This window comes from Cedecea neteri NBRC 105707 = ATCC 33855, from assembly GCF_001571265.1.
GTDB classification, from domain to species: domain Bacteria; phylum Pseudomonadota; class Gammaproteobacteria; order Enterobacterales; family Enterobacteriaceae; genus Cedecea; species Cedecea neteri.
In genome coordinates, this window is record NZ_BCTL01000016.1 from 56,967 (window position 1) to 145,492 (window position 88,526).

The window sequence follows — 88,526 nt, forward strand, 5'->3', positions numbered from 1 at the left end:
TCTGGCACAAGCCGGTGCTTTCTGCGGTAATGACCGTGATGATGCTTTCCCTGGCGGGTATTCCAATGACCCTGGGCTTCATCGGCAAGTTCTACATCATCGCAGTCGGCGTTCAGGCCCATCTGTGGTGGCTGACCGGTGCCGTGGTTCTGGGCAGCGCCATCGGCCTTTACTACTATCTGCGCGTGACCGTGAGCCTGTATCTGAGCGCACCTCAGCAGCTTAACCGTGATACCCCATCTAACTGGGCGTTGACCGCGGGCGGCGTGGTGGTGCTGATTTCCGCCCTGCTGGTGCTGCTGCTGGGGGTTTATCCGCAGCCGCTTATCAGCCTGGTGCAGTTAGCACAGCCGCTGATGTAATCGGGTTTACGAAACCGTTCAAAAACCGCCACTTGTTGGCGGTTTTTTTATGGGCTCAGCCTTTGGCCAACTCAAGAATAAAATCCAGAAAACAGCGGGTGCGTGCGGCGGGATTGATACGTGAAGGGTAGTAAGCATAAAGCGGGAAGCGCTCGTCAGGCCAGTCGGGAAATAAATCCACCAGTTGCCCCTTTTTCACCAACTCGCCGGAGCCAAACGTCATCATCTGGGCAATAGCGTGCCCGCTCAGACAGGCTTCATGCAAAGTACGGGCGTCGTTCAGCGTCAGGCGTCCGCTGACAGGGACTTTAATCACCTCTCCCTTACGATGAAACTCCCACTCAAACGGCCGGCCTGTTTCCGGATCTCGAAAATGAATGCAGGTGTGCGCCAGTAGCGCCTGCGGTGTTTCAGGCCTGCCATGTCGCGCCAGATAGGCGGGGGTGGCGACCGTCATGATGCGTGTTTCCAGCAGCTTTCTTGCCACCAGCGTGCTATTGCGCGGTACGCCAAAGCGAATCGCGAGATCGAAACCGTCGCCAATCATATCTCCCAGCCGATCGCTGGTCACCAGATCCAGTTCGAGTTCGGGATAGCGGGACATAAACGTTTCCAGCTGAGGCCCCAAAATCAGGCTGGAAAAGAACGGATCGATATTCACCCTGAGCCTGCCGGTAACCGCCTTTGTGGAGAGAGACGCGGTGCTGGTCACGTCTTCCAGCGCGACTAGAAGCGGCAGGATCTGGCGGTAAAATTCTTTGCCTTCTACCGTCAATGCCACCGCGCGGGTGGTGCGATCAAAGAGTCGGATACCGAGGCGTTTCTCCAGCCTGGCAATCGCCCGGCTCACCCCCGGTGGCGACATATTGATCACCTCCGCGGCGGCGGCAAAAGTGCCGCTTTCTACCACGGCGGTAAACACGGACAGGCCGTCAAATGTCCGATCGTTGAAAATCATATTAGTGCCTCAAAGTCATCAGTGAATTGCCTATGGTGCTATCGATACAACATAGCCGGATCCGCATAATGCCGTCCACACCCTGTGGTGGGATCTCAAACTGGAGAAACATTATGTTCGCAATTACAGGTATTACCGGGCAAGTTGGCGGCGCACTGGCAGAAGCATTGCTTGCTCAAGGACATGAGATTCGGGCTGTCGTCCGCTCTGAAGCTAAAGGGCAGCCCTGGGCACAGCAGGGCGCTGACATTGCGCTGGCAGAAATGCACGAGGGTGAAGCGCTGGCCAAAGCCTTCAACGGGGCTGAAGCGGTCTTTATCCTGCTGCCGCCGGTGTTCGATCCTTCAGGGAATATGGCTGAACCAAGAGCTCATATCGCGGCCATCAGGCACGCATTGCTCGCTGCTCGCCCGCAACACGTGGTCTGTCTTTCCACTATCGGGGCGCAGGCGACGCAGCCAAACCTGCTGAATGCGCTGGGATTGATGGAAAAAGAGCTCACGGATGTTTGTGATTCCGTCGTGTTCCTTCGCGCGGGCTGGTTTATGGAGAACTTCCTCTGGGATGTGGAAAGTGCCAAAGAGACCGGGATTATCTACAGCCACCTGCAGCCGCTGGCGCGAGCCATCCCGATGATTGCTACGGTGGATATCGGCCAGCTTGCCGCCGAATTGCTGGTTCAGCCGGAATCAGGAACTCGTATTGTCGAGCTGGAAGGGCCGCAACGTTACAGCCCGCAGCTGGCAGCTGAAGCGTTCTCTCAGGTTCTGGGGCAACCGGTAACGGTAAAGGCCGTTCCGCGTGAAAACTGGGAAGCAGATTTCCTTGCTCAAGGCATGAAAAATCCGCTCCCGCGTATGAAAATGCTGGACGGCTTCAACGAAGGCTGGATCGATTTCGCCGGGGAAACGGTGAAAGCTGCCACACCTCTGGAAACTGTGCTAAAACAGTTGCTTGAGCGTCATCACTAACCCATCAGGTGGCGCCTGAATCAACAGGAGTTTTTCAATGCTTAACTGGCAGGATTTACACCATTCTGAACTGAGCGCCACCGACCTCTATGCCCTTTTGGCCCTGCGCTGTGAAGTCTTTATTGTTGAGCAGCGCTGCGCTTATCTGGATGTTGATGGTGAGGATCTGGTGGGAGAAAACCGCCATATTCTCGGCTGGCGGGACGGCAAATTAATTGCCTACGCCCGCATTCTTAAGAGCGATAACGATCTGGAGCCGGTGGTCATTGGCCGGGTTATTGTCGATGCATCCGTACGTGGCGAAAAGCTTGGGCAACAGCTAATGACTCAGGCGCTTGCCGCCTGTCAGCGTCAGTGGCCTGAACGCGCGATTTACCTGGGTGCACAGGCGCATTTACAGGCCTTTTATGCTCAGTTTGGCTTCCACCCGGTAACCGAAGTCTATGACGAAGATGGTATCCCGCATATCGGGATGGCGAACAGCCTGGCGGGCGAAACCTGTTGATGTTGTCTATAGTTAGCGGACGAGAAATTTTTTAACACGGAGAACAGTGATGCAACCGTATGAATCTCGTCTTGATGATGACCTCGCACTTTTAAGCGACACGCTGGAAGAAGTGCTTCGCGCCTCCGGCGATCCGGCTGACCAGAAGTATATTGAGCTAAAGGAAAAGGCCGAACAGGCGCTGAATGACGTCAAAGCACGCATCAGCAACGCTTCCGACACTTACTATTACCGCACCAAAAAAGCGGTATACCGCGCCGATGATTACGTGCACGAAAAGCCCTGGCAGGGCATTGGCATCGGGGCTGCAGTCGGGCTGGTGATTGGGCTTTTGCTCCGCCGATAATCTTGACCACGCCTGCAAACGGCAAATAAAGAATCTTACCCCCTGGGTAGGATTTTTTTTTGTGGTAACGACCACGTATAATCAGGGGTTTTTACGGAGCGTGAGGTAAACGTGAATTCAGTAGCCGTAGCGCTGCAGCAAATGCAGCAGGAATTAGCAGGAGAATTTGCGGATGCGCCGGGCCTTCAGCGCCTGTGTGTGCCGGTCACGCTGAGTGATGCCTCCGATCCTCTCGCCTGGCTAACTGCCCAATCGCTCTATCCTCAATTTTACTGGCAGCAGCGCAGCGGTAACGAAGAAGTTGCCGCGCTGGGCGCGTTGCTGAGTTTTTCTGCCCTGGAAGAAGCTCAGACATTTTTACAGTCCCACCCGGAACAGCCTTTTTTGCGCGTCTGGGGGTTAAATGCTTTCGACCCGGCTAACGGTTTCCTGTTTCTCTCGCGCGTGGAATGGCGGCGCGTAGGCGGGGAGGCGTTTCTTTGGCTGCATCTGTACAGTGAAACGTCACTAAAGCAGGACGCGATAGCAGCCGCCGCATTTATTGAGCAGCTTTTGCCGGCAAAACTTCTCCCGCAGCTAAACCTCAAATGCCTCGGCGAAACCCATCTCCCGGAACAGCCTGAATGGCACCGCCTGGTAGACCAGGTTGTGAGCGCTATTAGCCAGCATGAACTGGATAAAGTTGTGCTGGCCCGGGCCACCGACCTGGCGTTTTCATCCCCGGTTTCTGCCGCAGGGTTTATGGCCGCCAGCCGCCGGATTAACCTGAACTGCTACCATTTCCTGATGGCGTTTGATGCGAAAAACGCCTTTCTTGGCTCCAGCCCGGAGCGTCTGTGGCGAAGAATCGACGACGCGCTGCGAACTGAGGCCCTGGCCGGAACGGTGGCAAACCATCCCGACGATGCCCAGGCCGCTAAATTAGGGCAGTGGCTGCTGAAAGATGACAAAAACCAGCGCGAAAATATGCTGGTGGTAGAAGACATCTGCCAGCGCTTGCAGGCCGCGGTTGGCGCGCTGGACGTGCTGCCCCCGCAGGTGATGCGGCTGCGCAAAGTTCAGCATCTTCGCCGCTGCATCTGGACGCAGCTCAAGCGTCAGGATGATGCGCTTTGCCTCCATCAGCTACAGCCAACCGCGGCGGTGGCAGGCCTGCCGCGCGAACTTGCCCGCGCATTTATTGCCGCGAACGAGCCTTTTGAGCGTGAATGGTATGCAGGCTCCGCAGGCTACCTGTCCCACCATCAAACGGAGTTCTGCGTGGCGTTGCGCTCGGCGAAAGTAAGCCACACCGGCGTTCGTCTTTATGCTGGGGCGGGCATCGTCGCCGGCTCGGTGGCCGCAGAAGAGTGGCAGGAAATTGAAAACAAAGCGGCTGGATTGAAGACGCTGCTGGTTGGCGGCGGCAACTGAATAATCTATTCACGACGCAAATCAATTTAACTCTTTCCATAGTATTTATAATCAATAGTCGAAATTGACTGCGGACAATATTATGTCGATAAGCTCATTTAACCGCCGCTGGGCGGGCGTCATACTCGAAGCGTTGACCCGACATGGGGTGCGGCACGTGTGTATCGCGCCCGGATCCCGCTCCACGCCGCTGACCCTCAGCGCGGCGGATAACCGCAGTTTCATTTGTCACACCCATTTTGATGAACGCGGCCTGGGCCATCTGGCGCTTGGACTGGCAAAGGCCAGCGGCGAGCCGGTGGCAATCATCGTCACCTCTGGCACCGCCGTGGCCAATCTTTATCCTGCCGTGATAGAAGCCGGTTTGACCGGCGAAAAACTGATTTTGCTGACGGCCGACCGCCCGCCGGAGCTTATCGACTGCGGCGCAAACCAGGCGATTCGCCAGTCGGGGCTGTTCAGCTCCCATCCTTCCGCTGTGCTTAACCTGCCTCGCCCGACGCACGATATTCCCGCCAACTGGCTGGTGTCTGCGGTCGACAGCGCCGTCGGCCAGCTAAGCGGTGGCGCACTGCACATCAACTGCCCGTTTGCCGAGCCGCTTTACGGCGCGCCGGATGACACTGGCCTTGACTGGCAGAACCAGCTGGAAGGCTGGTGGGAAGGCAACGCGCCCTGGCTGCGTGAGGTCCACGAAAATACCGTGCCGAAGCAAAGGGACTGGTTTTTCTGGCGGCAAAAGCGCGGCGTGGTGGTGGCCGGGCGACTTTCCGCCAGCGAAGGTGAACAGGTCGCGGCCTGGGCGCAAATGCTCGGCTGGCCGCTCATCGGCGATGTGCTTTCACAGACCGGGCAGCCGCTGCCGTGCGCGGATCTGTGGCTGAGTAATAGCCAGGCCGTTGCCTGCCTGGAGCAGGCGCAAATAGTCATTCAGTTTGGCGGCAGCCTGACAGGAAAACGCGTTCTTCAGTGGCAGGCCGCCTGCCGACCAGAAGAATACTGGCTGGTCGATGTGCAGCCCGGGCGTCTTGATCCTGCCAACCACCGTGGCCGCCGTCTGGTTGCCAGCGTTGAAGCCTGGCTGGAAAAACATCCGGCAGAAAAACGCCTGCCCTGGGCCGAGACATTAACGTCTCTTGCCTGGCAGACGCTGGAAAAGGTTGAGCAAGGCACAAGCGAATTTGGTGAGGCACAGGTTGCTCAGCGCCTGCCGCTGCTGCTGCCTGAAGGCGGTCAGCTGTTTGTTGGCAACAGCTTAATTGTTCGCTTGATTGACGCTTTCGCCCAGCTTCCCGTTGGGTATCCGGTTTACAGCAACCGGGGCGCGAGCGGCATTGACGGCCTGCTGTCCACCGCCGCGGGCGTTCAGCGGGCAACGGCACGCTCCACGCTCGCGATAGTCGGCGATATTTCTGCCCTTTACGATCTCAACGCGCTGGCGTTGCTGCGCCACGCCTCGGCGCCGTTTGTGCTGCTGGTGGTCAACAATAACGGGGGGCAGATCTTCTCACTTTTGCCGACGCCTGCCGAAGAACGTGAGCGTTTTTACTGTATGCCGCAAAACGTGAACTTCTCCCACGCTGCGGCCATGTTTGGGCTGGGTTATCAGAACCCAGAAAACTGGCAGGCGCTTGAAGAAGCCGTTCGCCGGGCCTGGCTTCGCCCTGGTGCCACGGTGATTGAAATCACCGTCCCGGAAACCGCCGGGGCCCAAACGCTGCAGCACCTGCTGGCCCAGGTTAGCCAGGCATGATCCTTCATGCCGTCCCGCATTTGGGCCGCCGTTCAACTCTGCCGTGGATTGTCTGGCTGCACGGTTTTCTTGGCAGCCGTCAGGAATGGGAAGCGTTTGAGCCTCATTTTCCCGACTGGCCGCAGCTCAGAATAGATTTGCCCGGCCACGGCGGTTCCGCCGACGTCCCCGTGCAGAACTTTGCCGAGGTCGATAGCGCGCTACGAAATACCCTCAAACATCACGGCATCGATAATTATTGGCTAGTCGGCTACTCCCTCGGTGGGCGAGTCGCGATGTATCACGCCTGCCAGCCAGAACCGAAAGGTCTGCGTGGGCTAGTCGTTGAAGGCGGCCATCCCGGTCTAAACGGCGAAGCAGAACGCGAGGCGAGGGCGCTGAGTGATGCCCATTGGGCGCAGCGCCTGACGCATGAAAACTTTCAGACCGTGCTTGACGACTGGTACCAGCAGCCGGTCTTCCGTTCGTTAAGCGGCGAACAGCGTGCCGAACTAGTCGCCCTGCGTGTGCAAAACAATCCGCAGGCGTTGGCCCGAATGCTTGAGGCGACTTCGCTTGCCTCCCAGCCTGATTTGCGTGAGCCGCTAAGCCAGTTGGCCGTTCCTTTTCATTATTTGTGCGGTGAGCGAGACGAAAAGTTTCGCGCCGTTGCCGCAGAGCTTGGTTGCTCTCTGGCACTGATTTCTGGCGCCGGGCATAACGCACATCGGGAAGCTCCCGCTGCGTTTAGTTCCACGCTCCTAACCCTCTTTCGTCACTATGACCTGTAAGGATCTCTCATGATTTATCCTGATGAACAAATGCTTTACGCCCCGGTTGAATGGCTGGATTGCTCTGAAGGCTACACCGATATTCGCTACCACAAATCCAGCGACGGTATCGCCAAAATCACCATCAACCGCCCGGAAGTGCGTAATGCGTTTCGTCCGCTGACCGTCAAAGAGATGATCAATGCCCTGGCCGACGCGCGCTATGACGACAACATCGGCACCATTATTCTGACCGGCGAAGGGGAAAAAGCCTTTTGTGCGGGCGGTGACCAGAAAGTGCGAGGCGACTACGGCGGCTATCAGGACGCAAGCGGTGTGCATCACCTGAACGTGCTCGACTTCCAGCGTCAAATTCGTACCTGCCCTAAACCGGTGGTGGCGATGGTGGCGGGCTTTTCCATCGGCGGCGGCCATGTGCTGCACATGATGTGTGACCTGACCATTGCGGCGGAAAACGCCGTCTTCGGCCAGACTGGCCCGAAAGTAGGTTCTTTCGACGGTGGCTGGGGGGCTTCCTACATGGCCCGCATCGTTGGCCAGAAAAAGGCTCGCGAGATTTGGTTCCTGTGCCGCCAGTATGACGCGAAAGAAGCTTTGGACATGGGCCTTGTGAATACCGTTGTGCCGATTGCTGACCTGGAAAAAGAGACCGTGCGCTGGTGCCGTGAAATGCTGCAGAACAGCCCGATGGCGCTGCGCTGCCTGAAAGCGGCGCTGAATGCCGACTGTGACGGGCAGGCCGGGCTGCAGGAACTGGCGGGTAACGCCACCATGCTGTTCTATATGACCGAAGAAGGTCAGGAAGGCCGCAACGCGTTCAACCAGAAACGCCAGCCGGACTTCAGCAAATTTAAACGGAATCCGTAATGCGCCGCGCGGCGCTATGGCGCTTTCAAATCCCGATGGAAGCAGGTGTTGTGCTCCGCGACCAGCGCCTCAGGTTCAGAGAGGGCCTGCTGGTGCGGCTGACGCTGGGCGAGAGCTCCGGATGGGGGGAGATTTCGCCTCTACCTGGCTTTAGCCTTGAAAGCCTCGCGGAAGCTCAGGCGCGCGCCGAGCGCTGGCTTGATCAATGGGTAGCCGATGAATCGGCCCCGTTGCCCGAACTGCCGTCCGTCGCGTTCGGCCTGAGCTGTGCGCTGGCTGAAGCAAGCGGCACGCTGCCTCAGGCTGCGGATTACCGCGCGGCTCCGCTGTGTACCGGCGATCCTGACGAGCTGATTCTTGCGCTGGCGGCGATGCCAGGCGAAAAGGTGGCAAAGGTCAAAGTCGGCCTGTACGAAGCCGTGCGGGACGGCATGGTGGTCAATCTGCTGCTTGAGGCCTTGCCTGAACTGCATTTGCGTCTTGATGCTAACCGCAGCTGGACGCCGCTCAAGGCACAGCAGTTCGCTAAATACGTTAAGCCGGATCACCGCTCGCGCATCGATTTTGTCGAAGAACCGTGTAAAACCCGCGAGCAGTCTCGCGAGTTCAGTCGGGAAACGGGGATTGCGATTGCCTGGGACGAGAGCGTGCGAGAGAGTGATTTCGTTTTCGCCGCAGAGCCGGGCGTTTCGGCAATGGTTATCAAACCGACGCTGACCGGAAGCCTGGATAAAGTGCGTGAGCAGGTCACCTCCGCGCACAAATTAGGGTTAAAAGCGGTGATCAGCTCCTCCATTGAGTCGAGCCTGGGGCTGACCCAGCTGGCTCGCATCGCCGCCTGGCTCACGCCGGGAACCCTGCCCGGGCTGGATACGTTGTCCCTGATGCAGTCTCAGCTTGAGCGCAGCTGGCCGGGTAGCTCGCTGCCTTGCATAAGCGCCAATCAGCTTGAGCGTATTCGATGATCTTTCCCGACTGGCCGTGGCGTCACTGGGCAAACGTCCGGGGCGCAAATGTCGCGCTCCGCCTCGATGATGAACGCTTAACCTGGTCAACCCTGTGTCAGCGCATCGATGCGCTGGCGGGAGGCTTTTGCCAGCAGGGCGTAAAAGAAGGTGATGGCGTTGCGCTTAAAGCGAAAAATGGCCCGCAAACGCTGCTTGCCTGGCTGGCGCTATTGCAGTGCGGCGCGCGGGTTCTTCCACTAAATCCACAGCTTCCTGAAAGCCTTCTTGCTGAGCTCTTGCCGTCGATGACGCTGAGCTACGGCATCACCTTAACCGACGTTTGTCCGCTGCCTGGCTTGACGCCGCTGCGGCTGGTGGATGCCGCGCCCAGGTGCGAAAGCTGGCGGCCATCGCGTTTCGCCTCTATGACGCTGACCTCTGGTTCAACCGGGTTACCTAAAGCGGCCGTACATACATGCTCGGCCCACCTTGCCAGCGCGGCGGGTGTGCTGTCGATGATGGATTACGGCGCCGAAGATAGTTGGCTTTTGTCACTGCCGCTGTTTCACGTTTCCGGGCAAGGGATCCTCTGGCGCTGGCTGTATGCCGGTGGCCAACTGAAGGTTTCTTCTGCTCAGTCGATAAGCGAAGCTTTACGGGAGTGCAGTCATGCCTCGCTGGTGCCGACTCAGCTGTGGCGGCTGCTGGAGCAGCAACAGCCGTCGGCGCTGCGTGAAGTGCTTCTTGGCGGGGCAGCCATCCCTGTTGAACTGACGCAGCAGGCTGAAGCGCGCGGCGTCCGATGCTGGTGCGGCTATGGCTTAACCGAGCTGGCTTCGACGGTCTGTGCGAAGCGCGCCGATGGGCAGTCTGACGTTGGCGAACCTCTGCCGGGGCGGGAGGTGAAAATCGTCGATGAAGAGGTGTGGATCCGCGCGGACAGCCTGGCCAGCGGCTACTGGCGTGATGGCCAGCTTGTTCCTCTGGCAAATGAACAAGGCTGGTTTACTACCCGTGATAGAGGCGTTTTGCAGGCGGGACGCCTGACGATAATGGGACGCCTTGACAACCAGTTCTTCAGCGGCGGGGAAGGCATTCAGCCGGAAGAGGTGGAGCGGGTCATTGCGACACATCCTGCGGTACAGCAGGTGTTTGTGGTGCCCGTTGATGACGCTGAGTTTGGACAGCGGCCGGTTGCCGTTGTTGAGACTAATGCGGAATGTGATTTTAACGAGATTGCCGCCTGGCTTGACGGCAAGTTGCCTCGTTTTCAGCGGCCAGTGCGTTGGATAGCGCTGCCGCAGGAGTTAAAACAAGGCGGGATTAAAATCTCCCGCCATAGGCTAATGGAATGGGCAGCAGGGGCATAACCCCTGCAATCTATTACTTATCGTTCTTAAGCGCTTTGAGTGCGTTAGCCACTCCCGCGCCGTATTCAGGATGGACCTGGCTGAACAGACAAATCTGTCGCGCCTGAATACTTTCCGGCACGTCTTTCATCTCCCCGGCGATACGCGCAAACATGCGCTGATGCTCCTCATCGCTCAGCAGGTTGTACAGCGCCCGTGGCTGACTGAAATAGTCGGCATCTTCGCGATGGTTCCAGTGGTCGGCCGCGCCTTCAAGGCTTAGCGGCGGCTCGCTGAAATCTGGCTGCTCCTGGAAAACGTTGAAGCTGTTTGGCTCGTAGGTTGCGCCGTTGCCGCTGTTGCCGTCCACGCGCATCGCACCATCGCGGTGATAGTTATGGAACGGACATTTTGGCGCATTCACCGGGATCTGATGATGGTTCACGCCAAGGCGATAGCGGTGCGCATCGCCGTAGGAGAACAGGCGCCCCTGCAGCATTTTATCCGGGGAGAAGCCAATACCCGGCACGACGTTTGCCGGAGACATCGCCGCCTGTTCGACATCCGAGAAGTAATTTTCAGGGTTGCGATTCAGTTCGATATACCCGACCTCAATCAGAGGGTAGTCGCCGTGCGGCCAGATCTTGGTCAGATCAAACGGGTTGTACGGTGTTTTTGACGCTTCGGCTTCCGGCATAACCTGAATGAACAGCTTCCAGCGTGGGAAGTCACCGGCCTCAATGGCTTCGTACAGATCGCGCTGCGAGCTTTCGCGGTCTTCAGCGATGATTTTTCCCGCTTCTTCGTCCATCAGGTTCTCAATGCCCTGTTGGGTTTTAAAGTGGAATTTCACCCAGAAACGCTCATTGTCTTTATTGATAAAACTAAAAGTATGGCTGCCAAAGCCGTGAATGTGACGATAAGAGCGCGGTAAGCCTCGGTCGCTGAAATCAATGGTCAGTTGGTGAAGCGCTTCCGGCAGATGTGAGAAGAAATCCCATTTATACGTCGGGTTACGCAGGTTGGTGCGTGGGTCGCGTTTTACGACGTGGTTCAGGTCCGGGAACTTGAGCGGGTCACGGAGATAGAACACCGGCGTGTTGTTGCCCACCAGGTCCCAGTTGCCTTCCTCGGTATAGAATTTCATGGAAAAACCGCGGATATCTCGCTCGGCGTCGGCGGCGCCACGTTCACCGGCAACGGTGGAGAAACGCATAAACATTTCTGTTTTTTTGCCGACTTCCGAAAAGAGTTTTGCTCGGGTGTAGCGGGTGATGTCGTGAGTAACGGTAAAATGGCCGAAAGCACCAGAACCTTTGGCGTGCATACGGCGCTCGGGAATAACCTCCCGGTCAAAATGCGCTAACTTTTCAAGAAACCAGACGTCCTGAAGCAGCATAGGGCCACGCGGGCCTGCGGTAGCGACGTTGTTGTTATCGGCAACGGGTGCGCCTGCGGCGGTGGTTAATCCTTTCTTGCTCATCAATGCCTCCCTAAGACCTGGGTCAAGTAGTTACAGAAAAATGTTAAATATAGACCATATTTATAATGTGGCTACATTCATTGCCGGAACACTTTTGCACTTTCCACCGTCGTGGTTCATTGATCTTATCCCCGGAAATGCGGTCTTTTCATTTCCTTACACTCAAGGAAATATTGGCATTTCCTAACGCGTTAATAAGATAATGCGCCACGCCATCCGATGGCGTTTTCAAGGGCAGCCCTTTTTCTTTTTCAGGAACCAAGGAATGAATAAATTACTTTTAGCCGGCGGCGCGGGTTTGCTGCTGGTTTCTGCAGGTGCCAGCGCGATTGGCGTGAGTGCTGAAGTCGGCAAGGAATACACTAATCTCGGCGTGGGTTTTGGCACCGAAAGCAGCGGCATTGCGGTAACCGGTAACTATGCGCATAACGACGACAACGGCGACGCCGTGGGTCTTGGCCTCGGCTTTAATATTCCTCTGGGGCCGATGATGGCTACCGTAGGCGGTCGTGGCGTTTACCTACATCCAAAAGATCGCAAAGAAGGCTATGCGATTGCGGCCGGTGGCGGTCTGAAATGGCCGATCACGCCTGATATTGCCGTATTTGGTGATTACTATTATTCCCCGGACTCTCTGTCCAGCGGCGTGAAGGACTATAAAGAAGCAAGCGCCGGCGCAAGCTGGAACTTTATGCGTCCGTTCTCGGCCCAGGTGGGATATCGCTACATTAGCCTCGGCGGCAAAGACGGTGACCGGACTGATACCGTTGCCGACGGTCCGTATGTGGGCGTCAGCGCCAGCTTCTAATCCTTCAACGCGGCTTTTAGCCGCGTTGAAGTTGCTGACAAAGAGGAAAAAATCGTGGTTTTTTCCTCTTTGTGGTTATCAGCCGAAAATCAATGAATTGATTTTCCAGTTTTTTGACGAATCCTTTGGAGTTTTTTCTATCACCAGAGATTGGTCAGTAGTCTAAGCGCGGCTTTTAGCCGCGTTTTTTGTGCCTGCCGTTCCCCGGAGCCTGCGCTATAGTGGGGCGTTCCCTTGCTGCGGAGTAAAAGATGTTAAAAGTAGAAATGCTGTCAACCGGCGACGAAGTGCTGTACGGGCAAATTACCGATACCAATGCAGCCTGGCTTGCCGACTATTTCTTTAACCAGGGTTTACCGATGTCGCGCCGCAATACGGTGGGCGACAGCCTGCCAGACCTGGTTGCCGTGCTGAAAGAGCGTAGCCATGAAGCTGATGTGCTGATTGTTAACGGTGGTCTGGGGCCAACCAGCGATGATTTAAGCGCGCTGGCGGCGGCTACCGCTGCGGGCGTTGAGTTGGTTGAGCATGCCGAATGGTTAGCCTGGATGGAGCAGTTCTTCGCCGAGCGTGGGCGAGTGATGGCCCCGAGCAACCGCAAGCAGGCACAAATTCCGGCCAACAGCGAAATGATCGACAACCCCGTTGGCACCGCCTGTGGTTTTGCATTGAAACTAAACCGCTGCCTGATGTTCTTCACCCCCGGCGTGCCATCAGAATTTAAGGCGATGGTAGATAAAGAAATTATGCCCCGGCTACGCGCGCGTTTTACGCTCCCTGAACCTCCAGTATGCCTGCGTTTAACCACCTTTGGGCGTTCTGAAAGCGAGCTGGCGCAATGCCTTGATCCGCTGACGTTGCCGGATGATGTGGTGATGGGCTATCGCTCATCCATGCCGATTATCGAGCTTAAGCTCACCGGCCCGGCCAGCCAGCGTGAGGCGATGGAAGCGGTATGGCCAGAGGTGCGCCGTGTCGCCGGTGATAGCCTGATTTTTGAAGGGACCGAAGGGCTGCCTGCGCAAATAGCACGCCGCCTCGTCGAGCGTTCACTGACCATCGCCGTGAGTGAACAGTTTACCGGCGGTCTGCTGGCGCTGCAGTTGACGCGGGCACAGGCTGCGCTGAAAGCAAGTCATGTTCTGCCGCAGGAGGCTGGCATGCTGACTGATGCGCTGCAGTCCAGCTCAGACCTGCGTATGAACCAGCAGAGCGATGTGGCCCTGGTGATTGCCGGTGAGGAAGCACAGCAGATTAATTTTGCGCTTTCCACACCAGCCGGCACCTTTGGTCTTGGCGTGAAGTTTGGCACCAGCCGCCACGCGTTGGCAATACGCCAGGAAGTCTGCGCCATGATGGCGCTTAACGTGCTGCGCCGCTGGCTCAACGGCCAGCCGCTGGAAACCGAGCACGGCTGGATTAAGGTCGTAGAGTCAGCCAGCCTTTAGGCTTCAGGCGAGCGCCCGTGCCAGCAGCGTAATCGGGTGCTCGCAGCGTTTGCTGGTCGACATCTCTATTTGCCATTTACAGGTTTCACAGTCGGTAACCACCAGGTCAACGCCGCTCTCTTCTATCTGCTGGAACAGCGGCGCGCCGATGCGCTGAGAGGTCGGATAGTTTTCTTTTTTAAACCCATAGGTGCCGGCGATGCCGCAGCATTGGGAGTCCAGCATCACCAGCTCCACGCCGGGAATTCGACGCAGCAGCTCAACGGAATAAAGCGTCCAGCCCATTTTCTCCATGTGGCAAGGTGTATGGTAAACAATGCGTAGCGGCGTGTTTTTTAGCGCCAGCCTTCTGCCATCTTCTTCCAGCAGTTTCCAGATATAACGCGTGGCGAGCTCAATGCGATCGCGAACCGGGGTGGTATCCACGCCGAGAATATGCGGATATTCATCGCGCAGGGTGAAAGTGCAGGTCGAAGAGGTCGCCAAAACCGGCAGCCCGCGCTGGATAACCGCTTCTTCCAGCGAGCTGGCGTTCACCTTCGCCTGTTTTTTTGCCTTTTCGATAAAGCCATTGGCGATGAGCGGCACGCCGCAGCACTTTTCTCTTTTCAGCAACTGGACGCCGATGCCCATCGCGTTAAGCACTTTAACCATGTCTTTGCCAAGCTGCGGATGGTTGTAATTCACAAAGCAGCCGTGGAAGAAAGCGACCTGCTGCGGGAAGCTGGCCTGGTGCGCAGCCTGGCGTCGATACCACTGACGGAAAGTGCCAAAGGAGTATTTAGGCAACTCACGATGGGAATCAATGTTTAGCGCTTTGTCCAGCAGCTTACGTACGGGCTTCATGCCGGTAGCGGCGTTGACCAGCGGAGCGAAGGGCGTGGAGAGCGTGCCCATTAAATCGGTATGGCTGAGAATCGCGTCGCGCAGGGAAGGTTTATGCTCGCCGTATTTAGCCCGCGCCCGCTGGATAATGTCGCCAATGTTGACCTCAGACGGGCAGGAGACTTCGCAGCGCTTGCAGTTGGTGCAGTACTTTAGCGCGTCGTCATACAGCGAAGGATCTTTCAGGCGCAGCCTTTCCCCGTCGGGCCCGGCCTGTTTGGGACCCGGATATTCCGGGCGTACGCGGCTTACCGGGCAGGCCGTGGTGCAGACCGTGCACTTAATACAGCTTTCAAAGCTGGTTTCATCAAGCAGGTTCATGGCAAGCCTCCGCGGCAACAAGGATTTGATCGGCCACACAGAGCGCTGTGAGCATTGAAACACCTCCACCACATCCCTGCTGAATAGGGTCAAAGCCGCCCAGCACGGAACCGATGGCGTAGAGATTTTTTGTGTATTCACCGTGGTGGAACGGCTGGAAGTGGTTATTCACGGTAAGCCCAAACTGCAGCCACGGCTGTGGCGTAAAGAAATCTGCCTTACTCCATGAGGCGCGATCCTCCGGCACCTCAACGTCCAGCCCGAAGATGGGCTCGCTGACCTGATGTCGGCTTGCTGCCAGTCCGCCGCTGAAAAAGCTCCCGCTGGCCAGAATGACATGGCGGGTACGCAGCGGTACTTCACGGTGATTTTTGGTGAACAGGGCGTTGATGCAGCCTTGTTCAAGCTGAGCGCCCGTGACGGTATCACCCGGCATGATAAGCCCGCCCAGGGCCTGAAAATGGCGGCGGAGCGCATTGTGGAGCTGCATTCCAGGTACCGAAGGTGGCAGCGTTGGCAGCAGTTTTACCGGCACATTGAGTGCCTGTTCAACGGCCTCAACAGTTCGACCTTCGAGACCGAGGCAGGCGGGCAGAATCATGGCCTCGCCGCTGCCCAGCATTAGCCTTAGTTCATCCACCAGCGCCGGGAGGTTTTCCGGCAGATCCAGCACCCGGGCGATGTTTACGGCACGAAACTCGCTTGGGTTATTACGCAACACGTCAAGCACGGGCAAGGTGAGTTCGGCGACGTGTGTGACACAGCCCGAGGACGAAAGCGAACCGGCCACCAGCTCTGCCTGAAAGTCCAGAAAGCCTGCGATATTAATCACCGTCACTTTTTGCCAGGGCAGCGGAGCCTGCGGGACTTCCGGCGGGCTGAGCCAGCTGGCTCTTTGCTTGCCCAGCGGCGTGATTCTGAGATGGTTCTGGCGGTAATGACCCGTCAGAGGAATGCCTGCTCTGGCCAACAATCGTTCACTTTCTGCGGCGAGCGCCAGCACGCTTTCTTTGCCCATCAGACTGTAAGGATGCCGGGGGGCTTGTTCCGCCAGGCTTTTCAGCGCGGCCTCTGGTTCATGAACTGGAGTACCGTCCGGCAGCGCCGAAAGTAAATCCAGCGAACCAGAAGAGAAGTGCAGCGCGCTTTGTCCGCGACTGACGATGGCGCAGCGCTGACCGTTTTCCGCCAGCTTTATGCCAGCGGTCAGCCCGGCCAGGCCGCCGCCGATAATGATGGTGTCGAATTTCATCCCTGTTCTCCGTTATCCAGGCCGCACAATCCCTGGTAGACCCAGGCGGTAAATTCACTTTCCCGCAGCGCATTTCCCCAGGCGACAGGGCGAACGCCCTTCCAGCGTTCGTTCAGGAAGTGAGAAAGCTGTTCCAGCGATTGCGCGGGCGTAGTGAGCTGAAAACGCTGCAGGAGACCGGCAGCCCGGCAGGCGCACAGCTCGCCCTGGCAGGTGCCCATACCCACGCGCGTTCTGCGGCGTAAATCGCCCAGGCTTTTTACGCCAAGGGCATCGATGGCATAGCGAACCTCGCCGGAGGTGACGGCTTCGCATTCGCAAACCAGGCTGTTGCTGAGGCGGTTGTTATTGAGCAGTCGTGTCGCACGGTCACCATGTCGCCAGACGGCGGAGCCGCGAATCGTAGGCGGTAAGGAGATAACTTTGCCCAGCGTTTGCTCCGCCGTGTGTTCGGATCCCGGCAGCGACGTCGAGGCGGTAGAGCAGGGCGTCGTGTTCCCCAGCCGCTTGCAAACCAGGTCCGTTGCCCATTCCGCCATCAGGCGGTAGGTCATGAGTTTGCCTCCGGTAATGGTGATAAAGCCGTCCATACCGTCGCGTTTCGCGTGGTCCAGCAGCACAATCCCACGGCTGACGCTGCGCCCGGTAGGATCGTCGTCGCTGGCAACCAGGGGCCTGACGCCAGCGTAGGCCCGAAGAATACGGGTTCTGCCCAGTACAGGAGCCAGTTTTTCACCTTCGCGGATCAGAATATCCACCTCATCCGGCGTGACGCACATCTTGTCGATCTGGTCGTAGTCGATATGCGTGGAGGTGGTGCCAATAAGCGAGATAGTGTCACCGGGGACAAGTATATCGGCGTCTGCCGGTTTACGGCAGCGGTTGATGACCATGTTATTGATGCGATGCCCGAGGATCAGTAATGCCCCTTTTGCCGGGAACATTTTTACGCTGAGATCTGCGTATTCTGCGATGCGTTGCCCCCAGATCCCTGCGGCATTCACCACCATTTGCGCTCTGAACTCTCCTGCCTGTCGGGTGAGATGATTGTATACGCGTACGCCGCAGACCCTGGATCCTTCGCGAATCAGGCCGGTAATTTCGCAGCCCGTCAGAACTTCAGCCCCGTGTTCCTTCGCATCGAGCATATTGGCGGCGGTCAGGCGAAACGGATCGACCGTGCCATCCGGCACACGAACGGCGCCAATTAACGTTGGGTTTGCGGACGGCTCCAGCCGCAGCGCCTCTTTGGGATCCAGCGCTTGTGCATCGATACCGGCCCGACGGCAGGCGGTGATAAACCCGCTTTGAAACGCCAGGTCATCTTCCGGCAGAGTGATAAACAAGCCGTCCGTGGGCTCGATACAATGCCGCGCGATGCGCCGTAGAATGCGGTTTTCTTCGATGCACTCTTTGGCTGATTCCCCGTCGGTGACCGCGTAGCGTGCGCCGCTATGAAGCAGACCGTGATTGCGGCCGGTGGCGCCCGTCGCGATATCGTGACGCTCAAGCAGCAGTACTTTTAACCCACGGCGGGCGCAGTCTCGCGCTATCCCGGCGCCGGTCGCTCCGCCACCGATGATAATCACGTCCGTTTCTCTGCTCACATAGCGCTCCTTTGTCCCCTTTTTATTTATTGTTATTCAGCCACAAAGAAAGTGTGGAATGTTTGATTGCGAGCAAATTCGAGCAATAAACGAAAATTATTAATAAAAATATGCACCATTTCGCCTCTTTGTAATAAAAATGTAACATTGTGTGCGATGTTTCACAGTAAATACGCGCATAGATAACTACCATGCGCTCGCAAAAGAACATTTGGCCGGAGCCGCTTGCTCTCGCTGAACATCAACGCCACGGAGGCTCGTATGTTAAGTATCTTCAAACCCGCCGCGCATAAGACGCGTTTGCCAGAGGAGCAGATAGATCCGACCTATCGCCGCCTGCGCTGGCAAATTTTCATGGGTATCTTCTTCGGTTACGCGGCTTACTATCTGGTAAGGAAAAACTTCACCCTTGCGATGCCGTATCTGGTGGAGCAGGGCTTCTCCCGAGGTGACCTCGGTTTTGCACTTTCCGGGATTTCGATCGCCTACGGGTTTTCGAAATTCATCATGGGATCGGTTTCTGACCGCTCGAATCCGCGCGTTTTCCTGCCAGCCGGGCTGATTCTCGCCGCCGCCGTGATGTTATTTATGGGCTTTGTGCCCTGGGCAACGTCGAGCATCGCCGTGATGTTTGTGCTGCTGTTTGCCTGTGGCTGGTTCCAGGGCATGGGATGGCCGCCGTGCGGGCGTACCATGGTGCACTGGTGGTCGCAGAAAGAGCGTGGGGGCATTGTTTCCGTCTGGAACTGCGCCCATAACGTGGGCGGCGGTATTCCTCCGCTGCTGTTCCTGCTGGGGATGGCGTGGTTTAACGACTGGCATGCGGCGCTGTATATGCCTGCTTTTGCGGCGATTACTGTGGCGATTATCGCTTTCGGTTGGATGCGTGACACGCCGCAATCCTGTGGCCTGCCGCCGATTGAAGAGTACAAAAAAGACTACCCGGACGATTACAGCGAGAAAGCGGAAGAAGAGCTGACGGCGAAGCAGATCTTCATGAAGTACGTCTTCCCTAACCGCCTGCTGTGGTACATCGCCATTGCCAACGTGTTTGTCTATCTGCTGCGTTACGGCATCCTGGACTGGTCGCCAACTTACCTGAAAGAAGTGAAGCACTTCGCGCTGGATAAATCCTCGTGGGCCTACTTCCTTTATGAGTACGCGGGTATTCCTGGCACGCTGCTATGTGGCTGGATGTCGGACAAGGTGTTTAAAGGTAACCGTGGCGCAACCGGCGTGTTCTTCATGGTGTTGGTGACGATTGCCACCGTGGTTTACTGGCTCAACCCGCCGGGCAATCCGGGCGTGGATATGGCCTGTATGATTGTTATCGGTTTCCTGATTTATGGCCCGGTGATGTTGATTGGCCTGCATGCGCTTGAGCTTGCCCCTAAGAAGGCGGCAGGGACGGCAGCGGGCTTTACCGGCCTGTTTGGTTACCTGGGAGGCTCGGTCGCGGCCAGCGCGATTGTTGGCTATACCGTGGACTTCTTCGGCTGGGACGGCGGCTTTATCGTGATGATTGGCGGCAGTGTTTTGGCCGTACTGCTGCTGATTGTGGTGATGATTGGCGAGCGTAAGCATCACGATGAAAAAATGTTGAAGAACGGCTAAGGGGAACAGAATGAAACTGATGGCAAAATCATTACTGGCGGGCGTGGTGCTGGTGGCGACCAGCAGCGTATTCGCCCAGACCACGGACAAAATCGTGATTGCCCATCGCGGCGCCAGCGGCTACCTGCCTGAACATACGCTGCCAGCAAAAGCGATGGCCTATGCTCAGGGCGCGGACTACCTTGAGCAAGATCTGGTGATGACCAAAGACGACAGGCTGGTGGTGCTGCACGACCACTATCTGGACAGGGTGACTGACGTCGCGAAACGCTTCCCGGACCGTGCGCGTAAAGATGGGCGCTACTATGCTATCGACTTTACGCTGGCGGAAATCAAGTCCCTCAAGTTCACCGAAGGCTTTGATATCGTTGACGGCAAGCAGGTGCAGACCTATCCGGGACGCTTCCCGATGGGCAAATCCGACTTCCGGGTGCACACCTTTGAAGAAGAAATCGAGTTTGTACAGGGGCTGAACCATTCCACCGGTAAGAACATCGGTATTTATCCTGAGATAAAAGCGCCGTGGTTCCACCATCAGGAAGGGAAGGATATCGCGGCGAAAACCCTCGAGGTACTCAAGCGATACGGCTACACCGGCAAGCAGGATAAGGTTTATCTTCAGTGCTTTGACGCCGCCGAGCTTAAGCGTATTAAAAACGAACTTGAGCCGAAAATGGGCATGAACCTTAATCTGGTGCAGCTTATCGCCTATACCGACTGGAATGAGACTCAGGAAAAGCAGCCGGGCGGTAAGTGGGTGAACTACAGCTACGACTGGATGTTTAAGCCCGGCGCGATGAAGCAGATAGCCGAGTATGCCGACGGCATCGGCCCGGACTATCACATGCTGGTGGAGAAGGCATCGACCAAAGGCAACGTGAAGCTCACCGATATGGTGACCGAAGCACATGCCAGCAAGCTGACCGTTCATCCTTACACGGTAAGGGCGGACGCGCTGCCGGACTATGTGAGCGACGTGAATCAGCTGTACGACGTGCTGTACAACAAAGCCGGCGTGGACGGGTTGTTTACCGACTTCCCGGACAAAGCTGTGCGGTTTCTCAATAAGCCGTAATCGCTAATGAAAAAGGCCGCATTCGCGGCCTTTTTAACAACTACATCTCGATTTCTATATCGCCCCGGGCTTTGCAGCAACAGGGGAGAATTTCACCGGGCTGGATAAACGCCAGCGGCTCGGTCAGCCACTGCACTTCACCCGCCAGCAGCCGGGTGCGGCAAGAGCCGCAATAGCCTTCCCGGCACTGATACTCTACGCAGACTTTGTGTGACTCCAGCGCCGCCAGCAGCGAAGGGTGTTCCTCTTCGCTCATCAGCTGGGCGCCGGTAATGCTGAGCGTGATACGGCTCATTGCTTACAGCTGGAAGTTGCTCAGATCGTCGGTATCGACTTCCGAGTCAATCTGGCCCACCAGATAGGAGCTGACTTCAACTTCCTGCGGGGCAACCTGCACGTTATCGGACACCAGCCACGCGTTGATCCACGGAATCGGGTTAGAACGTGTCTGGAACGGCAGATCGAGGCCCACGGCCTGCATGCGGATGTTGGTGATGTACTCCACATACTGGCAGAGGATGTCTTTGTTCATCCCAATCATGGAGCCGTCGCGGAACAGGTACTCGGCCCACTCTTTTTCCTGCTGGGCGGCCAGCACGAACAGGTCGTAGCATTCCTGACGACATTCAACGGCGATTTCCGCCATTTCAGGATCGTCTTCTCCGCTGCGCAGCAGGTTCAGCATATGCTGAGTGCCGGTCAGGTGCAGGGCTTCATCACGGGCGATTAGCTTGATGATTTTGGCGTTACCTTCCATCAGTTCGCGCTCGGCGAAGGCGAAGGAGCAGGCGAAGCTTACGTAGAAACGAATCGCTTCCAGGGCGTTAACGCTCATCAGGCAGAGATACAGCTGTCGCTTCAGCGCGCGCAGGTTAACGGTGACGGTTTTGCCGTTCACGTTGTGCGTGCCTTCGCCCAGCAGATGCCAGTAGCTGGTCATCTCAATCAGGTCATCGTAGTAGCCAGAGATGTCTTTGGCGCGCTTGAGGATTTCCTGGTTGGTCACAATATCGTCGAAGACAATCGCCGGATCGTTCACGATGTTACGGATGATGTGGGTGTAGGAGCGAGAGTGAATGGTCTCGCTAAACGCCCAGGTTTCGACCCAGGTTTCCAGTTCAGGAATAGAGATCAGCGGCAGCAGCGCGACGTTCGGGCTGCGGCCCTGGATGGAGTCCAGCAGCGTCTGGTACTTCAGGTTGCTGATGAAGATGTGTTTCTCATGCTCCGGCAGTGCCTGGAAGTCGATGCGATCGCGGGAGACGTCCACTTCTTCCGGGCGCCAGAAGAAGGAGAGCTGCTTTTCAATCAGCTTTTCGAAGATGTCATATTTCTGCTGATCGTAGCGCGCCACGTTAACCGACTGGCCAAAGAACATAGGCTCGGCGAGCTGATCGTTTTTCGTCTGTGAAAAAGTAGTGTAAGCCATGAGGTTAAATCCTGTAATACGTCTGAAAAATCCCCTCGTAAGAGGGGATTAAGCGTTAAATCTTACATGCACCGCTTTCGCAGCCATCGTCCTGGATGGAAGGTGCCAGGTCATCCTGAGTATCTTCCGCACCGTCGCGGGTGTTTTGATAGTACAGAGTCTTCACGCCGAATTTATAGGCGGTGAGCAGATCTTTAAGCAACTGCTGCATCGGCACTTTGCCTGACGGGAAGCGCGTTGGATCGTAGTTGGTGTTGGCAGAGATCGACTGGTCGATAAACTTCTGCATCAGGCCAACCAGTTGCAGGTAGCCGTCGTTGCTCGGCATTTCCCACAGCAGCTCGTAGTTGTTTTTCAGCGCTTCATAATCCGGAACGACCTGGCGCAGGATCCCGTCTTTCGACGCTTTAATGCTGATGTGGCCGCGCGGCGGCTCAATGCCGTTGGTGGCGTTAGAGATCTGCGAGGAGGTCTCGGACGGCATCAGGGCAGAAAGCGTGGAGTTGCGCAGGCCGTGAGTTTTGATGGACTCACGCAGGCCTTCCCAGTCCAGATGCAGCGGTTCGTTGCTGATAGCATCCAGGTCTTTCTTATAGGTGTCGATCGGCAGAATGCCTTTTGCATAGGTAGTCTCGTTGAACCACGGGCAGGCGCCTTGCTCTTTCGCCAGTTCATTTGAGGCTTTCAGCAGGTAGTACTGAATGGCTTCGAAAGTCTTGTGCGTCAGGTTGTTTGCGCTGCCGTCGGAGTAACGCACGCCGTGCTTCGCCAGATAGTAGGCAAAGTTAATCACGCCGATACCCAGAGTACGACGACCCATTGCGCCGCGTTTGGCCGCCAGAATTGGGTAATCCTGGTAGTCGAGCAGGGCGTCGAGCGCGCGAACGGCCAACACCGCCATCTCTTCCAGATCGTCCAGGCTTTCAATCACGCCAAGGTTGAACGCGGAGAGCGTACACAGGGCGATTTCGCCGTTTTCGTCGTTGACGTCGTCCAGCGGTTTGGTCGGCAGGGCGATTTCCAGGCACAGGTTGGACTGGCGAACTGGTGCAATCGCCGGGTCGAACGGGCTGTGGGTGTTGCAGTGGTCAACGTTCTGGATGTAGATACGGCCGGTCGAGGCGCGTTCCTGCATCATCAGGGAGAACAGTTCGACCGCTTTCACGCGCTGTTTGCGGATGCTGTCGTCTTTCTCATATTTGGTGTACAGGCGCTCAAATTCATCCTGATCGGCGAAGAAGGCGTCATACAGCCCCGGTACGTCAGACGGGCTGAACAGAGTGATTTCTTCGCCCTTCAGCAGACGGGTGTACATCAGCTTGTTGATCTGTACGCCGTAGTCCATGTGGCGCACGCGGTTGCCTTCTACGCCACGGTTGTTTTTCAGCACCAACAGGCTTTCCACTTCCAGATGCCACATTGGGTAGAACAGCGTTGCAGCCCCGCCGCGCACGCCGCCCTGGGAGCAGGACTTCACCGCGGTCTGGAAGTGTTTGTAGAACGGAATACAGCCGGTGTGGAACGCTTCACCGCCGCGAATCGGGCTGCCCAGCGCACGAATACGGCCGGCGTTGATGCCGATGCCTGCGCGCTGGGAAACGTATTTCACGATCGCGCTGGAGGTGGCGTTGATTGAATCCAGGCTGTCGCCGCACTCGATCAGTACGCAGGAGCTGAACTGACGAGTCGGGGTGCGCACGCCGGACATGATTGGCGTAGGCAGAGAAATTTTGAAGGTGGAAACCGCGTCATAGAAACGTTTTACGTAGCTGAGACGCGTTTCACGCGGGTAGCCGGAGAACAGGCAGGCGGCGACCAGAATATACAGGAACTGCGCGCTCTCGTAGATTTCGCCAGAGACGCGGTTCTGCACAAGGTATTTACCTTCGAGCTGTTTAACGGCCGCGTAGGAGAAGTTCATGTCACGCCAGTGATCGATAAAATCGTTCATCTGCTCGAACTCTTCTTCCGTGTAGTCTTCCAGCAGGTGACGATCGTATTTACCCATCTCAACCATTTTCACGACCTGATCGTAAAGCTTTGGCGGCTCAAACTGGCCGTAGGCTTTTTTACGCAGGTGGAAAATCGCCAGGCGAGCGGCGAGGTACTGATAATCCGGTGCGTCACGGGAGATCAGATCGGCTGCAGCCTTGATGATGGTTTCATGAATGTCAGAGGTCTTGATGCCGTCGTAAAACTGGATATGGGAGCGCAGTTCAACCTGGGAAACAGAGACGTTATTCAGCCCTTCAGCGGCCCAGTCGAGTACTCGATGAATTTTATCCAGATTGATGCGCTCTTTGCTGCCATCGCGTTTTGTAACCAGCAGACTCTGATTCATGTGAGTTTTACCTGTCCGTGAGATGAGTTTTCCCCTGATTTATGCACATCCGTTAGCCTGTGACTAACTCTGTGGATAAATACTATATATAGGGGGTGGGTGACAAAATGGTCACTAGATGGTGAGTATTCTAGTAAGGAATCCGTTCAGTACAAGTATTGATTTCATCAATAAAATGAGGTTCCCCAGGGCGCTTTTTTCGTAAGTCCACGTCACGTAAGGCTTGAGGGAATTGTCAATGGGATGCAAAAAAAATGAAAATTTTGATCGGGTGCTGATTTCTTAAACTTCATCGATAATTGCGCAACCGTTCTGGCGCAATTATCGATAATCAATCCTTATACGATATGCCGATTTATGCTTCAGTATGCAGCATATAATTAACATCTACCCCAGGACCCAGCTTGAATGAGTCAGTGATTGGGTTGAAATGTAATCCGGTCATATGGCGCTCGCGCAGCGGGGTTTCATCCACCCAGCGTAAAAGCTCGGCGGGCTTGATGAACTTTTTAACATCGTGCGTGCCTTTTGGCACCATGCGCATCACATACTCAGCGCCGACGACGGCCATCAGCCAGGCTTTACCGTTGCGGTTGATGGTAGAGAAGAAAACGTGGCCGCCGGGTTTCACCAGGCGAGCGCAGGCGTGAACGACCGACTGCGGGTCGGGGACGTGCTCCAGCATTTCCATACACGTCACCACGTCGTACTGCCCGGCGTGTTTGCTCGCGTGTTCTTCGACCGTTTCCTGGACATAATTAACCTTAACGCCGCTTTCCAGCGCGTGCAGACGGGCAACCTGCAATGGTTCAAAGCCCATGTCCAGGCCGGTGACGTTGGCCCCTTCACGCGCCATGCTCTCCGCAAGAATGCCGCCGCCGCAGCCAACATCGAGCACGGTTTTGCCGAACAGCCCGCCGGCGCGCTGGTTGATATAGCCTAAACGCAGCGGGTTGATGCGGTGCAGTGGCTTAAATTCACCTTCCAGATCCCACCAGCGGGAAGCGACAGCTTCAAATTTGGCGATTTCCTCGTGGTCGACGTTCTGCGTAACCGGTTGGTTTTCAGCATTCATTACAGCGGTGACTCCTTGCAGATGTTAAGGCTGGCAGTATATCAGGCTAACGGCGTGAATAAAGCGCCGACAATTGCGTTGAGGTTTCCCCACACAGGGCCGGATGTGTTATAATTTGCGACCTTTGAATCCGGGAAAACAGTAGAGGGATAGCGGTTACATGAGCGACCTTGCCAGAGAAATTACGCCGGTCAACATTGAGGAAGAGCTAAAGAGCTCGTATCTGGATTATGCGATGTCGGTTATTGTCGGCCGCGCACTGCCAGATGTCCGCGATGGACTTAAGCCGGTACACCGTCGCGTGCTTTACGCGATGAACGTATTGGGCAATGACTGGAACAAAGCATACAAAAAATCCGCCCGTGTTGTTGGTGACGTTATCGGTAAATATCACCCTCATGGTGATACCGCGGTTTATGACACCATCGTCCGTATGGCACAGCCATTTTCCCTGCGTTACATGCTGGTCGACGGCCAGGGTAACTTCGGTTCCGTAGACGGCGACTCCGCCGCAGCGATGCGTTATACGGAAATCCGTATGTCGAAAATCGCCCACGAGCTGATGGCAGACCTGGAAAAAGAGACGGTTGATTTCGTCGATAACTACGACGGCACCGAAAAAATTCCGGACGTCATGCCAACCAAAATTCCTAACCTGCTGGTAAACGGTTCATCCGGTATCGCAGTCGGGATGGCGACTAACATTCCGCCGCACAACATTACCGAAGTCATCAACGGCTGCCTCGCGTATATCGAAGACGAGAACATAAGCGTTGAAGGCCTGATGGAGCACATCCCTGGTCCTGATTTCCCGACTGCCGCTATCATTAACGGCCGTCGCGGTATTGAAGAAGCGTATCGTACCGGTCGCGGTAAAATTTATATTCGCGCCCGTGCTGAAGTAGAAGCGGACGCGAAAACTGGCCGCGAAACCATCATCGTTCACGAAATTCCTTATCAGGTGAACAAAGCTCGCTTGATCGAGAAAATCGCCGAGCTGGTGAAAGACAAACGCGTGGAAGGCATCAGCGCCCTGCGCGATGAATCTGACAAAGACGGTATGCGTATTGTTATTGAGATTAAGCGCGACGCCGTTGGCGAAGTGGTGCTCAATAATCTTTACTCGCAGACTCAGCTGCAGGTTTCCTTCGGTATCAACATGGTGGCACTGCACCATGGTCAGCCGAAGATCATGAACCTGAAAGATATCCTGTCTGCGTTCGTGCGCCACCGCCGTGAAGTGGTGACCCGCCGTACTATCTTTGAGCTGCGCAAAGCTCGCGATCGCGCCCATATCCTCGAAGGTTTGGCGATCGCGTTGGCGAACATCGACCCGATCATTGAGTTGATTCGTCACTCGCCAAATGCCGCAGAGGCAAAAGCTGGCCTGATTGCCCGTTCGTGGGATCTGGGTAACGTTGCTGCGATGCTGGAACGTGCCGGTGACGACGCCGCGCGTCCTGAGTGGCTGGAGCCCGAGTTTGGTATCCGCGACGGCCAATACTTCCTCACCGAGCAGCAGGCTCAGGCGATTCTGGATCTGCGTCTGCAGAAACTGACCGGCCTTGAGCACGAAAAACTGCTCGACGAGTATAAAGAGCTGCTGGAGCAGATCGCAGAACTGCTGCATATCCTGGGCAGCGCAGAGCGTCTGATGGAAGTTATCCGTGAAGAACTCGAAGCAATGCGCGATCAGTTCGGCGACAACCGCCGCACCGAAATCACCGCTAACACCGCGGATATCAACATTGAAGACCTGATCAACCAGGAAGACGTGGTGGTCACCCTGTCTCACCAGGGCTATGTGAAGTATCAGCCGCTGACCGATTATGAAGCGCAGCGCCGTGGTGGCAAAGGCAAGTCAGCCGCCCGCATTAAAGAAGAAGACTTTATTGACCGCCTGCTGGTGGCTAACACCCACGACACGATCCTGCTGTTCTCCAGCCGTGGTCGCCTGTACTGGATGAAGGTTTATCAGTTGCCGGAAGCGAGCCGTGGCGCACGTGGCCGCCCAATTGTGAACCTGCTGCCGCTGGAGCAGGACGAGCGCATTACCGCGATTCTGCCGGTGCGCGAGTACGCAGAAGGCATCAACGTGTTCATGGCGACCGCAAGCGGCACCGTGAAGAAAACCGCGCTGACCGACTTCAGCCGCCCACGTTCTGCGGGCATTATCGCCGTTAACCTCAACGAGGGTGATGAGCTGATTGGCGTTGATTTAACCAACGGCAGCGATGAAGCCATGCTGTTCTCGGCCGCGGGTAAAGTGGTGCGCTTCAAAGAAGACGCGGTTCGTACTATGGGCCGTACCGCAACGGGCGTTCGCGGGATCAAGCTTGCCGGCGATGATAAAGTCGTTTCTCTGATCATCCCACGCGGTGAAGGTGCGATTCTGACCGTGACCCAGAATGGCTACGGTAAACGTACCGCTGCGGCAGAATACCCGACCAAGTCTCGTGCAACGCAGGGCGTTATCTCCATTAAAGTGACCGAGCGCAACGGCAGCGTCGTTGGGGCCGTGCAGGTGGAAGATACCGACCAGATCATGATGATTACCGATGCTGGCACGCTGGTGCGTACCCGCGTGTCTGAAGTCAGCGTGGTCGGGCGTAACACCCAGGGCGTAATCCTCATCCGTACTGCGGAAGACGAAAACGTTGTGGGTCTGCAGCGCGTCGCTGAGCCTGTGGATGACGAAGAGCTGGACAGTATCGACGGTAGCGTTGCGGAAGGGGACGATGATATCGCGCCTGAAGCGGATACCGATGATGATGTTGCTGACGAAGCGGACGAATAATCCAGAATAGTCTGTAAATAAAGGGTCGCTTTGGCGGCCCTTTAACGTTCTGACAGTAAAGGAATAAGCGTGGTTATTCCTTTACTGTGGTTATCTGAAGGAAATCAATGAATTGATTTCCCTGGTTTATTTGCAAATGCTCTCTGGAAGAACGATGCTTATCTAAGCTCAGTTCTGTATCTGGAAGGCCGCTTTTGCGGCCTTTTTTGTTTGCCGTTGCGGGACAAGGGTTTTGCGGCTACCTTAAGCGCATCTCCGTTCACTCGTCGCGTACTTTCAGGCCCAATTTGAAATACTTCGTCTCTTTTCGCAGCACCCTTAAAATTTCGCGCTACCTGTTCAGGGCGCTGGCGCTGCTGCTCTGGCTGCTTATCGCGCTGTTTTCCGTGTTTTACATCGTCAACGCGCTGCACGATAAAGAGTCGGAGATTCGCCAGGAATTTAACATCAGCTTTGACCAGGCCCAGCGCTACATCCAGCGCACTTCGGACGTAGTGAAAGAGCTGAAGTACATTGCTGAAAATCGCCTCACCGCGCCCAATGGCGTGCTTCCCCCTCTTGACCAAAGCGCGGATAAAACCGATGCGCCCACGTTTATGCCGCTGTTCCCGGACTCTGACTGTTCGGCGGTGAGCGTTACCTGGCGAAGCTCGCTGCAGTCGCTGTCCTGGTTCCTGCGCTATTGGCGCGATAATTTCTCCGCTGCTTACGATCTGAACCGGGTGTTCCTGATTGGCGGTGATAATCTTTGCATGGCAGATTTTGGGCTGCGTGATATGCCGCTGGAGCGGGAAAATGCGCTAAAAACGCTGCATGAACGCATCATGAAGTACCGCACCGCGCCGCAGGATGAACGAGCTAACAGCATTTACTGGATTGGGCAGGGGCCGCGCCCTGGCATTGGTTACTTCTATACGCTGACGCCGGTCTATCTGGCGAACCGTCTTCAGGCACTGCTGGGGATTGAGCAAACGGTACGTATGGAGAACTTCCTGACGCCGGGCACGCTGCCTATTGGCGTCACGATTCTGGATGAAAACGGGCACCCGCTGATTTCGCTGACCGGCCCGGAATCGCGCATTGAGCCGGAAAGCCGCTGGATTCAGGATCGCGCCTGGTTTGGCTACACTTCGGGCTTTAAAGCGCTGGTATTGAAGAAAAATCTGCCGCCGTCCTCGCTAAGCGTGATTTACTCTGTGCCTGTCGATCTGGTGCTGGAAAGCATCAGGATGCTGATCCTCAATGCGGTGCTACTCAACGTGCTGGTGGGCATTGTGCTGTTTACCCTTGCGCGCATGTATGAGCGCAGGATCTTTATTCCGGCTGAAAGCGATGCTCAGCGGCTGGAGGAGCACGAGCAGTTCAACCGGAAGATTGTCGCGTCTGCGCCTGTTGGCATTTGTATTCTGCGCACGCAGGACGGTACCAATATTCTGAGTAACGAACTGGCGCACAATTACCTCAATATGCTGACGCATGAGGACAGGCAGCGGCTAACGCAGATTATCTGTGGTCAACAGGTCAATTTTGTCGATGTGATGACCAGTAATCACACCAATCTGCAGATTAGCTTCGTGCATTCGCGCTACCGTAATGAAAACGTGGCGATTTGCGTGCTGGTTGACGTTAGCGCCCGCGTGAAGATGGAAGAATCTTTGCAGGAGATGGCTCAGGCCTCGGAGCAGGCGAGCCAGTCGAAATCCATGTTCCTCGCCACCGTCAGTCACGAACTGCGTACGCCGCTGTACGGTATTATCGGTAACCTGGATCTCCTGCAGACCAAAGAGCTGCCTAAGGGCGTGGACAGGCTGGTCACGGCGATGAATAACTCGTCCAGCCTGTTGCTGAAAATCATCAGCGATATTCTCGACTTCTCGAAAATCGAATCAGAGCAGCTGAAAATTGAGCCACGTGAGTTTTCACCGCGTGAGGTGATGAGCCACATCACCGCCAACTATTTGCCGCTGGTGGTTCGCAAGCAGCTGGGGCTGTACTGCTTTATCGATGACGATGTGCCGCTCACCCTGCAGGGCGATCCCATGCGGTTGCAGCAGGTTATCTCCAACCTGCTGAGTAATGCGATTAAGTTCACCGATATTGGCTGTATTATCCTGCATGTTTCGATCAGTGGGGATTACCTGAGCTTCCGGGTTCGCGATACCGGGGTGGGGATCCCGACCAAAGAAGTCACCCGGCTGTTCGATCCGTTCTTCCAGGTTGGCACCGGCGTGCAGCGCAATTTCCAGGGAACCGGGCTGGGGCTGGCGATTTGCGAAAAGCTTATCAGCATGATGGACGGCGATATTTCGGTGGATACCGAATCGGGAATGGGCAGTCAGTTCACGGTTCGCATCCCGCTGTATAAAGCGCAGTTTGCACCGAAGAATAATGTCGAAGGGCTGGCGGAAAAGCGCTGCTGGCTGGCTGTTCGCAATGACTACCTCAGCAGTTACCTGGAATCCCTGCTGATTAAAAATGGGCTACAGGCGCAATCATGGTCGGGTGAAATGCCGGGAAGCGACGATATTCTGATTACCGATGATAATCTGGCGACGCCTTGGGGCGGTCGGGCGGCGATTGTTTTCTGCCGCCGTCATATTGGTATTCCCGTAGAATTCGAACCTGGCTGCTGGGTACACAGCGTCGCGGCACCGCACGAACTGCTGCCGCTGTTGGGGCGGATTTACAGCATTACCGTGGATGTGCCAGGCAGTTCACCGGCACTGGCGGCGGCGAGTGAGATAAGCGAGCAGAACGATGACATGATGATTCTGGTGGTGGATGACCATCCGATCAACCGTCGTTTGCTGGCCGATCAGCTTGGCTCGCTCGGGTATCAGTGCAAAACGGCGAATGACGGGATTGATGCGTTGAACGTGCTCAGCAAAAATCATATTGATATCGTACTCAGCGACGTCAACATGCCGAACATGGACGGATATCGTCTGACGCAGCGTATTCGCCAGCTGGGGCTGACGCTGCCGGTCATTGGCGTGACGGCAAACGCGCTGGCGGAAGAGAAGCAGCGCTGTCTGGAATCCGGTATGGACAGCTGTTTATCTAAACCGGTAACGCTTGATGTGATTAAACAGACGCTGGCGGTTTATGCTGCCCGAGTGCGAAGTACACGCGATGCCTCGTAAATTAAGCTCATAAAAAAGCCCCGCAGTAAAATGCGGGGCTTTTTTTTCAGCGTGTTGCAGAGATTACTCTTTGTCCGCCGGCGTCAGGCTCACGGAGGAAAGGTAATTCAGCAGGGCAATATCGTTTTCCACACCCAGTTTCATCATGGCTGATTTCTTCTGGCTGCTGATTGTTTTGATGCTGCGGTTCAGCTTGCGGGCGATCTCGGTCACCAGGAAACCTTCTGCAAACAGGCGGAGGACTTCACTTTCCTTCGGCGACAGGCGCTTATCGCCATAGCCACCTGCGCTGATTTTTTCCAGCAGGCGGGAAACGCTCTCAGGGGTGAATTTCTTGCCTTTCTGCAACGCGGCGAGGGCTTTAGGCAGATCGGTCGGCGCACCCTGTTTCAGTACAATCCCTTCAATATCCAGATCCAATACCGCGCTAAGGATAGCCGGGTTGTTGTTCATGGTCAGCACGATGATCGACAGGTCCGGGAAGTGACGCTTGATGTATTTAATCAGCGTGATGCCATCACCGTATTTGTCGCCTGGCATGGACAGATCGGTTATCAGAACGTTGGCTTCAAGCTTTGGTAAGTTATTGATAAGTGCCGTGGAGTCTTCGAATTCACCGACAACATTCACCCATTCGATCTGCTCAAGAGATTTGCGAATGCCGAACAGAACAATTGGATGGTCGTCAGCAATAATTACGTTCATGTTGTTCATGTAATAGGCTACCTTGCTACAGCAGACTTTTGACGTAAGCATCAATGTCGCTGATATATTTTTGTATGTTTGAAGCATCACTTTCACGAATGTGGTGCTCCAACGTTTCACATAACTGTTTGCCGGGCACCAGATTCAGCATCGCAAACACGCCCTTCAGGCGGTGCGCAGTCTGAGCCAGAGCGGCAAAGTCGCCCGCTGCAGATTCAGTATACAGCCTGGTAACATCTTCCGGTACCGTGTCGACAAACAGCGCGTAATAACCGCTGGCGTGCAGCTGAGCGTTTTCGTCGCCGCCCAGAGGCGAATCCGGTGTGTCTTCTTCCGCCAGTTGGTTTTCAATCAGCTGCAGAACGGCGTCCTGCATCGCATTGCTGATATTAAAGTTTACCCGGAACTGGCCAGGTGCAATCTTCCGCATTCCGTTTTCATCATCGCTTAAAAGCAAGCCCGAAGCAGTAAGATTAGACGGATTATCAGTGAGGAAGATATCAAAGTCTTGACTCGCGAGCCTTTCGTCCGGGGAAATACAGTTTGCGCCCCAGTTTTCCAGCATTCTGGTCACAATGGTACGCACCTCATTGGAGGTGATATCCAGCATTGCCACGACATCATCCAGCAGTTTTTCTTCCTGTACTTCCGCCTGGGGTTCAGCGGCCATTCTGATGTGTAAATTATAGCGCGTGCCGATGTCCGGGCGCGTTTTGATGTTCAGGTGGCCGCCGAGCTTGCGCGCAAGGCGATCGCAGAGATAAAACGCGAGACCATTGGCCTGGCCGTAACGGTCTTCGCTGGTTTCGTTTAGGAACGGGAAGTGCAGATTATCCACTTCTCCGTTGCCGATCCCGTTGCCGGTATCCAGTACACGGAACAGCAGGCGATCCGGCCCGGCTTCCTCTTCGCAGATTTCAAGCGTGATTTTGCCAATCTGCGTTGTGGTCACGGAATAGTGCAGCAGTAGCTCGAGGATTTTGCGCAGCACGTCTTTGTCGCCGTGGCGTTTTTCATCGGCCGGCAGGTTGTTGTTGATCAGTAGCTGTAGCCCTTTACGCTTGATAATCGGCAGCATCGACAGCGCGACTTCATCGACAAGCGACTGAATGGAGAACTCGCCTGGACTGGTTTTCCAGCTGTCGGCTTCCAGCATGTTAAGGAGCTGGATCTCATCGACCAGGCGGACAATGGTCTGGGCATCGTTCGCCAGCTGCAGATGTTTACTGTCGTTAATTTCTGCTGCATGTTCCGCCAGTTGCTTAACCGGAAGCTGTAGGGCTTCACCAATATGCTGCATGAAAGCGGCCCGGCCCTGCTGATTTTTCTCATACAGGCGCTGTGCCTGCTTGAGCTTCTTGTTCACCAGAATTTCACGATCCTGGTCCCGGATAACAAAAATCTGCGTGCGCGGCGCTATCTGGCTGCGGAACTGGCGAATCTCATACAGCTCGTTGTTGACCGTGGCCTGAATAACGCCCTGGTGCTGATCCGCCATCGAAATGATGTTTTGCAAATTCAGATGGGGCAGCAAATGGTCGGCAATTTTGTTGCTTATTACCGTGCGATTGGCATCGAGATCGTGGACCAGCAGGCCAAGCGGCAGGATGGCCACGATCTCTTCGTTTAGCGCCCGCAGGATTTGTAGCTCACCGTTACCCGGATTGCTTTCTGCCTGGCGCTGGGGCTGCTGGCGGAAGGTTGCGAAGCCAAAAACGGCTAACCCGAGCAGCGCAATGTTCAGCAGTAAAGGCAGAAGAATGTTTTGCAGCGTATCCATCATCAGCGTACCAAACGGTACTTTCCACACTAGCTGGAGCTGAGTCGTGGCCACCGGCGCGGTGATTTCAATCCGGGCGCTATTAAAATTAATGCTCACGCTGTCCGGATCGTCTTTATCGGTTGCCGTGGCGGCGGCCCGCTGACGCTCATCTGGATCGAGCTGGAAGCTGTCCAGCGACATTGTCGGTGGAATAAGATCGTTAATCGGCAAATCAAATGCGACCACGGTGGCCAGATGCCCGGGCTGATTAAAGGTGGTTCGAAGCGTGAAGTAATGGCCGTTTTGCCAGTTTAGCTTGCGCAGCGACGAGAAACTTTCGCGCTCGTCCAGGGCATTCGCCTGCTGCAGCATCTCCGCCCGGCGTGAGTCTACGATGGTGCCGACGCCGGAGTCTTTGAAGCCGGAAGAGAGATCTTTTAGCGGCAGGGTAGAGACCAGGATCATGCTGTTGTCCTGGCCGTTCAGGTAGTACATCGACCACGGGCTGCTTTCGGCACCCCATAGCGTGTCCAGATAGCCGGATATCCGCTGCGTCATTTCCAGCGTAGAGCTGTCATGGGAGCCAAAAATCAGCGCCTCGGTTTTGCTGCGCGGTTTGTCGAGGTAATAGACATCCTGGCGCAGACGAGTTTCCTGCAGGTTTTCCCCGGAGGACGCCGGCGCGGTAGCAATGTTGTCGTAGATTTGCCACGTAGCATAGCGATAGGTTTCTACCCGCTTATGCAGAGCGTGGGTGATGTCGACAATCTGGTAGCTTTTATCCTTTAGCCAGGCATTGACGGCGCTTTGTACCAGCACGCCCATCGAGACAAGCAGGACAACGATCAGCAGCAGAAAGAAGCGAGTAATGTTGCCGGGGAACAGTGAGAATTTATTTAGCGACGTATTTTCAGACTGGCTCATTGTATGTACGCAACCCGGCGAAGCCTCGCCAATCCTGGATGATAGATAGCCCAACTGTGTGAGTGAGCCGTTTTGCCTTAGCATTTTAGCGCTTGCAGCGGCTAAGAATACCTTTATATGACGGTGCCGTCAGCAATCTGACGCAGTATAGGGGGTTCTCAGATTTTTTTCAGGTGACTGATTATTAGGAAAAATCCTTAAATAAGGATTTGCGTTAAGTCTTGTAGGCAATTTGTACAGCTGAAGAAGATTTGTACAAATATTGAAGGCTGGAATGTTGGGTCAGGGGGATATATTTTTTTAAGAAAAATCCGCATTCGATATGAAATATGAAGAAAAAAAGCAGATCGATTAATTAACAGACGTTACAAATTTCATCGTTAGCACAAGAATATTAAAGTTGTGTAAAGAAGGGTAAAAAAAAACCGGATGCATGCATCCGGTATTAATAGGGGTAAACGGACATTCAGATTCGAATGACGGTAATAAATAAAGTTAATGATGATAGCGATAATGATTCTATCGCCTAAGTTAAGAAAAAAATTATCATTCAGTGCTACTTTTTTATTTATTGTGTAATTCATTGATTTTATTTAATTGTTATTATTTTTTGATTATTGGTGCTTATATTTTTAGCTATTTGTGCTAAAAAAAGTTCCCTCATATTTACATTTTGATACATCTATAATGACAAATGAAACATCTATATAGTTTTCGTATCATATTCTTGTTGGATTATTCTGTATTTGTTTTGGACAATGAATTTGCCGACTGATTAGAGGGTTAATCAGTAAGCAGTGGTAAATAAAATAAGGCATATAACAGAGGGTTAATAAGATGAAAGTTAAAGCACTATCCCTTCTGGTACCGGCTCTGCTGGTAGCAGGCGCTGCAAATGCAGCCGAAATTTACAACAAAGACGGCAATAAATTAGACCTGTACGGTAAAGTTGATGGTCTGCACTATTTCTCCAACGATAAAGGTAATGACGGCGACAAAACCTATGTTCGCTTCGGCTTCAAAGGTGAAACTCAGATCAACGACCAGCTGACCGGTTACGGCCAGTGGGAATACAACGTTCAGGCAAACAAAGACGAAGGCGCAAGCGATCAGGCATGGACTCGTCTGGCATTCGCTGGTCTGAAATTCGGTCAGGGCGGCTCCTTCGACTACGGTCGTAACTACGGCGTAGTTTACGACGTGACTTCCTGGACTGACGTTCTGCCAGAATTTGGTGGCGATACTTACGGTGCAGATAACTTCCTGCAGTCTCGTGCTAACGGCGTTGCAACCTACCGTAACACCGACTTCTTCGGTCTGGTTGATGGCCTGAACTTTGCTCTGCAGTACCAGGGTAAAAACGGTAGCCAGTCTGGCGAAGCTAAATCCGAAGGCGGTCGTGGCATTGTTAACCAAAACGGTGACGGCTTCGGCGGCTCCCTGACCTATGCACTGGGCGAAGGCTTCAGCGTTGGTTCTGCGATTTCCAGCTCTAAACGTACCGCAGATCAGAATGCTGCCGGCGTGCTGGGTCACGGTGACGATGCAACCACCTACACCGGTGGTCTGAAATACGACGCAAACAACATCTATCTGGCAACGCAGTACACCCAGAGCTATAACGCTACCGCCATCAACAAATCTGGCTTTGCTAACAAAGCGCAGAACTTTGAAGTGGTTGCTCAGTACCAGTTCGATTTCGGCCTGCGTCCATCCATCGCTTACCTGCAGTCTAAAGGTAAAAACATCGAAGGTTACGGCAGCCAGGATATCCTGAAATACGTTGATGTTGGCGCGACTTACTACTTCAACAAAAACATGTCCACCTATGTTGACTACAAAATCAACCTGCTGGACAAAAATGACTTCACTCAGGCAACCGGCATCGGTACCGATGACGTTGTGGGTGTAGGTCTGGTTTACCAGTTCTAATTCAGCTTAAGCTGACAAAGGCGCCGCAAGGCGCCTTTTTTATGTCTCAAACCTCAATGACTCGCCGCTTACTCCCGCTCCAGATAGCTTTTGCTGTACCCTTACTCCCCCAAAACTGGAGAATGACACCATGGATTTACGCATTATTCGCCACGGCTGGCTTGCCGTCGCTTTTTTCGCTCTGTCAGGTTGCGATAACGCTCAGTCTGATGCCACAAAGGCCCTGGTGCTCGAAGGTAAAACCATGGGGACTTACTGGCGCGTTAGCCTGGCGGATGTCGATGATGCTCAGAAAGCCTCGCTGCAGAAAAAAATTCAGGATCAGTTGGATGCCGACGATCGACTCATGTCGACCTGGAAAAAAGACTCGGCGCTTTCCCTTTTTAACCAGTCCACCAGCACTGAGCCGTATCCGGTGAGCGAGGCGATGAGTGATATCGTCACGATGTCGTTGCGCATTGGCGCGAAAACCGACGGGGCGATGGACATTACGGTTGGGCCTTTGGTCAATCTGTGGGGCTTCGGGCCCGATAAGCAGCCTCTGCACACGCCAAACCAGGCACAAATTGATGCGGCCAAAGCCTTAACCGGTTTGCAGCATCTGAAGGTGGTGAATGCTGCCGGTAAGCAGTGGCTACAAAAGGATCTGCCCGGGTTGTATGTTGATCTGTCGACTATCGGGGAAGGTTACGCCGCCGATCATCTTGCCCGTCTGATGGAGCAAAATGGCATTAGCCGCTATCTCGTTTCTGTCGGTGGGGCGGTGAGCACTCGAGGGACAAATCCGGCGGGGAAAGCCTGGCGAGTGGCCATTCAGAAACCTACTGACCGGGAAAATGCCGTGCAGGCGATGGTGGATATCAACGGCCACGGCATCAGTACTTCAGGCAGCTATCGCAACTATTACGAGCTGGACGGCAAGCGTATTTCCCACATTATTAACCCTCAGACCGGGCGACCTATCGAGCACAAATTAGTTTCCGCCACAGTCATTGCGCCAACGGCGATGGAAGCGGATGGTTGGGACACCGGGCTGATGGTCCTGGGGGAAGAAAAAGCCAAACAGGTTGCGGAGAAAGAAGGCCTGGCCGTTTACCTCATCAGCAAAGAAGGGGACGGATTCCGAAGCTGGATGTCGCCGCAGTTCAAAACCTTCCTGCTTGACGAAAAAAATTAAAAAGCAAGAAGCCGAGTTTTTCATCCGGCCCGTGCTGCCATGATGGTATCGTTAAGTTAAGCATGAGGTCGCGATGATGAAACAGACAAACGGCTATATCACAGATCAGCAGCGCTGGCAGGCGGTGGAACAGCGCGATGCAGGGGCTGACGGGCAATTCGTTTTTGCCGTCAAAACAACCGGTATTTTCTGCCGGCCCTCCTGCAGCGCCCGCCGTCCACTGCGTGAAAATACGGGGTTCTACGCTTCGCCCGAAGCGGCGCTTGAGGCCGGTTTCCGTGCCTGCAAACGCTGCCAGCCGGACAAGCTTGCCCCTGAGCTCCAGCGAGTCGCGCGTATCGAACAAGCCTGTCGTATTATTGAAGCCAGCGATTCGCCTCTCACGCTTGATGAGCTGGCAGGGCAGGTTGCTATGAGTAGCTTTCATTTCCATCGGCTGTTCAAAAGCGTCACCGGCCTAACGCCGAATGAATGGCAAAAAGCACATCGCGCTCGTCGGCTGCGTGGCGCCCTCGCGCAGGGAACAGAGGTAACAAAGGCCATTTTTGATGCTGGATTTCAGTCCGGCAGCGCGTTCTACCATCAGGCGGATGCTGCTTTGGGCATGACGGCGAGCCAGTACCGAAAGGGCGGGGCTCGTACGCACGTGCAGTTTGTGGTCGGCACCTGTCAACTGGGCGAGTTTTTGGTGGCGGAAAGCGAGCGCGGCATTTGCGCGATTTTGCTGGGTGAGAACGCCGAAACGCTCATTGTGGAGCTGGAAACTGAGTTTCCTTCTTCGCATCTTACGCCCGGTGATGAGGCATTTGCTTCTCGCGTGGCGCAGGTCATTAGCTTTATCGAATCCCCCACGGCTGAATTTTCGCTGCCGCTGGATATTCGCGGCACGGCATTTCAGCAGCAGGTATGGCAGGCGCTACGAGCCGTTCCGCCGGGATCTACCGTTAGCTATAGCGAACTGGCAGAACGTATAGGTAAGCCCGCCGCCGTGCGTGCCGTCGCCGGAGCCTGCGCGGCCAACACCCTTGCGGTTGCCATTCCGTGCCACCGAGTCATCCGCAGTGACGGAGGACTCTCCGGTTATCGCTGGGGCGTGGAGCGCAAACGCCAACTGTTGGAAAACGAAACGAGAAGGCAGAAAGAATAATGCTGGATTTGTTTGCTGATGATGCTCCGTGGGAAGAGCCGCTTGCCGAGGGGGCGACTATCCTGCGGCGCTTTGCGCGGGAAGGTGCCAATGCACTGATGGCCGGTGTTCTGCAGGTCTCTCAGCAGGCACCTTTTCGCCATATGGTGACGCCTGGCGGGCACACCATGTCGGTGGCAATGACTAACTGCGGCGCGCTAGGCTGGAGCACCAATCAGCATGGTTATCTCTATTCACCTCAGGATCCGTTGACCCGACAGCGCTGGCCGTTAATTCCGGAAGTCTTTCAGACTATTTGCCATCAAGCCTCAACGGCGGCGGGTTACCTGGATTTTGCACCCGATGCCTGCCTGATCAACCGCTATGCCGCTGGCACAAAGCTCTCTCTTCACCAGGATAAAGACGAGCCTAATCTGTGCCAGCCCATTGTTTCTGTCTCGCTGGGTTTGCCGGCCATTTTTCAGTTTGGTGGCCTGCAGCGCGGAGATCCTTTGCAGCGTGTCATGCTGGAGCATGGTGACGTTGTGGTCTGGGGAGGCGCCTCAAGGCTTTTTTATCACGGTATTCTGCCGCTCAAACCCGGTTTCCATCCTCTCACCGAACAATTCCGCTACAACCTGACATTTCGCCGTGCTTCGTAAGGTAAATAAAAATAAGAATTATTCTTGCTGTGGGCGGCGAGCCGTTTAAACTGCTCGCTGTTTTATTTGGCAGGTAGGGAATAATGGAGCTACTTCGTGTGGTTTATCGCCAGTATCGCTGGCCTTTCTTAATGGTCATGGCGTTAAGCCTGGCAAGTGCGGCGCTGGGCATTGGCCTGATCGCGTTCATTAACCAGCGTCTGATTGAAACCCCCGATATTACCCTGGCGGTTTTGCCAGAGTTTCTGGGGTTACTCTTGTTGTTGATGGCGGTGACGCTTGGCTCGCAGCTGGCACTCACCACTCTCGGCCACCATTTTGTTTTTCGCCTGCGCAGCGAGTTTATTAAGCGCCTGATGGATACCGATGTTGAACGCGTAGAGCAACTGGGCAGCGCGGCACTGCTGGCGGGGTTAACCAGCGACGTGCGCAATATTACGATTGCCTTTGTGCGTCTGCCGGAGCTGGTGCAGGGAATTATTCTGGCTATTGGCTCCGCGGCTTACCTCGCCTGGCTGTCGCCCAAAATGCTAGGTGTGACCACCGTATGGCTGGTGATTACCATTGTGGGGGGGTATTTGCTGGTGGCGCGGGTATACAAGCATATGGCTCAACTTCGTGAAATCGAAGACAAGCTCTATCACGATTATCAAACCGTTATCGAAGGGCGCAAGGAACTTGCTCTGAACCGCGAGCGTGCTGAGCGAATTTACGAAGACACCTATACGCCCCATGCCGCCGACTATCGAAACAATATTATCCGCGCAGATACTTACCATCTAAGCGCGGTAAACTGGTCCAATATTATGATGCTGGGCGCTATTGGCCTGGTGTTCTATATGGCTAACAGCCTGGGCTGGTCCGATACCAACGTGGCGGCAACTTTTTCTTTAACGTTGCTATTCTTGCGTACGCCGCTCCTTTCGGCCGTCGGGGCGTTACCCACGCTGCTAAGCGCCCAGGTTGCGTTCAATAAGCTGAACAAGTTCCAGCTTGCGCCGTACGATGCTGCTTTCCCCCGTTCGAAGGCTGCGGGAAACTGGCAGCAGCTTGAAATGCGCGATGTGGTGTTTCAGTACGGGGATAATAGCTTCAGCGTTGGCCCGCTGAACCTCACCATCAAGCGCGGGGAACTGCTGTTTCTGATTGGCGGTAACGGCAGCGGAAAATCCACTCTGGCCATGCTGCTAACGGGGCTCTATCAGCCTGTCAGCGGAGCGATTTATCTTGATGGTCAACGCGTCGAGACGCAGGTGCAGGATGACTATCGTAAGCTGTTTTCAGCGGTATTCACCGATGTCTGGCTGTTCGATCGTCTGTTAGGGCCACAGGGCAAACCGGCTAATCCTGAGCTGATCAATAGCTGGCTCGAGCGCCTGAAAATGAGCAGTAAGCTGGAGCTGGACAACGGCACCATTCTTAATCTCAAGCTATCGAAGGGGCAGCGCAAGCGCGTGGCGTTGCTGCTGGCAATAGCGGAAGAGCGCGATATTATTCTGCTGGACGAATGGGCCGCCGATCAGGACCCCCATTTCCGCCGCGAGTTCTACCAGGTTTTGCTGCCGTTAATGCAGCAAATGGGGAAAACGGTCTTTGCCATCAGCCATGACGACCACTACTTCATCCACGCCGATCGGCTTTTGGAAATGCGCCAGGGCCAGCTCAGCGAGTTGACCGGCGACGAGCGGGCACAAGCTTCACGTGATGCCGTGGCAAGAACGGGTCATTAAGTCAGTGCCGCCTAAACAAAGTTAAAAAAAACCAGCCAATTAAGGCTGGTTTTTTGTTTTCTTCATCCTGCCGCGCTATAAACTAACTCGTCATTTCCACGGAACAGCTTATTTATGACCGCCATTCAGAAGTACAGCACCAAAGAGCGTGACCAGGACCGGGCACGTATTCTGCAAATTCTGTTGACCAACAAAGCCGTTGCCAGCGGTATTCTGGCCAAAGAACCTTTCGCTGAAACACAAAGCGCCGAGCAGGATATCGCCGAGATAGTGACGCTGGTAGGACGACTACCCGCGCCGGATCTCGCGGATGTCCTGGAGGCCTTGCCCACGGAAGAGCGTTTAGCGCTATGGAGCCTCGTCACCGAGGATCGACGCGGTAGTGTTTTGGTTGAGGCTTCAGAAACGGTCTGGGATGACCTGATTGAAGATATGAGCGATAAAGCACTGCTCAACGCGCTGCGTCCGCTGGATATAGACGATCAGATCTACCTGGCACAATATCTTCCTCGCGATCTGGTCGGGCGTTTGCTGGCCACGCTGCCGCAGAACGAGCGTACGCAAGTTCGTCAGATCCTGCATTACGACAAGCACAGCGTCGGCGCGATCATGGATTTTGAAGTGATCACCGTGCGCCCTGATGTCACCCTTGCCGTGGTGCAGCGCTATCTTCGACTTCGCGGCAAAGTGCCGCAGAACACCGATAAACTGTTTGTTACCAGCCGGGATAAAACGCTTTTGGGCGAGCTGGATCTCACCGCGATTTTGCTGCATGCGCCGCAAACGCCGGTGTTTAAAGTGATGGACGATAACCCCACCTGCTTCGCACCGGAAGATCATGATGAACAAGCTGCGCGTACCTTTGAACGTGATGACTTGATCAGTGCCGCAGTGATTGACAGTAGCGGTAAGCTGATGGGGCGCTTAACGGTCGATGAGATCGTTGACGTGGTGTATGAGGAAACCGACAACGATCTGCGCCGCATGGGCGGCCTGAGCACCGAAGAGGACGTATTCGCACCGGTCAGTAAGGCCGTGCGCACCCGCTGGGCATGGCTTGCCATTAACCTTTGTACGGCGTTTGTGGCCTCGCGCGTTATTGGATTATTTGAACATACGATTTCGCAACTGGTGGCTCTGGCATCGCTGATGCCGATAGTGGCGGGCATCGGCGGTAACACCGGTAACCAGACGATCACCATGATTGTGCGTGCGCTGGCGCTGCAGCATATTCAGGCGGGTAACATCTCCTTCCTGATGCTGCGTGAGCTTGGCGTGGCGTTGATCAACGGACTGGTCTGGGGCGGAGTGATGGGGGGGATCACCTGGCTGCTGTATAACGACGCGGCGATGGGCGGGGTAATGACGCTGGCGATGATCCTGAATCTTCTGGTCGCGGCGCTGATGGGCGTAGTCATTCCGATGACGATGACCAAACTGGGTAAAGATCCTGCCGTTGGCTCAAGCGTGATGATCACCGCGATAACCGATACCGGCGGATTTTTTATCTTCCTTGGGCTGGCTACGCTGTTCCTGTTGTAAGAGCTCCCACAAAGCCGCCCGCTCAGGCGGCTTTTCTATCGTCTTTCCAGGTAAATTCCAGACACAAAAAAACCAGCCATAAAAGGCTGGTTTTCAATGTTTATTTGGTCGGCACGAGAGGATTTGAACCTCCGACCCCCGACACCCCATGACGGTGCGCTACCAGGCTGCGCTACGTGCCGACGCAGAGGAATAATAGTACATTTTTCCGCGTTGATTGCAAGGGAACCCGAGGCTAACTGTCTTATAAGTAAACAATTAGTTGGCGATAAAGCGCTTCTCGTCGGTCAGCACCTGCAGCAGTAAATCAAGCTGCGGCTTGGTCTCATTGATCCGTTTACCCTGCAGATCGTACATTCGATAGTTGCCGTTGTTATTGAGCACCAGCGTCATCTCAGGCGTTGTCACGGCCAGGGTTTGATTGTCTGCCCCAATGACCCAATTATTACGACGCGTCGCGGCAAATAAATCCTCACCCTGGGAATACTCATTGGCCGCCGTTTTAACGTGCAGCAAACGCTGCATCAGGGTGGTCATCACATCCTGATGATCGGTGAGTTTGGTGATGGTCTGCGCCGGCGTTCCGGGCCAGTGAATCACTAGCGGAACCTGGATGCGCGCGCGTGACCAGGCAAAAGAGTCCCGCTGGTTACCGAGCGGAATACCGTGGCCTGCGGTGATAATCACCACTGTGTTTTGTAGTTTACCTGCCGCTTCCAGCGCATCAAGAACGCGTTTAATCTGCTCATCAACGTTACCGGCTGCGCGTGAATAGCGTTGTTCAAAGCCCTGTTGATTACCGTTGTCGTCGAGGCTGGTGCCGTTAAAGGCGACCCAGGAGAACCAGCGATTGTCCTCGGAAGCATACTGGTTAAGCCAGCTAATCCACTGTGCCGCCGTCTGGCTGTCGTTCTGGTTTTTGGCCGGGCGCAGTGAGAAATCAGAAAGCAGAGCCTGGCGGTACATCGCCGAGTTAAAGCCGTCGGACGCAAACAGGCCAAGCTGGTATCCCTGCTGATTAAGACCGGTAATCAGTGCGGCAGGCGTGCGGCTTGAAAGCACGCCGTCCATATAAGCCGGGGAGATGCCGTAGAACAGGCCGAAGATGCCGCTGTCGGTGTTATTCCCGGAGCTCATATGTTGAGTAAAGCGAATATTGTCGCGGGCAAATGCCTTCAGCGCCGGCATATCTTTACTCACGGTTCCTGCATTCAGCCCGTCAACGGTAATCAGCAGCACATTGTTTCCGAGACCCATATCGCGGAATTGCAGATTACTCAGCGGATACTGGACCGACAGCGCTTCCGGGCTACCTTGCTCAACCAGCCTGCGCTGGTATTCCTGGGCATCCAGCAGACCGTGTTTTTCAAGGAAGCGACGCGCAGTCATTGGGTATGAGAGCGGCAGATTCGCTCGCTGCATAGTAATAGGGCGATAGAAGTTAGCATCCGCCCAGATGTACATCAGGTGGCTGCTAAAGAAAGAGATAAAGAACAGAATCACCAAAGGGCGCGCATATTGGCGACGACGCCCGAGGCTTCGCAGTTTTTGCCAGCTCCACGTCGCAAACAGCATCTCAATAAGCAAAATCACCGGCACACTAATAAACATTAGCTGCCAGTCGCGGGCCATCTCCCCCTGATCGGGGTTAATCACCAGTTCCCAGACGGTGGGATTAAGGTGGAGGTGGAAACGCGTAAAAACTTCGCTGTCTATCAGCAGCAGCGTCATGCCCGCCGTCGCTAAGGCCGCACTGATGAAGCGCAGCAGGCGCTGCGACATGAGGATAAATGTCAGCGGAAATATAAGCAGTAAATAGGCAGAAAATACCAAAAAGCTGAAGTGCCCAACGACGCTCAGCCAGGAATAAATCCTGCCCGTCAGCGTCGTTGGCCAGTCGGCGATAAACAGATAGCGGCTACCCAGCAGCATGGCCAGCAGGATATTAAACAGGGCGAACCAGTGCCCCCAACTGACCATTTGGGAAACTTTTTCGCGGTAGCGCTGACGGTTAGTCACCATAACTTGTTACGATAGTTCCTTAGTGGGCTTTATCTTCGCTCACCGAAGCTTGAAGCGCCTCAGCAAAGGAGCGAGCCAAAGGACGACGCTGAGCGGACGCCACGTCGGTGTTTATCAGATTGGTGACCATGTTTCCCAATACCATCAGGGAAAGATCGGTAGGCGCGTGGTGTTTTTCCAGCACGGCTGCCAGTTCGGTCAGCATCGCTTCAACTTGTTCGTCACTGTAGCGGGATGTTTGTGGCATAAATTCAAAATCATTCGTATTCGGGAAAGGGCATTATCTTACCGTAGCAGGGACGATTTTTCCGCTTTTTTATCACGACTTGCGTCCCGGTAGCGGCAGTGGTTGAATACCGCCCGGTCTTAAAGGAGAGTTTAACATGAGTCTGGATATCAACCAGATTGCCCTGCATCAATTGATTAAGCGCGATGAGCAGACGCTGGACGTCGTGCTGCGCGACTCGCTGCTGGCAACTGACGGCGCCGTCGAAGAGATGATGGCGGAACTGCATCGCGTATATAGCGCTAAAAATAAAGCTTACGGCCTGTTCAGCGAAGAGAGCGAACTGGCCGAAGCGTTGCGTCTGCAGCGCAATGGCGACGAAGATTTTCTTGCCTTTACCCGTGCGGCGACCGGTCGTCTTCGCGATGAGCTGGCAAAATACCCGTTTGCCGACGGCGGTATCGTGCTGTTCTGCCACTATCGTTACCTGGCGGTAGAATATCTGCTGGTGGCGGTGTTGAACAATCTTAGCAGCATGCGCGTTAACGAAGAGCTGGATATCAGCGCGACCCACTATCTCGATATTAATCATGCGGATATTGTGGCGCGTATTGATTTGACCGAATGGGAAACCAATCCGGAATCTACCCGTTACCTGACCTTCCTGAAGGGCAGAGTGGGACGCAAAGTGGCCGATTTCTTTATGGACTTCCTGGGCGCCAGCGAAGGGTTGAACGCCAAAGCGCAGAACAAAGGTCTGCTGCAGGCGCTGGACGACTTCACTAACGAAGCTCAGTTGGACAAAAACGAACGCCAGGCCGCGCGCCAGCAGGTTTACGCTTACTGCAATGAGCAGCTTCAGGCGGGTGAGGAGATTGAACTTTCTTCTCTGGCCGATGAGCTGCCGTGGGCGGTAGACGATAAGAACTTCCAGCAGTTCACCGCCGAGAAAGGCTATGAACTGGAAGAGAGCTTCCCGGCCGATCGCGGTACGCTACGCCAGCTGACGAAATACGCCGGTAGCGGCGGCGGGCTGACGATTAACTTCGATGCCATGCTGCTGGGAGAGCGTATTTTCTGGGATCCGGCAACCGACACCTTAACCATTAAAGGGACGCCGCCGAACCTGCGCGACCAGCTCCAGCGCCGAACCTCAGGCAAATAACCAACCAACACGGCCCGGGTTTTCAGCCGGGCCGTATCAAAACGCTAACGATTACGGCGACACCGTAGGGGCAGTATTCGGGATGTATTCTGGCTCCGGCCCTTCGCTTTCGGGCAGGCGCTGCAAATGGCGGATCTCAAGTTTTTGCCCCATCCAGACGGCGTGATCGGTATGATCGGCCCTGGGCTGCCCAGTGTTGGGATGCAGCAGCACGGTTAACCCGCAGCGGTTCAGCATCAGCCACGGCGCAAATCGCGCATACTCCTCCGGCATAAAAGCGACCTGGTACATCGGCAGCGCATGAGGGCCAACGGGCACATCGTGCCAGCGCCCCAGCAGCACTGAAAAACGCAGCGCTATCTCCGCCCGGATCCGCTCCGCAATTAGCCTTTGTTCAGGCGTCTCGAAATAGATATGGGCGTGGTAGCTTTGTATCGTCCTGATAGCCTGGATATCCTTCTCTACGGCGGGCACCAGCGATGCACCCGCAGGGATTTTTTCAACCATGGAATTTGTCTCTTTTAGCCAGGCGTGGCGTCGGAAATGCTTATATAACAAAAAACCCCGCCGAAGCGGGGTTTTTTTCGAACTAAACTCGCGATTAAGCGCGAACGAAGTCGATGTGAGTCAGTTTTGGCTTGAACGGGTGACGCTGAACAGCCTGAACTTTCACTTTTACTTCTTTACCGTCGATAGACAGGGTCAGAACTTCTTCGTAGAAACCAGGTTTAGCCTGCTGGTTCATTACGGAGTCGTGATCCAGTTCGATGGAAACAGGAGCTTCCGCGCCACCATAAACGATAGCTGGGAATTTGTTTGCTGCACGCAGGCGGCGGCTCGCACCCTTGCCCTGCTCTTTACGTTCTACTGCATTGATAGTAAACATTGAATGTTTCTCTTTAAATAAGCCTGCTACAGGCGACCCAGCAGCAGGTAAAGTTTTCTGCTTTGCGGATGCAAAAGCGGGCGGCATTATAGCCATATCTGACTCAGTCGGCAATGAAAAGTACCGGTTAGCCGCGTAATTCGTTGGCCCGGCGGAAGCGTCCCTGGTAGTCGAAAACCTTTTCACGCACGTTCCAGAACTGGCCATTTTTACGGGCTACCACAAAATCTGGATGGCGCAGCAGCGGCTGTTGAGCCACAACATCTGCAACGGTAATCCAGCGTAACGGCACGCCGGGCGCCCGCGAGTGTGGGCGGATAAACAGCTGTTCGAATGCCATACGCTGGGCCGGCGTATGGAGGCGGAAACGCTCGCTAACGTCTGCGCCATCTTCGTCGTAATAGGTGATTTTTAGCCAATCGCCTTTAGCGTCTCCGCCGGACTGTAGCGTCATGCCGCTGCAGCGCAGCACCAGGGCATCTTTCAGCTTCAGCGCCGCTTTAAGCATATCGTCCGGGTCCACCAGAATGTGATCGCACTGATGGCAGCGGCGGGCGGCGATATCGTTTTCAGCATTGCAGTTAGGGCAATTTTTGAAGCGGAAGCGATAGTCGCACTGCTCGCGCAGGCCGTCATCGTCTTCAAACCAGCCCTGGCAGCGGCGGCCAAAGTGTTCAATCACCTTGCCGTCCGCCGTTGTTTTCCCCCAGAAAGTATTGGCAAAACCGCATGAAGGGCAAAAGACCTGCACCGGCACGTTGTCGCTCTTCCCTTTGGTGCTACCCACTTCCGGCGTGAATAAGTCGTGCGGATTTCCGGCATAGTCGAGAATCAAGCAGTCTTTTTTCCCCGGAGAGAGGCGCAGGCCGCGGCCAACAATTTGTTGATAAAGGCTCACGGACTCGGTAGGGCGCAGAATGGCTATCAGGTCAACGTGCGGCGCGTCGAAGCCGGTGGTCAGTACCGCCACGTTCACCAAAAAGCGGAATTGTTGATTTTTAAAAGCCTCGATGAGCGTATCGCGGGCGGGGCCTGGCGTGTCGGCCGTAATCAGAGCCGCGTCGTTTACGGGCAGGAGGGCCGTTATCTCTTTCGCGTGTTCTACCGTGGCGGCAAAGATCATCACGCCGCGCCGGTCTGCGGTAAATTCAACGATCTGGCTGATGATATGCGGCGTAATGCGTTTTTGTTGTTTCAGCTCGCGGTTCAGATCCGCTTCGCTAAACAGCCCGTTAGACTGTGCCTGCAGGCGGCTAAAATCGTACTGTACCACCGGCATATCCAGCCTTTCCGGCGGCGTCAGATAACCATGCTTAATCATATAGCGCAGCGGGAGCTCGTAAATGCAGTCGCGAAACAGCGCTTTTTCATCGCCGCGAACCATGCCGTGATAATGAAACTGATAAATCCAGCCTTTACCGAGGCGGAAGGGGGTGGCGGTCAGCCCCAATAGCCGTAGCCTGGGATTGTTGCCGCGCAGATGCGCCAGAATTTGCTGATACTGACTTTCGTCGCTGTCGCCGATGCGGTGGCACTCATCGACAATCAGCAGGGAAAATTCCCCGTGAAAATGCTCGAGATTGCGGGCAACGGATTGAACGCTGCCAAATACTACTTTGCCCTGGCTTTCCTTGCGCTGCAGGCCCGCGGCGAAAATATCCGCTTCCAGCCCGAGAGAGACATATTTCGCATGATTTTGCGCCACAAGCTCTTTCACATGGGCCAGCACCAACACGCGCCCGCGCGCCACTTTTGCAAGCTCCGCAATCACCAGGCTTTTGCCCGCGCCGGTGGGCAACACGATGACGGCAGGTTCAGAGTGCTTGCGGAAGTAGTTGAGGGTGGCATCCACCGCTTCTTGCTGGTAAGGACGAAGAGTAAAAGACATGGCCGGGCGGTTTTTCAACCTTGTTATCAAATGACTGCAACGATTATGCCATAAAGCACGGTTTTACCTTGAGAGAGTTTTTGATGTCGCTATACTGGCAAACTAATTATCAGGCAAACCAATTTCCACCTGAATGTGGGCTTCAGCCCCTGCCGCACGCTCGCTTGTCGGCACCTTCATGAAACAGGCAATACACTAATGCGACTCGACAAATTTATCTCTCAGCAGCTCGGTATCAGCCGCGCTATTTCTGGCCGTGAAATCCGCGCTAACCGCGTCACCATTGACGGTGAAGTTGTGCGTGACGCCTCTTTTAAACTGCTGCCGGAACATCAGGTTGCGTTTGACGATAATCCTCTGGCTCAGCAGCATGGCCCTCGCTACTTCATGCTGAACAAGCCGCAGGGGTACGTCTGTTCTACCGACGATCCCGATCATCCGACGGTGCTTTACTTCCTCGATGAGCCGGTGGCGCACAAGCTGCACGCAGCGGGACGCCTTGATATCGACACTACCGGCCTGGTGCTGATGACGGACGACGGCCAGTGGTCGCACCGCATAACCTCTCCACGCCATCATTGCGAAAAAACCTATCTGGTTACGCTGGAATCACCGGTTGAAGAGGGCACGGCGGAGCACTTCGCCAAAGGCGTTCAACTGCATAATGAGAAAGATCTCACCAAACCTGCCGTGCTGGAGGTGATTACGCCGACGGAAGTGCGTCTGACCATCAGCGAAGGCCGCTATCATCAGGTAAAACGCATGTTTGCCGCAGTGGGTAATCATGTGGTTGGCCTGCACCGTGAGCGCATTGGTGACATCGCCCTGGATCCTGAACTGGCGCCAGGAGAGTACCGCCCGTTAACCGAACAGGAAATTGCCAGCGTTGGCATGCCCTAATCACCGGAGTCACTTTTGAGCCGTAAACAGAACTCTTCTGTCGGTATTATCGTTATCCTTGGCCTGCTGGCGATGCTTATGCCGCTGTCCATCGATATGTACTTACCGGCGCTGCCGATGATTGCCCAGGGCTTTAATGTCCCGGCGGGCAGCGCACAAATGACCCTCAGTACCTATATTTTGGGTTTTGCCATCGGGCAGATCTTCTACGGGCCGATGGCCGATAGCCTGGGACGTAAGCCGGTGGTGCTTGGCGGCACGCTGGTGTTCGCGCTGGCAGCAATCGCCTGTGCGTTTTCCCAGACCATCGAACAGCTCATTTGGATGCGTTTTCTGCACGGCCTTGCGGCGGCTGCGGCGAGCGTAGTGATCAACGCCCTGATGCGTGATATCTACCCGAAAGAAGAGTTCTCCCGGATGATGTCTTTCGTGATGTTGATAACGACCATTGCGCCGCTGGTGGCGCCAATGATCGGTGGGGCAGTGTTGGTGTGGTATAGCTGGCACACGATCTTCTGGATTCTGGCCGCCGCTGCGCTGCTCGCATCTGCAATGATTTTCTTCTTTATTCACGAAACCCTTGCGCCTGAAATGCGTCAGAAATTTAACTTGCGCACCACGGCCGGTAATTTCGCCACGCTGTTCCGCCATAAGCGGGTGCTGAGTTATATGCTGGCCAGTGGCTTCAGCTTTGCCGGGATGTTCTCATTCCTCAGCGCCGGGCCGTTCGTTTACATCGAATTAAACCATGTTTCGCCGCAGCACTTTGGTTACTACTTTGCGCTGAACGTCGTGTTCCTGTTCTTCATGACCATGATCAACAGCCGCTTTGTGCGCCGGGTTGGGGCCATCAACATGTTCAGGGCCGGGCTGTACATTCAGTTTGCGATGGCGGTGTGGCTAGTGGTCAGCAGCCAGCTGGACTTCGGTTTCTGGGCGATGGTGCTTGGCGTGGCGGTGTTTATCAGCTGCGTGTCGCTGGTGTCATCCAATGCGATGGCGGTCATTTTGGATGAGTTCCCGCATATGGCGGGGACGGCATCTTCACTGGCCGGGACATTCCGCTTTGGCATCGGGGCGTTAACCGGGGCGCTTCTCTCGGTGGCGACCTTCAACACGGCCTGGCCGATGATCTGGTCCATTGCCATTTGTGCGACAGCCTCCGTGCTGTTCTACTTTTACGCCAGTAAAACCCGCCACACGAAAGCCTGAAAATCGACGGGCGTTTTGTTCAAAAACGCCCGTTTCCTCCCTGATAATTCCCACAACGTATGTGCAAGTACAGGATATATGTTTCGCATATGTAAAAGGCTCAACTGTAAAAAGTCACAACTTTGTAGTTAAAAAGGTTGAGTTAGATCTCAGAAAGCGATACATATAGCGCCGAAACGCGTGCCATAGCACAAAAATAAAGCGTTAGTTTTGAAATCTATACATTGGATGTGAGCCGTTTTTATGCTCGTTTAAACGCAATTTATCAACATTGTGTTAACCTTTGTGTAAAGAGTTTGAGATAAATTGCCGATTGGAACTTCCGGGGAAATGAAATTGAACACCATACAACTGTCCATCGTGCATCGTTTGCCGCAGAGCTATCGCTGGTTGACGGGTTTTGCAGGCTCCAGAGTTGAACCGATTCCGCAAAATGCACAGCATGACGACGATTGCCTGATTGGCCTTAAGCTGCTTAGCCCGGATGGGGAAAAAGCGTGGCCGATCATGGATACGCTCAGCCAGGCGTTAAGCGACATAGAAGTGGACAGCTCGGTCGTGGAGTGTGAAGGTGAGCCGTGCCTGTTTGTTAACCTGCAGGACGAGCTGGCCGCGACCTGTCGCCTGAAAAACGTGGGCGTCGCCATCGCCGAATCTTTTTCCAGCCATAACCCTTTCTGAATTTCAGGCGAGCGCCAGCAGCTGACGCGTGTAGTCGCTTTGTGGGGCGCTAAATATCTGCCTGCAGTCTCCCTGTTCGACAACTTCTCCCTGACGCAGTACCACCATCTGATGGCAAAGCGCTTTCACCACCTGCAAATCATGGCTGATGAAGATATAAGCCAGGCGGTGTTTTTCCTGCAAAGATTTTAGCAGCGTCAGAATTTGGGCCTGAACTGACCGGTCGAGCGAAGAGGTGGGTTCATCCAGGACGATAAGCTGCGGCTGTAAAATCAACGCTCTGGCAATAGCGATGCGCTGACGCTGGCCGCCGGAAAACTCAGCCGGGTAGCGGTGCAACATGTCTGCCTGCAGCCCGACCTCTTCCAGCGCCTGAATCACTTTGGTCTGACGTTCTGCGGCGTTTAACGCCGGATGATGTACCCGCAGGCCTTCCTCTACAATTTGCAGCACATCCAGGCGTGGATTCAGTGCCGAATTAGGATCCTGGAACACGACCTGCACCCGACGGCGCAGCGGCAGCAGCTGTTTGCGGTTGAGCTGGTGGAGCGGCTGACCGTCGAACCAGACTGCGCCGGTAGAATGAATTAATCGCAGTAGCGCCAGGCCGGTGGTGCTTTTGCCCGATCCTGACTCTCCAACCAGCCCCAGGCTCTCTCCAGGGCGCAGCTCAAAACTGAGATTTTTCAGCCCGTAGTGATGGCCCACCGTTCTTTTCAGCAGGCCCCGGCGAATGGGAAACGCGACCTGCAGATCCTCAACTTTGAGCAGGGGGTTAACGCCCGCAGCAAGGGGGACGGGGTCGCCTGACGGTTCTGCATTCAACAGCTGTTGGGTATAAGGATGCCGGGGATGAGTGAACAGATCGGTGGTGGGTTGTTGCTCCACGCATTTGCCGTGACGCATAACCGCCACATTGTCCGCCAGCTTTTTCACGATACTCAGGTTGTGGGTGATAAACAGCAGGCCCATGTTCAGCTCCTGCTTCAACTCTTGCAGCAACTGCAGGATTTGCGCCTGGACCGAAACATCCAGCGCGGTTGTCGGCTCATCGGCAATCAGCAATTCAGGGCGGGTTAGCAGCGCCATCGCAATCATAACGCGCTGGCGTTCGCCACCGGACAGCAGGTGAGGGTAGTCCTGAAGCCGGGTCGCGGGGTTGCGGATCCCCACGCGATCGAGGCAGGTAAGGATCTCCGCACGGGCAGCTTCAGGCCGCATTCCCCGGTGCAGAGAGAGCACCTCATACAGTTGCTTTTCGAGGGTGTGCAAGGGATTGAGCGACACCATCGGTTCCTGAAAGATCATTGCGATTTTGTTGCCGCGCACGCCACGCAGCGCCTTTTCCGGGGCGTTTAACAGGTCGTTGCCGTGAAACAAAATTTCCCCGGAGGGATAAACCACAGGCGGAGACGGCAGCAGGCGCAGCACGGAAAGCGCCGTCACGCTTTTGCCTGAGCCAGACTCGCCGACCAGCGCGAGCGTTTCACCCGCTTCCACCTGAAGCGATACCGAGTCCACCACCTGGCGCAGCGTTTTACCTTGCTGAAAAGCAATAGAAAGATCGTTGATAGCGAGTAGCGGAGTCGTCATAGTCAGCGCGCCTTAGCCGGATCAAAGGCGTCACGAACCGCTTCGCCAATAAAAATTAACAGGGAGAGCAAAATGGCCAGAGATAAGAAGGCGGAGATACCCAGCCACGGCGCCTGAAGGTTGTTTTTGCCCTGTAGCACTAGCTCCCCCAGCGACGGCGACCCCAGCGGCAGGCCAAAGCCGAGGAAATCCAGTGAGGTCAGGGTCGTTATCGATGCGCACAGAATAAAGGGCAGGAAGGTCAGGGTGGCCACCATGGCGTTAGGCAGCATATGGCGGGTCATGATTGACCAGTCGCCGACGCCCATCGCCCGCGCCGCGCGAATATAGTCGAAGTTGCGGGTGCGCAAAAACTCTGCCCGCACAACGCCCACCAGCCCCATCCAGCCAAATAAAACGGTAATGCCCAGCAGCCACCAAAAATTGGGCTGCACCACGCTGGAGAGCATGATTATCAAAAACAGCGTCGGCATGCCGGACCAGACTTCAATCAGCCTCTGCCCCCACAGGTCGATGCGTCCGCCGTAATAGCCCTGTACCGCCCCGGCCAGAACACCAATAATGCTGGAGAAAAAGGTCAGCAGCAGGCCGAAGAGCACGGAAATACGCGTCCCGTAGAGGATCCTCGCCAGCACATCGCTGCCGTTGGCGTCGGTGCCAAGCCAGTTTTGTGCGCTGGGCGGCGAAGGAAAAGGCACGTTGCTGGCGTAGTTGATGGTGTTGCTGCTAAAGCGGATCGGCGCCCAGAGGATCCAGCCTTTTTCATTCAGGCGTTCCGTTAGCCACGGATCCTGGTAGTCCGCGGGAGTCGAGAGTGGGCCGCCAAAATCACTTTCGCTGTAGTTTTTCAGCGCCGGGAACCAGAGCTTGCCTTCGTAGCTCACCACCAGTGGGCGCTCGTTGGCGACCAGCTCTGCCCCCATGCTCAGGACAAAAATCAGCGCAAAGATCCACAGCGACCAGTAGCCGCGACGGTTCTGGCGAAAACGCGCCCAGCGCGCCTGGTTTACCGGACTTAATCGGCTCATCCTCGTCCCTCAAAATCAATACGGGGATCGACCAGCGTGTAGGTGACATCGCTGATGATGTTGGTCAGCAGGCCAATCAAACTAAAAATATAAAGGGTGCCGAAAATCACCGGGTAGTCGCGCGAAATAGTGGCTTCATAGCCCAGCAGGCCCAGCCCGTTAAGCGAGAACATCACCTCAATCAGCAGCGAGCCAGTGAAGAACATGCTGATAAACGTCGCCGGGAAACCGGCAATCACCAGCAGCATCGCGTTACGAAAGACGTGGCGATAAAGAATTTTTTTCTCATCCAGGCCTTTGGCTCGCGCCGTCACCACATACTGCTTGCGAATCTCATCGAGAAAGGAGTTTTTCGTCAGCATGGTTAACGTGGCAAAGCCGCCGATGACCGTCGCCAGCACCGGCAGCGTGATATGCCACAGGTAGTCGGTAATTTTGCTGTACCAGGGTAGGGCGTCAAAATTGGCTGACGTTAGTCCCCGTAGCGGGAACCAGTCGAGATAAGTCCCGCCGGCAAACAGTACAATCAGCAGGATGGCAAACAAAAATGCCGGAATGGCGTAGCCAATAATAATGAAAATGCTGCTCCAGATATCAAAGCTACTGCCGTTGCTCACCGCCTTACGGATCCCCAACGGAATCGACACCATATAGATAATCAGCGTGCTCCACAGCCCGATGGAAATGGAGACGGGGAGACTGTCTTTGATCAGCTTAATCACCGAGGAGCTACGGAACAGGCTATTGCCGAAGTCGAAACGTAAATAGTCGCCGAGCATAGTGAAATAACGTTCGTGCAGCGGTTTGTCGAACCCGTAGCGGTGCACAATATCGGCTATGACTTCCGGGTCAAGGCCTCGCCCCCCGCGATACTGGCTGCTGGTAGCGTCACCCACGCCCGTTCGGGCATGACCGCTGCCCATGGCGTTGTTGCTCACGCCGGGCATGCCGGTTGTGTGGCCCATTTGTATTGCGGCAATGGCCTGATCCACCGGCCCACCGGGGGCAATCTGCACGATGAAAAAGTTAATAGTGATTATCGCCCACAGCGTGGGAATGATAAGCAGCAAACGCCGCAGGATATAGGCGCCCACGTTAGTCCCCCTGACGCCGGTCGGCGGGCAGCTTCGCCGCTTTGTTTACGTCATACCACCAGTTATCAAAACCCGTGCTGTAGAGCGGGTGAATGGCGGGGCGGGAGAACTTATTCCACCAGGCCAGGCGGTCGGCCGACATATACCACATTGGCAGCATATAGTTGTTCCAGGTCAGCACGCGGTCAAGGGCACGGCCCAGCGGCAGCAGTTTTTTCTTGTCGCCCTGGTTGGCGATAATCATCTCAATAAGCTTGTCGACCACCGGGCTTTGCACCCCTGGCGCGTTATAGCTGGAATTGATGTACTCCGATGCCCAAATAATTTGCAAACTCGGGCTTGGGTAAGGCATGGCGCTGTATAAACTTGGCATCATGTCGTAATCACGGCTGCGCAGGCGGCTTGAAAGCTGCGAGTTATCAACCTGGCGGATATTCATGATGATGCCCAGGCGCTGCAAATTGCGCTGGAACGGGAGGATCCATTGCGTGTTGCCGGTCGTGCCGGTCAGCAGTTCGAACACAAACGGCTGGCCGGTGCTGACGTTTACCAGCTTCTGGTCTTTTAATTCCCAACCCGCTTCTTTGAGCAGGCTGAGCGCCTTGAGCAGGTTCTCCCGGTCAAACCCGCGTCCGTCGGATTTAGGCGGGTTATAAATAGAAGTGAAAACCTCCGACGGGAGATCTTTTTTCATCGGCGCCAGCAGCATCAGTTCGTCGGCATCCGGGTAGCCGCGAGCAGCGTATTCTGTATTCTGAAAATAGCTGTTGGCCCGGCTGTAAGCGCCATAAAACAGCGCCTTGTTCATCCACTCAAAATCAAAGGCCAGGCCGATGGCTTCCCTTACCCGGCGGTCGCTGAAAATGGGGCGCTGGATGTTGAACGCCAGCCAGCGGGTGTCCTGGGCGGATTCGTTTTTTTGCTCATCCTTGACGATGTAATGGTTGCTGAAGTTTTTCCCGATGTAGCGCGTGGCCCAGTTTTTGGCTGAGACTTCAGTGCGATAATCAAATGCCCCGGCCTTGAACGCCTCAAAAGCCACGTCATCATCGAGATAATAGTCGTAGCGGATGGTATTAAAGTTCCAGCGCCCGCGGTTTACGGGCAGATTTGCTGCCCAATAGTCACGGACTCGAGAATAGATGATGTATTGCCCCATTTTCCAGTCGGTGATTTTGTAAGGCCCGCTGGAAAGCGGCGGGGAAGAGAGCGGGTCGCTCAGCTTGTGGTCTTTCCAGAACTTTTCCGGGAACACCGGGAGCGAAAACAGGCCCAGCATTCGGTCTTTACTCGGCGTGGCAAGCTCAATACGCACGGTGAGCGGCGCAATGGCGCGTACCGTCGCTCCCTTGTAAATCAGACGGAATTGCGGCACGCCTTCCGTCATGAATTTATTGAAGGTGAAGGCGACGTCTTCGGCGGTAATCGGGCTGCCGTCCTGAAAGCGCGCGCGCGGGTTAATGGACACTTCGGCCCAGGCAAAGTTGGACGGGTAGCGGGCCATCTCGGCAATCAAAGGATAATAGCTGCCGGGTTCGTCATCGGAAGTGGTGAACAGCGTGTCGTACAGCGTGTCAGTGCGAACGCCCGGATTCCCCCGCATGGCATAACGGTTGAAATTATCAAAAGTGCCAATGGCCGAGAGCGTGATATTGCCGCCCTTGGGGGCGGCGGGATTGACGTAATCAAACTGCGTGAAGTTGACGGCGTACTTAGGATCGCCCAGTACGGCAAAGGAGTAGCTTTCGTTTATCTCTGCGGCGCGTAGCGTGAGGGAAAGGGTGCTCAGGCAAAGCAGCATCAGTGCACGTACAGCTTTTGTCATCTTCATTCCTTGCCCGGTGGATGGGAAAGCGCAGGCGACACGCGGCTGCGCCCGGTAAGCCCATGATGGTTAATCATAAGTTAGCCGGTGAAGAATGCGCAATGCCTGTCAGTCTTTCAATTCGTCATAAAGCGTGTGGGAGGGGTTCCAGCTAACGAGCTGGCTCAGGGTAAGCGGGCGGCTGAAGTAATAGCCCTGCAGGAAATTACAGCCGCGTTCGATAAGCCATTTCGCCTGCTCCGGCGTTTCAACCCCTTCTGCTACCGTGTTCATGTTCAGGCGTTGGGCAAGCGTCAGCACGGCGTCCAGCACCGGCGCGGTCACCGTTTCCATGCCGATAGAGTTGACGAAGCCACGGTCGATTTTCAGGTAATCCAGCGTAAAACGCTCCAGGTAAATCAGCGCGCTGTGGCCGGTGCCGAAGTCATCAACTGCGATTTCAAACCCCTGTTCGTGCAGCCACGCGAAAATGCCCATCGCCTCTTTTTCTTTCAGCATGTCTCGTTCGGTTATCTCAAACACTAACTGGAAATGGTGTGGCGGCAGTGAAGCGGCGAAGGTCTGAATATCTTGCTTAAACGTCGGGGAGTGAAGATGGCTTGGGGCCAGATTCACCCCCAGCTTGGCCCCGGCGGGCAGAACTTTTTGCAGCGTGGGTGCATCCTGGGCAATCAATTCAAACAAATGGCGCGTGAGTGGCACAATCAACTGCTGAGCTTCGGCAAAGCCAATAAACGCATCCGGGGGGATCATGCCCGCCGTTGGGTGCTCCCAGCGCATCAGCACCTCTATACCACGCATCTGCAGAGCCTGTGAGTCGACCACGGGCTGGTAAACAACAAAAAATTGCCCCCGCTTGATGCCGGTAAGAATTTCTTTTCCGGCACGTACTTTCACCGAGAGAAAGTAACCGCACAGCGCGGCGCTCAGCAGACCGGATAATAACCCAGCCAGAATGGCCAGTTGAATGTCCTCAAGCGGCCACGGAGTGCCATAAATGTAGAGTTTAATTGGGTAACCGCTAAGGACAGAAATTCTGGTGGGCGAGGGGGGAAGTTCATCGATATTTATCACGTCCGGTGAATAGGAGGTGAGCGCTTTGTTACCCACCACCAGCGCCATAGAACTGATGTCTTGCTGGCGGGAGGTGAAAACCAGATAAGGCGTGAGATTGACGTTTAGCGTGGTGAAAACGCCACGTCCCGAAGCCAGCGGGTTGAGAAACCAGGCGGCAATTACCGGCTTGCCCGGCATCATCGGCGTGCCGTTCATAATAGCCAGATCGACGGCTTTATTGATGTTCAGTTCGGGCTCCAGCGCATCCATCGACATTTCCATGCTGCCGGTGGCGGAAGAGCAGTAGGCGATGCCGTTACGCACCAGCAAAAAGGCTCGTACGTTGGGATTAAAAGCCGCGCGGGAAGTGAGCTCGCCGCTGACTCTCTCACATTCATTCATGGTTAAAGGCTGAATACCGTCGGCGGTGGCGTGAAGATCTTTAAAGAAGGTATCAAGGTAGTTGCTGATGTCGCGAGAGAGGAGATTATAGGCGGACTCACGCTTTGAGTGGAGCGCCAGGCTGGTTATCCCGCCGATGAATAATGCGGCAAATAAGCCCATCAGAAGGCTAAACGCGACTATCTGTTTTGGGGTGCTGAAGTAGCGCGAAAAAATATTCTTATAAGACATGGATGTATGAGTCCCGCAGGGGCAAGCGAATCATCGTTTGTTTTATGCTTTTTTCTGACTATAACCCATAACCAGGAAATTGTTTAATTTGTTTCATAGGGTAACTATTCGATGTTTCGTTTTTCAGAGGAAAGAGTAACCAGCTGAATTACAGGCATAAAAAAACGCTGCGTTGGCAGCGTTTTTAACGTTGGTACTTTGCTGAGTAGCCAAGGGAATAACTCTCAACAAAACATATCTTGCGGCGGCGTTAGCTGCGGCTTAGCACTCTGCGTGCTTCGTTGTAACGCTTCTTCCAGTAAGGTTCATCCATGCTGGAAATCACCACCCCGCTGCTGGTGGAAGCATGTACAAATTGGTTATTCCCAATGTAGATGCCCACATGGCGCCCGGTTGAACCGGCACGGAACAGCACTAAATCGCCGGTGCGTAATTTATTACGCGAAACAGATTTACCGGACTCCTGCTGCTCAGACGTTGAACGAGGCAGGGTCAAACCAAACTGCTCCTGGAACGTGCGTTGCACGAAGGCAGAACAATCGATACCTGCTCTGCTGCTGCCGCCAAGACGGTAGCGTACCCCTTTCCAGCTCGCGTACTGATCCATAATGCGCGACTTCACGTCAACATTACGAACCATCTCTTCGAATTCATCCTGAGAGGCTTGCAGTAAAAAACTATCTTTTTCACCGACTGCATGCGTCTCAGAATGCATATTTGCTGTGTTAGTCGAACTACAGGCGGAAAGCATAACTGCTACCGCAATCGCGGGGATTGCCCGCAAGATGTATCTCAAAATAGGCTGAGATTTGACCATTTTGTTTGTTTTCCCTTGATGTCCTTAACGAATAATTCGTTATACAAAAATACCAACGTGACGAGACTAATTACCTAAAAGCCACGAGACAATTATTCATGCACAAAAATGTGGAACATCGCACACTTTTATTCACAGCACAAATAGATCAGCCGCAGAGCAAACTTTCCCGAGACTACCCGATAAAACCGGGCTATGCGAGCGTTTTTATTCTTATTTTTATAAGAAATTGTGATGATTCGTCGCGAAAGGTTATTTCGAACAAATGATCGGCGATGCCGCTGGTTTTATCGCCAGGTCATTCAAATTGAAGTGGATTTTGTGTGAGTAAATATTCATCTGGTTGTCATAATGATGAAAAAACAAGCAAGAGCCTCTGCTGGCTCCCGCCTGTTGACTATCTTTATCACTTATTCATCGTTAGCGAGGGATTTTATATTTTCCTGGTACTGTGTGATTCAGTACAGAAATTAACCGATCGCTAATTGGGGTTAATAGTACCCAGGGCAGGCCAACCAGGGCAATAGAGACTGACCCGACATAGACATCGGTAAACCAGTGCGCGCCGATCATGATTCTTGGCGAAGAGAAGATAAAGAAGATCGCGACGGCAATAAGAAACGCGCGTAGGCCGAAATAACGCAGCATAAAACCGGTGAAGATGAGCAGCATCAGGCCGTGATCGCCTGGGAAGCTGTCGCTAGAGGCATCTTTCGTCGGGAAGTGCAGCAGTTCGCTGACGCGATGAATGTCGGGGAAGAACAGCGTCGGGCTGGCGTGTGCCACCGGAATAAGGTGGCCGAGTTGATTAATCACCACGGCGCACAGCAGCATCACCACGCCCATCAGTACCAGATGGCGGCGACCTGCGCCGTCTTCATGCAGCCAGAACCACGAGAACAACGCGCCCATTGCCAGCAGCGAAATACCGTCGAAGGCCCGGTTATTGGTGATGGCAATCAGCGTTAAAAAGGTATGGCTCTTGACCAGTTCATTATTAAAGAAATGGAACAGCGAGGCATCAATATTGAACCAAAATCCATGGTTCTCGGGCAGGTACCAGCTAAAGAACAGGGCAAAGCCCAGAGCGTTCAGCAGCAGGATGAGAGGGAGGCGATTAATCATGATACAGCTTCTAAATCTCATTACGGGGGCGGAAAGGTAGACGTGTCAACTTAAACGTAAGCTCAACAGGCTGGATTGCAGGGCGTTCCAGTCGGGCTGAGCCGGGTGTATCAATTCGATGCGGCTATCCAGCGGCGGCGCGGATTGCGTTTCAATATGCAGGTCGTTGCCCTGGCGATTGATACGCACCAGGCCTTCGGGAATACGCAGCACGCCTTTAACTCGTTCGACCGGGGCAAGACGCGCCCACTCCAGCAGGCCAATGGTGTCGAAAACGGTTTCTTCATCGAAAATCCAGCCACAGGCGTAATAACCCTGCCCGCTGTTCACGCTCCGACGCCAGCGCTGGTGCCCCGGAAGGCTCAGTGCGGCAAGGCCATGAGGGACCGATTGGGCATGCTGGTGCTCAGGGCTGTGTGGCAGCTCACGCTGATTCAGTCTTGGTCTGTCGAGAAGCGCAATGTCGACGGCCCCTTTTTCCGCATGCACCCGTTCGCGGTTATCGCCATTATGTTGATACCAGCGCTCCAAAGCCGTTTGGCTTTCCGCCGTGGCGCGATCTTGTTTATTTGCCACAATGACGTCCGCCGCAGCAAGCTGGTCGCGGAAGTTGTCATTATTCAGGGCTTTTTCGTCCAGAAGCTGGCGGGCGTCCAGCAGGCAAAGTGTGGCCCGCAGATCAATCCACGGCTGATATACGTCGGCTGTGAGCATATCCAGGATTTGTTTCGGGTGGCCGAGGCCGGTAGGTTCAATCAGCAAGCGGTCGGGCTTGCCCTGGCGCAGCAGCGTATTGAGGCCAACCTGCATCGGCAGGCCGTTAACGCAGCACATACAGCCGCCAGGGATCTCCTTCAGCAGCGCGCCGCTGTCTGCCAGCAGTGCGCCATCAATGCCCACTTCGCCAAATTCATTGACCAACACCGCCCACTTTTCATCAGCGGGCTTATTGGCCAGTAAATGCAAAATAGTGGTGGTTTTACCGCTGCCCAGAAAGCCGGTAATTAAATTCGTTTTTGTCACGGTGACTCCGGGGGGTTTACTGCCTGTAAACCACGTCAATCTATCAGTGATTATTCATTATTTACGCTGACTATCCTGACGACAACCCGGTGAAAAGAGAAGCCTTAACGCGGCTTACCGCACGGTAAGACCACGTTAAGCGCATTGATTGTTAACTTCGGTTCAAGTTTTCAACCACACCGCGTGCGCCCAGGCGAATGAGTTGTTGCCAGGCTTGCTGAACGTTTTCGACAAACTTTCCGTTTTTCGGCAGGTCATCACCAAAAATCTCGCTCAGGCTGAGGAGGGCGCTGACGCGTTCGTTTTCGCTGCTGTCACTCACCAACATCTGGATTTTGCCTTGCAGCGGATCGCGAACGTCAATCGCGTGGCCCTGTTCATCGATGCCGCTGACGTAGCGCATCCAGCCGGCAATCCCGAGCGCAAGGCATGACCAGCTGCTCTCGTTTTCCAGATGCCAGCGTACGCCTTCCAGCCAGCGTTGGGGGAGTTTCTGACTGCCGTCCATGGCGATTTGCCAGGTACGGTGCTTCAGGGCCGGGTTTGTGAACCGCTCTAGCAGGCTGGTGGCGTACTGATTCAGATCGACGCCGCGAATATTCAGCGTCACGGCCTGCTCCTGCAGCATCAGGCGCCGTGCGGCACGGGCAAAGTGTTCGTCGGCCATGCAATCATTAATGTGCTGGTAACCGGCAAGGTAGCCGAGATAAGCAAGAAATGAGTGGCTGCCGTTAAGCATCCGCAGCTTCATCTGTTCGTAGGGCACAACATCGTCAACCATTTCCACACCGACGGCTTCCCATTCAGGGCGACCAGCCACGAAATTATCTTCAACTACCCACTGAATAAACGGCTCGGCGGCAATGGCACAGGGATCTTGTACGCCCAGTATTTCCGCAATTTCCTGCAGCGATTCCTCCGTGGCCGCCGGGACAATGCGGTCAACCATAGTGCTCGGGAAAGTGACCTCTTTGGCAATCCATTCTGCCAGCCCGGTGCTGCGGCTCGCGGCCATACCCAACACGGCCTGGCGAACCAGATGCCCGTTATCAGGAATGTTATCGCAGGATAAGACCGTAAAAGGGCCTAATCCACGTTCGCGGCGGCGGCCGAGCGCCTCAACAAGTATTCCTGGTACGGAATGCGGAGCCTGAGGTGACGCCAGATCGTGAATAATCCGCTCATTGGTGGTATCGAGTTTTCCGCTGGCGGGATCGATGCAGTAACCTTTTTCAGTCACTGTCAGGGAAACAATGGCGACCTGCGGTTCACAAAACTTCTCTATGATGGCCTCCATGCCGTCCAGCTTCGCATTCAGGCACTCTTTTACGGCGCCAATGACCCGCGCCTGGTTTCCCGTTGCCCCTTTTTCCAGCACCGTAAAAAGATGATCCTGTTGCCGAAGATCTCGCATCAATTTATCGCCGTTAAACAGGCTGATCTCGCAGATCCCCCAGTCGCCGCCCAGCTTGTTAAGAACCCGATCGGTAAGCAAGGCCTGGTGCGCACGATGGAAAGCGCCAAACCCAAAATGCACGATACGCGTCTTAAGCGCGCGGCGGTCGTAGTTTGGCCGTTGAACGGTATCCGGAAGTGAAGCAGTGGCAAGGGTGTCCATAGAGTCGCATCCTGTGAGGGGGAAGTGGGAATCCATGCAGTGTAAATCTGTATGACAGGAAATAAAATTGGTCTATTAATTTAATCGTTTTTGTGTGATTCAGGTCTGATAATGAGATGGGGATGGTTAATTGGTATAATAACTTTGGTGGAAAGAAAGAAAAAACGCTCCCGAAGGAGCGTCATTAATCATCAGTCTGCGCGGCCCATAGAGCGTTTTTCTGCAATATGAATACGGATTTTCTCGCCGGCAACCATGTATTCCGGTACCTGAATCACCAGGCCGGTGGACAGGGTGGCTGGTTTGGTGCGGGAGCTGGCAGAAGCGCCTTTGATGCCCGGTGCGGTTTCGATGATTTCCAGATCCACGGTTTGCGGCAGCTCCAGCGCCAGCAGCTGGCCGTCCCAGGTCAGCACCTGCATATCCGGCATACCGCCTTCAGGAATGAACTGCAGCTCTTCTTCGATCTGGTCTTTGGTGAAGATGTACGGCGTGTAATCTTCTTTATCCATGAACACGTATTCGTTGCCGTCGATATAGGAGAAGTCAACGAAGCGGCGGGTCAGGGTAATGGTGTCAACGATATCGTCACCCTTGAAGCGCTCTTCCACTTTCTGCCCGGTACGAACGTCAGAGAAACGCATCTTGTACAGGGTTGCTGCGCCGCGAGCGCTGGGAGCCTGGATGTCAATATCTTTAACAATCAGCAGTTTGCCATTGTAATTGAGAACCATGCCTTTTTTGATTTCGTTAGCTCTTGCCATCGGTGTTTCCTGTCAAAAATTGAGATGCGAAAATATTGCGTCAAAGTACTCGTGAGGCGCGTTTCAGGCAAGTGGATTTGATAAAGAAGCATAAAAGTAAGGGGGTTACGCCAGGGCGTGGCGGCACATCCTGCTTTGCCGACACGCCTGACGCGGAAAGCGCCTTAGCCGCGGCCATCCTTAGGCGCCAGGAAATAGAAAGCAAACGGCAGCGAACACAGAATAGTGAACATAATCGTGTAGATGGCAACCCACGCACCCTGCATGATAAACATGTCCAGCGTCCACTGTTCCATTGGCCAGTTGTACTGCTCTTCCACGCCTTCAAAGATGACTTTTGAAATCAGCGACACCACGATGGTGAAGACGATAACAACCGCGATAAGGAATTTTTTACCTTCTGGGGTACGAAGTTTTGCAAACATATCAGCCTCCTGGCTGGGAAATGATTAAGCGTAATGGCCCCGGTAGTCGGGGCCAGGATGATTAAAATGTGACGTTCACTTTGCCCCAAACCGTCCGGCCGGGTTCATTCACCGGGGTATTGGAGGAATAGCCAAAGCTGCTGTTGCCCGCCAGGTTCAGGTGCTCGCTGTAGGTTTTGTTAAACAGGTTATCGATGCCAGCGCTGAGCTTGATGGCTTTGCTGAGACGGTAAGCGGCGTTGGCGGAAAAAATCGCAAAGCCGCTGCTTTTGTCGAAGTCTTTCCCAACCACGTTGCCTTCGTTCAGCGCAACCCGCTGCTGGCTACTGACTACGCGCAGTAGGCCGGTACTGCTCCAGTCTCCCTGTTCCCAGGTCAGGCCGAAGCGGGTTTCCAGCGGGGCTATTTGCGGCAACGGTTGATGGTCGCTGGTGTTTTGCCCCCAGGCATACGCCAGGCTTGCGTCCGCTTTCCATGCTTCGGTCAGCGCGTAGCTCATGCCCATTTCGCCGCCCATAATCGTGGCGTCAACGTTATCTGCCTGACTGACGCGGGCGTTGTTGGGGTCATAGCGGAAGAGAATAAAATCATTCACCCGGCCAAGGTACGCAGAAACCCAGCTATTGAAGCGCTCGCCGCTGTACTGGGCGCCAATATCTAACTGCGTGGTTTTTTCCGTTTTCAGGTTATCGAAGATATTTTTAGTGCCGTCAGGCCCGTAGGTGGGGGAAAACAGTTCCCAATAATCCGGGAAACGTTCGGTATAACCAACGCCGGCATACAGCATGACGGGCACATCACTCAGCGTTTGTTCGTAGCGCACAAAACCTGCCGGTAACGTTTTGCTGCGCACGCTGGCCCCTACGTCCGTATCATTATTGACGCGAGTCCGGTCGAGGCGCGCGCCGCCGATAATTTTGCTGCTGTCGGTGGCGTTCCAGGTCAGCTCGCTAAAAAGACCTGCGTCCTGGAAACGGGCATCCTGCTTCCAGTCAGCGCCCTGTTTACTGCGATGGGTGCTTTGCTGGCCGTCGATACCACTGCGCAGTTCGTAGTCAGACCAGAGCCAGGTCCCCATCATACGTCCGCCAATCGTGCGGCGATCGAGCTGCATCGCCATCGGCATATTCATGCTCATGGACGAACCCATATCCATGCCCATCGATGAGGTCATGTGTCCGCCACCAGACATGCCGCTGGACATTGTGCCCGGTGACCGCAGCGAATAGTTGTCCATAATATGATTGGCATAGTTGTAGTAGACGCTGCTTTCAAACTTGTTGAACACCTCGCCGATGTTCGACATTTCAAAGCGTCCCCCCAGGCTGTCTCGCCTGAACTGCGAGCCGTCCATGCTGCGCCCGGCATAGCGGGCTTCGCCGTTGCCTTTACCTGCGGTCAGCTCCAGCAAGGTGTCTTTGTTGGGCGTCCAGCCCAGGGCAACGTCGGTGTTCCATTTATCCCACCTTGAGGCCACCCGGTTACCGTTGCCGTCCTCGTAATCGCCGGAATGGGATTTATTGCCGAGAAGCCGTAGATAACCGTCTTCATTGCCGAGGCTGACGTCCGCATTGCTGTCCCAGCGCTGATTAGAGGCGGTAAGCAGGCTTGCCGTGCCCTGAATACCCGCTTTTTCAAAGCGCGGCGGTTCCCTGTCGAAGCGCACCGTTCCCGCCGAGTTACCCGGCCCCCAGAGCACGCTTTCTGGCCCCTTAATCAACGTCAGTAGGTCAAAGCTTTCCGGAGAAATATAAGAACTTGGGGCGTCCATTCTGGCCGGGCAGGCCCCCGGCATTTCACCATTGTTGGTGAGAATACGCAGGCGAGAGCCGAACATGCCGCGAAATACCGGATCGCCATTGGTGCCGCCGTTGCGGATTTGCGAGAAACCGGGGATGGTTTTCAGGTAATCAGCTCCGTCGCTGGCCGGAACGGGCTGACGTGGCGTTTTAGGGGACGTCACAACCTCCAGCGGTGATGACGCCGGAGAGGTGACGATCATCACGGCATCGTCCGGCATAGTCATCGTGTCATGCGTTCCCGCCGCGAGGGTTGCAGGGGAAGTTATCGCCAGCAGTATCAAAGATACCAGCGGTTTTAAATGCGTTTTCATCATTGCCTTACTGTCCTTCAGGCGTAACGTCGCCGTTCTTCGTGAAAAGAACAGCCCGAGACAGCGTTGCAACGTTGCCTGCAGCGTTACGCAGTTAATTATTGGTGTTTTATGCGAAGTAACAGGCAGCAGGGGGCGGGGCGCGAGCCGGGTGAGGTGACCACGGGCGTGAAATCGCCGCGCAGCAAAGTGCGGCCACCGGTGTCCGGCGCACGCCAGTCAACAATAACAGCAGTAAAACGGTGAGGCAGAACTGAATAAAAGGCAGATGGATCAGTAACTGGCAATAGCCGCAGGCGATTTCCTCTCCCGGCGACATACCCGGGCCGGACATCAGCATGTTGTGCGGCATTGAGACCTGAGGGCAAGGATCGGGCATAGGCATGTGATGGTCCATGTCAGACATGTCCATTGTCATCATCATGCTGCTGTGCTCGCAGGCTGAATGGTGCATCAGCGATTTTGAAATAACCGGTGCAATAAACAGCATGGCAACGGCAAGCAGCGCCAGCCAGCAGGCTGTTCGGTGGAAGTGATTGCGCCGTGACAAAACGTTACCGATCCGTAGTCGTTGTGGCGCAAGTGTATCCTGAAAGAAGGAATGATGTTAAATGAATTGTTAGATTGACGCAGACAAAGGGTCTGTTATTGTCACGCACCCTTTAACGATGGTGGAAACACAAATGGATTGTCGTCCTGACTGCGGCGCATGCTGTACCGCGCCTTCAATATTAACGCCGATCCCTGGTATGCCGGAGGGAAAGCCCGCCAACACGCCCTGCGTTCAGCTGGACGAACGCCTGCGCTGCAAGCTGTTTGGCTCGCCTTTACGGCCTAAAGTTTGCGGTGGCCTCCAGCCGGCAAGAGAGATGTGCGGCACCTCACGCCAGCAGGCGATGACCTATCTGATTCACCTTGAGGCCGCTACGGCGCCTTAAATGTCTTTGATGCGAGCCATGCAATAAACGCTGATGGCTATCATCCCCAGCGCAATGAAAAAGACGCTGTGATAGTTCCAGATTTCCGCGACAACCCCGGCAAGCGAACCCGCAATGATCCAGCCCACTCGCGTGGTATTGGTATACAGCGTCGTAGCAGCTCCAGCCTGGCCAGGCATAAGATCCTGAAAATAGATCATGCCGATCCCGGCCAGAATCCCGATAAAGATGGCGTTTAACAGCTGCAACCCCAGCAGCATATATTCATTGGTCAGCGTCACCATCCCGACATAGAACAGCAACCCGGCAGCGACGGCAAAGCGCATCAGGAAGCGTTTACCGAAGCGTTTGGCGTAGTAGCCCGCAATCAGCATGGTCGGGATTTCCAGCCCGGCGGCGGTGCCCATCATCACCCCGGCGAGCTTCTCCGGAAGGTGTAACTCATTGATGATGTAAAGCGGCATATTGATGATATAGAGGCTGTTACAGCCCCACATCATGGTACAGGCGGCGAACAGGAGCAGGGCGTCGCGGCGGTTACGGCGCGGAGACTCGAGCGTGGCCGTCGTTTTTACCGCAGGCTCTTTGCGCATGGACGGCAAAAAGAGCCAGACCATTGCCCCACAAATGACAAAGGCGAACGCGGCGCAAAGGTACATCGCTTTGAAGCCAAACCCCATCGCCAGCGCATAGGCAATTGGCGGCCCAATCACCCAGGCAAGAGACACCTGCGCGCGCAGAATAGAGCTGAACATCACCGCTTCTCGCCCGGTGCTATCGGCATGCTCCCGGGCCAGAGCAAACATTTGCGGGTTGGCGGTGGAGCCGAAGCTGCTGAGAAACACCCCGACGAACAGCAAAATAAAGTAGTTACGGTTCCAGGCGAACAGCACGCAACCCATCGCGCCGAGCAGGCAGCAGGCAAAAATCAGCGTTTTTCGGTCGCCTTTGCGGTCGGAGCGCCCGGCTAAAAACTGGCTCACCAGAATGCCGATTACCGCGCTGCCGGTGAAGAAAAAACCGACCAGCGCAGGGCGAACGTGGACTTCATCGGTTAAGAACAGACTTAGCGTTGGGGTTTGTAGCGCCCCGGCAATGCCGGTCAAAAAGGCCACAATCAGAAACGCGGTTGAGGTGAAATCCAGAGGCTTGCGGGCGGCGGTAACGGGAGCGTTTTGCATGCTAATCGGTGACAGGAAAAAGAATGCGCGGAGTTTACGCCCGTTACCTTCAAATAAACAGATTTACCCGCCCGCTCTGCGAGACCGCTAGCACAAATTATCCTGTTTACGGTTCAGGCGTTTCGCCCCTCAGCTTCAGCCTGCGCCAGCTCATTAGAATCCAGCACGTAGTCGGGTGAATCGAGCAAACGCTCGACGGTCAAATCGATAAAAGATCGGACTCGAGCGGGCTGCGCCGGTCGGCTGCCGTAGTAGATGTGCACGCTCATGTGGTCCGTAACATGTCGGGTTAGCAGCGGGACCAGCTTGCCTGCGCGAATCAGGGGCGCAGCGGATAAGCCGGAAAGCAAGCCTATGACGTGGCCTGACAACACCGCCTGCGTTTCCAGGTGGGCATCATTGGTTGATAACGCCGGGCGTACATTAACGGACGTGACTTCACCGTCGACCTTGAGTAGCCAGGGGAGCACTCGGCCTGAGCCGGGGTGACGAAATGTGCTGCATTTGTGTTCAGACAATTGGGCTATGGATGCCGGGGCGCCACGGGCCGTAAGGTAATCCGGCGAGGCACAAATAATCAGCTGCATAGCAAAGAGCCGACGTACAAAAAGTCCTTCCTCGGGTGGGTGACCGATACGAAAACCAACGTCGGTTCGTTCCTCCACCCAGCTTCCGATGCGGTCATCAAGTTTTACGTCAGGTTCGATCTCTGGATAGCGGGTACAAAACTCATCAATCAGAGGCCATAGTAGAGGCAAAAATGCATATTTTGGGGCAATGATGCGCAAGGGGCCTGCAATAGCATCTTTGACATTACGGATACGATCTCCTGCTCGCGCCAGGGACGCCAGCGCGGGTTTAGCCTCTTCCAGAAATTGCTGTCCTTCCGTCGTCAGTGCCAGTCGCCGCGTAGTGCGATGAAGCAGCCGCACGCCTAAACGCTGTTCCAGAGCGGAAAGTGCCTGACTCGCCGCCTGCGGGCTAATGCCTTGCATGGCAGCCGCCCGACGAATGCTGCCCAGCTCTATCGCGTTGATGAAGATTTCGATGGCCCGAAGATCGCTGACTGCCATAAATGTTCCTCGCGTCAATTTGTTTTCAATTATCAATCTGTACTTTCTATTCCGTCAATAAATAGCTCGCTAGTGGGTTGATATTCTTTTGCATAACATCTGCGTTGAAACCCCTACCTGGAGCGTGTAATGAACAATATTAAAGATAAAGTCATTGTGATAACCGGAGCCAGCAGCGGTCTAGGTCTGGCCGCTGCCCGCCTGCTGAGTGAACGAGGAGCCCATGTCGTGCTGGGGGCTCGTCGGATTGAGCGCTTACGGCAGTTGTCTGATGAGTTAACAAGCGGGGGGCGGCAGGCTCTCGCCGTTGAGACCGACGTGACTGTGCTCGGCGATGTGCAGCGGCTCGTCGGGAGGGCGGTTCAGGCCTTCGGTCGGGTTGATGTGATGGTCAATAATGCAGGCTTAATGCCGATCTCGGCGCTTGAACGGCTGAAAGTTGAGGATTGGGAGCGAACTATCGATGTGAATATCAAGGGCGTACTCTATGGTATTGCGGCGGCCTTGCCGCATATGCAGCGCCAAATGTCTGGACACTTTGTCAATGTCGCGTCGGTGGCCGGGCATAAAATCATGCCTGGCGGAACGGTCTACTCTGCGACGAAATTTGCCGTACGTGCGTTGACGGAAGGCCTGAGACAGGAGGTAAAACCCTGGAATATCCGCACGACAATTCTTTCGCCCGGGGCCGTAGATTCTGAATTGCCGAACAGTATCACCGAAGAAGATGTTGCTCGTGGCATGCAGGGGTTTTATCAGACAACGGCTATTCCGGCCGATTCCTTTGCCCGTGCGATTACCTTCGCCCTTGAACAGCCCGATGAAATGGACGTGAACGAAATCGTCTTCAGGCCAACTCGTCAGCTCGCCTGAGGCCGCTCCACGTCGGTACAACATTCACCGACGTGGTTTCTTTGTATGTTCCAGCCATCAATTTCCACCGTCGAGTAAAACCCCGTCAGCTGCTGTGTGGCCATAGCTGAAGTTTGCTGATGCTGGTCAGAAATCGCCTGCCCGGGCGCTGAACTTACCGTCTGCTAAACTGAAAATGTGCTGAAGCTCTAAATTTCGCAAACAGAAACGCGAGAAATGTTGCGTCAAATGCAGCATTAGCGCAACACTCCTTGAAACGTTTCAGCGTCATCTTTTTGCATCCCGCAGCTCGAGATGGCGCATTTTTTCTCAAGTAAGCTGAATCGTTTCAATTCAGCGAGAGAGGCGATCTATGTTCCAGTTATCTGTGCAGGATATTCACCCGGGCGAAGCTGCCGGGAACAAAGAAGACGCTATCCGCCAGGTTGCCGCCGCCCTTGTAGAGGCAGGCAACGTCGGCGAAGGCTACGTCAACGGTATGCTGGCGCGTGAACAGCAAACCACAACCTATTTAGGCAACGGGATTGCTATTCCGCACGGCACCACGGACACGCGCGATCTGGTGCTGAAAATCGGCGTTCAGGTTTTCCAGTTCCCGCAGGGCGTGGAGTGGGGCGAAGGGCAGACTGCTTACGTGGCGATTGGTATCGCCGCCAGCTCAGACGAACATCTCGGGCTGCTGCGCCAGTTGACGCATGTGCTGAGCGACGACGACGTGGCTGAACAGCTGAAATCCGTCAGCAGCGCGGAAGAACTCCGTGCGTTACTGATGGGCGAAAAGCAAAGCACCGCCCTGTTGCTGGACAACAGCCTGCTGGCGCTGAACGTCGACGCCAGCGATCTGATGACGCTCCAGGCGCTAAACGCCGGGCGTCTGAAACAGGCGGGCGCGGTTGATGCGGCTTTCGTCAGCAATGTGGTTACCGGCAACCCGCTTTATCTCGGTCAGGGCATCTGGCTGAACGATAGCGCGACAGGCAACCTTGCGAGCGCTATCGCAGTTAGCCGTCCGGCCGCAGGTTTTGAGGTAAACGGAAACCCGGTGAATTTGCTGATGACCGTCGCCGTTGTCGATGAGCAGCCGCTGCAGGTGCTGAATCGCCTGAGCGACATGCTGATTGGCAACCGTGCCGACAAACTGTTAAGTGCGGATGCACCGGCATTGCTGACGCTGCTGACCAGCGACGATGCTCCGGCAGAAGAGGCACTGAGCGCTGAATTTACCGTGCGCAATGAACACGGCCTGCACGCCCGTCCGGGAACGGCGCTGGTCAATACCATAAAACAATTCAATAGCGAAATTACCGTGACAAACCTTGATGGAACCGGCAAGCCGGCAAATGGACGTAGCCTGATGAAAGTTGTGGCGTTGGGTGTGAAAAAAGGCCATCGCCTGCGCTTCACCGCACAGGGTGAAGATGCTGAACTGGCGCTGAAAGCGATTGGCGAAGCTATCTCTGAAGGACTGGGGGAGGGCGCGTAATGACCAGACGTGTAGCGACGATCACCCTCAACCCGGCCTATGACTTAGTGGGCTTCTGCCCGGAAATCGAGCGCGGTGAAGTCAACCTGGTGCGCACCACCGGCCTGCATGCCGCCGGCAAAGGCATTAACGTGGCTAAAGTGCTGAAAGATCTTGGCATTGACGTCACCGTTGGCGGCTTCCTGGGCAAAGATAACCAGGACGGCTTCCAGCAGTTGTTCAGCGAGCTGGGCATAGCGAACCGCTTCCAGGTCGTGCAGGGCCGCACCCGCATCAACGTCAAGCTGACCGAAAAAGACGGCGAAGTGACCGATCTTAATTTCTCCGGCTTTGAAGTCACTGGCGCGGACTGGGAGCGCTTTGTGGCCGACTCCCTGAGCTGGCTGGGCCAGTTCGACATGGTTTGTGTCAGCGGCAGCCTGCCGGCGGGCGTTTCCCCGGAAGCGTTCACCGACTGGATGACCCGTCTGCGCAGTCAGTGTCCGTGCATCATTTTCGACAGCAGCCGCGAAGCGCTGGTTGCGGGCCTGAAAGCGGCGCCGTGGCTGGTCAAGCCGAACCGTCGTGAGCTTGAAATTTGGGCTGGGCGCAAACTGCCTGAACTGAAAGACGTGATTGAGGCGGCGCATGCTTTGCGTGAGCAGGGAATTGCGCATGTGGTGATTTCTCTCGGCGCTGAAGGTGCGCTGTGGGTTAACGCTTCAGGAGAATGGATTGCCAAACCACCGACGTGTGAAGTTGTTAGTACCGTTGGTGCAGGAGATTCAATGGTCGGCGGCCTGATTTATGGCCTGCTGATGCGCGAGTCCAGCGAACACACGCTGCGCCTTGCTACCGCCGTTGCGGCCCTGGCCGTCAGCCAGAGCAACGTAGGCATTACCGATCGTACACAGCTGGCCGCCATGATGGCTCGTGTCGACCTGAAACCTTTCCACTGACAGCAGGAGACAGGCAATGAAAACGCTGTTAATTATTGAGCCGGGACTGGGGCAGGCGCGCGCGTATCTCGCGAAGACGCTGCTCGGTGCCGCAGCGCCAAAAGCGCATCTCGACATTATTGATAACCCGAACGATGCCGAACTGGCGATTGTCGTTGGCAACACTATTCCGGCTGATACCTCGCTGAACGGCAAAAAGGTGTTCCTCGGCGATATCGACAGAGCCGTTCAGCACCCTGAGCTGTTCCTGAGTGAAGCAAAAGGTAAGGCACAGACGTACACGGCACCGGTAGTAGCTGCGCCCGCAGCTACAAAAGGGCCGAAGCGTATCGTCGCCGTCACCGCCTGCCCAACCGGCGTGGCGCACACCTTTATGGCTGCGGAAGCCATCGAAACCGAAGCGAAAAAACGCGGCTGGTGGGTGAAGGTTGAAACCCGTGGTTCCGTCGGGGCAGGGAACGCGATTACGCCTGAAGAAGTGGCTGAGGCGGATCTGGTAATTGTCGCGGCCGATATTGAAGTGGATCTGGCCAAATTTGCCGGTAAGCCGATGTACCGCACGTCTACCGGCCTGGCGCTGAAGAAAACGGCTCAGGAGCTGGATAAGGCGCTGGTTGAAGCCAAGCCTTACGAAGCGGCAGGTAAAGCAAGTTCTGCGCAGGAATCCGGCAAAAAAGAAAGTGCCGGGGCGTATCGCCATCTGTTGACCGGCGTGTCTTACATGCTGCCAATGGTGGTGGCGGGCGGCCTGTGTATTGCACTTTCCTTTGCCTTCGGTATCCAGGCCTTTAAAGAGCCGGGTACGCTTGCCGCGGCGCTGATGCAAATTGGCGGTGGCTCTGCGTTCGCGCTGATGGTGCCTGTTCTGGCGGGGTATATTGCATTCTCGATTGCCGACCGTCCAGGCCTCACGCCGGGTCTAATCGGCGGCATGCTGGCGGTAAGCACCGGCTCAGGCTTTATCGGCGGTATCATCGCCGGTTTCCTTGCGGGCTATATCGCTAAGTTGATTAGCTCGAAGCTGAAGCTGCCGCCAAGCATGGAGGCGCTGAAGCCGATCCTGATCATTCCGCTGTTCTCAAGCCTGGTTGTTGGCCTGGCGATGATCTACCTGATCGGTACGCCGGTGGCTAAAATCCTTGCGGGCCTGACCCACTGGCTGCAAACCATGGGCACCGCAAACGCGGTCCTGCTGGGCGCCATTCTGGGCGGGATGATGTGTACCGACATGGGTGGCCCGGTGAACAAAGCGGCTTACGCTTTTGGCGTCGGCTTACTCAGTACCCAAACCTACGCACCGATGGCGGCAATCATGGCCGCAGGTATGGTGCCACCGCTGGCGCTGGGCCTGGCCACGCTGGTTGCTCGCCGTAAGTTCGATAAGGCGCAGCAGGAAGGGGGCAAAGCGGCGCTGGTACTGGGGCTGTGCTTCATTACCGAAGGGGCGATTCCGTTTGCCGCTCGCGACCCGATGCGCGTTCTGCCTTGCTGTATCATCGGCGGCGCGCTGACGGGTGCATTGTCCATGGCGGTTGGTGCGAAGCTGATGGCACCGCACGGTGGCCTGTTTGTGTTGTTGATCCCTGGCGCGATTACGCCGGTGCTGGGTTACCTGCTGGCGATTATTGCCGGTACGCTGGTGGCTGGCCTGTCCTACGCCTTCCTCAAGCGTCCCGAAACGGAGCTGGCGGCGAAAGCGGCTTAATCTCCAACTCAAATAAAAACGCCTCGCTAATGCGGGGCGTTTTTACTTTTTAAGCCGTGGCTTCTTCGTGCTGCTGTGCCTTAAGCCAGGCGATTTCTTCGGCCCAGATATCCGGATTAGTGGTTTCCAGAATTAACGGGATACCGTCAAAACGTGCGTCGCGCATGATCCAGCTGAACGGGGTGTGGCCGATGTTGCCCAGCCCCAGGCTGTTGTGGCGGTCAACGCGGCTGCCAAATTCACTTTTGGCATCGTTGAGGTGCATCCCACGCAGGTACTTGAAACCGACAATACGCTCGAATTCGCTAAAGGTTTTTTCGCAGTCAGCTTCGGTGCGCAGGTCGTACCCGGCGGCAAAAGCGTGACAGGTGTCGATACAGACGCCAACGCGGGATTTATCTTCCACGCCGTCAATAATCGCCGCGAGATGTTCGAAGCGGAAACCAAGATTGCTGCCCTGGCCAGCGGTGTTTTCAATCACGGCGGTCACGCCTTCGGACTTCTCCAGCGCAATGTTAATCGATTCTGCGATGCGCTTCAGGCATTCCTCTTCTGGAATCTGTTTCAGGTGGCTGCCCGGATGGAAATTCAGCAGCGTCAGCCCCAGGTCCTGGCAGCGAACCATTTCGTCGATAAACGCTTCGCGGGATTTTTCCAGCGCATCCTCAACCGGATGGCCGAGATTGATCAGGTAGCTGTCATGCGGAAGGATTTGGCCGGGGCCGTAATGGTATTTTTCGCAGGCGCTCTTAAAGTTGTCGATAATTTCGCTGGTCAGCGGCGCGGCGCGCCACTGGCGTTGATTCTTGGTGAACAGGGCAAAAGCGGTGGCTTCCAGTTCGTGGGCGCGGATGGCGGCATTTTCCAGGCCGCCCGAGGCGCTAACGTGCGCTCCAATAAACTTCATCTTTCTTCTCCTGTTTCTTGACGGGCAAAACCCGCTATCGGTAATCCGTCATGATAGCGGGTCAGGAGGCTTTTTTCCGTATTGAATTATGCGATCAGGTGGTGAATCACGAGGTTAATGGCCGCGCCGCCGACGATCAGCCAGATGAACAGCACCAGCGCCATCAGGAGCGGGCGAACCCCGGCCTTTTTCAGGGCGCTAACGTGTGTCGTCAGGCCCAGCGCCGCCATCGCCACTGCCAGCAGGAAGGTATCCAGCGTGACCAGCACATTCACCAGCGGCTGCGGCAGGAAGTGGAAGGAGTTGAAAATCGCCACCACGATAAACAGTATCGCAAACCACGGGATAGTAATTTTACCCGTCTGCGCGCTGCCTGCCGGTGCCAGAGATTTAACGCGGGCGGCCAGGAAAATCAGGAACGGGGCGAGCATCATCACGCGGAGCATTTTGGCGATGACCGCCGCATTTTCCGTTTCCGGGCTAATCGCATGGCCCGCCGCCACCACCTGAGCAACCTCATGCATCGTCGAGCCGGTGTAGATCCCGAAGGTCTCCGGCGTAAACCAGTGGCTAACGAATGGGTAAATCATCGGGTAAATAAAGATAGCCAGCGTCCCGAAGATAACCACGGTAGCCACGGCCACGGTGACTTTACTGGCTTCGGCTTTCACCACGGGTTCGGTAGCAAGCACCGCCGCCGCGCCGCAAATACTGCTGCCCGCACCAATCAGCCAGCTGGTTTGCTTATCCAGACCAAACACTTTCTGTCCGAGCCAGCAGGCGAGGGCGAAGGTACTGCACAGCGTCAGCACGTCAATCAGCAGGCCACTTACGCCGACGTCGGCAATTTGCGAAAACGTCAGGCGGAAGCCATAAAGAATAATGCCGAGGCGCAGTAGATGCTGCTTGGCGAACAGTACGCCACCGTCGCACTGCTGCCAGATTTTGGGGTAAACGGTATTGCCGATGATCATGCCGCAAAGGATGGCGAGCGTCAGGGCGCTAAGGCCGACGCCGGCCACCGCAGGGATATTGCCGAGCCATAACGCCAGCCCGGTAATGGCGGCGGAAAGCGCCAGCCCCGGTAAAAAGTGCCACAGCGTGTGGCGGTGAGCTTGTACGGTGAGTGCAGTCATAACCTTCTCCTCTGTCATGGCAAAAAGGTTACGCCTGGCTGGCATAAAAATAAAATTGATTATATATTTATAATTAATCTTTATAAGTGGTAAGCAACTCGCTGCCACCACAGGAAGCCCTCTTATGCATATCACGCTGCGGCAACTTGAAGTGTTTGCTGAAGTCCTTAAAAGCGGCTCGACCACGCAGGCATCCCAGATGCTGTCGCTGTCCCAGTCGGCGGTAAGCGCCGCCCTGGCCGACCTGGAAGGGCAGCTTGGGGTTCAGCTTTTTGACCGCGTGGGGAAGCGCCTCGTGGTAAATGAACACGGCAGGCTGCTCTACCCGCGAGTCGTTGGGCTGCTGGAGCAGGCGGGTGAAATAGAGCAGCTGTTCCGCGAAGATAACGGCGCAATTCGTGTTTATGCCAGCAGCACCATTGGCAACTATATTCTGCCGGAGATGATTGCCCGCTACCGGCGCGACTTTCCGAAGCTGCCGCTGGAACTTAGCGTCGGCAACAGCCAGGACGTGATTAACGCGGTGGCGGATTTTCGTGTGGATATTGGCCTGATTGAAGGCCCGTGCCACATGGCGGAGCTGGTGACAGAGCCGTGGCTTGATGATGAGCTGGTGGTTTTTGCTTCACCGGGCAACCCGCTGGTGCACCAGCCGGTCACGCTGGAAAGCCTGGCAAAGCAGCCGTGGATCCTGCGTGAGCGCGGCTCAGGCACCCGCGAAATCGTCGACTATTTATTGCTTTCACACTTGCCAGAGTTTCAGTTGGGTATGGAGTTGGGTAATTCCGAGGCGATTAAACATGCGGTGCGCCATGGGCTGGGTATTAGCTGCCTGTCCCGCCGGGTCATTGCCGAGCAGCTGGAAAGCGGTTCACTGATTGAAGTTGCTATTCCTCTCCCCCGTCTGGTGCGGACGCTGTACCGGATCCATCATCGCCAGAAGCATATTTCTAACGCGCTGCTGCGTTTTCTGCGCTACTGCGAAGCATAATGCACCAAAATCTTGCAGCTGCACCTGATTGGGGTGTGGCTGCGAGGCAATGTCCTTCCCGTTAACCTCTTTTTCACCGTGATGCGGCAGCGATCTTCGCACTTCATCCGCGTTGGCACATTAGTTGCAGAATTGAATTCAAAGAATCTTTTGTTTCAATCAGGCGACGAGGCTGCACATGACGATGAAAAAATGGTTGTTCTCTTTAGTTGGCGCGACGGTTCTGCTGGCTCAGGCCGGGGCGGTAATGGCCGACCAGCTGCAGGATATTGAAAAACGCGGCGTGCTGCGCGTGGCGGTTCCGCAGGATTTCCCGCCGTTTGGTTCGGTGAATGCTGACCTGAAACCGCAGGGTTACGATATCGATATGGCGGCCTACCTGGCGAAGGGGCTGAAAGTCAAACTGCAGCTGGTACCGGTCACCAGCGCGAACCGCGTGCCGTACCTGCAAACGGACAAGGTTGACCTGGTGATCTCAAGCCTCGGCAAGAACGCTGAACGTGAAAAAGTCATCGATTTTAGCCGCGCTTACGCCCCGTTCTTCCTCGGTGTGTTCGGGCCGAAAGACGGCGTCGTGACAGATGCTAAAGCGCTGAGCGGGAAAACCATCGGCGTGACCCGTGGCGCAGTAGAAGACATGGTATTAACCGACCTCGCACCAAAAGACGCCGACGTGAAGCGCTACGAAGACAACAACACCACGATTTCTGCTTACCTTTCCGGCCAGGTGCAGTATATCGCCACCGGCAACCTGGTCGTGGCGGCCATTGCCCGCCAGAGCCCAACCAAAGCCCCGGTCAGCCAGTTTATGCTCAAGGATTCGCCTTGCTACATCGGGCTGAAAAAGAACGAGCCTGCGCTGAAAGCGAAGGTAGATGAGCTGATTGGTGACGCGCTGAAGGACAACACCCTGAACACCCTGTCGCAGAAATGGATGCAGGCGCCGCTGCCTGCCAACCTCGGCGCCTGAGGATCGGGGGATGACCACGCAACTTGATTTTGCCGGTCTGCTGCCCTACTGGCCGGAGCTACTCTCCGGCCTGTGGGTGACGCTGGGACTCACTTTTATGGCGACGGTCGGTGGCGTGGCCATCGGCATTACCGGGGCAGCCATTCGCAGCGGAAAGCCGGGGCTGTTAAGCCTGGCGTGGGGCGGCTACGTGGAGCTCATCCGCAACACGCCGTTCGTGGTGCAGCTGTTCTTTATTGTCTTTGGGCTACCGGCGCTGGGGCTGAAGCTCAACGCCGGGGAAGCGGCGCTTATCGCGATGCTGATTAACCTCGGGGCTTACAGCACCGAAATTATTCGTGCCGGAATCCAGGTGACGCCGAAAGGGCAGTGGGAAGCGGCTCGCGTGCTGGGGTTATGCCGCAGCCAGACGTTTTTACGCGTAGTGTTGCCGCCGTCGCTGAAGCGCATTTATCCGTCGCTGGTTAGCCAGTGCATCATCGTGATGCTGGGCTCTTCCGTGGTGTCGCAGGTTTCCTGTGAAGACCTGACCTTTGCGGCCAGTCTTATTCAGTCGCGTACCTTCCTCAGCTTTGAGGTCTACCTGGTGACCACCCTAATGTATCTGGTGCTGTCGTTAATTATGCGTCAACTGCTGCTGGCGGCGGGGCGAAAATGGTTGGGGAGTGATGTCGGATGATGACGTTTACCGACTGGGATATTGTGCGCAACCTGCTGCTGGCGGCCCGCTGGACGGTGCTGCTGTCGCTGATTGCCTTTTTCTGCGGCACGCTGGTGACCTTGCCGTTGCTGCTGCTGCGCATGAGCCGCTGGGCGTGGCCAAAGCGCTTTATTAGCGCTTATGTCGCGCTGTTTCAGGGCACGCCTCTGCTGATGCAGCTGTTCCTGGCTTTCTTCGGGATTGCGCTGTTCGGGATCGACGTCAGCCCCTGGACGGCGGCCACGCTTGCCCTGACGCTATTTACCAGCGCGTTTCTGCTGGATATCTGGTACGGCAGTATTCGTGCGTTGCCCAAAGGCCAATGGGAAGCCTGTCGTTGCCTCGGTTTGAGCTTCGGGCAGACGCTGTTCCGGGTAATAGCCCCGCAGGCAATGCGCATCGCCGTTGCGCCGACGGTCGGGTTTTCGGTGCAGGTGATTAAGGGCACCGCGCTGGCCTCGATTATTGGTTTTGTCGAGCTGACCAAAGCCGGCACCATGCTGAATAACGTCACATTTGAGCCGTTTAAAGTGTTTGCCCTGGTGGCGCTCGGCTATTTCTTACTTTGCTATCCGCTGTCGCGCTACAGCCGCTATCTGGAGAAAAAATTCCATGCCGCTCATCACCATTAATGACGTACAAAAATATTACGGCGACAACCACGTGCTGAAGGGCGTCAGCCTTGATATCGACATGGGTGAAGTGGTGTCGATCATCGGCCGTAGCGGCTCCGGTAAAAGTACGTTGCTGCGCTGCATGAACGGGCTTGAAGGTTACCAGGACGGCAGCATCAAGCTGGGCGGGATGACCATCACCGACAGGGAATCACAGGCGCGTGAAATCAGCCGTTCCGTGGGGATGGTGTTCCAGAGCTTTAACCTGTTCCCGCACATGACCGCGCTTGAAAACGTAATGCTGGCGCCGCGCCGGGTTCTGAATAAGAGCGCCGCCGAATGCCGCGAGCTGGGGCTGGAGATGCTCAATAAAGTCGGCCTGGGCGAACGCGTGGATTACTATCCGGCTAATCTGTCCGGCGGCCAGCAGCAGCGCGTGGCCATTGCACGGGCGCTGGCGATGAACCCCAAAGTACTGTTGTGCGATGAAATCACCTCGGCGCTCGATCCGGAGCTGGTGGGCGAAGTGCTTAAAGTGCTGGAACAGCTGGCGGCAGAAGGCATGACGCTGATACTGGTGACCCATGAAATGAACTTTGCCCGTGAAGTCGGCGACCGCGTGGTGTTTATGCACCAGGGCAAAGTCTGGGAGCAGGGGGAGAGCAAGTCGTTCTTTGCCAGTCCTCGCACCCAGGAACTGCAGCAGTTTATCTCCTCCGTGCGCGGGCTCGGTTAATCTTTGACCGCCGGCCAGCTGAATGCGCCGGCGGTTTTTAATTCCCCTCAACTTATCTGCCTGATTAGCGACTTGCTAATAATCGCCGGGCGATCATGAAGCTCTCTTATAACCCGGGATTTCTGCTATCTGAACAAAGACGTTTTGTTACAATCTTGCCTCATTTTTTGGATAGGCAACAATTTCCTATGGTTTCACAAGATAAAACGACAGAAGCGCCTGGCTTACGCCGCGAATTAAAGGCGCGCCACCTGACGATGATCGCCATCGGCGGCTCCATCGGCACGGGGCTTTTCGTTGCCTCTGGGGCGACAATTTCTCAGGCGGGGCCGGGCGGGGCGCTGCTCTCTTATATGCTGATTGGCCTGATGGTGTACTTCCTGATGACCAGCCTCGGCGAACTGGCGGCGTTTATGCCGGTGTCCGGTTCTTTCGCGACCTACGGCCAGAAATACGTGGAAGACGGCTTTGGCTTCGCGCTCGGCTGGAACTATTGGTACAACTGGGCGGTGACCATCGCCGTTGACCTTGTGGCCGCACAGCTGGTGATGAATTACTGGTTCCCGGATACCCCAGGCTGGATCTGGAGTGCGCTATTCCTCGGCATCATGTTCCTGCTTAACTGGATCTCCGTGAAAGGCTTTGGCGAAGCGGAATACTGGTTCTCGCTGATAAAAGTGACCACCGTCATCATCTTCATCATTGTGGGTGTAATGATGATCGTGGGTATTTTCAAAGGGGCGCAGCCGGTAGGCTGGAGCAACTGGACAACCGGCGACGCGCCGTTTGCCGGGGGCTTTGCCGCAATGATCGGCGTAGCGATGATCGTCGGCTTCTCTTTCCAGGGCACCGAGCTTATCGGGATTGCTGCCGGAGAATCCGCTGACCCGGAGAAAAACATTCCTCGCGCCGTGCGTCAGGTGTTCTGGCGAATCCTGCTGTTCTATGTGTTCGCGATCCTGATTGTCAGCCTGATTATTCCTTATACTGACCCAAGCCTGCTGCGCAACGACGTGAAAGACATCAGCGTCAGCCCGTTCACCCTGGTGTTCCAGCACGCGGGCCTGCTGTCTGCGGCGGCGGTCATGAACGCCGTTATTCTGACGGCGGTGCTGTCGGCGGGTAACTCCGGGATGTACGCTTCCACGCGTATGCTTTACACCCTGGCCTGCGACGGTAAAGCGCCGCGTATTTTCTCGAAGCTGTCCAAAGGCGGCGTGCCGCGTAACGCGCTGTATGCGACCACCGTTATTGCCGCGTTGTGCTTCCTGACCTCTATGTTCGGCAACCAGACCGTTTACCTGTGGCTGCTGAACACCTCCGGGATGACCGGGTTTATCGCCTGGTTGGGGATTGCCATCAGTCACTATCGCTTCCGTCGCGGCTACGTGCTGCAGGGCAACGACATTAACGATCTGCCATACCGTTCGGGCTTCTTCCCGATTGGGCCGATCTTCGCTTTCGTGCTGTGTCTGATAATCACTCTGGGCCAGAACTACGAAGCCTTCCTGTCTGACACCATCGACTGGGGCGGCGTCGCGGCGACCTATATCGGCATTCCGCTGTTCCTGGCTATCTGGTTTGGCTACAAGGTAACGAAGGGCAGCCGCTTCGTGCGCTACAGCGAAATGGAATTCCCGAAATTTCGTGAGAAATAAGTCAAAGTAACAATAAGTTACTCTTTAAAGGGCGTGATTATCACGCCCTTTTTCTATTCTGCTGGCAATCAATAATGCCAACGGGCTATAGTATTCAACAATTAAATTGATAACCATTATCATTTGCTTTATCGTTAACGCCATTCTTTAAGGAACGAAGGAGCGTTAGCGTGAAGCGTATGATTAAATTCAAGAATATCTGTCTGGCACTGGCATTAACCGCCGCCGGTTTGCACTCCGCCATCGCCGCGACGGTGACTGATATTGTCGGGCGTGAAGTCACCATCCCGAAGAAGGTTGACCGCATTTTGCTGGGGGAAGGGCGCCTGTTTTATGCCCTTGCTCTGCTGGAAGGGCAAAAGCCGATAGACCGTATTGTGGGCTGGCAGGGAGACTTCCGTAAGCTGGACACGCAGACTTACGCGGAATATAAAGCGAAATTCCCGAAAATTGATGATATTCCGCTGATTGGCAGCACCACCGCCGACAGCGTCAGCCCGGAAAAAGTGCTGACTTTGCACCCGGATGTGGCGATTTTTGGCCTGTCTGGTCATGGCCCAGGCCGCCACAGCGAGCTGGTCTCTCAGCTTGAAAAAGCGGGCGTGCCGGTGGTCTTCGTCGATTTTCGTACCTCGCCGCTGAAAAATACCTTGCCGAGCATGCGCCTGCTGGGCAAAGTGTTGCATCGCGAGAAACAGGCCGATGATTACATCGCCTTTTATGAAGCAAACCTGAAAAAAATTACCGACGTCACCGGCAAGATGGCGGCAAAAGATAAACCTTCGGTGTTTATCGAATTGCGTGCTGCGGCGATGGAAGAGTGCTGCGGGTCCGCCGGTAAAGGCAATATGGGCGATTTTATCGACCTGGCGGGCGGCACCAACATTGCTAAAGACCTGCTGCCGGGCGCGCTGGGCACGGTGAACCTGGAAAAAGTGCTTGCCGCTGATCCGCAGGTTTATATTGCCAGCGGCGGTAAAGCCCCAGGCTCAACCTCTCCGGGCGTAGTGCTCGGCGCTCAGGCGACCAAAGCTGAAGCGCAGGCCAGCCTGCAGAGCGTGCTGGAGCGTAAAGGCATTGACCAGCTAACGGCGGTTAAAGAAGGGCGCGCCTATGGCGTATGGCATAATTTCTACAATTCGCCGTACAACATTCTGGCGATTCAGGCGATGGCGACCTGGTTCCATCCGCAGCAGTTTGCCGAGGTAAATCCGGAGCAGACGATGCAACAACTTTATAAACAGTTCCTGGCGGTTGAGCCAACGGGAACGTACTGGACCGATCTGAAGAAGTAACGAAGGTAAGACTTGATGAGTGCCACCACCGATCCAATGCCAAACGAGGCGCAGCCTGCCACCATTATGGGACGCTACCAGCAGGTGCTACGTCACCGCTATTTGCTGATGGGGGCGCTGGTCATTGCGATCTTAGCCTCGCTGCTGCTGGACTTTACCCTTGGCCCTTCCGGGCTGCCGCTGGATACGCTGTGGCAGACCCTGATTGACCCGGCCAGCGCTAACGCCGGTACGCGGGTGATCGTGTGGGACATTCGTCTGCCGTATGCGCTGATGGCGCTGCTGGTCGGCATGGCGCTGGGCCTGGCGGGGGCGGAGATGCAAACCATCCTCAATAACCCGCTGGCCAGCCCGTTTACGCTCGGCGTTTCTTCCGCTGCGGCCTTTGGTGCCGCGCTGGCAATTATTCTCGGCATCGGTATTCCTGGGGTGCCCGATCAGTGGTTTATTTCTGCCAACGCCTTTGTCTTTGCGCTGTTTGCCGCGCTGATGCTGGACGCCATTACCCGCTGGACGCGCGTGGCGAGTTCCGGCGTGGTGCTGTTTGGTATCGCGCTGGTGTTCACCTTTAACGCCCTGGTGTCGATGCTGCAGTTTATCGCCAGCGAAGACACGCTGCAGGGGCTGGTGTTCTGGACGATGGGTAGCCTGGCGCGAGCCTCCTGGGACAAGCTCGGCGTGCTGCTGCTGGCCTTCGCCATCATCATGCCGATTTCCATGCTGAGTTCCTGGAAGCTGACCGCGCTGCGCTTAGGCGAAGATCGTGCCGTCAGCTTTGGCATCGACGTGAAGCGCCTGCGTTTAGGCACTTTGCTGCGCATCAGTATTTTGTCCGCGCTGTCCGTGGCTTTTGTCGGCCCCATTGGCTTTATTGGCCTGGTGGCGCCGCACATCGCCCGTATGCTGTTTGGCGAAGATCACCGTTTCTACCTGCCGGGCAGCGTGCTGGTCGGGGCGCTGGTGCTGTCGCTGGCGTCGGTTGCCTCTAAAAACATTATCCCTGGCGTCATCATTCCGGTGGGGATCGTCACCTCGCTGGTGGGCGTGCCGTTCTTCCTGAGTATTATTCTTCGCCATAAGGGGAACGTGTGATGCAGGGTTTACAGATTGATGCATTCAACGCCGGTTACCCGAAGCGTAAAATTATCGAAAACCTCAGCGTGCCGACGCTGCCACGCGGCAAAATCACCGTGCTGCTGGGGCCAAACGGCTGCGGTAAATCGACTTTACTGCGCTCGCTGGCGGGCCTGAACCGTGCGGAAGGGCAACTGTATCTGGACGGTGAAGACCTGATGGCTTTGCCGTTTGCCAAACGCGCTGAAAAAGTCGTTTATCTGCCGCAGTCGCTGCCGCAGGGCGTACATCTGCATGTGCTGGAATCCATTATCGTGGCCCAGCGCGCGTCCGGTGGCCGCCACAGCGCTGAAAGCGAAGCACAGGTGATGCAGCTGCTGAAACAGCTGGGGATCTCGCATCTGGCTTTGAGCTACCTGGATCAGCTTTCCGGCGGGCAAAAACAGCTGGTGGGCCTGGCGCAGTCTTTGATTCGTCGTCCGTCACTGCTGCTGCTTGACGAGCCGCTGAGCGCGCTGGATTTGAATTACCAGTTCCACGTCATGGACCTGGTCGCCCGCGAAACCCGCGAGCGCAATATCGTCACCGTTGTGGTGGTGCACGACATCAATATTGCTTTACGCCATAGCGAGCACGTTCTCATGCTGCGCGACGGCAAACTGGTTGCCAGCGGCGAGCCGGAGGAAGTGATTACTCCGCGCAGCCTGGCCCAGGTTTACGGCGTGAAGGGGCGCATTGAACGCTGCTCACAGGGCGTTGCCCAGGTGCTGATCGACGGCCTGGTGGAAACGCCCACCGTATAACAACGCATTTCAGGAATACTAAGGAACACAGTATGCAGCCGGCGGCCAATGTAGCCGCTGGCGCATAGTGCAATGTGAGCGCTAAACGGTTGTTTCGTTTGTAATTCACCTCATGGAGAGAAAGAAATGTTAAGGTTGAATCCTATTGTCCGGGGAGGACTTTGTGCGTCCGTGCTCGGTCTGGCTTTCCCCGTCATCGCCGACGATCGCGAAGAAACCCTCGTTGTCACCGCGTCAGCCACCGAACAAAACCTCAAAGATGCGCCCGCCAGTATCAGCGTGATCACCCAGGACGAGCTGCAAAAAAGGCCCGTCAACAATCTGAAAGATGTGCTGCAGAATGTGCCTGGCGTCCAGCTGACCAACGAAGGCGATAACCGCCGTGGCGTCAGCCTGCGTGGCCTGGACAGCAGCTACACCCTGATTCTGGTGGACGGCAAGCGAGTCAACTCCCGCAATGCGGTATTCCGCCATAACGACTTTGACCTGAACTGGATCCCGGCGGATGCCATCGAGCGCATCGAAGTGGTACGCGGGCCGATGTCCTCTCTGTATGGTTCCGATGCCCTCGGCGGCGTGGTGAACATCATCACCCGTAAAGTCGGCAAAGCCTGGCACGGGACCTTCACCCTGGATTCCACCGTGCAGGAACATCGCGACCGTGGCGACACCTACAACGGCAACTTCTTCACCAGCGGCCCGCTAATTGACGACATGCTGGGCGTAAAAGTCTACGGTAGCCTCGGTAAGCGCCAGAAAGACGGCCAGCAGACTTCGACAACGAACGCCAATGGCCTGACGCCGCAGATTGAAGGCTTCACTTCCCGCAATGCCAGCACCGAGTTTGCCTGGACACCTGCTGATAATCAGGATGTCACCGTGGGCTACGGCTTTGACCGCCAGGACAGGGAATCTGACTCGCTGGATAAGAACCGCATGGAGCGTCAGGATTACTCCCTCGGCCATAACGGACGCTGGGACTTCGGTAATACCGAACTGCGTTTCTACGGCGACAAAATTGATAACCTTAATCCAGGGAATAGCGCGGCCATCACCTCGCGCAACAATAGCCTCGACGGCAAGCTGGTGTTGCCGCTCAGCGACATCAACCAGTTCTTGACCTTCGGCGGCGAGTGGCGACACGACAAGCTGAGCGATCCGGTTAATATTACCGGCGGTAATAGTTCTAAAACCTCGGCCAGCCAGTACGCCCTGTTTATTGAAGACGAATGGCGCATCTTCGAGCCGCTGGCGCTGACCACCGGCATTCGTATGGATGACCATGAAACCTACGGCGATCACTGGAGCCCGCGTGCTTATCTCGTTTATAACGCGACCGATACCGTCACCGTTAAAGGCGGGTGGGCAACAGCATTTAAAGCGCCTTCTCTGCTGCAGCTTAGCCCGGACTGGACCAGTAAATCCTGCCGTGGTGCCTGCCAGATTGTCGGCAGCCCTGACCTGAAGCCGGAAACCAGCGAAAGCTTTGAGCTGGGCCTGTATTACGCCGGGGACGAAGGCATTCTGGACGGCGTGAGCGGTAGCGTGACTGCTTTCCAGAATAACGTTGAGGATATGATTGATATCCAGCGTACCGCGAACCGCAGCGTGGCGCCTTCATACTCGAACTTTGTTGGTTTTGATAAGAGCGGTAACCCGATCTTCCGCTATTACAACGTGAACAAAGCGCGTATTCGCGGCGTGGAAACCGAGCTGAAAATACCGTTTAACGACCAGTGGAAGCTGTCGCTGAACTACACCTATAACGACGGGCGTGACCTGAGCAACGGCGGCAATAAACCGCTGCAGCAGCAGTCGTTCCATACCGCTAACGGCACCGTTGACTGGGCACCGCTGGAGGACTGGTCGTTCTATGTTTCGGCGAACTACACCGGCAAGCAGCGTGCAGTCTCCGCCACCGATAAAACGCCGGGCGGCTACATCGTGTGGAACACCGGGGGAGCCTGGAAGGCAACGAAGAACGTGAAGGTGCGTGCGGGGGTGTTGAACCTGGGCGACAAGGACCTGAATCGTGATGTCTACAGCTACAACGAAGACGGCCGTCGCTACTTTATGGCGCTGGATTATAGTTTCTAAGCGGTAGGTACCTTCTCTCTAAGAGGTGTGTCTTATACATATTCTTTCAAAGTCTTCCTGGAGAGGTCCTTAGTTTAGTCGTTATTCCGTTCACCCATAGATCTGTTTTCCCTGCTCGTTCAGAGCACGGTGAACGTGTGAGGGGGAATTACGCCATTCCCCCTCACAACCCCCGGCGCCC

At 55.3% G+C, this 88,526-nt stretch carries 74 protein-coding genes and 1 tRNA gene (1 of these 75 only partly in view); 41 read left to right on the forward strand and 34 right to left on the reverse strand.

What is annotated here, in order from left to right:
- On the forward strand, positions 1 to 362 hold the 3' portion of the coding sequence (gene nuoN, locus CNE01S_RS08090) for an NADH-quinone oxidoreductase subunit NuoN (RefSeq protein ID WP_038480890.1). Its footprint begins 1,096 nt before the window's first position; 362 of the gene's 1,458 nt are visible here — the last part of the coding sequence; its start codon lies off the left edge, out of view; it ends in the stop codon at positions 360 to 362.
- Between the two features lie 55 nt (positions 363 to 417).
- Here nuoN and CNE01S_RS08095 read toward each other — a convergent pair whose 3' ends face one another.
- Positions 418 to 1,320, reverse strand: coding sequence for a LysR family transcriptional regulator (locus CNE01S_RS08095; RefSeq protein WP_061274967.1), 903 nt, complete (start codon positions 1,318 to 1,320; stop codon positions 418 to 420).
- Between the two features lie 113 nt (positions 1,321 to 1,433).
- Between CNE01S_RS08095 and CNE01S_RS08100 the strand changes: the two genes are divergently transcribed.
- The 9 genes from CNE01S_RS08100 to menE all read left to right on the forward strand — a co-directional run bounded on the left by CNE01S_RS08100 (position 1,434) and on the right by menE (position 10,262).
- Entirely contained in the window at positions 1,434 to 2,291 is an 858-nt protein-coding gene (locus CNE01S_RS08100; protein WP_061274969.1) for an NmrA family NAD(P)-binding protein, read from the forward strand.
- A 37-nt stretch (positions 2,292 to 2,328) separates the two neighbouring features.
- Positions 2,329 to 2,796 (forward strand): GNAT family N-acetyltransferase, encoded by a 468-nt coding sequence (locus CNE01S_RS08105; protein WP_061274971.1) that lies wholly within the window; start codon positions 2,329 to 2,331, stop codon positions 2,794 to 2,796.
- 49 nt (positions 2,797 to 2,845) lie between these two features.
- Positions 2,846 to 3,142: a stress response protein ElaB gene (gene elaB / locus CNE01S_RS08110; protein WP_039305055.1), complete on the forward strand. Its 297-nt coding sequence runs from the start codon at positions 2,846 to 2,848 to the stop codon at positions 3,140 to 3,142.
- A 111-nt stretch (positions 3,143 to 3,253) separates the two neighbouring features.
- A complete protein-coding gene (menF, locus tag CNE01S_RS08115) occupies positions 3,254 to 4,555 on the forward strand; it encodes an isochorismate synthase MenF (protein ID WP_061274973.1) in 1,302 nt (433 codons plus the stop codon).
- An 82-nt stretch (positions 4,556 to 4,637) separates the two neighbouring features.
- Positions 4,638 to 6,308, forward strand: coding sequence for a 2-succinyl-5-enolpyruvyl-6-hydroxy-3-cyclohexene-1-carboxylic-acid synthase (gene menD / locus CNE01S_RS08120; RefSeq protein WP_061274975.1), 1,671 nt, complete (start codon positions 4,638 to 4,640; stop codon positions 6,306 to 6,308).
- Positions 6,305 to 7,078 carry a 2-succinyl-6-hydroxy-2,4-cyclohexadiene-1-carboxylate synthase gene (gene menH, locus CNE01S_RS08125; RefSeq protein WP_061274977.1) on the forward strand — a complete coding sequence of 258 codons (774 nt, stop codon included), beginning with the start codon at positions 6,305 to 6,307 and terminating at the stop codon, positions 7,076 to 7,078. The genes menD and menH overlap by 4 nt, the downstream gene beginning before the upstream one ends.
- A 9-nt stretch (positions 7,079 to 7,087) precedes the next feature.
- The gene (menB, locus tag CNE01S_RS08130) at positions 7,088 to 7,945 is read left to right on the forward strand and encodes a 1,4-dihydroxy-2-naphthoyl-CoA synthase (RefSeq protein WP_045783288.1); all 858 of its coding nucleotides are present in this window, start codon (positions 7,088 to 7,090) and stop codon (positions 7,943 to 7,945) included.
- Positions 7,945 to 8,910, forward strand: a complete 966-nt coding sequence (menC, locus tag CNE01S_RS08135) for an o-succinylbenzoate synthase (protein ID WP_061274979.1) — start codon at positions 7,945 to 7,947, stop codon at positions 8,908 to 8,910. Before menB ends, menC begins: the two co-directional genes overlap by 1 nt.
- On the forward strand, positions 8,907 to 10,262 hold the full coding sequence (gene menE / locus CNE01S_RS08140; protein ID WP_061274981.1) for an o-succinylbenzoate--CoA ligase: 1,356 nt from the start codon (positions 8,907 to 8,909) through the stop codon (positions 10,260 to 10,262). Before menC ends, menE begins: the two co-directional genes overlap by 4 nt.
- 13 nt (positions 10,263 to 10,275) lie before the next feature.
- Here menE and katA read toward each other — a convergent pair whose 3' ends face one another.
- On the reverse strand, positions 10,276 to 11,724 hold the full coding sequence (gene katA, locus CNE01S_RS08145) for a catalase KatA (RefSeq protein WP_061274983.1): 1,449 nt from the start codon (positions 11,722 to 11,724) through the stop codon (positions 10,276 to 10,278).
- A 265-nt stretch (positions 11,725 to 11,989) separates the two neighbouring features.
- On the opposite strand from katA, the gene CNE01S_RS08150 reads away from it, so the two are divergent.
- Complete coding sequence (locus CNE01S_RS08150) at positions 11,990 to 12,532, forward strand: YfaZ family outer membrane protein (RefSeq protein WP_061274985.1); 543 nt, start codon at positions 11,990 to 11,992, stop codon at positions 12,530 to 12,532.
- 251 nt (positions 12,533 to 12,783) lie between these two features.
- On the forward strand, positions 12,784 to 13,980 hold the full coding sequence (locus CNE01S_RS08155; RefSeq protein ID WP_061274987.1) for a nicotinamide mononucleotide deamidase-related protein YfaY: 1,197 nt from the start codon (positions 12,784 to 12,786) through the stop codon (positions 13,978 to 13,980).
- Positions 13,981 to 13,983: 3 nt separating this feature from the next.
- Here CNE01S_RS08155 and glpC read toward each other — a convergent pair whose 3' ends face one another.
- The 3 genes from glpC to glpA are packed head-to-tail and all read right to left on the reverse strand — an operon-like array spanning position 13,984 to position 18,045.
- Entirely contained in the window at positions 13,984 to 15,186 is a 1,203-nt protein-coding gene (gene glpC / locus CNE01S_RS08160) for an anaerobic glycerol-3-phosphate dehydrogenase subunit GlpC (RefSeq protein WP_061274989.1), read from the reverse strand.
- Positions 15,173 to 16,438 carry a glycerol-3-phosphate dehydrogenase subunit GlpB gene (gene glpB, locus CNE01S_RS08165; RefSeq protein ID WP_061274991.1) on the reverse strand — a complete coding sequence of 422 codons (1,266 nt, stop codon included), beginning with the start codon at positions 16,436 to 16,438 and terminating at the stop codon, positions 15,173 to 15,175. The genes glpC and glpB overlap by 14 nt, the downstream gene beginning before the upstream one ends.
- Positions 16,435 to 18,045: an anaerobic glycerol-3-phosphate dehydrogenase subunit A gene (gene glpA, locus CNE01S_RS08170; RefSeq protein WP_061274993.1), complete on the reverse strand. Its 1,611-nt coding sequence runs from the start codon at positions 18,043 to 18,045 to the stop codon at positions 16,435 to 16,437. The genes glpB and glpA overlap by 4 nt, the downstream gene beginning before the upstream one ends.
- A 261-nt stretch (positions 18,046 to 18,306) precedes the next feature.
- On the opposite strand from glpA, the gene glpT reads away from it, so the two are divergent.
- Both glpT and glpQ read left to right on the forward strand, forming a co-directional pair.
- Positions 18,307 to 19,659: a glycerol-3-phosphate transporter gene (gene glpT / locus CNE01S_RS08175; RefSeq protein WP_061274995.1), complete on the forward strand. Its 1,353-nt coding sequence runs from the start codon at positions 18,307 to 18,309 to the stop codon at positions 19,657 to 19,659.
- 10 nt (positions 19,660 to 19,669) lie between these two features.
- On the forward strand, positions 19,670 to 20,734 hold the full coding sequence (gene glpQ / locus CNE01S_RS08180; protein WP_061274998.1) for a glycerophosphodiester phosphodiesterase: 1,065 nt from the start codon (positions 19,670 to 19,672) through the stop codon (positions 20,732 to 20,734).
- Between the two features lie 40 nt (positions 20,735 to 20,774).
- On the opposite strand, the gene yfaE is transcribed toward glpQ, so the two are convergent.
- The 4 genes from yfaE to ubiG form a co-directional block, all read right to left on the reverse strand.
- Complete coding sequence (gene yfaE, locus CNE01S_RS08185; RefSeq protein ID WP_038480947.1) at positions 20,775 to 21,029, reverse strand: class I ribonucleotide reductase maintenance protein YfaE; 255 nt, start codon at positions 21,027 to 21,029, stop codon at positions 20,775 to 20,777.
- 3 nt (positions 21,030 to 21,032) lie between these two features.
- Complete coding sequence (gene nrdB / locus CNE01S_RS08190; protein ID WP_038480950.1) at positions 21,033 to 22,163, reverse strand: class Ia ribonucleoside-diphosphate reductase subunit beta; 1,131 nt, start codon at positions 22,161 to 22,163, stop codon at positions 21,033 to 21,035.
- 55 nt (positions 22,164 to 22,218) lie between these two features.
- On the reverse strand, positions 22,219 to 24,504 hold the full coding sequence (gene nrdA / locus CNE01S_RS08195) for a class 1a ribonucleoside-diphosphate reductase subunit alpha (protein ID WP_061275000.1): 2,286 nt from the start codon (positions 24,502 to 24,504) through the stop codon (positions 22,219 to 22,221).
- Between the two features lie 355 nt (positions 24,505 to 24,859).
- Positions 24,860 to 25,579 carry a bifunctional 2-polyprenyl-6-hydroxyphenol methylase/3-demethylubiquinol 3-O-methyltransferase UbiG gene (gene ubiG, locus CNE01S_RS08200; RefSeq protein ID WP_061275002.1) on the reverse strand — a complete coding sequence of 240 codons (720 nt, stop codon included), beginning with the start codon at positions 25,577 to 25,579 and terminating at the stop codon, positions 24,860 to 24,862.
- Between the two features lie 160 nt (positions 25,580 to 25,739).
- Here ubiG and gyrA point away from each other — a divergent pair, with 160 nt between their 5' ends.
- Together gyrA and rcsC are read left to right on the forward strand one after the other, a co-directional pair.
- Complete coding sequence (gyrA, locus tag CNE01S_RS08205) at positions 25,740 to 28,376, forward strand: DNA topoisomerase (ATP-hydrolyzing) subunit A (RefSeq protein WP_061275004.1); 2,637 nt, start codon at positions 25,740 to 25,742, stop codon at positions 28,374 to 28,376.
- 287 nt (positions 28,377 to 28,663) lie between these two features.
- Entirely contained in the window at positions 28,664 to 31,519 is a 2,856-nt protein-coding gene (gene rcsC, locus CNE01S_RS08210) for a two-component system sensor histidine kinase RcsC (RefSeq protein ID WP_061275006.1), read from the forward strand.
- A 63-nt stretch (positions 31,520 to 31,582) separates the two neighbouring features.
- Here the strand turns inward: rcsC and rcsB are convergent, their stop codons facing one another.
- Both rcsB and rcsD read right to left on the reverse strand, forming a co-directional pair.
- Positions 31,583 to 32,233 carry a response regulator transcription factor RcsB gene (gene rcsB / locus CNE01S_RS08215; RefSeq protein WP_038480967.1) on the reverse strand — a complete coding sequence of 217 codons (651 nt, stop codon included), beginning with the start codon at positions 32,231 to 32,233 and terminating at the stop codon, positions 31,583 to 31,585.
- A 16-nt stretch (positions 32,234 to 32,249) separates the two neighbouring features.
- Positions 32,250 to 34,910 carry a phosphotransferase RcsD gene (rcsD, locus tag CNE01S_RS08220; RefSeq protein ID WP_061275008.1) on the reverse strand — a complete coding sequence of 887 codons (2,661 nt, stop codon included), beginning with the start codon at positions 34,908 to 34,910 and terminating at the stop codon, positions 32,250 to 32,252.
- Positions 34,911 to 35,747: 837 nt separating this feature from the next.
- On the opposite strand from rcsD, the gene CNE01S_RS08225 reads away from it, so the two are divergent.
- The 6 genes from CNE01S_RS08225 (at position 35,748) to mgtE (ending at position 43,079) form a co-directional block, all read left to right on the forward strand.
- Positions 35,748 to 36,842: a porin OmpC gene (locus CNE01S_RS08225; protein WP_061275010.1), complete on the forward strand. Its 1,095-nt coding sequence runs from the start codon at positions 35,748 to 35,750 to the stop codon at positions 36,840 to 36,842.
- 130 nt (positions 36,843 to 36,972) lie between these two features.
- Entirely contained in the window at positions 36,973 to 38,019 is a 1,047-nt protein-coding gene (gene apbE / locus CNE01S_RS08230; RefSeq protein WP_061275012.1) for an FAD:protein FMN transferase ApbE, read from the forward strand.
- Between the two features lie 76 nt (positions 38,020 to 38,095).
- Positions 38,096 to 39,166 (forward strand): bifunctional DNA-binding transcriptional regulator/O6-methylguanine-DNA methyltransferase Ada, encoded by a 1,071-nt coding sequence (gene ada / locus CNE01S_RS08235; protein WP_061275112.1) that lies wholly within the window; start codon positions 38,096 to 38,098, stop codon positions 39,164 to 39,166.
- Complete coding sequence (gene alkB, locus CNE01S_RS08240) at positions 39,166 to 39,807, forward strand: DNA oxidative demethylase AlkB (RefSeq protein WP_061275014.1); 642 nt, start codon at positions 39,166 to 39,168, stop codon at positions 39,805 to 39,807. Before ada ends, alkB begins: the two co-directional genes overlap by 1 nt.
- An 83-nt stretch (positions 39,808 to 39,890) precedes the next feature.
- A complete protein-coding gene (locus tag CNE01S_RS08245) occupies positions 39,891 to 41,537 on the forward strand; it encodes a multidrug ABC transporter permease/ATP-binding protein (RefSeq protein WP_061275016.1) in 1,647 nt (548 codons plus the stop codon).
- Between the two features lie 114 nt (positions 41,538 to 41,651).
- Positions 41,652 to 43,079 (forward strand): magnesium transporter, encoded by a 1,428-nt coding sequence (gene mgtE / locus CNE01S_RS08250; RefSeq protein WP_061275018.1) that lies wholly within the window; start codon positions 41,652 to 41,654, stop codon positions 43,077 to 43,079.
- A 105-nt stretch (positions 43,080 to 43,184) separates the two neighbouring features.
- On the opposite strand, the gene CNE01S_RS08255 is transcribed toward mgtE, so the two are convergent.
- The 3 genes from CNE01S_RS08255 to CNE01S_RS08265 all read right to left on the reverse strand — a co-directional run bounded on the left by CNE01S_RS08255 (position 43,185) and on the right by CNE01S_RS08265 (position 45,348).
- A tRNA-Pro gene (locus CNE01S_RS08255) sits at positions 43,185 to 43,261 on the reverse strand.
- 76 nt (positions 43,262 to 43,337) lie between these two features.
- The gene (gene yejM / locus CNE01S_RS08260) at positions 43,338 to 45,101 is read right to left on the reverse strand and encodes an LPS biosynthesis-modulating metalloenzyme YejM (protein ID WP_061275020.1); all 1,764 of its coding nucleotides are present in this window, start codon (positions 45,099 to 45,101) and stop codon (positions 43,338 to 43,340) included.
- A gap of 19 nt (positions 45,102 to 45,120) precedes the next feature.
- On the reverse strand, positions 45,121 to 45,348 hold the full coding sequence (locus CNE01S_RS08265) for a YejL family protein (protein ID WP_008459871.1): 228 nt from the start codon (positions 45,346 to 45,348) through the stop codon (positions 45,121 to 45,123).
- A 136-nt stretch (positions 45,349 to 45,484) separates the two neighbouring features.
- Between CNE01S_RS08265 and yejK the strand changes: the two genes are divergently transcribed.
- Positions 45,485 to 46,492, forward strand: coding sequence for a nucleoid-associated protein YejK (gene yejK / locus CNE01S_RS08270; protein WP_061275022.1), 1,008 nt, complete (start codon positions 45,485 to 45,487; stop codon positions 46,490 to 46,492).
- A 51-nt stretch (positions 46,493 to 46,543) separates the two neighbouring features.
- Here yejK and CNE01S_RS08275 read toward each other — a convergent pair whose 3' ends face one another.
- The 3 genes from CNE01S_RS08275 to radD all read right to left on the reverse strand — a co-directional run bounded on the left by CNE01S_RS08275 (position 46,544) and on the right by radD (position 49,266).
- Positions 46,544 to 46,999 carry a DOPA 4,5-dioxygenase family protein gene (locus CNE01S_RS08275; RefSeq protein ID WP_061275025.1) on the reverse strand — a complete coding sequence of 152 codons (456 nt, stop codon included), beginning with the start codon at positions 46,997 to 46,999 and terminating at the stop codon, positions 46,544 to 46,546.
- A 94-nt stretch (positions 47,000 to 47,093) separates the two neighbouring features.
- On the reverse strand, positions 47,094 to 47,378 hold the full coding sequence (rplY, locus tag CNE01S_RS08280) for a 50S ribosomal protein L25 (RefSeq protein ID WP_038480998.1): 285 nt from the start codon (positions 47,376 to 47,378) through the stop codon (positions 47,094 to 47,096).
- Positions 47,379 to 47,505: 127 nt separating this feature from the next.
- Positions 47,506 to 49,266, reverse strand: a complete 1,761-nt coding sequence (radD, locus tag CNE01S_RS08285) for a DNA repair helicase RadD (RefSeq protein WP_061275026.1) — start codon at positions 49,264 to 49,266, stop codon at positions 47,506 to 47,508.
- Between the two features lie 198 nt (positions 49,267 to 49,464).
- Between radD and rsuA the strand changes: the two genes are divergently transcribed.
- From rsuA to CNE01S_RS08300, 3 genes are all read left to right on the forward strand, one after another.
- Positions 49,465 to 50,166, forward strand: a complete 702-nt coding sequence (gene rsuA, locus CNE01S_RS08290) for a 16S rRNA pseudouridine(516) synthase RsuA (protein WP_061275028.1) — start codon at positions 49,465 to 49,467, stop codon at positions 50,164 to 50,166.
- 15 nt (positions 50,167 to 50,181) lie between these two features.
- Positions 50,182 to 51,378: a Bcr/CflA family multidrug efflux MFS transporter gene (locus CNE01S_RS08295; protein WP_061275030.1), complete on the forward strand. Its 1,197-nt coding sequence runs from the start codon at positions 50,182 to 50,184 to the stop codon at positions 51,376 to 51,378.
- 336 nt (positions 51,379 to 51,714) lie between these two features.
- Positions 51,715 to 52,059, forward strand: a complete 345-nt coding sequence (locus tag CNE01S_RS08300) for a YejG family protein (protein ID WP_061275115.1) — start codon at positions 51,715 to 51,717, stop codon at positions 52,057 to 52,059.
- Between the two features lie 3 nt (positions 52,060 to 52,062).
- On the opposite strand, the gene yejF is transcribed toward CNE01S_RS08300, so the two are convergent.
- The 13 genes from yejF to CNE01S_RS08365 all read right to left on the reverse strand — a co-directional run bounded on the left by yejF (position 52,063) and on the right by CNE01S_RS08365 (position 67,723).
- The gene (gene yejF / locus CNE01S_RS08305; protein ID WP_061275032.1) at positions 52,063 to 53,652 is read right to left on the reverse strand and encodes a microcin C ABC transporter ATP-binding protein YejF; all 1,590 of its coding nucleotides are present in this window, start codon (positions 53,650 to 53,652) and stop codon (positions 52,063 to 52,065) included.
- A gap of 2 nt (positions 53,653 to 53,654) precedes the next feature.
- A complete protein-coding gene (locus CNE01S_RS08310; protein ID WP_061275034.1) occupies positions 53,655 to 54,680 on the reverse strand; it encodes a microcin C ABC transporter permease in 1,026 nt (341 codons plus the stop codon).
- Complete coding sequence (locus tag CNE01S_RS08315) at positions 54,677 to 55,774, reverse strand: microcin C ABC transporter permease YejB (RefSeq protein ID WP_061275036.1); 1,098 nt, start codon at positions 55,772 to 55,774, stop codon at positions 54,677 to 54,679. The genes CNE01S_RS08310 and CNE01S_RS08315 overlap by 4 nt, the downstream gene beginning before the upstream one ends.
- Before the next feature lies 1 nt (position 55,775).
- Positions 55,776 to 57,599, reverse strand: coding sequence for an extracellular solute-binding protein (locus tag CNE01S_RS08320; protein ID WP_061275038.1), 1,824 nt, complete (start codon positions 57,597 to 57,599; stop codon positions 55,776 to 55,778).
- Positions 57,600 to 57,707: 108 nt separating this feature from the next.
- Positions 57,708 to 59,288, reverse strand: coding sequence for a cyclic di-3',5'-guanosine monophosphate phosphodiesterase PdeN (gene pdeN / locus CNE01S_RS08325; RefSeq protein WP_061275041.1), 1,581 nt, complete (start codon positions 59,286 to 59,288; stop codon positions 57,708 to 57,710).
- A gap of 250 nt (positions 59,289 to 59,538) precedes the next feature.
- Positions 59,539 to 60,105, reverse strand: coding sequence for a bifunctional murein DD-endopeptidase/murein LD-carboxypeptidase (gene mepS, locus CNE01S_RS08330; protein WP_061275044.1), 567 nt, complete (start codon positions 60,103 to 60,105; stop codon positions 59,539 to 59,541).
- 420 nt (positions 60,106 to 60,525) lie between these two features.
- Positions 60,526 to 61,230, reverse strand: coding sequence for a phosphatase PAP2 family protein (locus CNE01S_RS08335; protein WP_061275047.1), 705 nt, complete (start codon positions 61,228 to 61,230; stop codon positions 60,526 to 60,528).
- A gap of 45 nt (positions 61,231 to 61,275) precedes the next feature.
- Positions 61,276 to 62,253, reverse strand: coding sequence for a CobW family GTP-binding protein (locus CNE01S_RS08340; protein WP_061275050.1), 978 nt, complete (start codon positions 62,251 to 62,253; stop codon positions 61,276 to 61,278).
- Positions 62,254 to 62,404: 151 nt separating this feature from the next.
- Positions 62,405 to 63,871, reverse strand: a complete 1,467-nt coding sequence (locus tag CNE01S_RS08345; RefSeq protein WP_061275054.1) for a mannitol dehydrogenase family protein — start codon at positions 63,869 to 63,871, stop codon at positions 62,405 to 62,407.
- Between the two features lie 191 nt (positions 63,872 to 64,062).
- On the reverse strand, positions 64,063 to 64,635 hold the full coding sequence (gene yeiP, locus CNE01S_RS08350) for an elongation factor P-like protein YeiP (protein WP_008459912.1): 573 nt from the start codon (positions 64,633 to 64,635) through the stop codon (positions 64,063 to 64,065).
- A 164-nt stretch (positions 64,636 to 64,799) separates the two neighbouring features.
- Complete coding sequence (locus CNE01S_RS08355; RefSeq protein WP_061275056.1) at positions 64,800 to 65,060, reverse strand: DUF2534 family protein; 261 nt, start codon at positions 65,058 to 65,060, stop codon at positions 64,800 to 64,802.
- Positions 65,061 to 65,121: 61 nt separating this feature from the next.
- On the reverse strand, positions 65,122 to 67,173 hold the full coding sequence (locus CNE01S_RS08360) for a TonB-dependent copper receptor (RefSeq protein WP_096754179.1): 2,052 nt from the start codon (positions 67,171 to 67,173) through the stop codon (positions 65,122 to 65,124).
- A 109-nt stretch (positions 67,174 to 67,282) separates the two neighbouring features.
- Positions 67,283 to 67,723, reverse strand: coding sequence for a DUF2946 domain-containing protein (locus tag CNE01S_RS08365; protein ID WP_072279118.1), 441 nt, complete (start codon positions 67,721 to 67,723; stop codon positions 67,283 to 67,285).
- Positions 67,724 to 67,856: 133 nt separating this feature from the next.
- On the opposite strand from CNE01S_RS08365, the gene CNE01S_RS08370 reads away from it, so the two are divergent.
- Positions 67,857 to 68,111, forward strand: coding sequence for a YkgJ family cysteine cluster protein (locus CNE01S_RS08370; protein WP_061275062.1), 255 nt, complete (start codon positions 67,857 to 67,859; stop codon positions 68,109 to 68,111).
- On the opposite strand, the gene setB is transcribed toward CNE01S_RS08370, so the two are convergent.
- Positions 68,108 to 69,292 carry a sugar efflux transporter SetB gene (gene setB / locus CNE01S_RS08375; protein ID WP_061275065.1) on the reverse strand — a complete coding sequence of 395 codons (1,185 nt, stop codon included), beginning with the start codon at positions 69,290 to 69,292 and terminating at the stop codon, positions 68,108 to 68,110. The genes CNE01S_RS08370 and setB overlap by 4 nt on opposite strands.
- Positions 69,293 to 69,405: 113 nt before the next feature.
- The gene (locus CNE01S_RS08380; RefSeq protein WP_061275068.1) at positions 69,406 to 70,365 is read right to left on the reverse strand and encodes a LysR family transcriptional regulator; all 960 of its coding nucleotides are present in this window, start codon (positions 70,363 to 70,365) and stop codon (positions 69,406 to 69,408) included.
- 129 nt (positions 70,366 to 70,494) lie between these two features.
- Between CNE01S_RS08380 and CNE01S_RS08385 the strand changes: the two genes are divergently transcribed.
- The 4 genes from CNE01S_RS08385 to fruA all read left to right on the forward strand — a co-directional run bounded on the left by CNE01S_RS08385 (position 70,495) and on the right by fruA (position 75,364).
- Positions 70,495 to 71,238 carry an SDR family oxidoreductase gene (locus tag CNE01S_RS08385; RefSeq protein WP_061275073.1) on the forward strand — a complete coding sequence of 248 codons (744 nt, stop codon included), beginning with the start codon at positions 70,495 to 70,497 and terminating at the stop codon, positions 71,236 to 71,238.
- A gap of 352 nt (positions 71,239 to 71,590) precedes the next feature.
- Positions 71,591 to 72,721, forward strand: coding sequence for a fused PTS fructose transporter subunit IIA/HPr protein (gene fruB / locus CNE01S_RS08390; protein WP_061275076.1), 1,131 nt, complete (start codon positions 71,591 to 71,593; stop codon positions 72,719 to 72,721).
- Positions 72,721 to 73,659 (forward strand): 1-phosphofructokinase, encoded by a 939-nt coding sequence (fruK, locus tag CNE01S_RS08395; protein WP_008459923.1) that lies wholly within the window; start codon positions 72,721 to 72,723, stop codon positions 73,657 to 73,659. The genes fruB and fruK overlap by 1 nt, the downstream gene beginning before the upstream one ends.
- A gap of 16 nt (positions 73,660 to 73,675) precedes the next feature.
- Positions 73,676 to 75,364, forward strand: coding sequence for a PTS fructose transporter subunit IIBC (gene fruA / locus CNE01S_RS08400; protein ID WP_061275078.1), 1,689 nt, complete (start codon positions 73,676 to 73,678; stop codon positions 75,362 to 75,364).
- A gap of 49 nt (positions 75,365 to 75,413) precedes the next feature.
- On the opposite strand, the gene nfo is transcribed toward fruA, so the two are convergent.
- Positions 75,414 to 76,271, reverse strand: a complete 858-nt coding sequence (nfo, locus tag CNE01S_RS08405; protein WP_061275081.1) for a deoxyribonuclease IV — start codon at positions 76,269 to 76,271, stop codon at positions 75,414 to 75,416.
- Positions 76,272 to 76,357: 86 nt separating this feature from the next.
- Entirely contained in the window at positions 76,358 to 77,407 is a 1,050-nt protein-coding gene (locus CNE01S_RS08410; RefSeq protein ID WP_061275084.1) for a YeiH family protein, read from the reverse strand.
- A 124-nt stretch (positions 77,408 to 77,531) separates the two neighbouring features.
- Between CNE01S_RS08410 and yieE the strand changes: the two genes are divergently transcribed.
- From yieE to cirA, 10 genes are all read left to right on the forward strand, one after another.
- A complete protein-coding gene (yieE, locus tag CNE01S_RS08415; protein ID WP_061275086.1) occupies positions 77,532 to 78,398 on the forward strand; it encodes a DNA-binding transcriptional regulator YeiE in 867 nt (288 codons plus the stop codon).
- A gap of 184 nt (positions 78,399 to 78,582) precedes the next feature.
- Positions 78,583 to 79,368, forward strand: coding sequence for a transporter substrate-binding domain-containing protein (locus CNE01S_RS08420; RefSeq protein ID WP_061275124.1), 786 nt, complete (start codon positions 78,583 to 78,585; stop codon positions 79,366 to 79,368).
- A 10-nt stretch (positions 79,369 to 79,378) separates the two neighbouring features.
- Positions 79,379 to 80,047 carry an amino acid ABC transporter permease gene (locus CNE01S_RS08425; RefSeq protein ID WP_061275088.1) on the forward strand — a complete coding sequence of 223 codons (669 nt, stop codon included), beginning with the start codon at positions 79,379 to 79,381 and terminating at the stop codon, positions 80,045 to 80,047.
- Positions 80,044 to 80,700: an amino acid ABC transporter permease gene (locus CNE01S_RS08430; protein WP_061275091.1), complete on the forward strand. Its 657-nt coding sequence runs from the start codon at positions 80,044 to 80,046 to the stop codon at positions 80,698 to 80,700. Before CNE01S_RS08425 ends, CNE01S_RS08430 begins: the two co-directional genes overlap by 4 nt.
- On the forward strand, positions 80,681 to 81,418 hold the full coding sequence (locus tag CNE01S_RS08435) for an amino acid ABC transporter ATP-binding protein (protein ID WP_061275094.1): 738 nt from the start codon (positions 80,681 to 80,683) through the stop codon (positions 81,416 to 81,418). The genes CNE01S_RS08430 and CNE01S_RS08435 overlap by 20 nt, the downstream gene beginning before the upstream one ends.
- Positions 81,419 to 81,606: 188 nt before the next feature.
- Positions 81,607 to 83,076 carry an amino acid permease gene (locus CNE01S_RS08440; RefSeq protein WP_061275097.1) on the forward strand — a complete coding sequence of 490 codons (1,470 nt, stop codon included), beginning with the start codon at positions 81,607 to 81,609 and terminating at the stop codon, positions 83,074 to 83,076.
- A gap of 179 nt (positions 83,077 to 83,255) precedes the next feature.
- Entirely contained in the window at positions 83,256 to 84,371 is a 1,116-nt protein-coding gene (locus CNE01S_RS08445) for an ABC transporter substrate-binding protein (protein ID WP_061275127.1), read from the forward strand.
- Positions 84,372 to 84,386: 15 nt separating this feature from the next.
- Positions 84,387 to 85,463, forward strand: coding sequence for a FecCD family ABC transporter permease (locus CNE01S_RS08450; protein ID WP_038481087.1), 1,077 nt, complete (start codon positions 84,387 to 84,389; stop codon positions 85,461 to 85,463).
- Complete coding sequence (locus tag CNE01S_RS08455; RefSeq protein WP_096753968.1) at positions 85,460 to 86,248, forward strand: ABC transporter ATP-binding protein; 789 nt, start codon at positions 85,460 to 85,462, stop codon at positions 86,246 to 86,248. The genes CNE01S_RS08450 and CNE01S_RS08455 overlap by 4 nt, the downstream gene beginning before the upstream one ends.
- 126 nt (positions 86,249 to 86,374) lie before the next feature.
- The gene (gene cirA, locus CNE01S_RS08460; RefSeq protein WP_061275100.1) at positions 86,375 to 88,345 is read left to right on the forward strand and encodes a catecholate siderophore receptor CirA; all 1,971 of its coding nucleotides are present in this window, start codon (positions 86,375 to 86,377) and stop codon (positions 88,343 to 88,345) included.
- Positions 88,346 to 88,526: the final 181 nt, after the last annotated feature.

Bases quoted from the DNA above. Each gene is read 5' to 3' on its own strand.
- CNE01S_RS08360 (WP_096754179.1), bottom strand. From the start codon at position 67,173: ATGAAAACGCATTTAAAACCGCTGGTATCTTTGATACTGCTGGCGATA.
- ada (WP_061275112.1), top strand. From the start codon at position 38,096: ATGAAACAGACAAACGGCTATATCACAGATCAGCAGCGCTGGCAGGCG.
- CNE01S_RS08105 (WP_061274971.1), top strand. From the start codon at position 2,329: ATGCTTAACTGGCAGGATTTACACCATTCTGAACTGAGCGCCACCGAC.
- CNE01S_RS08245 (WP_061275016.1), top strand. From the start codon at position 39,891: ATGGAGCTACTTCGTGTGGTTTATCGCCAGTATCGCTGGCCTTTCTTA.
- CNE01S_RS08420 (WP_061275124.1), top strand. From the start codon at position 78,583: ATGAAAAAATGGTTGTTCTCTTTAGTTGGCGCGACGGTTCTGCTGGCT.
- yeiP (WP_008459912.1), bottom strand. From the start codon at position 64,635: ATGGCAAGAGCTAACGAAATCAAAAAAGGCATGGTTCTCAATTACAAT.
- CNE01S_RS08275 (WP_061275025.1), bottom strand. From the start codon at position 46,999: ATGGTTGAAAAAATCCCTGCGGGTGCATCGCTGGTGCCCGCCGTAGAG.
- yfaE (WP_038480947.1), bottom strand. From the start codon at position 21,029: ATGAGCCGTATCACGCTCAGCATTACCGGCGCCCAGCTGATGAGCGAA.
- menC (WP_061274979.1), top strand. From the start codon at position 7,945: ATGCGCCGCGCGGCGCTATGGCGCTTTCAAATCCCGATGGAAGCAGGT.
- elaB (WP_039305055.1), top strand. From the start codon at position 2,846: ATGCAACCGTATGAATCTCGTCTTGATGATGACCTCGCACTTTTAAGC.
- CNE01S_RS08225 (WP_061275010.1), top strand. From the start codon at position 35,748: ATGAAAGTTAAAGCACTATCCCTTCTGGTACCGGCTCTGCTGGTAGCA.
- yejF (WP_061275032.1), bottom strand. From the start codon at position 53,652: ATGACGACTCCGCTACTCGCTATCAACGATCTTTCTATTGCTTTTCAG.
- glpT (WP_061274995.1), top strand. From the start codon at position 18,307: ATGTTAAGTATCTTCAAACCCGCCGCGCATAAGACGCGTTTGCCAGAG.
- yieE (WP_061275086.1), top strand. From the start codon at position 77,532: ATGCATATCACGCTGCGGCAACTTGAAGTGTTTGCTGAAGTCCTTAAA.
- glpQ (WP_061274998.1), top strand. From the start codon at position 19,670: ATGAAACTGATGGCAAAATCATTACTGGCGGGCGTGGTGCTGGTGGCG.
- rsuA (WP_061275028.1), top strand. From the start codon at position 49,465: ATGCGACTCGACAAATTTATCTCTCAGCAGCTCGGTATCAGCCGCGCT.
- CNE01S_RS08310 (WP_061275034.1), bottom strand. From the start codon at position 54,680: ATGAGCCGATTAAGTCCGGTAAACCAGGCGCGCTGGGCGCGTTTTCGC.
- apbE (WP_061275012.1), top strand. From the start codon at position 36,973: ATGGATTTACGCATTATTCGCCACGGCTGGCTTGCCGTCGCTTTTTTC.
- mepS (WP_061275044.1), bottom strand. From the start codon at position 60,105: ATGGTCAAATCTCAGCCTATTTTGAGATACATCTTGCGGGCAATCCCC.
- cirA (WP_061275100.1), top strand. From the start codon at position 86,375: ATGTTAAGGTTGAATCCTATTGTCCGGGGAGGACTTTGTGCGTCCGTG.
- nrdA (WP_061275000.1), bottom strand. From the start codon at position 24,504: ATGAATCAGAGTCTGCTGGTTACAAAACGCGATGGCAGCAAAGAGCGC.
- CNE01S_RS08100 (WP_061274969.1), top strand. From the start codon at position 1,434: ATGTTCGCAATTACAGGTATTACCGGGCAAGTTGGCGGCGCACTGGCA.
- rcsB (WP_038480967.1), bottom strand. From the start codon at position 32,233: ATGAACAACATGAACGTAATTATTGCTGACGACCATCCAATTGTTCTG.
- CNE01S_RS08345 (WP_061275054.1), bottom strand. From the start codon at position 63,871: ATGGACACCCTTGCCACTGCTTCACTTCCGGATACCGTTCAACGGCCA.
- nfo (WP_061275081.1), bottom strand. From the start codon at position 76,271: ATGAAGTTTATTGGAGCGCACGTTAGCGCCTCGGGCGGCCTGGAAAAT.
- CNE01S_RS08450 (WP_038481087.1), top strand. From the start codon at position 84,387: ATGAGTGCCACCACCGATCCAATGCCAAACGAGGCGCAGCCTGCCACC.
- menB (WP_045783288.1), top strand. From the start codon at position 7,088: ATGATTTATCCTGATGAACAAATGCTTTACGCCCCGGTTGAATGGCTG.
- gyrA (WP_061275004.1), top strand. From the start codon at position 25,740: ATGAGCGACCTTGCCAGAGAAATTACGCCGGTCAACATTGAGGAAGAG.
- menE (WP_061274981.1), top strand. From the start codon at position 8,907: ATGATCTTTCCCGACTGGCCGTGGCGTCACTGGGCAAACGTCCGGGGC.
- CNE01S_RS08380 (WP_061275068.1), bottom strand. From the start codon at position 70,365: ATGGCAGTCAGCGATCTTCGGGCCATCGAAATCTTCATCAACGCGATA.
- fruK (WP_008459923.1), top strand. From the start codon at position 72,721: ATGACCAGACGTGTAGCGACGATCACCCTCAACCCGGCCTATGACTTA.
- CNE01S_RS08430 (WP_061275091.1), top strand. From the start codon at position 80,044: ATGATGACGTTTACCGACTGGGATATTGTGCGCAACCTGCTGCTGGCG.
- pdeN (WP_061275041.1), bottom strand. From the start codon at position 59,288: ATGTCTTATAAGAATATTTTTTCGCGCTACTTCAGCACCCCAAAACAG.
- radD (WP_061275026.1), bottom strand. From the start codon at position 49,266: ATGTCTTTTACTCTTCGTCCTTACCAGCAAGAAGCGGTGGATGCCACC.
- CNE01S_RS08095 (WP_061274967.1), bottom strand. From the start codon at position 1,320: ATGATTTTCAACGATCGGACATTTGACGGCCTGTCCGTGTTTACCGCC.
- yejM (WP_061275020.1), bottom strand. From the start codon at position 45,101: ATGGTGACTAACCGTCAGCGCTACCGCGAAAAAGTTTCCCAAATGGTC.
- setB (WP_061275065.1), bottom strand. From the start codon at position 69,292: ATGCAAAACGCTCCCGTTACCGCCGCCCGCAAGCCTCTGGATTTCACC.
- glpB (WP_061274991.1), bottom strand. From the start codon at position 16,438: ATGAAATTCGACACCATCATTATCGGCGGCGGCCTGGCCGGGCTGACC.
- CNE01S_RS08385 (WP_061275073.1), top strand. From the start codon at position 70,495: ATGAACAATATTAAAGATAAAGTCATTGTGATAACCGGAGCCAGCAGC.
- CNE01S_RS08410 (WP_061275084.1), bottom strand. From the start codon at position 77,407: ATGACTGCACTCACCGTACAAGCTCACCGCCACACGCTGTGGCACTTT.
- CNE01S_RS08425 (WP_061275088.1), top strand. From the start codon at position 79,379: ATGACCACGCAACTTGATTTTGCCGGTCTGCTGCCCTACTGGCCGGAG.
- CNE01S_RS08320 (WP_061275038.1), bottom strand. From the start codon at position 57,599: ATGACAAAAGCTGTACGTGCACTGATGCTGCTTTGCCTGAGCACCCTT.
- CNE01S_RS08355 (WP_061275056.1), bottom strand. From the start codon at position 65,060: ATGTTTGCAAAACTTCGTACCCCAGAAGGTAAAAAATTCCTTATCGCG.
- menH (WP_061274977.1), top strand. From the start codon at position 6,305: ATGATCCTTCATGCCGTCCCGCATTTGGGCCGCCGTTCAACTCTGCCG.
- yejK (WP_061275022.1), top strand. From the start codon at position 45,485: ATGAGTCTGGATATCAACCAGATTGCCCTGCATCAATTGATTAAGCGC.
- fruB (WP_061275076.1), top strand. From the start codon at position 71,591: ATGTTCCAGTTATCTGTGCAGGATATTCACCCGGGCGAAGCTGCCGGG.
- ubiG (WP_061275002.1), bottom strand. From the start codon at position 25,579: ATGAATGCTGAAAACCAACCGGTTACGCAGAACGTCGACCACGAGGAA.
- CNE01S_RS08150 (WP_061274985.1), top strand. From the start codon at position 11,990: ATGAATAAATTACTTTTAGCCGGCGGCGCGGGTTTGCTGCTGGTTTCT.
- mgtE (WP_061275018.1), top strand. From the start codon at position 41,652: ATGACCGCCATTCAGAAGTACAGCACCAAAGAGCGTGACCAGGACCGG.
- CNE01S_RS08445 (WP_061275127.1), top strand. From the start codon at position 83,256: ATGATTAAATTCAAGAATATCTGTCTGGCACTGGCATTAACCGCCGCC.
- katA (WP_061274983.1), bottom strand. From the start codon at position 11,724: ATGAGCAAGAAAGGATTAACCACCGCCGCAGGCGCACCCGTTGCCGAT.
- glpC (WP_061274989.1), bottom strand. From the start codon at position 15,186: ATGAACCTGCTTGATGAAACCAGCTTTGAAAGCTGTATTAAGTGCACG.
- fruA (WP_061275078.1), top strand. From the start codon at position 73,676: ATGAAAACGCTGTTAATTATTGAGCCGGGACTGGGGCAGGCGCGCGCG.
- CNE01S_RS08440 (WP_061275097.1), top strand. From the start codon at position 81,607: ATGGTTTCACAAGATAAAACGACAGAAGCGCCTGGCTTACGCCGCGAA.
- CNE01S_RS08155 (WP_061274987.1), top strand. From the start codon at position 12,784: ATGTTAAAAGTAGAAATGCTGTCAACCGGCGACGAAGTGCTGTACGGG.
- CNE01S_RS08335 (WP_061275047.1), bottom strand. From the start codon at position 61,230: ATGATTAATCGCCTCCCTCTCATCCTGCTGCTGAACGCTCTGGGCTTT.
- CNE01S_RS08370 (WP_061275062.1), top strand. From the start codon at position 67,857: ATGGATTGTCGTCCTGACTGCGGCGCATGCTGTACCGCGCCTTCAATA.
- rcsD (WP_061275008.1), bottom strand. From the start codon at position 34,910: ATGAGCCAGTCTGAAAATACGTCGCTAAATAAATTCTCACTGTTCCCC.
- rplY (WP_038480998.1), bottom strand. From the start codon at position 47,378: ATGTTTACTATCAATGCAGTAGAACGTAAAGAGCAGGGCAAGGGTGCG.
- CNE01S_RS08265 (WP_008459871.1), bottom strand. From the start codon at position 45,348: ATGCCACAAACATCCCGCTACAGTGACGAACAAGTTGAAGCGATGCTG.
- menD (WP_061274975.1), top strand. From the start codon at position 4,638: ATGTCGATAAGCTCATTTAACCGCCGCTGGGCGGGCGTCATACTCGAA.
- alkB (WP_061275014.1), top strand. From the start codon at position 39,166: ATGCTGGATTTGTTTGCTGATGATGCTCCGTGGGAAGAGCCGCTTGCC.
- nrdB (WP_038480950.1), bottom strand. From the start codon at position 22,163: ATGGCTTACACTACTTTTTCACAGACGAAAAACGATCAGCTCGCCGAG.
- CNE01S_RS08435 (WP_061275094.1), top strand. From the start codon at position 80,681: ATGCCGCTCATCACCATTAATGACGTACAAAAATATTACGGCGACAAC.